The organism is Desulfocucumis palustris (assembly GCF_002933875.1).
GTDB classification, from domain to species: domain Bacteria; phylum Bacillota; class Desulfotomaculia; order Desulfotomaculales; family Desulfocucumaceae; genus Desulfocucumis; species Desulfocucumis palustris.
The window spans coordinates 1-101746 of record NZ_BFAV01000104.1 but is presented as its reverse complement, the minus strand read 5'-3'; the positions used below and the strand labels follow the sequence as shown (position 1 = coordinate 101746).

107 protein-coding genes, 4 tRNA genes, 1 pseudogene and 1 riboswitch are annotated in these 101746 nt (G+C 49.9%); of the genes and pseudogenes, 33 read left to right on the top strand and 79 right to left on the bottom strand.

The window, feature by feature from the left end; all coding sequences use genetic code 11:
• Window positions 1–276: 276 nt before the first annotated feature.
• The 8 genes from DCCM_RS19450 to DCCM_RS08440 all read right to left on the bottom strand — a co-directional run bounded on the left by DCCM_RS19450 (window position 277) and on the right by DCCM_RS08440 (window position 7038).
• Window positions 277–405, bottom strand: coding sequence for a hypothetical protein (locus DCCM_RS19450; protein WP_269433744.1), 129 nt, complete (start codon window positions 403–405; stop codon window positions 277–279).
• Between the two features lie 212 nt (window positions 406–617).
• The gene (locus DCCM_RS08470) at window positions 618–1358 is read right to left on the bottom strand and encodes a type 1 glutamine amidotransferase (RefSeq protein WP_104371992.1); all 741 of its coding nucleotides are present in this window, start codon (window positions 1356–1358) and stop codon (window positions 618–620) included.
• The gene (locus DCCM_RS08465; protein ID WP_104371978.1) at window positions 1288–2721 is read right to left on the bottom strand and encodes a MurT ligase domain-containing protein; all 1434 of its coding nucleotides are present in this window, start codon (window positions 2719–2721) and stop codon (window positions 1288–1290) included. The genes DCCM_RS08470 and DCCM_RS08465 overlap by 71 nt, the downstream gene beginning before the upstream one ends.
• A gap of 105 nt (window positions 2722–2826) precedes the next feature.
• A complete protein-coding gene (locus DCCM_RS08460; protein ID WP_165792073.1) occupies window positions 2827–3789 on the bottom strand; it encodes an MBL fold metallo-hydrolase in 963 nt (320 codons plus the stop codon).
• A gap of 116 nt (window positions 3790–3905) precedes the next feature.
• Window positions 3906–4604: a DUF4198 domain-containing protein gene (locus DCCM_RS08455; RefSeq protein ID WP_104371976.1), complete on the bottom strand. Its 699-nt coding sequence runs from the start codon at window positions 4602–4604 to the stop codon at window positions 3906–3908.
• Between the two features lie 257 nt (window positions 4605–4861).
• Window positions 4862–5833 (bottom strand): cation diffusion facilitator family transporter, encoded by a 972-nt coding sequence (locus tag DCCM_RS08450; RefSeq protein ID WP_104371975.1) that lies wholly within the window; start codon window positions 5831–5833, stop codon window positions 4862–4864.
• A gap of 183 nt (window positions 5834–6016) precedes the next feature.
• Window positions 6017–6688, bottom strand: coding sequence for a TraR/DksA C4-type zinc finger protein (locus tag DCCM_RS08445; protein WP_104371974.1), 672 nt, complete (start codon window positions 6686–6688; stop codon window positions 6017–6019).
• A 41-nt stretch (window positions 6689–6729) separates the two neighbouring features.
• Window positions 6730–7038, bottom strand: coding sequence for a DUF5665 domain-containing protein (locus DCCM_RS08440; protein ID WP_104371973.1), 309 nt, complete (start codon window positions 7036–7038; stop codon window positions 6730–6732).
• 336 nt (window positions 7039–7374) lie between these two features.
• Here DCCM_RS08440 and DCCM_RS08435 point away from each other — a divergent pair, with 336 nt between their 5' ends.
• The 6 genes from DCCM_RS08435 (at window position 7375) to clpB (ending at window position 17696) form a co-directional block, all read left to right on the top strand.
• On the top strand, window positions 7375–10842 hold the full coding sequence (locus DCCM_RS08435; protein WP_104371972.1) for a diguanylate cyclase domain-containing protein: 3468 nt from the start codon (window positions 7375–7377) through the stop codon (window positions 10840–10842).
• Window positions 10843–11146: 304 nt separating this feature from the next.
• Window positions 11147–13036: a molecular chaperone DnaK gene (gene dnaK, locus DCCM_RS08430; RefSeq protein WP_104371971.1), complete on the top strand. Its 1890-nt coding sequence runs from the start codon at window positions 11147–11149 to the stop codon at window positions 13034–13036.
• Window positions 13037–13274: 238 nt separating this feature from the next.
• On the top strand, window positions 13275–13742 hold the full coding sequence (locus DCCM_RS08425) for a nucleotide exchange factor GrpE (protein ID WP_104371970.1): 468 nt from the start codon (window positions 13275–13277) through the stop codon (window positions 13740–13742).
• Window positions 13743–13761: 19 nt separating this feature from the next.
• Window positions 13762–14757: a DnaJ C-terminal domain-containing protein gene (locus DCCM_RS08420; RefSeq protein ID WP_104371969.1), complete on the top strand. Its 996-nt coding sequence runs from the start codon at window positions 13762–13764 to the stop codon at window positions 14755–14757.
• A 4-nt stretch (window positions 14758–14761) separates the two neighbouring features.
• Window positions 14762–15058, top strand: a complete 297-nt coding sequence (locus tag DCCM_RS08415; protein ID WP_104371968.1) for a chaperone modulator CbpM — start codon at window positions 14762–14764, stop codon at window positions 15056–15058.
• Window positions 15059–15086: 28 nt separating this feature from the next.
• The gene (clpB, locus tag DCCM_RS08410; RefSeq protein WP_104371967.1) at window positions 15087–17696 is read left to right on the top strand and encodes an ATP-dependent chaperone ClpB; all 2610 of its coding nucleotides are present in this window, start codon (window positions 15087–15089) and stop codon (window positions 17694–17696) included.
• 51 nt (window positions 17697–17747) lie between these two features.
• Here clpB and DCCM_RS08405 read toward each other — a convergent pair whose 3' ends face one another.
• A complete protein-coding gene (locus tag DCCM_RS08405) occupies window positions 17748–20426 on the bottom strand; it encodes a sensor domain-containing diguanylate cyclase/phosphohydrolase (RefSeq protein ID WP_165792072.1) in 2679 nt (892 codons plus the stop codon).
• A 254-nt stretch (window positions 20427–20680) separates the two neighbouring features.
• Window positions 20681–22291, bottom strand: a complete 1611-nt coding sequence (locus tag DCCM_RS08395) for a sigma-54 interaction domain-containing protein (RefSeq protein ID WP_104371964.1) — start codon at window positions 22289–22291, stop codon at window positions 20681–20683.
• 236 nt (window positions 22292–22527) lie between these two features.
• Here DCCM_RS08395 and DCCM_RS08390 point away from each other — a divergent pair, with 236 nt between their 5' ends.
• Window positions 22528–23142, top strand: coding sequence for a LysM peptidoglycan-binding domain-containing protein (locus DCCM_RS08390; protein WP_104371963.1), 615 nt, complete (start codon window positions 22528–22530; stop codon window positions 23140–23142).
• 9 nt (window positions 23143–23151) lie between these two features.
• Here DCCM_RS08390 and DCCM_RS08385 read toward each other — a convergent pair whose 3' ends face one another.
• From DCCM_RS08385 to DCCM_RS08375, 3 genes are all read right to left on the bottom strand, one after another.
• Window positions 23152–24804 carry a histidine kinase N-terminal 7TM domain-containing diguanylate cyclase gene (locus DCCM_RS08385; RefSeq protein WP_104371962.1) on the bottom strand — a complete coding sequence of 551 codons (1653 nt, stop codon included), beginning with the start codon at window positions 24802–24804 and terminating at the stop codon, window positions 23152–23154.
• A 169-nt stretch (window positions 24805–24973) separates the two neighbouring features.
• The gene (locus DCCM_RS19720) at window positions 24974–25297 is read right to left on the bottom strand and encodes a DUF3307 domain-containing protein (protein WP_104371961.1); all 324 of its coding nucleotides are present in this window, start codon (window positions 25295–25297) and stop codon (window positions 24974–24976) included.
• A 181-nt stretch (window positions 25298–25478) separates the two neighbouring features.
• Window positions 25479–26522 (bottom strand): DUF362 domain-containing protein, encoded by a 1044-nt coding sequence (locus DCCM_RS08375; RefSeq protein ID WP_104371960.1) that lies wholly within the window; start codon window positions 26520–26522, stop codon window positions 25479–25481.
• Window positions 26523–27188: 666 nt separating this feature from the next.
• Between DCCM_RS08375 and DCCM_RS08365 the strand changes: the two genes are divergently transcribed.
• Complete coding sequence (locus DCCM_RS08365) at window positions 27189–27659, top strand: CBO0543 family protein (RefSeq protein ID WP_104371958.1); 471 nt, start codon at window positions 27189–27191, stop codon at window positions 27657–27659.
• Window positions 27660–27922: 263 nt separating this feature from the next.
• Here DCCM_RS08365 and DCCM_RS08360 read toward each other — a convergent pair whose 3' ends face one another.
• A complete protein-coding gene (locus tag DCCM_RS08360) occupies window positions 27923–28768 on the bottom strand; it encodes a zinc metalloprotease HtpX (protein ID WP_104371957.1) in 846 nt (281 codons plus the stop codon).
• A 334-nt stretch (window positions 28769–29102) separates the two neighbouring features.
• Between DCCM_RS08360 and DCCM_RS18540 the strand changes: the two genes are divergently transcribed.
• Complete coding sequence (locus DCCM_RS18540) at window positions 29103–29243, top strand: hypothetical protein (RefSeq protein ID WP_165792071.1); 141 nt, start codon at window positions 29103–29105, stop codon at window positions 29241–29243.
• A gap of 100 nt (window positions 29244–29343) precedes the next feature.
• Here the strand turns inward: DCCM_RS18540 and DCCM_RS08355 are convergent, their stop codons facing one another.
• From DCCM_RS08355 to DCCM_RS08345, 3 genes are read right to left on the bottom strand one after another with little or no spacing between them, the layout of a single operon-like run.
• The gene (locus DCCM_RS08355) at window positions 29344–29841 is read right to left on the bottom strand and encodes a 4Fe-4S dicluster domain-containing protein (protein WP_104371956.1); all 498 of its coding nucleotides are present in this window, start codon (window positions 29839–29841) and stop codon (window positions 29344–29346) included.
• 11 nt (window positions 29842–29852) lie between these two features.
• A complete protein-coding gene (gene cooS, locus DCCM_RS08350; RefSeq protein ID WP_104371955.1) occupies window positions 29853–31757 on the bottom strand; it encodes an anaerobic carbon-monoxide dehydrogenase catalytic subunit in 1905 nt (634 codons plus the stop codon).
• Window positions 31758–31781: 24 nt separating this feature from the next.
• Complete coding sequence (locus DCCM_RS08345) at window positions 31782–33008, bottom strand: NAD(P)/FAD-dependent oxidoreductase (RefSeq protein WP_104371954.1); 1227 nt, start codon at window positions 33006–33008, stop codon at window positions 31782–31784.
• Between the two features lie 266 nt (window positions 33009–33274).
• Between DCCM_RS08345 and DCCM_RS08340 the strand changes: the two genes are divergently transcribed.
• The 3 genes from DCCM_RS08340 to DCCM_RS08330 all read left to right on the top strand — a co-directional run bounded on the left by DCCM_RS08340 (window position 33275) and on the right by DCCM_RS08330 (window position 33526).
• Window positions 33275–33351, top strand: a tRNA-His gene (locus DCCM_RS08340).
• A gap of 7 nt (window positions 33352–33358) precedes the next feature.
• Window positions 33359–33433, top strand: a tRNA-Gln gene (locus DCCM_RS08335).
• Window positions 33434–33450: 17 nt separating this feature from the next.
• Window positions 33451–33526, top strand: a tRNA-Lys gene (locus tag DCCM_RS08330).
• A 43-nt stretch (window positions 33527–33569) separates the two neighbouring features.
• Here DCCM_RS08330 and DCCM_RS08325 read toward each other — a convergent pair.
• Entirely contained in the window at window positions 33570–34745 is a 1176-nt protein-coding gene (locus DCCM_RS08325) for an MFS transporter (protein WP_104371953.1), read from the bottom strand.
• 39 nt (window positions 34746–34784) lie between these two features.
• Complete coding sequence (locus DCCM_RS08320; RefSeq protein WP_104371952.1) at window positions 34785–35333, bottom strand: hypothetical protein; 549 nt, start codon at window positions 35331–35333, stop codon at window positions 34785–34787.
• A gap of 173 nt (window positions 35334–35506) precedes the next feature.
• Here DCCM_RS08320 and DCCM_RS19445 point away from each other — a divergent pair, with 173 nt between their 5' ends.
• Window positions 35507–35638, top strand: a complete 132-nt coding sequence (locus DCCM_RS19445; RefSeq protein WP_269433743.1) for a hypothetical protein — start codon at window positions 35507–35509, stop codon at window positions 35636–35638.
• Window positions 35639–35977: 339 nt separating this feature from the next.
• Here DCCM_RS19445 and DCCM_RS08315 read toward each other — a convergent pair whose 3' ends face one another.
• A complete protein-coding gene (locus DCCM_RS08315; protein ID WP_104371951.1) occupies window positions 35978–36538 on the bottom strand; it encodes a CBO0543 family protein in 561 nt (186 codons plus the stop codon).
• A 182-nt stretch (window positions 36539–36720) separates the two neighbouring features.
• Here DCCM_RS08315 and trhA point away from each other — a divergent pair, with 182 nt between their 5' ends.
• Entirely contained in the window at window positions 36721–37371 is a 651-nt protein-coding gene (gene trhA / locus DCCM_RS08310; RefSeq protein ID WP_104371950.1) for a PAQR family membrane homeostasis protein TrhA, read from the top strand.
• Window positions 37372–37722: 351 nt separating this feature from the next.
• A complete protein-coding gene (locus DCCM_RS08305) occupies window positions 37723–38565 on the top strand; it encodes a Fe-S protein (protein ID WP_104371949.1) in 843 nt (280 codons plus the stop codon).
• Window positions 38566–38597: 32 nt separating this feature from the next.
• On the opposite strand, the gene DCCM_RS18535 is transcribed toward DCCM_RS08305, so the two are convergent.
• A complete protein-coding gene (locus DCCM_RS18535) occupies window positions 38598–38765 on the bottom strand; it encodes a hypothetical protein (protein ID WP_165792070.1) in 168 nt (55 codons plus the stop codon).
• Window positions 38766–39322: 557 nt separating this feature from the next.
• On the opposite strand from DCCM_RS18535, the gene DCCM_RS08290 reads away from it, so the two are divergent.
• The gene (locus tag DCCM_RS08290; RefSeq protein WP_207655561.1) at window positions 39323–40222 is read left to right on the top strand and encodes a helix-turn-helix domain-containing protein; all 900 of its coding nucleotides are present in this window, start codon (window positions 39323–39325) and stop codon (window positions 40220–40222) included.
• A gap of 75 nt (window positions 40223–40297) precedes the next feature.
• On the opposite strand, the gene DCCM_RS08285 is transcribed toward DCCM_RS08290, so the two are convergent.
• The 3 genes from DCCM_RS08285 to DCCM_RS08275 form a co-directional block, all read right to left on the bottom strand.
• Window positions 40298–41425: a S41 family peptidase gene (locus DCCM_RS08285; protein ID WP_104371946.1), complete on the bottom strand. Its 1128-nt coding sequence runs from the start codon at window positions 41423–41425 to the stop codon at window positions 40298–40300.
• A 192-nt stretch (window positions 41426–41617) separates the two neighbouring features.
• On the bottom strand, window positions 41618–42646 hold the full coding sequence (locus tag DCCM_RS08280; RefSeq protein WP_104371945.1) for an S-layer homology domain-containing protein: 1029 nt from the start codon (window positions 42644–42646) through the stop codon (window positions 41618–41620).
• Window positions 42647–42763: 117 nt separating this feature from the next.
• Window positions 42764–43711: a hypothetical protein gene (locus tag DCCM_RS08275; RefSeq protein ID WP_104371944.1), complete on the bottom strand. Its 948-nt coding sequence runs from the start codon at window positions 43709–43711 to the stop codon at window positions 42764–42766.
• A 126-nt stretch (window positions 43712–43837) separates the two neighbouring features.
• Here DCCM_RS08275 and DCCM_RS08270 point away from each other — a divergent pair, with 126 nt between their 5' ends.
• From DCCM_RS08270 to DCCM_RS08265, 3 genes are all read left to right on the top strand, one after another.
• Window positions 43838–44320, top strand: a complete 483-nt coding sequence (locus tag DCCM_RS08270; protein ID WP_104371943.1) for a YhcN/YlaJ family sporulation lipoprotein — start codon at window positions 43838–43840, stop codon at window positions 44318–44320.
• A gap of 299 nt (window positions 44321–44619) precedes the next feature.
• Window positions 44620–44796 (top strand): hypothetical protein, encoded by a 177-nt coding sequence (locus tag DCCM_RS18530; protein ID WP_165792069.1) that lies wholly within the window; start codon window positions 44620–44622, stop codon window positions 44794–44796.
• Window positions 44793–45074: a type II toxin-antitoxin system RelE/ParE family toxin gene (locus DCCM_RS08265; RefSeq protein ID WP_104371942.1), complete on the top strand. Its 282-nt coding sequence runs from the start codon at window positions 44793–44795 to the stop codon at window positions 45072–45074. The genes DCCM_RS18530 and DCCM_RS08265 overlap by 4 nt, the downstream gene beginning before the upstream one ends.
• 84 nt (window positions 45075–45158) lie before the next feature.
• Here DCCM_RS08265 and DCCM_RS08260 read toward each other — a convergent pair whose 3' ends face one another.
• From DCCM_RS08260 to DCCM_RS08250, 3 genes are all read right to left on the bottom strand, one after another.
• On the bottom strand, window positions 45159–45452 hold the full coding sequence (locus DCCM_RS08260) for a DUF2442 domain-containing protein (protein WP_104371941.1): 294 nt from the start codon (window positions 45450–45452) through the stop codon (window positions 45159–45161).
• A gap of 17 nt (window positions 45453–45469) precedes the next feature.
• Window positions 45470–45721: a DUF4160 domain-containing protein gene (locus DCCM_RS08255; RefSeq protein ID WP_104371940.1), complete on the bottom strand. Its 252-nt coding sequence runs from the start codon at window positions 45719–45721 to the stop codon at window positions 45470–45472.
• Between the two features lie 153 nt (window positions 45722–45874).
• Window positions 45875–46126, bottom strand: coding sequence for a helix-turn-helix domain-containing protein (locus DCCM_RS08250; RefSeq protein ID WP_104371939.1), 252 nt, complete (start codon window positions 46124–46126; stop codon window positions 45875–45877).
• 136 nt (window positions 46127–46262) lie between these two features.
• Between DCCM_RS08250 and DCCM_RS08245 the strand changes: the two genes are divergently transcribed.
• From DCCM_RS08245 to DCCM_RS08235, 3 genes are read left to right on the top strand one after another with little or no spacing between them, the layout of a single operon-like run.
• Window positions 46263–46463, top strand: a complete 201-nt coding sequence (locus DCCM_RS08245) for a hypothetical protein (RefSeq protein WP_104371938.1) — start codon at window positions 46263–46265, stop codon at window positions 46461–46463.
• Window positions 46464–46477: 14 nt separating this feature from the next.
• Window positions 46478–46756 (top strand): toxin HicA, encoded by a 279-nt coding sequence (locus tag DCCM_RS08240; protein ID WP_104371990.1) that lies wholly within the window; start codon window positions 46478–46480, stop codon window positions 46754–46756.
• Window positions 46749–47090, top strand: coding sequence for a type II toxin-antitoxin system HicB family antitoxin (locus tag DCCM_RS08235; protein WP_104371937.1), 342 nt, complete (start codon window positions 46749–46751; stop codon window positions 47088–47090). The genes DCCM_RS08240 and DCCM_RS08235 overlap by 8 nt, the downstream gene beginning before the upstream one ends.
• Before the next feature lie 142 nt (window positions 47091–47232).
• Here DCCM_RS08235 and DCCM_RS08230 read toward each other — a convergent pair.
• From DCCM_RS08230 to DCCM_RS08195, 8 genes are all read right to left on the bottom strand, one after another.
• Window positions 47233–47318 (bottom strand) — tRNA-Leu (locus DCCM_RS08230).
• 92 nt (window positions 47319–47410) lie between these two features.
• The gene (locus DCCM_RS08225) at window positions 47411–48145 is read right to left on the bottom strand and encodes a ferredoxin-like domain-containing protein (protein ID WP_104371936.1); all 735 of its coding nucleotides are present in this window, start codon (window positions 48143–48145) and stop codon (window positions 47411–47413) included.
• A 132-nt stretch (window positions 48146–48277) separates the two neighbouring features.
• Entirely contained in the window at window positions 48278–48616 is a 339-nt protein-coding gene (locus tag DCCM_RS08220; RefSeq protein ID WP_128739117.1) for a YlbF/YmcA family competence regulator, read from the bottom strand.
• A gap of 138 nt (window positions 48617–48754) precedes the next feature.
• Window positions 48755–49279 carry a GNAT family N-acetyltransferase gene (locus DCCM_RS08215; protein ID WP_104371934.1) on the bottom strand — a complete coding sequence of 175 codons (525 nt, stop codon included), beginning with the start codon at window positions 49277–49279 and terminating at the stop codon, window positions 48755–48757.
• 102 nt (window positions 49280–49381) lie between these two features.
• The gene (locus DCCM_RS08210) at window positions 49382–50104 is read right to left on the bottom strand and encodes an amino acid ABC transporter ATP-binding protein (protein WP_104371933.1); all 723 of its coding nucleotides are present in this window, start codon (window positions 50102–50104) and stop codon (window positions 49382–49384) included.
• Complete coding sequence (locus DCCM_RS08205) at window positions 50097–50825, bottom strand: amino acid ABC transporter permease (RefSeq protein WP_165792068.1); 729 nt, start codon at window positions 50823–50825, stop codon at window positions 50097–50099. Before DCCM_RS08205 ends, DCCM_RS08210 begins: the two co-directional genes overlap by 8 nt.
• A gap of 68 nt (window positions 50826–50893) precedes the next feature.
• Window positions 50894–51721: a basic amino acid ABC transporter substrate-binding protein gene (locus DCCM_RS08200; protein ID WP_104371932.1), complete on the bottom strand. Its 828-nt coding sequence runs from the start codon at window positions 51719–51721 to the stop codon at window positions 50894–50896.
• Between the two features lie 240 nt (window positions 51722–51961).
• On the bottom strand, window positions 51962–52201 hold the full coding sequence (locus DCCM_RS08195; RefSeq protein ID WP_104371931.1) for a transporter substrate-binding domain-containing protein: 240 nt from the start codon (window positions 52199–52201) through the stop codon (window positions 51962–51964).
• A gap of 67 nt (window positions 52202–52268) precedes the next feature.
• Between DCCM_RS08195 and DCCM_RS08190 the strand changes: the two genes are divergently transcribed.
• Window positions 52269–53231, top strand: a complete 963-nt coding sequence (locus DCCM_RS08190; protein ID WP_307718806.1) for a DMT family transporter — start codon at window positions 52269–52271, stop codon at window positions 53229–53231.
• Window positions 53232–53239: 8 nt separating this feature from the next.
• Here the strand turns inward: DCCM_RS08190 and DCCM_RS08185 are convergent, their stop codons facing one another.
• From DCCM_RS08185 to DCCM_RS08160, 6 genes are all read right to left on the bottom strand, one after another.
• Window positions 53240–53521, bottom strand: coding sequence for a DUF503 domain-containing protein (locus tag DCCM_RS08185; RefSeq protein ID WP_104371930.1), 282 nt, complete (start codon window positions 53519–53521; stop codon window positions 53240–53242).
• 239 nt (window positions 53522–53760) lie between these two features.
• Complete coding sequence (locus DCCM_RS08180) at window positions 53761–54120, bottom strand: YraN family protein (RefSeq protein WP_104371929.1); 360 nt, start codon at window positions 54118–54120, stop codon at window positions 53761–53763.
• A gap of 21 nt (window positions 54121–54141) precedes the next feature.
• Complete coding sequence (locus tag DCCM_RS08175; RefSeq protein WP_231702706.1) at window positions 54142–54585, bottom strand: C-GCAxxG-C-C family (seleno)protein; 444 nt, start codon at window positions 54583–54585, stop codon at window positions 54142–54144.
• A gap of 79 nt (window positions 54586–54664) precedes the next feature.
• Entirely contained in the window at window positions 54665–55861 is a 1197-nt protein-coding gene (locus DCCM_RS08170; protein WP_104371927.1) for a vWA domain-containing protein, read from the bottom strand.
• 18 nt (window positions 55862–55879) lie between these two features.
• On the bottom strand, window positions 55880–56752 hold the full coding sequence (locus tag DCCM_RS08165; protein WP_112787736.1) for an AAA family ATPase: 873 nt from the start codon (window positions 56750–56752) through the stop codon (window positions 55880–55882).
• Between the two features lie 20 nt (window positions 56753–56772).
• Window positions 56773–57903: an RCC1 domain-containing protein gene (locus DCCM_RS08160; RefSeq protein ID WP_207655560.1), complete on the bottom strand. Its 1131-nt coding sequence runs from the start codon at window positions 57901–57903 to the stop codon at window positions 56773–56775.
• Window positions 57904–58236: 333 nt separating this feature from the next.
• Here DCCM_RS08160 and DCCM_RS08155 point away from each other — a divergent pair, with 333 nt between their 5' ends.
• Window positions 58237–58716, top strand: coding sequence for a hypothetical protein (locus tag DCCM_RS08155; protein WP_104371925.1), 480 nt, complete (start codon window positions 58237–58239; stop codon window positions 58714–58716).
• Window positions 58717–58753: 37 nt separating this feature from the next.
• Here the strand turns inward: DCCM_RS08155 and DCCM_RS08150 are convergent, their stop codons facing one another.
• From DCCM_RS08150 to DCCM_RS08080, 14 genes are all read right to left on the bottom strand, one after another.
• Window positions 58754–59779, bottom strand: a complete 1026-nt coding sequence (locus DCCM_RS08150) for a uroporphyrinogen decarboxylase/cobalamine-independent methonine synthase family protein (RefSeq protein WP_307718805.1) — start codon at window positions 59777–59779, stop codon at window positions 58754–58756.
• 146 nt (window positions 59780–59925) lie between these two features.
• Window positions 59926–60624 (bottom strand): hypothetical protein, encoded by a 699-nt coding sequence (locus tag DCCM_RS08145; protein ID WP_104371924.1) that lies wholly within the window; start codon window positions 60622–60624, stop codon window positions 59926–59928.
• A gap of 607 nt (window positions 60625–61231) precedes the next feature.
• Window positions 61232–61723 (bottom strand): CBS domain-containing protein, encoded by a 492-nt coding sequence (locus DCCM_RS08135; RefSeq protein WP_104371922.1) that lies wholly within the window; start codon window positions 61721–61723, stop codon window positions 61232–61234.
• Window positions 61724–61753: 30 nt separating this feature from the next.
• Window positions 61754–62242, bottom strand: a complete 489-nt coding sequence (locus tag DCCM_RS08130) for a CBS domain-containing protein (protein ID WP_104371921.1) — start codon at window positions 62240–62242, stop codon at window positions 61754–61756.
• Between the two features lie 13 nt (window positions 62243–62255).
• Window positions 62256–63614 carry a sigma-54-dependent transcriptional regulator gene (locus DCCM_RS08125; RefSeq protein WP_104371920.1) on the bottom strand — a complete coding sequence of 453 codons (1359 nt, stop codon included), beginning with the start codon at window positions 63612–63614 and terminating at the stop codon, window positions 62256–62258.
• A 6-nt stretch (window positions 63615–63620) separates the two neighbouring features.
• Entirely contained in the window at window positions 63621–65462 is a 1842-nt protein-coding gene (locus DCCM_RS08120) for an ATP-binding protein (RefSeq protein WP_104371985.1), read from the bottom strand.
• Between the two features lie 183 nt (window positions 65463–65645).
• On the bottom strand, window positions 65646–65873 hold the full coding sequence (locus DCCM_RS08115) for a hypothetical protein (RefSeq protein WP_104371919.1): 228 nt from the start codon (window positions 65871–65873) through the stop codon (window positions 65646–65648).
• 71 nt (window positions 65874–65944) lie between these two features.
• Entirely contained in the window at window positions 65945–67105 is a 1161-nt protein-coding gene (locus tag DCCM_RS08110; RefSeq protein WP_104371918.1) for a sulfite exporter TauE/SafE family protein, read from the bottom strand.
• 1 nt (window position 67106) lies between these two features.
• On the bottom strand, window positions 67107–67358 hold the full coding sequence (locus DCCM_RS08105; RefSeq protein WP_104371917.1) for a hypothetical protein: 252 nt from the start codon (window positions 67356–67358) through the stop codon (window positions 67107–67109).
• Between the two features lie 509 nt (window positions 67359–67867).
• The gene (locus tag DCCM_RS08100; protein WP_104371916.1) at window positions 67868–68449 is read right to left on the bottom strand and encodes a CBS domain-containing protein; all 582 of its coding nucleotides are present in this window, start codon (window positions 68447–68449) and stop codon (window positions 67868–67870) included.
• 36 nt (window positions 68450–68485) lie between these two features.
• A complete protein-coding gene (locus DCCM_RS08095; protein ID WP_165792067.1) occupies window positions 68486–68998 on the bottom strand; it encodes a CBS domain-containing protein in 513 nt (170 codons plus the stop codon).
• A 263-nt stretch (window positions 68999–69261) separates the two neighbouring features.
• Window positions 69262–69948: a Crp/Fnr family transcriptional regulator gene (locus tag DCCM_RS08090; protein WP_307718804.1), complete on the bottom strand. Its 687-nt coding sequence runs from the start codon at window positions 69946–69948 to the stop codon at window positions 69262–69264.
• 192 nt (window positions 69949–70140) lie between these two features.
• The gene (locus DCCM_RS08085) at window positions 70141–71493 is read right to left on the bottom strand and encodes an ATP-binding protein (protein WP_104371913.1); all 1353 of its coding nucleotides are present in this window, start codon (window positions 71491–71493) and stop codon (window positions 70141–70143) included.
• A 210-nt stretch (window positions 71494–71703) separates the two neighbouring features.
• Entirely contained in the window at window positions 71704–72702 is a 999-nt protein-coding gene (locus DCCM_RS08080; RefSeq protein ID WP_231702705.1) for a bile acid:sodium symporter family protein, read from the bottom strand.
• A 302-nt stretch (window positions 72703–73004) separates the two neighbouring features.
• On the opposite strand from DCCM_RS08080, the gene DCCM_RS08075 reads away from it, so the two are divergent.
• Entirely contained in the window at window positions 73005–73433 is a 429-nt protein-coding gene (locus tag DCCM_RS08075) for a gamma-glutamylcyclotransferase family protein (RefSeq protein WP_104371912.1), read from the top strand.
• A 67-nt stretch (window positions 73434–73500) separates the two neighbouring features.
• Here DCCM_RS08075 and DCCM_RS08070 read toward each other — a convergent pair whose 3' ends face one another.
• Window positions 73501–74154 carry a potassium channel family protein gene (locus DCCM_RS08070; RefSeq protein ID WP_165792074.1) on the bottom strand — a complete coding sequence of 218 codons (654 nt, stop codon included), beginning with the start codon at window positions 74152–74154 and terminating at the stop codon, window positions 73501–73503.
• Between the two features lie 312 nt (window positions 74155–74466).
• A riboswitch (cyclic di-AMP (ydaO/yuaA leader) is annotated at window positions 74467–74704 on the top strand.
• A gap of 118 nt (window positions 74705–74822) precedes the next feature.
• Between DCCM_RS08070 and eam the strand changes: the two genes are divergently transcribed.
• Both eam and DCCM_RS08060 read left to right on the top strand, forming a co-directional pair.
• Window positions 74823–76088, top strand: coding sequence for a glutamate 2,3-aminomutase (gene eam, locus DCCM_RS08065; protein ID WP_104371910.1), 1266 nt, complete (start codon window positions 74823–74825; stop codon window positions 76086–76088).
• A 325-nt stretch (window positions 76089–76413) separates the two neighbouring features.
• Window positions 76414–77247: a copper amine oxidase N-terminal domain-containing protein gene (locus tag DCCM_RS08060; RefSeq protein WP_104371909.1), complete on the top strand. Its 834-nt coding sequence runs from the start codon at window positions 76414–76416 to the stop codon at window positions 77245–77247.
• Between the two features lie 112 nt (window positions 77248–77359).
• Here the strand turns inward: DCCM_RS08060 and DCCM_RS08055 are convergent, their stop codons facing one another.
• The 15 genes from DCCM_RS08055 to rplS form a co-directional block, all read right to left on the bottom strand.
• Entirely contained in the window at window positions 77360–78790 is a 1431-nt protein-coding gene (locus DCCM_RS08055; protein WP_104371908.1) for an NADH-quinone oxidoreductase subunit N, read from the bottom strand.
• The gene (locus tag DCCM_RS08050) at window positions 78791–80308 is read right to left on the bottom strand and encodes a complex I subunit 4 family protein (protein WP_104371907.1); all 1518 of its coding nucleotides are present in this window, start codon (window positions 80306–80308) and stop codon (window positions 78791–78793) included. It abuts the gene before it with no gap.
• Window positions 80309–82252, bottom strand: coding sequence for an NADH-quinone oxidoreductase subunit L (gene nuoL / locus DCCM_RS08045; protein ID WP_104371906.1), 1944 nt, complete (start codon window positions 82250–82252; stop codon window positions 80309–80311). It abuts the gene before it with no gap.
• Between the two features lie 28 nt (window positions 82253–82280).
• Window positions 82281–82604, bottom strand: coding sequence for an NADH-quinone oxidoreductase subunit NuoK (gene nuoK / locus DCCM_RS08040; protein ID WP_174705147.1), 324 nt, complete (start codon window positions 82602–82604; stop codon window positions 82281–82283).
• Window positions 82582–83118 (bottom strand): NADH-quinone oxidoreductase subunit J family protein, encoded by a 537-nt coding sequence (locus DCCM_RS08035; RefSeq protein WP_373855407.1) that lies wholly within the window; start codon window positions 83116–83118, stop codon window positions 82582–82584. Before DCCM_RS08035 ends, nuoK begins: the two co-directional genes overlap by 23 nt.
• Before the next feature lie 3 nt (window positions 83119–83121).
• Window positions 83122–83604, bottom strand: coding sequence for a 4Fe-4S binding protein (locus DCCM_RS08030; protein WP_104371905.1), 483 nt, complete (start codon window positions 83602–83604; stop codon window positions 83122–83124).
• A gap of 4 nt (window positions 83605–83608) precedes the next feature.
• Window positions 83609–84661, bottom strand: a complete 1053-nt coding sequence (gene nuoH, locus DCCM_RS08025; protein WP_104371904.1) for an NADH-quinone oxidoreductase subunit NuoH — start codon at window positions 84659–84661, stop codon at window positions 83609–83611.
• Between the two features lie 59 nt (window positions 84662–84720).
• A complete protein-coding gene (locus tag DCCM_RS08020; RefSeq protein ID WP_104371903.1) occupies window positions 84721–85815 on the bottom strand; it encodes an NADH-quinone oxidoreductase subunit D in 1095 nt (364 codons plus the stop codon).
• A 106-nt stretch (window positions 85816–85921) separates the two neighbouring features.
• On the bottom strand, window positions 85922–86380 hold the full coding sequence (locus tag DCCM_RS08015) for an NADH-quinone oxidoreductase subunit C (protein ID WP_174705146.1): 459 nt from the start codon (window positions 86378–86380) through the stop codon (window positions 85922–85924).
• The gene (locus tag DCCM_RS08010) at window positions 86373–86912 is read right to left on the bottom strand and encodes an NADH-quinone oxidoreductase subunit B (protein ID WP_104371902.1); all 540 of its coding nucleotides are present in this window, start codon (window positions 86910–86912) and stop codon (window positions 86373–86375) included. Before DCCM_RS08010 ends, DCCM_RS08015 begins: the two co-directional genes overlap by 8 nt.
• On the bottom strand, window positions 86903–87259 hold the full coding sequence (locus DCCM_RS08005) for an NADH-quinone oxidoreductase subunit A (protein WP_104371980.1): 357 nt from the start codon (window positions 87257–87259) through the stop codon (window positions 86903–86905). The genes DCCM_RS08010 and DCCM_RS08005 overlap by 10 nt, the downstream gene beginning before the upstream one ends.
• Window positions 87260–87574: 315 nt before the next feature.
• A complete protein-coding gene (gene rnhB, locus DCCM_RS08000; protein ID WP_104371901.1) occupies window positions 87575–88357 on the bottom strand; it encodes a ribonuclease HII in 783 nt (260 codons plus the stop codon).
• Between the two features lie 158 nt (window positions 88358–88515).
• Entirely contained in the window at window positions 88516–89358 is an 843-nt protein-coding gene (ylqF, locus tag DCCM_RS07995) for a ribosome biogenesis GTPase YlqF (RefSeq protein ID WP_104371900.1), read from the bottom strand.
• A 72-nt stretch (window positions 89359–89430) separates the two neighbouring features.
• Window positions 89431–89976, bottom strand: a complete 546-nt coding sequence (gene lepB / locus DCCM_RS07990) for a signal peptidase I (protein ID WP_104371979.1) — start codon at window positions 89974–89976, stop codon at window positions 89431–89433.
• A gap of 108 nt (window positions 89977–90084) precedes the next feature.
• Window positions 90085–90432, bottom strand: coding sequence for a 50S ribosomal protein L19 (gene rplS, locus DCCM_RS07985; protein WP_104371899.1), 348 nt, complete (start codon window positions 90430–90432; stop codon window positions 90085–90087).
• A 213-nt stretch (window positions 90433–90645) separates the two neighbouring features.
• Between rplS and DCCM_RS18310 the strand changes: the two genes are divergently transcribed.
• Window positions 90646–91101 carry a hypothetical protein gene (locus tag DCCM_RS18310; protein WP_128739116.1) on the top strand — a complete coding sequence of 152 codons (456 nt, stop codon included), beginning with the start codon at window positions 90646–90648 and terminating at the stop codon, window positions 91099–91101.
• Window positions 91102–91264: 163 nt separating this feature from the next.
• On the opposite strand, the gene DCCM_RS19440 is transcribed toward DCCM_RS18310, so the two are convergent.
• The 8 genes and pseudogenes from DCCM_RS19440 to DCCM_RS07950 all read right to left on the bottom strand — a co-directional run bounded on the left by DCCM_RS19440 (window position 91265) and on the right by DCCM_RS07950 (window position 98000).
• Window positions 91265–91399: a hypothetical protein gene (locus DCCM_RS19440; RefSeq protein WP_269433742.1), complete on the bottom strand. Its 135-nt coding sequence runs from the start codon at window positions 91397–91399 to the stop codon at window positions 91265–91267.
• A 331-nt stretch (window positions 91400–91730) separates the two neighbouring features.
• Window positions 91731–92705, bottom strand: a complete 975-nt coding sequence (locus DCCM_RS07975) for a sporulation protein (RefSeq protein ID WP_104371897.1) — start codon at window positions 92703–92705, stop codon at window positions 91731–91733.
• Between the two features lie 41 nt (window positions 92706–92746).
• Window positions 92747–93031 (bottom strand): MerR family transcriptional regulator, encoded by a 285-nt coding sequence (locus tag DCCM_RS19215; RefSeq protein ID WP_231702704.1) that lies wholly within the window; start codon window positions 93029–93031, stop codon window positions 92747–92749.
• Window positions 93032–93043: 12 nt separating this feature from the next.
• Window positions 93044–93136, bottom strand: a pseudogene (locus tag DCCM_RS19210) (MerR family transcriptional regulator); the annotation flags it as partial.
• Window positions 93137–93537: 401 nt separating this feature from the next.
• Window positions 93538–94023: an efflux RND transporter permease subunit gene (locus DCCM_RS07965; RefSeq protein ID WP_104371895.1), complete on the bottom strand. Its 486-nt coding sequence runs from the start codon at window positions 94021–94023 to the stop codon at window positions 93538–93540.
• 141 nt (window positions 94024–94164) lie between these two features.
• Complete coding sequence (locus DCCM_RS07960; protein ID WP_104371894.1) at window positions 94165–95949, bottom strand: efflux RND transporter permease subunit; 1785 nt, start codon at window positions 95947–95949, stop codon at window positions 94165–94167.
• Window positions 95950–96969: an efflux RND transporter periplasmic adaptor subunit gene (locus tag DCCM_RS07955; RefSeq protein ID WP_165792066.1), complete on the bottom strand. Its 1020-nt coding sequence runs from the start codon at window positions 96967–96969 to the stop codon at window positions 95950–95952. It lies immediately after the preceding gene.
• 446 nt (window positions 96970–97415) lie between these two features.
• Complete coding sequence (locus DCCM_RS07950; RefSeq protein WP_104371892.1) at window positions 97416–98000, bottom strand: TetR/AcrR family transcriptional regulator; 585 nt, start codon at window positions 97998–98000, stop codon at window positions 97416–97418.
• 185 nt (window positions 98001–98185) lie between these two features.
• Between DCCM_RS07950 and tnpA the strand changes: the two genes are divergently transcribed.
• The 5 genes from tnpA (at window position 98186) to DCCM_RS07925 (ending at window position 101657) form a co-directional block, all read left to right on the top strand.
• Window positions 98186–98575 (top strand): IS66 family insertion sequence element accessory protein TnpA, encoded by a 390-nt coding sequence (gene tnpA, locus DCCM_RS07945; RefSeq protein ID WP_104371891.1) that lies wholly within the window; start codon window positions 98186–98188, stop codon window positions 98573–98575.
• Window positions 98569–98922 (top strand): IS66 family insertion sequence element accessory protein TnpB, encoded by a 354-nt coding sequence (gene tnpB, locus DCCM_RS07940; protein ID WP_104371890.1) that lies wholly within the window; start codon window positions 98569–98571, stop codon window positions 98920–98922. Before tnpA ends, tnpB begins: the two co-directional genes overlap by 7 nt.
• Window positions 98923–99023: 101 nt before the next feature.
• The gene (tnpC, locus tag DCCM_RS07935) at window positions 99024–100571 is read left to right on the top strand and encodes an IS66 family transposase (RefSeq protein WP_104371889.1); all 1548 of its coding nucleotides are present in this window, start codon (window positions 99024–99026) and stop codon (window positions 100569–100571) included.
• A gap of 1 nt (window position 100572) precedes the next feature.
• On the top strand, window positions 100573–100818 hold the full coding sequence (locus DCCM_RS07930; RefSeq protein WP_104371888.1) for a hypothetical protein: 246 nt from the start codon (window positions 100573–100575) through the stop codon (window positions 100816–100818).
• Between the two features lie 515 nt (window positions 100819–101333).
• Window positions 101334–101657 (top strand): hypothetical protein, encoded by a 324-nt coding sequence (locus DCCM_RS07925; RefSeq protein ID WP_104371887.1) that lies wholly within the window; start codon window positions 101334–101336, stop codon window positions 101655–101657.
• Window positions 101658–101746 lie beyond the last annotated feature (89 nt).

Below are 101746 nucleotides of genomic sequence, written 5' to 3'. Positions count from 1 at the left end.
TGAAAAACACATTGAAAAAACAATAAACATGTTGCTAAACTACCGCCCGAGGCCGTTCAAAAAGCTCCAGATGCAAGGCGCGGCAAGGCCTCAAGCCGAAACGTACTCATAGTACGTCGAGCATTGAGGCCGCAGCCGCAACGCAGCAGATGGACTTTTTCAACGGCCTCCCAGACGTTATCAAGAAACCTCTCAGTTAACCACGGACAAACAGGGGGTCAGGCTTTATTTTGTTGTTTTCCATAGAAAGTAACAAAGTAAAGCCTGACCCCTAACTTATGCCGTCAGCCTGGTAATAATATAATTTTTGTCAAATTCCCAGATTTCCCGTATTTCCTCTCCATTGACTATTTTATAGAATACTTCGTCTCCCTCGGTCCATGTTACAAGATATGAGGTATTCATAAAACATCCTCCTAAGGTCAGGGGACACACCTTCCTGGTTATCTAAAATTCCTTGCTTATATTAACCTTTCGGGAAGGAATGTCTCCAACATTATGAATTTTGTATACAATATATTTTGTGTTAAAAATATATTAGCAGAAAATCCTTTCCTTAACAATACTTTAAAATAAAAAGGACAGGCTTTTTTAAAGCCCGTCCTCTATTGGTTATTTTACAGTATTCTCTTTAGCATCGTATCCACGGCGGCTTTCTCAAAACTGTCGTCCAGGGGCCGCAGTTCCTCCCGCCAGCCCCGCCTTTTAAGCGCCAGGGCTATAAAATTATCGGCCAGGACGGTGTTTTTGGGAAGCAGCGGGCCGTGCAGGTAGGAGCAAAAGACATTATTGTAGCGGGCTCCCTCGAACCCGTCCTCTCCATTGTTCCCGCGTCCCGCCAGCACCTTGCCCAGGGGCTTTAAATCCCCCAGAAAGGTCCGCCCGGCATGATTTTCAAAACCCACCACCCGGTGGGTCATTCCATTAATCTCCATCTCCACCGCCACATTGCCTATAAGCCTTTCCCGGCCCGCCCGGGTATACAGGTCAAGTATACCCAGGCCGGGGATTTCTTTGCCGTCCAGGGTGCGATAGTATTTTCCCAACAGCTGATAGCCCCCGCAGATGGCCAGCACCACCAGGCCCTCCTCAACGGCTTCCCGCAATTGCTCCTTTCTGGCCGCCAGATCCCCGGCCATAAGGTTTTGCTCCCTGTCGGAGCCGCCCCCCAGGAAAAGAAAATCCGCCTCTTTGAAGCTTACCTTTTCCCCCAGGCTTATCTGCCGGACCTCCACATCAATTCCCCGCCAGCGGCAGCGGCGGGCAAAGGCCATCACATTGCCCCTGTCACCGTACAGATTTAACAGATCCGGATATAGATGGAACACTTTCAGGCAGTGTCCGCTCTCTTTGCGCATACCCGCTCAAAATCCTTTCCACCGGCCACAACGCTGTGTAAGTAGCCAGAAAATACGACATATCCCCGGTTCCTTCCAGGGCTGTCCGGACGGCCTGGTCGAAATCCTCCAGCACTGTTACGGTTTCTTCTCTTACTCCGGCATATTTCAGGCGCACGGCCATCTCCCAGGCCCGCCTGCCGCTGCATACAAATGTGCCGAATTTTTCTCCGGCGCCGCTTAAAACTTCAAAATCAACGTCCCACAGCCAGGAAATGTCCCTGCCGTCGGCGTCGTTATCATTAATGGCGATCAGAACATTGACCCTCTCCGCCGGCACTGAAAGCAGGGTAGACAGACCCTCATTGAAGCCGGTGGGGTTTTTCACCAGATTTAACAGCACCGGCTTTCCCCGGTACAGAAATTTTTCCATCCTGCCCGTGGCAGGCAGGTATCCGGCCAGGCTGCTCCTGATCCCGTCCATATCGATATCCAGCAGGAGCCCCACCGAGCAGGCCGCCAGCCCGTTGTACAGGTTGTACAGGCCGGTAACCGGTATCTGCAGGGGGTACATGTTTCCCTGGCGAAAGCGGACCCGGCAGGATACCAGCATACCGTCCACCCCCGGGTCCACCCCTTCCACATCAGTCTGCGGCCGGGCAAATTCACACCCGGGGCATTTATAATTTCCAAGCTGGCTGTACTGGTAATAGCTATAAGCCAATTCCGCCCCGCAAAAGGGGCAAAATTTGGCCTCCCTGGCCGCCGAACCGGTGCCGGACACCCCGGGATGCCTGGCCAGACCGAAAAAAACGGAGGGTTTTCCCGTGACCCGGCCCAACTGCGCCACCAGGGGGTCGTCGGCGTTAAGAACCAGCCGGACGGAATCCAGCTTTTTCAGAGCATCTTTTACCAGGGCTATGGTTTTATCCAATTCACCGTAACGGTCCAATTGGTCCCGGAAAAAATTAGTAACCACCACGATGTCGGGGGTGATTTCCCTTACAACCCCCGGAAAGGACGCCTCATCCACTTCCAGGCAGGCATAATCGGCGTGCAGTCCGCCGAAGGGACCGGCCGCCCTGATAAAGGCCGCGGTTACCCCGGTAATCAAATTGGCCCCCTCACGGTTTATAATCACACCGGAACCCTTATTGTCCCCCACGATCCCGGCAATCATGTTGTTGGTGGTGGTTTTGCCGTTGGTGCCGGTAACAACAATAATGCCTTTCTTTATTTGACGGCCCAGTTGCTTTAAAATCCGGGGATATATTTTTAAAGCTATTTTGCCGGGCAGGGACGAGCCCTTGCCCCTGCCTGTGACCCTGGCAACAAACATGGCCAGCCTGGCGGCCCACAGGGCCAGGATAAACCTTACTATCAAAAAAACCTCTCCTCACGCGCGTTGGGGACATTCCTTCACTGGAAATGATAAGAAAACACACCTACCATTATATCCAAAGGCCGGCCATATCAGGCATCCGGGCTGCTATTCCCCCGGGGCCTTAAGGTAAAACGCCACACCCTGGGAGTATTCCACTTTAATGCACCCCTGCTCCAACAACACATCCAGATGGGCCTGAACCTCGGATAGACCGAGGAAAATATGAAAGCCCCGCAGGTCAGGGTACATGGTGCTGCTGATATTGTAAGTGTTCATTTTGCCGTTATCGCCTAATATTTCCAATAATCTATCGAAACGCCGCTGGTGATGCTCCCTGGATGAAGCAATAACGGCGCCGGGATCTTCGATAATACCGCCATGGCCGGGCAGTGCCCTCTTAATACCAAGCCCATCCACCAGTTCCAAGCATTCCAGGTATCTGCTCAGGCTGGGATAGCGCCGCTCCGGATTTTCCGGGTCCGCCTCCAGCAGGGGATTCGGCGTAATGTCAAGGAGCAGAAAATCACCGGAAAAAAGCTCCCCCTCCCGGGAATCATACAAACAGATATGCCCCGTGGCATGGCCGGGAAGATGCATAATATCCATCTCTCTTCCATCGAACCGCAGCTTTTCCCCGCCGGTGACAGCCACGGTATTGACCCCGGACAGGGTGGGCCTGGGAACCTTGTCCCTATCCCCGGCCATCTCCAGCAGAATGTTCATGGGAATGCCCATTTTTACTATGAAGGGAAGCCGCTCCTTGATAAAATCCTGCTCCCCTGTTATCTTCCTGTACTCGTAGGGATGAACATAAACCTCCGCCCCGGATTCCTTCCACAGCCACTGGGCCATTCCGCTGTGATCGGGATGGGCGTGGGTGAGCACAATCCTCTTTATATCCTCCGGGGATACCCCCTGCTCCTTAAGACCCGCCGTGAGCACTTCCCTGGCTTCGGGAGTGTCCGGGCCGCAGTCCACCATGGTCAGGGGATCGCCTTTGATTAAATAGGCATTTACCGGTCCCACCGGATAAGGAGTCGGAATGGAAATACGGTGCACTGATAGCATAATTCTACCTCCAATAGCTGAATCCGGAAAAAGTATAACACCCTGGCGGACAAAAAACAACATAATAAGGCCGCCGGCACATCCGGCGGCCTGCGGGGCAGTTCCTAAAGGCATTTCTATCTTACCCCGGGCACCACCAGGGTGGTGGTATATACCGTGCCGTGGTATTCCCCCGCTTTGCGGTCCGAATGGTCGGTATGGGTAACTATAAACATCCAGTGGCCTTTGGCATTGAAAGTCAGGCTCACTTCCCCCCGGGGGCCGGTGATTCCCGACAGCGGATAGCCGGTTCCGGTAAAAAGGTGATTTGTGGCTTTCACCTCCGCCCCCGGAAGTGGTTCGCCCTTGTAAAGCACTGTCAGATTAATTTTATCCCCGGGCATATACTCCAGAAAATGACCTGGTACAATATCAAGCCCGTCACCTATGGCCGCGGGCGGCGTACCGTGAACATGATGGCCCACGGGGACGTCAAGCCTGGCCCACTGAAGGTGGCGCAGGCAGTTCTCCTCCGGCATGGTACCGGATATGCCAGGGCTGTTCTCCAGCACAACCGTATAAAGCCCCTCCTGTTCAGCCTGGAAGCCTAACACGTGGTACGGCCCCTCACCCTGTTCAATGGCCGCCCCGGCCCTGTTCCCCGCGGGGTCCACCACCACTGCCCGCCATTTATCCGGTTCGCCCCGGCCTTCCCGCTGCATCATCCTGCCCCAGTAGGCCCTGACATCCGCCATGCCCCCGCTGTGGAAGTGAAGATGGGAAGGCTCCAGCCAGGCGGCATAACCATTTGCAGCTTCCTGTATTGCTTTTTCCAAATCGCTCAACCTCCGCTTCAATTACCGGTTATTATGTCCCTGTTATGAAATATTTTTCGTTAAAGCGACAACCTGTCACCATATCCTTTCTCCGTATCCTTTCTCCGTGCTGGAACTCATTTCCTCCCGAAATATGATAAAACCATGGAACATAGCATTCCCGGTGTTTACAAAAAACAAGGCCACCCGGCAATAGGGTGTCCTCATTTTTGATTATTTTATACGGTTGTTTAACTTCAGGGATATTGATTCCAGTCTCAATTGCAGCCGTCGCAGTCCTGGCACCCTTTGCTGTCACCGCTATTTTTATTTTCCTGCTGACGGCCGGCCGCCGGGAGCAGGGTACAGTTCAAACAGTAATCCGGGCACGGCTTGCAGGGTTCGGCGTGAATCAGCACATTTACTCCGCGCATACTCTGACGCACGTCCTGCTCAATGCGGTCGCAAAGCTCATGGGCCAGGTAAATCCTCTGCATCCTGGGCACCACCAGGTGCAGGTCCACATGCCGCTCGGGGCCCGCCCTTCTGGTGCGAAGTTTGTGGAAGTGCACGTACTCGCCGGAATGCCTGTTTAAAACATCCATTATTATCTTTTCCTCCTCGTCGGAAAGGCGGGCATCCACGATACTGCTGGCTGATTTTATCAATAAATCAAAGGCCGCCTTGATAATCAGGGCGGAAACCCCAAGGGCGATAATTGGGTCCAGCTGGTTAATGCCTGTAATTTTGATCAATATTATCCCCACAAATACGCTAAAGGAAGTATAGACATCGGTGCGCAAATGCCAGGCGTCCGCTTCCAGGGCCGGGGAATCGGTTCTTTTGGCAGTCCTCATCAGCATTCCCGACACCAGAAAATTAACTACCGACGACATTCCCATGACCACAATGCCCAGGTTAAGGGATTCCACATGTCCCCCGCGGTACAGCTTCAGCACGGCCTGCCCGATAATCGCCGCCGCGGCCGCCAATATCAGCAGCGCTTCGACAATGGCGGCAACATTTTCAAACTTACCGTGGCCGTACCGGTGGTCCTCGTCCGCTGGCTTTCCGGACTGCCGGAGGGAAAAATAGGCCACCAGTGACGCCACCAGGTCCAGCCCGGAATGAATAGCTTCAGAAATAACGCTGACGGATCCCATTAAAAGGCCCGCCACCAGTTTTCCAATGGTCAGCACCAGATTAGACAGGACGGAAATGGTCGCCACCTTTAATTTTTCACTGGTCATTGCCCTACCTCCGCAAAAACAATGCCCGGGGCCAACATCCCAATAAGGCCTGGATGAAGTCCCACGGGCTAATCCGCTGCCGTAAGGCCCGGCTGTTTTTTCCCAGCCTGACTATACGGGTAGTATAGCATAACCTTCTTGTCCCGGGCAACAGCTATTATTGACAATGATTTACATTTTCACTTATCGGGTTTCCCGTTCCGATGTATTGTTGTCAAGGTCTTTAAAGCTCTGGTATATTATTCCATCTTCGTCCTTTTCCACGGGGATGCTGTCAACATCCTCCACGGCTCCCCTGTCCTCGGTGGCCAGATCGTTATCGCCGTAATAGGAGCCGGACTCGGCGAAGGGAGCGTGCTCATTCCAGCGGGCCACATCCTGCCAGGAATCCTCCCAGTCGTAAAAATTCTTTTTTTTGTCAAGCCCGTGCTCGTATATTTCCTCCAGCACCTTTTCCTCCACCGGCCTGATCCTGCTCTGGGGCATCTCCTCGCTCTTCCGTTTGCAATCCAGGCAAAGGGTGGTGTAAGGCAGCGCGTCCAAACGGTCCCGGGATATTTCCCCGTTGCAAATCTCGCAGCTGCCGTAATCCCCCCGGTCAATCCTTTCCAGGGCGTCGTCTATGTCCCCCAGCAGCTCGGCGGCGTCCTCCCGCAGCGCAAAATCCTTGGCCCGCTCAAAAACCTCCGACCCAACGTCACCCGGATGATTATCGTAAAGGGACAATTCTCCTATGGAAGCGCTCATCGCCTCCCGGAGCCCCCCATCCTCATAGCTCTCTATTCTGCCTTCAATCCGTTTCCTTTCTTCCAGCAGGCGCCGTTTATAGTTATTTATTTCTTCACTGGTCAGCACCGGTTTGCTTCCCCCCAAATCTTAATTGTTTATATACACCCTTAATAACGCCGGGAGCTTAGCTGGTCCTGCACGATTTGCACAATTTCGGCGATAAACCCGCCGATAACGGGCAGGTTAAGGCTAACAAGCTTTTTGAGAACCAGCACCAGCATTGCCCCCAGTATGGCAAATCCAACCGCTATCCCCAAACCCCGGGCAATCCCGGACGTAAAGTTCACCCATAACAGGCGCCAGGGATTGTGTAGCAGGTCAACATATTCCGCCAATTTCATTTTTTCCATGTTGATGCCGAGTTCCACTATCTTGTCCCGAAGCGATTCTATTAAGTTTTTTGTCTCTTTGTCCATGCCGCGCGCAAAATCCTCCCGGAATTAATTTGCCCATATAATATTTAAAAAAAACTTTATTATTAAATAAGCTTTTAAATTTGAGAATAACTGTAAACACACCATATCCATTGATAAACATTCTCAACTGATGTATTATTATGCTAATATTCGACAAATATAAACATTATCAATAAACAAGGATATGTTTACCAAACCGCAGGATTTTCCTGATACTTATATATTTTCTTTAATTAATTGACCATATGGGCTGCAATACATTATATTAATAAGGAACTGTAATTAGCCGCATATATCTTATTATTGGCACATTATCATGAAAGTTGGGCCACCGTCATGAGCAATGTCACCTTCAGCCAGACCGACTATATTCTACTTCTCCACAGCCTGTCCTTCATTATATTGGCCGCGGCCTGCTGTGCCGTCAAAGAGCCGGACGGCAAACCGTCACAGTGGTTTTACCTCGCCTTATTCGGTGTTTTCCACGGAGTGCACCAGTGGCCTGCCATGATAAAACACCTTCTGGGGGAAACCCTCTCTTTCAGCGTAACCTCGTCTTCCCTTTTGTTAATATCCTTTTTGTTCCTGATGGAATTTGGCCGCAGGGGAACAGCCGCCATGCCGGGCGGGGGCCCGGGCAAATGGGTTTATATTCCGGCAGCCGCACTGGCACTGCTGGGAACCACCGGCGCCGTGCCGCCTTTGACCGCCCCGGCCGTATTTATACTTGGCGCGGTTGGGGGAGTCTGGGCCGCCCGGGCTCTATTTCTTCGGGCAAAAGCCCTGGAGAAGGCCAACCGGCGCAGACTTGCCACGGCGGCCGTTGCAATGGTTTTAATAGCCGCCACCTCCCTTGTTGTGACCCCGGGGTACAATTTTGCCTCCGGCAATATATTCAGCGGACAAGCTTTCAGCTATCCGGCCGCAATACTGCTGCAAATGATTCTCGCCCTGGCGGCGGCCATAGCGCTGTGGGGTTATTCCCTGACCCGGCCCGCCAGCCTCACCGGAACAAGATACGACAGAATGCGTAAAAATAATTTCGCCATGATGGTGGTGTCCCTGGTCCTGGCCCTGTCCGCGGGCTGGCTGTTCACACAATACCTTGGCAACCAGGCTTTAAAAGACCTGATTCAAAGCAACCAGGACCAGGTTAATCTGCTTTCCAACCAGTTGCTGCTGGAGTTTGATGAAACTGAACGGGCCGCGAATATCATGGCCGGCTCTCCCTGGATCGCCCCGGCCTTGATAACCCGGGGGAAAGAAGATATAGACAGGGCCAATTCCATATTGGACCGTTATAAAAAGGCTATCGGGACATCGGAATGCTATCTGCTTGATATGAACGGAAAAACCATTGCCTCCTCAAACCGCAATTCACCCACCAGCTTTGTGGGAAAATACTATAATTTCCGGCCCTACTACCGGCAGGCCGCCGCCGGGACGCCCGGCCGTTATTTCGCCCTGGGCGTCACCACCGGCGCCCGGGGTTTTTACGCCAGTTCCCCGGTTCGCAACGATAAAAAACAAATCATCGGCGTTGTCGTGATTAAAAAAACCATCGGCTCCATAGAGGAATGCTTCCAGAAATATTCCCAGTGCTTTTTCATAAGTCCCCAGGGACTTGTTTTTCTGTCCAGCGATAAGGACCTGATGCTCAAAAGCCTGTGGCCCCTGACCCTTAAGGAACAACAGGATTTAAAGCTTTCCCGCCAGTTTGGGGACGGCCCTTTTTCGCCGCTCCTGAACAGGGAGCCCCATAACAACGAAATGATATATTTTAACGATCAAAAGTTCCTGGTAAGCCGCTTTGCCATTTACCGGGAGGGATGGTCAATCGTATTGCTGTCCCCCACCCACCTGATTAACGCCTACAGGCTGTTCAGCATAGCAATAATACTTGTATTCTGCACGCTTATAATAGTATTTTTCCTGGCCCTGCGCTATGCCAGGGAATCCGAGGCCAGAATCGCCGCCTCGGAAAGACACTATCACAGCCTGGTGGAGGGTTCCCCCAACTGCGTCACCCTTTTTGACAGGGAAGGAAGGTTTTTGAGCATCAACCGGGCGGGACTGACCGCCATGGGGTGGACCGGGAAAGAAGCCAGGGGCAAAATGTTCAGCGAAATATGGCCCATAACATCCCGCCCTCTGGCCGTTGAGGCCATCCGCCGGGTATTGGAAGGGACCAGTTATACCTTTGAGGCTCCGTACATACGCAATGACAACAGGAAAATAGTGTGGAGCGTGGCCCTGACCCCCGTATATGGCGAGGATGGGGAAATTTGCAATATTGTGGGTATATCCACCGACATTACCGAGCGAAAACTGGCCGGGGAAAAACTGCTGGCGGCGCACCAGCAGCTGCTGGATATAATTGAGTTTCTGCCGGACGCCACCTTTGTTATAGACAGGGAGAAGAAAGTAATAGCCTGGAACCGGGCGCTGGAGGAATTAACCGGCGTCTCCAAGGCGGATATTGTGGGAAAGGGAGACTATGCCTACTCAGTGCCTTTCTGGGGACACAAAAGACCTATACTCATTGATTTAATCAACCCGGGAGACAAGGACCGGGAAAAACTTTACGACTTTGTGGAACGCAATGGCAGCACTCTGTATTCAGAGGTTTTCGTACCTTACGTATACAAAGGCAAGGGGGCATACTTAAGCGTCACCGCCTCACCGCTTTTTGACCGTTACGGAAACACCGTGGGGGCTATCGAATCCATAAGGGACATCACCCAGCGCAAACAGATGGAGAAACAGTTAAAATACCTGGTGCTGCACGACCCGCTGACAGGTCTGTACAACAGGGCTCATTTCGAACAGGAAATGAACAGGCTGGAGAGCGGCCGTTACCAAAAAGCGGGTATTATCATCTGTGACGTTGACGGGCTCAAGCTCATAAACGACACCCTGGGCCACGACGCCGGGGACGACCTTTTGATATCAGCCGCCGGTGTAATCAGGGACTCTTTCCGCAAGGAAGATATGGTGGCACGGATAGGCGGAGACGAATTCGCGGTGCTGCTCCCGGATGCCGGAGGGAAATCCGTGGAAGATTTCTGCAACCGCATCCGGGAAGCCATATCCATTCACAACCAGACGAAGCCGGAACTGCCCCTGAGCATTTCCATCGGATTTGCCTTTGCGGAAAACACGTTCAGCATGGCGGAGCTGTTTAAAGAAGCGGACAACAATATGTACAAAGAAAAGCTGCACCACGGTAAAAGTGCCCGGAGCACCATAATCCAAACCTTACTCAAAGCCCAGGAAGAAAAAAACAAGGCCTCCAGGGAACACGCCGGGCGTCTGCAGGAGTTGGCCGGGGATCTCGGCCGGGCCACGGGGCTGCCGGAACAGAGCATTGAGGACCTGTGCCTGCTGGCTCAGCTGCACGACATAGGCAATGTGGGTATTGCGGACAATATTCTGCTAAAACCAGGCCCCCTCACAGCGGATGAAACCAAGGAGATGCAGCGGCATTGTGAAATAGGACACAGGATTGCCCTCTCCGCCCCGGAGCTGTCACCCGTAGCCGACTGGATTTTAAAGCACCACGAATGGTGGAACGGGCAGGGCTATCCCTATGGCCTAAAGGAAACGGAAATACCCTTGCAGTGCCGCATACTGGCCATAGCGGACGCCTATGACGCCATGACCTCGCCCAGACCTTACCGCAGGGCCGTTACGCATAATGAAGCGGTGGATGAAATAATCAGCCGCTCGGGAACCCAGTTTGACCCCGAACTGGTGAAGGTCTTTGCGCGCCTGATGGAGACCCAAAACGAGAAATACGCGTGACGGCCGCAACCATACACCCCCCCGCCAGATGGGAAACACAACCCGGGAAACCTTTAAAAACGCGGCTCGCAAAATAAATGCCATTTGACAGAAAAATTTTCTAATACCCTATTGACAGCCTGAAAATTTTACCCTAATATTAAGGTCAAAGATGGTCAAGGTTAAGGCAGACCAACTAAGGAGGTGCGCGGGCTTCATCTTAAGAGTATAGCGGCCACTGCAGCACTGGAAATAAGAGGTATACCAACAACCGGTTCGATAAAAACTATTTACATCCATCTAATTTTCAAAGGGAGGTTTTACGATGGGCAAAACAGTCGGCATTGACCTTGGCACCACCAACTCGGTGGTGGCAGTAATGGAGGGCGGAAAGCCCACCGTTATTATAAACGCTGAAGGCAGCCGCACCACCCCCTCGGTGGTGGCCTTCAAGGAAGACGGGGAAAGGCTGGTGGGCCAGGTGGCCCGGCGCCAGTCCGTATTAAACCCTGAAAATACCCTTTATTCGGTAAAACGTTTCATCGGCCGCCGCTACCCGGAAGTTGCCGAAGAGCGCAACCTGGTGCCCTACAAAGTGGTCAGCGGCCCCAATGACGCGGTAAGGTTTGATGTAAGGGGCAAACAGCACGCCCCGGAGGAAATTTCCGCCATGGTGCTGCGCAAACTGGTGGAGGACGCCTCCAAATACCTGGGTGAAAAGGTCAACGAAGCGGTGATCACCGTGCCCGCGTACTTTAACGACGCCCAGCGGCAGGCCACCAAAGACGCCGGCAGGATTGCCGGGCTGAACGTGCTGCGGATTATCAACGAGCCCACCGCGGCCGCCCTGGCCTACGGGCTGGACAAAAAAACCAACCAGACCATACTGGTCTTCGACCTGGGCGGCGGAACCTTCGACGTGTCCATACTGGATGTGGGCGACGGGGTGTTCGAGGTAAAATCCACCAACGGCGATACCCACCTGGGCGGCGACAATTTCGACAAGGCCGTGGTGGACTGGCTGGCCGAGGAGTTCAAAAGGGACTACGCCATTGACCTGCGCAACGACAAGCAAGCCCTGCAGAGGCTCACCGAGACTGCGGAGAAGGCCAAGATCGAGCTTTCCACCACCATGGAAACCCAGATCAGCCTGCCTTTTATCACCGCCGACGCCGGCGGGCCGAAGCACCTGGAGGCAAAGCTCACCAGGGCCAAATTCGACGACATCACCAGTCACCTGGTGGAACGCTGCCGGGATCCGGTGACGGCGGCCCTGGCCGATGCCAAGCTCAGCGAAAAGGACATTGACGAGGTAATCCTGGTGGGAGGCTCCACCCGGATTCCGGCAGTGCAAAAACTGGTCCGCCAGCTCACCGGGGGCAAGGACCCGCACCAGGGAGTCAACCCGGACGAGGTGGTGGCCGTGGGCGCAGCCATCCAGGGAGGCGTGCTGGCCGGGGAAGTGAAAGACGTGCTTCTGCTGGACGTCACTCCCCTGTCCCTGGGAGTGGAAACCCTGGGAGGGATAATGTCCAAAATCATAGAGCGCAATACCACCATACCGGTGCGGCGCAGCCAGGTGTTCTCCACCGCCGAGGACAGCCAGCCGGCCGTGGACATCCACGTGCTGCAGGGTGAAAGGGAAATGGCCAGGGACAACCGCTCCCTGGGACAGTTCAAGCTGGAGGGAATACCGGCGGCCCCCAGGGGGGTTCCGGAAATCGAAGTAACCTTCGACATCGACGCCAACGGCATTCTAAAGGTAAGCGCCCGGGACAAAGCCAGCGGCAAGGAGCAAACCATCACCATCAGCGGCTCCACCAGCCTGGAGCAAGGCGAAATCGACAGGATGGTGCGGGAGGCGGAAACCAACGCCGGCGAGGACAAAAAGCGCAAACAGGAGGCCGAGGCCCGGAATGAAGCCGACTCCCTGGCCTACCAGGTGGACCGGCAGATCAAAGACCTGGGCGATAAAATTCCCGCGCATGAAAAGGCCCGCATCGAGCAACTGCTTAATGACCTCAAGGCGGCCCTTAAGGAAAACGCCCCGGTGGAACGAATCCGCAGCCTGCAGAGCGATCTGCAGCAGGCGGCCTACTCCCTCTCCCAGGAGACTCACCAGCAAGGTGACGCCGGCCCCGGCTGCGGCGGAGGAAGCTGCCCGGGCGGCAAAAAGGACGACGACGTGGTGGACGCGGAATTTGAGGTAAAATAATAAAAATGTAATGTTATACTAATTTAAAAGAACACGGGCAGGGGCAAAAATTTTCCCCTGCCCGTAATATAGAAGCCCGGTTTATCCCGCCAGCGGCCTGTGAGACACCATCCCTTGAAGGCCGGGGACAAACGGGCCTTAAGAACAAAGAACCCTCTTTGGAACCCAAGGCTCACTATATCAAGGCGTTGTTAAACAATTTTTATAATCATTTTGGTGTTTAACGGAGGTTTTTTCGATGAATGAACAGCCCCAGCGCGCTAAAGATCTGGAAGAAGCCAACACCCTGCGCCGGGAACTGGCTGAAGAAAAAAACCGCCACCTGCGTACCCTGGCCGACTTTGACAACTATCGCAAGAGGGTGGAACGGGAGGCCGAGGCCGGTTCCCTGCGGGGCAAGAAGGAGCTTGTCAGGGATTTGCTGTCCGTGCTGGACATATTTGAAAGGGTTCCGGCACAAATACAGGATGAAGAAATACGCCGGGGGCTATTGCTGGTGCAGAGACAGCTCCGGGACACCCTGGACCGGCATGGGCTGGAACGGGTGGAAAGCCTGGGCAGGCCCTTCGATCCCGCCGGGCACGAAGGTGTCGGATATGTTCAAAGCAACACCTGTCCCCCGGGCCACGTGGCGGAGGAACTTTCCCCGGGCTACCGGTTCGGAAACGAGCTCCTGCGTCCGGCCAGGGTGCTGGTGGTTAAATGATTATGGCAGGTGATTATTTATGGCTGTAGCTTTTCAGGATTATTACGAAACACTTGGCGTCAGCCGCAATGCCACGGAAAAGGAAATTAAAACCGCCTACCGCAAACTGGCCCGCCAGTGGCACCCCGATCTGCACAGCGGCGAGGATAAGGAACAGGCGGAGGAAAAAATAAAACAGATCAATGAAGCCTACGAGGTACTCGGAGATCAGGAAAAAAGAGCCAAATACGACCGCCTTGGGGCCAACTGGCGGGCCGGCCAGGAATTCACCCCTTCCCCGGACATGGAAGGGTTCCGTTTCTATACCGGCGGCGCAGGTGCGGAAGGCGGTTTCAGCGACTTTTTCGACATACTTTTCGGCGGCGCCGGAGGCTCACCCTTTGGCCGCTCCGCCAGGGGCGCCCGCAGGGGGCCCCTGCGGGGCCAGGACGTGGAAAGCCGGCTGGAACTTACCCTGGAGGAGGCCTACCGGGGCGGCGAAAAGAACATACAACTCTCCGTCCGGGAGACCTGCCCCGCCTGCGGGGGAACCGGTTATGACGGAAACGGCTTCTGCAACCGCTGCGGGGGTACCGGAGGCAGGACTTCCGGCAAAACCATCACGGTTAAAATCCCGCCGGGGATACAGGAAGGCAGCCGCATCCGGCTCAAGGGCCAGGGAGGCGAAGGACCCGGGGGCGGCCCCAGGGGAGATCTATTCTTGAAGGTAAAGCTGGCCCCGCACCCGGTCTACAGGGTGGATGGCCAGGACCTGGAAACCGAGGTCACCCTTCGCCCGGAACAGGCGGCACTGGGAGATCAGGTCACCGTCCCCACCCTGGACGGCGCCGTAAGCGTAAAGATTCCCCAGGGCACCCGGGCCGGAAGGCGCCTGAGGCTCCGGGGCAAGGGGCTCCCCCGCAAGGAAGGACGGGGCGACCAGTACGTGCTCATAAAGATAGACATCCCGGACAGCCTGTCGGAAAAAGAGCGGGAGCTTTACCGGCAGCTGGCGGAACTGAGGAAAGGGGTGTAAGGTTATGAAGAAATATTTCATCCAAATTTACTGCCACACCCCCTCAACGGATGAAGAAGACAACCGAGTGGACGTAACCACCCTGGGGATACACCCGGATATGGCGCAGTACCTGGCCGAGCTGGGCATTGTGGACCTGCACGGAGGCCACATACCTCTGCGCCAGGTGGGCCGTTTGCAAAGAGTGCTGCGGCTGAGAAGCAGCCTGGGGGTCAACTTTACGGGGGCGGCCATAATAACGGAGCTGCTGGAGCGCATGGAAGGAATGCAGGAGGAACTGGAAAGACTGAGAAGGAGGTGAACTCCGGCAAAAAGGGCCGGGGATAAACATGGATATCAACCGCTTTACCGTCAAATCAAAGGAAGCTCTGGGGTCCGCGCAGCAATTGGCGGCCTCCAGGCATCACCAGGAGGTAACCGGCAAACACCTGCTGCACGCCCTGCTCAACCAGGAAGGCGGTATTATTCCGCGTTTTCTGGAACACGCCGGGGTCAGCACCACGGCGGCCATTTCCGGGTGTGAAGAGTTATTAAAGAAAATACCGGTGGTAACCGGTTACGAGGGCTCCCTGCACATGAGCACCGCCATGGCCAGGGTATTGGCCCGGGCGGAAAAGGAAGCCCGGGACATGAAGGACGACTATGTCAGCGTGGAGCACCTTCTGCTGGCCCTGCTGGAGGAAGGCGAGCCGGAAACCAGGGAAGTCCTGAAGAAATCCGGGCTCACCCGGGACGCCCTGCTGAACTCCCTGAGAGCGGTAAGGGGCAACCAGAGGGTAACCGGGGAAAACCCCGAGGAAACCTACGAGGCCCTGGAAAGGTACGGGCGGGATCTCACCAGGCTGGCGGCCGAGGGAAAACTGGACCCGGTAATAGGACGGGACAATGAAATCCGCCGGGTAATGGAGATACTCTCCCGGCGCACCAAAAACAACCCCGTGCTGATAGGCGAACCCGGGGTGGGCAAAACCGCCATTGTGGAGGGGCTGGCCCGGCGAATAGTGGCCAGGGACGTGCCGGAGGGCCTTAAAGAAAAAATGCTGGTGGCCCTGGACATGGGCTCCCTGGTGGCCGGGGCCAAATACAGGGGTGAATTCGAGGAGCGCCTGAAGGCCGTGCTGAAGGAAGTACAGCAGTCCCAGGGCAGAATAATACTTTTCATTGACGAGCTGCATACCGTGGTGGGGGCGGGAGCCGCCGAAGGGGCCATGGACGCGGGAAATTTATTGAAGCCCATGCTGGCCCGGGGAGAGCTGCGCACCATCGGCGCCACCACCCTGGACGAATACCGCAAGCACGTGGAAAAGGACGCCGCCCTGGAAAGGCGGTTCCAGCCGGTGCTGGTAAACCCTCCCTCGGCGGAGGACACCATTTCCATATTGCGTGGTTTAAAAGAGCGCTACGAGGTGCACCACGGGGTGCGTATACAGGACAGCGCCCTGGTGGCCGCGGCAACCCTTTCCGACCGCTACATTTCCGACCGGTTCCTGCCGGACAAGGCAATTGACCTGATGGATGAGGCGGCGGCCAGACTGCGCACGGAAATAGACAGCATGCCCACGGAACTGGATGAAATCACCCGGCGCACCATGCAGCTGGAAATAGAGGAAGCGGCGTTAAACAAAGAAAAGGACCGTTCATCCCAGGAGCGGCTGGAAAAAATAAAGCGGCAGCTGGCTGATTTGCGCGGGGAAAGCGACGCCATGAAAGCCCAGTGGCAGGTGGAAAAACAGGCCATTTCCCGGGTGCGCCAGCTGAAGAAGGAAATAGAGGAAACCCGCCAGGAAATAGAGCGGGCGGAGCGGGACTACGACTTGAACCGCCTGGCGGAGCTGAAATACGGACGCCTAAACGATTTGGAGCGGCGGCTTAAAACCGAGGAAGAGCTGCTGGCCAGCAAACAGAAGCACAGCATGCTGCTGAAGGAGGAAGTGGAGGAAGAGGATATCGCCCGGGTGGTCAGCCGCTGGACCGGCATACCGGTGAGCAAGCTGATGGAGGGCGAAAAGGAGAAGCTTATTCACCTGGATGATGAACTGCACAAACGGGTTATCGGCCAGGACGAGGCCGTGCGGGCGGTGGCGGACGCCGTGCTGCGCGCCAGGGCGGGCATCAAGGACCCCAACCGCCCCATCGGCAGCTTTATTTTCCTGGGGCCCACCGGCGTGGGCAAGACCGAGCTGGCCAGGGCACTGGCCCAGGCCTTGTTTGACGACGAGCGCAGCATCACCAGGCTGGATATGTCCGAATACATGGAAAAACATACCGTGGCAAGGCTCATAGGAGCCCCTCCGGGGTACGTGGGCTACGAGGAGGGCGGCCAGCTGACCGAGGCCGTAAGGCGCAAGCCATATTCGGTGATATTGCTGGATGAAATTGAAAAAGCCCACCACGACGTTTTCAACGTGCTGCTTCAGCTGTTGGACGACGGGCGGCTCACCGACGGGCAGGGACGCACAGTGAACTTCCGGAATACAGTAATAATAATGACCTCCAACATCGGCAGTCACGAAATACTTGCCCACCAGGAACAAGGCGGCGACTTTCAGCATATGAAGGATAAAGTGCTCAGTATATTGCGCGGTCATTTCCGGCCGGAATTTCTTAACCGGGTTGACGAGATAGTGGTGTTCCACGCCTTAAACCAGCTGCACGTGCGGCAAATCGCCGGACTGCTGCTGGAGAAACTGGCGGGGAGGGTATACGGCGGCACCGGCGTCACCCTGGAGTGGGAGGACAGCGCCCTAAACCACCTGGCCCAAAAGGGCTACGAGCCCGCCTACGGCGCAAGGCCGCTGAAGCGCCTGATCCAGCAGGAAGTGGAGACTCCCTTAAGCCGGATGATGGTAATTGGCCAGGCCGCGGCCGGGGAAACGGTCAAACTATCCGCCAGTGAAGGAAAAATTAATTTCGATACAACCAAAAAAGCAGCCTCCTAACTTCCCGATTGACACCTGTCACCGGTTATCCCGGAGACAGGTGTCTTTTTGTTACCTATCCTTTTTCAGCAGAGGTTCAAAGCTGTTCACCAGCAACGGATCAAACTGAATTCCGGCAAATCTTTTTAATTCCATAACAGCCTTTTCATGTGACATGGCTCTCCGGTACGGCCGATCGCTGGTCATTGCGTCATAGGCGTCCACTATGGCCAGAATACGACATTCCAGGGGGATCTCCTCCCCTTTCAAACCCAGGGGATAACCATCGCCGTTCCACCATTCGTGGTGTTTTAGTATCCAGTCGGCAATGGGTACCAGATCAGGTGAGGAAATGGCGATTCGATACCCAATCCCACAATGCCTCCGCATTTCACTAACTTCCTCGGGGGTAAGGGCGCCGGGTTTAAGCAGAATCCGGTCCGGTATGCCCACTTTGCCTATATCGTGGAACTGGGCGAAGAGGCGGAGATCGGTTATCCTGTGCTCCGGCAGATCAATGGCCACAGCCAGTTCTACCACCAGGCTTTGCAATCGATCCGCGTGTTCCTCCGTGCTATAATCCCTGGCCTCCAGCGCTTTCAGCAGAGTCTGAACAATGGCGCTCCGGGCGCTTTGGCTGTGGTGCAGCTTCTCCCGGTACATTTTGTTGTCGGCTTCCTTGAATATATCACTTATTTTTACAGAAGCATCATTCCTGGTGGCAAAACCTATGGACAGGCTTAATGGAATGTCCGGATTGGTTGAGTTGTAATTGCTTAATAAAAACCGTATTCTGTCACAGGCATTTTTCGCGGCGTCCGCGTCACAATCCGGGAGCAAAAGGGCAAATTCATCGCCCCCAATCCGGGCTGCCATATTGCCGCTCCCCAGGGACTCCCCCACAACCCCGGCCACGGCTTTAAGCAAGTTGTCCCCGGATTCGTGACCAAAGGTATCATTGACAAGTTTCAGTCCATCCACATCACATAATATAATACTTACTGGTAATATAATACTTACTGGAGCCCGGCGTCCGTCCTCAAGCCGCCTCATCTCCTCTTCAAAATAGGCGCGGTTGTAAAGCTTGGTCAGGGGGTCGTGCAGGCTGAGATATTTCAGCTGTTCCTCGGTGCGCTTGCGCTCGGTAATATCCCGTATGGATTCTATAGCCCCAACCACATTCCCATTGCCATCCAGCAGGGGCGAGGCTTTTATCCAGATATAAGCTCCTTTTCCTTCAAATAGAGACGGCACGAACACTTCGCTGAATAATGTTTCTCCTCTTCTTTCCACGCAATCATACAGCAGTTCAATCTCCTTTTCACCCGAAATAATAAGATCGATTAAACAAGGTCTCTGTATCCCGTAGAAAGGAACGGTATAAACGTAATCCCCCTTGCCGATCATGTCCGCCTTGGACAATCCGGTCATTTCCTCAATAGCCCTGTTCCAGGCGATTATCCTTTTATCCTTGCCCACGGCAAAGGTTGCGTCAGGAAGAAACTCCAGTATATCCAAAAGCTGCTGATGGGCGGTATGCAGCTCCTCTTCAGCCAGCTGCAGCTCTTCAAATTTTTGCCTCAGCTCTTCTTCCGCCGCCGCTATTTCCTCATAGGAAGCTTCAAGCTCCTCGTTGGTCAGTCTCAGGCTGTCCTCCATTCTTTTTCGCTCCGCGATATTGCGAATTACGCTTAACAGTATCCGCTGGTTATCAATGGCCGTGCCCTGGGAATTGACCTCCACGGGAAAGGTGGTGCCGTTCTTGTGCTGATGCACTGTTTCAAATAATATGCCGTCATGATTGGCTTCGTCCATTTGGGATTCCACAAATGAAACGGTTTCTTCAGCACGCAGGTCATATATATTCATGGAAAGCAATTCATCCCGGCTGTAGCCATATGTTTTAACCGCGGAGTCGTTCGCCTCCATAATTTTGCCGTCCCGGCGAACAAACAGAATGATGTCCCGGGCCTGCTCGTAAAGAATTTTATACCGGTTTAACACTATCTCGGCCTTTTTACGTTCCGTGATGTCGATAGCCAGCACCAATATCATTGATGTGCCGTCGGCATCCGTGAAATAATAACTGTAAACTTCAAATATCTGTTTATCGGGATAAATCCTTTGCTGATGCTGAGGGTTTTTTGTATGGAAGGTTTTGAAGGGCATACATTCCCTGCAGGGCTCCGCGCGGCCGTACAGCAAATCATAACACGGCCTGTCCCCTGGCACTCCAAAATACTCCTGAAAACATTTATTGGCATAACGAATGGTATGATTGGAAGCTACTAAATAAATGCAAACCGGAAATTGGTCCAAAATAGAAAACAAATTCTTCCTTTCGGACTCCAGGTTCTGCTCTATTATTTTCCGCCGGGTAATATCTTCAACCATGTACATGGCAAATTTAGGCTCGCCCTGATTTCCCCGGAGCAAAAAGGCGTTAAGGCGGGCCCAGAGAATACGGCAATTTTTTCGGATATAACGTTTTTCCGTTAGAAAAAAATTACTTTTGCCTGCTAAAAGTTCTTTGTACAGTGTTAAATCTTTGGATATATCATCGGGATGGGTAAGATCCGTTAAAGCCATGTGACAGAGCTCTTCTTCACTATAGCCCACCATTTCCTGCAGCTCGGGGTTGCTTTCCAAAATATTTCCCTGCATGTCAACAAGTATGATACCTATGGCCGTATTCCCGCTGCATTTGTCAAAGATAAAGCATCCCAAGTTCCCGCTGAAACTATTTCTCACACAATTACACATCCTTCACATATTCGTACAAATCAACCTAATAACCTGAATCCGGCCTGCGCTTATATTCGATTATTACAGCAAAAAGCTTGCCAAAAATGGCAAGCTTTTTGCTGTAATTGTCTAATCCAGTAATGTCTTGTATTTTTATGGTTTTATCAGTAGCTTTCTTAAATTTTAAACAGGTTGATCTGTACGAATCGGTTAACTTAATAGTATATTTTGAACTGAAAAGTAAAATTTTCATTCTTAAGTTATTTATTGTACAATACTTTATTTATCCGCTCCACGCGACATTGAAGCGACCTTCTGGAAATACCAAGGTAACGCGCCGCTTTAGTTTTGTTGCCCTTGTGTATTTCCAAAGCCTGGCTGACAATATTATTTATAAACCTTTCAAGATCCAGCCCTTCGGCAGGCAGCGTAAAGTTATCAGGATTAACCGCCGGGATATAACCATCGACGCCCTGGGAAACATTATCCTTTTGCTGTAAAATTCCAAGATGCGCGGGCTCGAGAACAGATTCATCGTACATCAAGGTAACCCATTCCATAACATTTCTCAGTTCCCTTATATTTCCCGGCCAATTATATGAAAGCAACAATCTTGCTGCGGAATCACTGATTTTAACAAATTTCTTTTCTCTCTTTTTCGAAAAATCAATTAAAAATTTAGTGACTAAAGGTAATATTTCCTCTTTGCGCTCCCTCAGGGGCGGTAAGGACAGATGTCCCACATTAAGGCGGTAATATAAATCCTTTCTGAATAATCCCTCACTTGCCTTTTTATTTATATTTTCATTGGTTGCGCATATGATTCTAATATTAGTCCTTATTTTTCTAAGGCCCCCCACCCGGTAAAATTCTTTTTCCTGGATTACCCGTAATAATTTAGCCTGCAATTCAATCGGCAGTTCCGTTATTTCATCGAAAAAAATAGTGCCGCCCGAGGCAAGATCCAGTTTCCCCTTTTGCCCCATGGGTAACCCGCCTGTAAAGGAGCCGGATTCATAACCGAACAGTTCGCTTTCAAATAAACTTGCTGTTAAAGCAGCGCAATTGACATCAATAAACGGTTCCGCGACGTTAAAATCACCGTAATGAATATATTGCGCGATTACTTCCTTGCCTGTCCCCGTTTCACCCTGGATTAAAACCGGAATTGAACGATCCTGATGATACTTTTTGGCCTGTTTGAAAAGAGCCTTCATTTCTTCGGAGGCGATGACAATCTCAAGGAGTCCTTTTCCCTGGGCGACGGCCTTTTTATTAAGACCTGATTCACGCTTTGTTATTTTTGCTGTGGCCGCAGCTTCATCTTTAATTTTTTCTTTCCGCCCCTCCTTTGCTGTTTTTTTCCCATAAGAGGCTTCAAGCTGTGCATTGGTCCCGGGCGGATTATCCCTTATTCTTTTTCGGGCGGTTATATCCCGAATAATACTCAACAACGCGTATTCCTCGCCAATCATGATGCCCTGCGAGCTTACCTCCACATGAAAGGTGCAGCCGTCCACGCGTTGATGGATTGTTTCAAACAATATGCCGTTACGGCCCGCCTGTTCCATCTGGGATTCAACCAGAGGCAAAGTTTCCCTGGCGCGCAGGTCATATATGCTCATAAGCAGCAATTTATCCCGGCCGTAGCCATATGCCTTAACCGCGGAATCGTTTGCTTCCACAATCCTGCCGTCCCGGCGTATCAATAAAATGATATCCCGGGCATTCCCAAAGAATAGCTTAAACCAGCTTGTTACCATCTCCGTTTCCAGGAGATTTGCCCCATTGCCGTATTCAAGCCCTCTCTCTCCGGCGCCGATTAAAAAAGCACTGGTTGAGTCGTTGTTTTTCACCTGAAAAATGTTCACCGCATCCACCTCGCCCGAAAGGGTCGGGGGACACACCTTCTCAGGGTAGCCAATCACCTGCCGTTAAACAAATATAACGAAGGAATGCCCCTAACGTATCAGTAGTGTGCCTGGGAAAATTTTAAGGCTGCAAAGTTTAAAAGTAATATATTTGACATTTACTGTTTTTCCCAAGGCAAGTATCTGGTATAATAAAAAAAGTGAAATGGTAATATTTAACAAAGAAGGGGATAGATATGAGCAATCTTCCTGAAACTCCTGCTTCCGCCGGCCAGGAAAACAGCAATTCCCGGGAGCGCTACACGGTTAAATCAGGAGACAGCATGTGGTCAATCGCCAAACAGTTCGGGGTAACCCTTCAGGAAATGGTTGAGGCCAACAACCATATTACAAACCCCGAAGCCCTTAACCCGGGAGACGAGCTGAAGGTGCCGGAAAATTCAAACTTTACCCAAGCCTCCAACATCGCCCTACCCTGTTGCCTGATAATGGAGCGCACAGGTCAAAGCGTCCCGGCCGACGCACTGGGGACGGCCCTAATCCGCCAGTTGGTACAAATCAGGCCCGGCCGCAGCGCCATCACCATAGCCGCGAGCGGCCTGCCCGCTCCCATGGATTTACTCGGGGGCTTTAACGGTTATCAGGGCATTGCCTTCATACCGGGCGAAATTACCTGGCAATGGCCGCTCTTTCCCACCGCGGAGTCCATCCCCACCTGGTCCGGCACCTTTACGGAAATAACCGCCGCCCTGACCACTGCCGCCGTTATCCAGGTACGCCCGTTGAATTCTGCCACCGGCCAGGCGGGAAACCCGTTGCTTTCCGTAACCCTTACGTCCTGCCAAAAATAACTGTTGCCTTTAACCCGCAACCGCAACGCGGTTGCGCCCTTTTTCCTTGGCCTGGTAAAGAGCCTTGTCCGCCCTGGCCAAAAGCACCTTCAACACTTCAGAGGGCTCCCTGTCCGCCTCCAGGCCATGCTCCACGCATACCAGGCCGATACTCACGGTGACCCCAATAACTTTATCGGCTATTGTATATGCCTGCGCCTCAACCGCGGCCCGTATTTTTTCCGCCAGAAAGTCCGCGCCGGAACAGTCCGTGTGGGGCAGGAAAATAATAAACTCCTCCCCGCCGAATCTGGCCAGCACATCCGTGCGGCGCAGATTGTCCCTGACGATACCCACCACCATCCTGAGGACTTCGTCCCCGGCCAGATGCCCGTAGGTATCGTTAATTGTCTTAAAGTTGTCCAGGTCGCAAAGAAAAATGGAAAAAGGGCTTCCATAGCGCTGGGCCATGGCAATTTCACGGGTCAATTGCTGCAAAAGATAGCGCCTGTTGTAACAACCGGTCAACTCGTCTGTTATGGTCATATGCTCGAGTTTTTTGTTAGCCTCAAAAAGCTCTTCCTGTACCCTCATCAGCTCTTTATTTTGATGCTGCAGGGCGATATTTTTATCTTTAACCTTATTCAGAAGACTGCGCAATTCCGTCACGTCGCTTAATGACACTATCCTGCCCAGCAAATTATTCTTTTCGTCCAGCAACGGAGAAACGTTAATGGAAATGTGCCAGATATTCTCCCCCATTAATGTTATTTCCGTATGCAAGTCCTTTGATTTCTCCTTTGCAAATCGCTCAAGAAACCCCGCTTTTGACCCGCTCACGGACGGCGACAACAGGGTTTTGCCCATGTCCAGAATCTGTCCGGGCCGGATGTTAGCCAGCCTTTTGGCGCTCCTGTTAAGTCCCAGCACTATATCGTCCCTGTCCAGCACAATTATCCCCGTGCCCATGCTGTCAATGACCTCTTGCCGGGCTATGTTGACAATCCTGAAAAGATCGTATTTTTTAATCGCCAAAATAAAACAAAGGGCTGAAACTATAATGCCCGCGGAAGTAAAACCCGGGATAACGCCGAACATAGGAAAAAAAACCACATTGACCACGAGATCGGCCAGGGAAAATAAAAGCAGCAGCACCACGCCCTTTAAACACAAGGACAGCTGCTTTTCCAAAACGCTGTCGGGAATTAATTTCATGGTTTTTAGCATAAGCACCGTGGCCATTACAAGGTAAAAGATATTGGAGGCCACAAACACCCAGAAAAAGGGCCCATATGTTCGAACGGCCCAATCTCCGTCAACCGGCCGGGTAAACAAAAAGTGCCACGGGTTGGTGGTAACAAGTATTGAACATAGAACAGCCGGCACCAATAACAGGTAAATAACCGTCTTTTTCAGCGTTTTCTTGATCAGCACCAGGGAAAACATCAGCCACCCAAAGCCCAGAAAGCAAAGCCCCACAAAGGCGACATTCAAAAAAAACCACTGGTATCCACGCCGGGGAATAACGTTGATAAAAAAATTACAGGCCGGCCAGAGCATCATCAGTGAATGAAAGGCCAGGAAGGCTTTATGCAGGATTGTAATTTTGTTGGAGGCCATTACATAAATGAACAATATAAAAAGAGCTATAAAAAGGATAAAATCAATTAATTCCGGATTCACAAATAATCACCTTAATTAACAATACATAACATATGATACCATTATTCTCCAATAAATCAATATATCCTCCTGGTTTTTTACATTTAGAAAGTTAATTTGAATGATGAAAACTGCTATATAAAAGAGCATAATTTGAGTTCCGTTTTAGTGCATTAATATCCTTTGAGGTTCACCAGGGCAGCAGCATAACCAGCACAGCCACATGGACAATCTGGTCAAGGGCGTATCCTAACAATTTATCCCGGGATGTTCTAAAACTAAACACATAACATTTAAGGTAGTCCGCAATAAAATGGCTTATAAAAAGGACTACCGGCTTCCACCAGGCAAAAAGATCTATAAAATAAAGTGTAACAGTTAAACTAACGGTATATAACCAAACATGCAATAATAAATAATACCCGCTCTGCCTTTTCAATCTCCAGAGCTTGTATATCTGAAGAAAAAAGTCACCTGTTATGTGGCCAACCAGCAGCCAGAAAAAGTAATGCATATTTAAATTCCTTTAATTCGGGATTAAAGTTTATTTTCAATATAAGCTATGATTCAATAACCTTATTTATATTTCCTGCCCAATATTTCCCATGATACAGTTTTTTAATTTAAAAAAAGTATTGAGCATCTTTCCGATACTCAATACTCTTCTATCAGTGCAAAATGCCGGCTGCGCCGCTTTATTTTAATTCGATAGCCTTTTGGGGGCAAAGTTCCTGGCAGCAGAAACAAGTGATGCACAGTTCCGGGCTTAGAACCGGGTATTCATTCATTGTCAGGGCACCGCCGGGACAGTGCTCAATGCAGTTTCCGCAGCCGGTGCATAATTCTTTATCCACCCTGGGCCTTGCCGCTGTAATGGAGCTCAAAGTGGAGGCCGTGCTCGGGTCCATCCCCTGGGGCAGTTTGAATCCCGGTATGACTTCAAGTTTTCCATCGATATTAATCCTTGAAAGCTCACCGGTGCCGTATCCTCTGGCGGACGCCAGCTCAATGGTGCGGGGCAATTCAGTAAAACCCATCATATACGCCACCACGGTGTCCACGGCCACGGGATCGTCCCCGGCCAGTATTTTGCCGAGGCTGACTAAATCCTTGGAGGCCGGGCCGTTGCCCTCCATGGCCACCACTCCGTCCACTATTACCAGATCGGGAACCCTGATGGCAAAGACGTCCACCAGCGCTTCGGCAAAATTAAAGGGGTTGCCGGCTTTTTTATGGGTCTGTGCTTTAAGGGCGCCGGCTATAAGCCCAAAATTATTTTTGATGGCGCAGGATAATCCGGTGAGCCCGTGAGTTTTAAACTTTGGCATACTGATATATACGTCGGCCTCGATAATCGCCCGTGATATAAGGGCCCTCTCTATATACGGCGAATTAATTTCCCGGGATACGGTTTCCGCGCCAAGATTTTGATAATAGATACCGGCAGCCTCCATCAAACCGGTGTCCCTGAAGGCCTTTTCATTCATACCGTAGGAAAAAACCCCGGGGTTGTCGCCCACAATGACCGATGCGGGGTGACGCCCGACCACTTCATTTATTACGGCCTTTAGCACCGACGGGTGGGTGGTTATGCCCTCTTCCGGAGTCGCGCTGCGCAGTACATTGGGCTTTATAACCACTTTTTTTCCTTCCAGCTCTAACGGAAAAAGCTGAAATATCCTTTCCACAGCCTGCTGACAGTCTTCGTAGCTTGCCTCCATAATCGCCACCGTGCTCATCACAGCACCTCCTTAATTTCCGCCTCCCGGGTGATCTTCATCATGCCTTTCATTTAAATTAACACCCCGCATAACTTTAAACTTCAATATCATCCAGGAGGTATAACCTATAATTTAGCACAAAACCAATCCATCTTCCACTCCTCTTTTTCAGTGCGACAGGGGACGGTTCTTGCTGTCGCAAAAAGTATGAAAAGTGCCGAATCAAATGTCCCGGGTGGAATACCCATCAGCAATCCAACCCTATGGAAGCCGCCCGCTAAAAATAAAAAGCTCCAGGCTATTTGCCTGAAGAAATAAAAAATCTTTAAATTGTAAAAGTTCACCAACTGAATCTTATCAGTGAACCGCCCCTCCCTTCGCTCTCGCTTCGCCATTAAGTAAGGCTCAGAGTGGTGACTTCCCGGCGGGAAAGTTAAACTGCGGATAAAAGTCATGATAACAACAAAATATATTTAAGGGTGAAAATGTTATTAAAGCTTGTATAATCCGGGCAGTACTTCCGGTTAATCTTTCCCCCGGCATTGGCAAAACATGAAATAGAGCCGTTAATAATCGTGTAATAAATATTGGCCCGGATTAAAGCAAAATAAGTATCATTAGGCGGTGTTGTCTTTAAGTTTTGCAATTATAGCAATGTTGGAGATGTTTGGAGAAGGATAAAATATGATTTTTATGCTAACAAGTTTTATTTTGTCATGGATAATATTTGGTTTGTTTGCGGATAAGAAACGTTTTCTTGGCCAATTGCCAACCTGTTATTTTGCAATGATATTGGGTTTTCTTACCGACTTTCTTGTTGAAGCCTACCCCCTTTGGGAATATACCGCAGCAAACAAATGGGAACATTTTTTCGTAGAGTATTTAGATGAATTAGGTATTTATTTTGTTATTACATATCTTTTTCTACAAACACTTCCTAAACAGAAAACATTTTCAACAATGTTCCTGCATATTTTTATATGGACAATACCATCCCTTTTAATTGAGCTGGTTGCTTTGAAAATTAAGGCAATGGAACACCATTTGTGGTGGAATATATATTATTCCTATATTTGTGACTGGTTTTTATATTTTATTTTTTATAAGCATCATCAACTTTACGCAAAAGAATTCCCCTCAACCACCCGGCCCTGAAATGCGACAGGGGACGGTTCTCGCTGTCGCAAAAAGAGGATGGCAGAGTGCCCCATGTACAGGAACCCCCGGAGGGAAAGGACTTCCGGGGTTACTTTTTTCCGGCTGAGAACACCTGAGACAAAGTGCTGTGACTCATCCGGCGCATGTCCAGCCCGCTCCCGTCAACCGGCTCTCACGGCCGGTATCTCCCGGGACAGCTTAAAAAAGGCGGAAAGGGCGGGAAAAGCCTGCCTCTTCAAAAGGCAGGCTGATATACCGTGTTACAGTCTCATGCTCCGGAGCCTGGCAACCCTGTCCTCGATGGGCGGGTGGGTGCTGAAAAGTTTCATTAAGGACGCCCCGGAAAGAGGATTAACAATAAACATGTGTGAAGATGCGGGATTCACCTGCATGGGAATGCGGTGCGCCGCCGACTCAAGCTTCAATAGAGCGTTGGAAAGGCCCTCCGCTGTTCCCGCAATACGGGCTCCTGTGGCATCGGCCATGTATTCCCTGGAGCGCGATATGGCCATTTGTATGATCATGGCCGCTATGGGCGCGATAAAGGCCATAATCAACCCACCGAACATGCCGCCCCCCTCTTCATCATCTTCGCCCCTGCCCATTCCAAATATGGCCGCCCACTGTAAGGCGTTGGCCATCATAGTGATGGCCCCGGCCAGGGCCGCGGCTATGGTGCCCACCAGAATGTCCCTGTTTTTTATATGGGCTAATTCGTGGGCCAGAACACCTTCCACCTCGGAGCGGTTTAAAATTCTCATTATCCCCTGGGTTACGGCCACCGCCGCGTGGGACGGGTTCCGCCCGGTGGCAAAAGCGTTGGGCTGATCTGAGGGTGTAACGTATAGTTTTGGCATGGGGATTCCAGCCCGCTGGGATAATCTGTTAACAATAGCGTACAGCTCCGGCGCTTCGGCTTCCGATACAGGATATGAACGGGTCATTTTTATGGCAATTTTATCACTGTAAAAATAACCGAAAAAGTTCATGACCATGGCAATAAGGAAAAATATCATCGCCCCCGACTGTCCGCCTATGGCGTTCCCCATCAGCACCAGGAGTATTGATAGAACGCCCATCATTAGCCATGCCTTTAATGTGTTCATTAATAATCTCCCTCGCTATTTAAAATTTAAAATTCTTTTATTGTTTTTATTTACAGCAACGGCACAATATTTTTAATGAAAACCAACCACCCCGCCTGCAATTTCCACTTTAGGTTATAATTATATACATTATACCGTACAGTCATACGTTATGCTAGACGTTTCTTTTGTATTGTTAAATTAGATCCATTTCCAAAAGTCTTTGCAATCCAATGAATGTTACCAGCTTAAGGAAACCGGGGCGAATTAACCTTTCTTTAAAAAGCCCTGGAGGGAAGGATTTTACCGGCTTAAAGAGAATTCTTTTATTAGGATAACAAAGGAGGTATATTATATGGATACTACCATTGCGGCGTATTTCAGCGTCATAGCCGCCATACTGGTGGCCGGCGGAATTTTATATCAGGTCAGGAACTATGATACCGTTACAAAGGCTCCCAGGGAGATTACCCCGTCCGGGGATCATCATCATTGATTAAAGGCGCTGCAGACGTCCTTTCTCATTATGGTCATAATTGGCCCGGTAAAAATAAGGGCCGGCTGCTTTTCCGTTAGGCAACCGGCCCCATTTTCATTTATTTCAACGCTCTTTCCAAAAATTCCTTTCTTTTCTTCCCGGAATGACTGTCCACGGTGGTAAAAGCCAGCGCCCCGGTGGGGCAGGCTTTTACGCAGGCCGGAACACCGGTATGGTCAGTACAATTACGGTCGCATTTGACCGCCTCCCTTTTTCCTGTCTCCGCCCTGATTACACCGTAAGGGCAAACCATCACGCACATCCAGCAGCCGGTGCAGGGGGCCTCACCTCCCTGGTTGGTGACAATCCCGTCGGAGTTCCGATGCATGGCGCCGGTTATGCAAGCGTCTATGCAGGGCGCGTCCTGGCAGTGCCTGCAGTTCAGGGGCACTTTGCGGCTTCCAGACTGGCTGACAAATATCCTTTTCAAAGGGGCTTCCCCTCCCAGCACCGCTCCGAACAGGCTTTTCGCCAGGCTGTGGGCCGTGGCGCAGGCCAGTTCGCAGGAGCGGCAGCCCAGGCAGCGTTCGTAATTGATCAGCAGTTCCCTGGTCATGTCCCCCCTCCTTATTCCCATTCCCGGGTAGGCAGTCCCAGCCCGGATCGTCTTTCCTGAATAGCCGCAAATATGGCTCCCGCTGCTTTATAGGGATCGGTTTCCACAATAAAATAGCCCCCAAACAGATCCTTTACCCCCTCCGTAAGCACGGAGGTCACCAGGCGGCTGCCCAGCACCGGCGGCACCACGCCCAGATGAACCGGCAGTCCGATGGCCATGGCATAGGTGCCTATGGAAACGGCCTTTTCTGTTTTGAACTCAGGGGCGCTGGCCACCACGGGCAGTTTGTTAAGGTCCACACCCAGCTTATCGGCAACCGCCACTGCCAGGTCCACCGCCCTGCTGTTGTCCACACAGGAACCCATGTGCAGCACCAGGGGCAGGGGGCCGCCCAGCCCGTTGGCCTCTCCTATGGCCGTCAGAACCGCTTTCAGACCTGGCCCGGCGTATTCCAGGGTAGCCTCGGGGGTGAGATAGCCATGCCTGGCATAAGCACCCGCCCCGCAGCCGGTGGCCAGCAGCAGCACGTCCCTGGCCGCCAGCTCCCTGGCAATCACCAGGAAACTGTCGTCCTGGGGAACCTTCACATTGTTGCAGCCCGCCAGGAGCACCACCCCCTGCAGGCTGCCCGCCGCCAGGCTGTCGATAACAGGCTTGAGGGGATCCGCGGCATCCAGTTTGGAAAGGGCCTGTACAATGGCCTCCACGGAGAAGCCCGCCACCACCTTGCTGCTGACCGAGGGAATATTCACCGGCCTGCCCTGCCGCGCCCGGAACTGCTCTATGGCAACGGATATAATCTCCCGGGCCTTTTCAGCGGCGTTTTCCTCATGCATACCCAGGTGAACGGCTCCTGATATCTTGGCCATATCCATGGTGGTGATAAGCTTGGTTCCGGTGCACTCCGCCACCCCGGCCAGGGATGGATACACACACTGGTAGTCCACCACCATGGCGTCCAGCGCGCCGGTGAGCATGGGCATTTCCTGGGAAATGGAGTGAGTCAGGGCGGGAACCCCGTGTCTCATCAGAATTTCATTACCGGTACAGCAGACGCCCATCAGGTTGATGCCTTCCGCCCCCGCCCCCCGGGCCTCCTCTTCCATTTCCCGGGCCTCCTGCACAATTATGTCGCTCAGCACCGGGTTGTGCCCGTGCAGGGCTATATTCACCGATTTTTCTTTCATAACCCCCATATTGGCCTGGCTGAACACCGGTCCCGGAGTGCCGAACATAATATCCGCCAGGTCGGTGGCCAGGTGGCTGCCGGCATAGTCGGCTATGGCGCAGGAGACCCCGGCCAGCAAAAGGTTCACGGGATCGGCGTCCACCCCCAGATGGGTCCTGTGCAGCATTTCCACGATGGTATTATCTATGCCGGTGGGCATTGTGCCCAGTCTTTCGAAGGTTTCGCCACAGCCCCCGGTAAGGAATGATTGCGCCCATTTAAGAGGCCCCTCGCCCTCGGCAAACTGTTCCAGGGCCATGTCCATAAATTTATTAACCAATTCTTCCGCCGGAAGTTCCGGGTCCAGTCCCACCCTGGCGGCCAGCGCCCGGAGCTTGGCCTCGTCCTTCAGCCCGTACGCCGGGGCCTTGCCTGCCAGGCCCTTCTTCAGGGCATGGGCCAGGTGCCTGGCATGGCCGGAGTGAGCCGCCGCGCCGGCGGCAATGGCCCTGACCAGGTTACGGGCCACAATGGTATCGGCGTTTGCCCCGCATACCCCGTGGTCAGGGCCGTCGCCGTAAGGGTTGATCCGGCACGGACCCTGGGTGCAGTTGCGGCAGCACACCCCCAATTCACCGAAACCGCACTGGGGCTGCTGGGTCTGGTAGCGGTCCCATACCGTTTCCACTTCCCTTTCCCCGGCTGCTTTAATCATCTGATTAACCGCCTTATCCCTGGATTTCATTTATCCTCCTCCTCACCAGTAGATTCATATCATTAAACCAATATCATGAGCGCAAACACTGCCCTCCAATAACCTTTGCCGCAGCGCGGCCTTCACCGGCCGGCGGCTCCTCATAAGCCCGGTATAAATTCCCGCTTTTTCCACATCGCCCAGCAAAATCGTTCCCACCAGCCTTCCGCCGGTAAAAACCAGGCGGCGGTAAGCTTTACCCCGGCCGGTTAATCTGTCGTATACCTCTTCCCCGTCCCGGAGACCCGCGGAGATTATGGGCAAATCCCCGAATTGGGCCGAGTTCATACGGGTAATTGGTCTGGGGTAAGGCCTTAATGCACCCGCCATGTTGTAAGCGGCGTATCTCCCCTGCTCCACCGCCAGGGGCCAGAGCCCCGAAGGCGTTGGCCGGCCGGTTAGTAAATCCGTCACCTCTATGCAGTCCCCGGCGGCGTATACATCGGGCAGGCTGGTCTGCAGCCGGTTGCTCACCTTTATCCCGGCGCCCGCGGCGCCGCCCGCTTTGCTCACCAGGTCGATATTGGGGCGAACTCCCTTACCTACGATGGCGACACCGGCTTCCATTTCCCCGCCGTTTTTATCAAGCACTCCTGCCAGTGTCCCGCCGTCGCCCGAAGGAAGGAACCGTTCAACCAGGGTATTAAAGACAACCTTAATACCAATCCTCTTCAACTCCCGTTCCAGCATGGCGGAGCCTGTTTCGTCCAACTGGCGGGAAAGCAGGCCGGGGCTGCCCACCAAAACTGTAACGTCGGAAACCCATTTTTTCATCGCCAGGGCACCCTTTAACCCCACCAGCCCGCCGCCGCACACCACCGCGCTGCGGGCGCTGCGGGCCGCCTCCGCCGTGGACAAGGCATCCCCCAGACTACGGAGGGTAAATACGCCTTTCAGCTCCTCTCCCCGCACACCCAGCTTAACCGGGGAGGAGCCCGCGGTCACCAGAAGTTTGTCATAGTAAAGCAGACTGCCGTCTTGCAGCAATACCGAATGGTTAACTGGGTCGATGCTTTCAGCCCGGCCCCGGATTACCTCCAGCCGGCCATCCGCGGGCATCGCCGCCGGATAGCTAATTTCCCCGGCGGCCACATCTCCCCCAAGCACCTCCGGTATCCGGCAGCGGGCATAGAAAGACCCTTCATCGCATATCACCGTGATCCGGTCCGAGGGTTTCAACCTGTGGTATTGCAGTACCGCCGACATACCTGCGGCGCTGCCGCCCACCACCAGCAATTTCAAGTTTTTACCCCCCTTCAAAAATTATCTGTATATTTCGACGATTTGAATAATTATCCCTGCCATGAATAGCTGCAGTTTAATATGATTATACTATCGACATGTTTTGTGGTATAATCATCGCCGGAGCGGTTTTGAACACCCCGGCGGGGCATATATTTCCAGCACAAATTCAGCTTGACTTTTACACTTCCTTTTGTTAAAATAAATTTTGCTTACGGGCGACGGTGAAGCTGCGGCATGAGGCCGGAGCACCTTAAGAAAACATGGTGGATGTAGCTCAGATGGTTAGAGTACCAGATTGTGGCTCTGGGGGTCGTGGGTTCAAATCCCATCATCCACCCCATATATACTGGGGCGTCGCCAAGCGGTAAGGCACCGGTCTTTGGAATCGGCATGCGTTGGTTCGAATCCAGCCGCCCCAGCCAAATAAATAATAAGTAATGAGCCATTAGCTCAGTTGGTAGAGCACCTGACTTTTAATCAGGGTGTCCCGCGTTCGAGTCGCGGATGGCTCACCATTAATAAAGCTCCGGTTTTCCGGAGCTTTATCATTTTAACTGACTATTTCGCCCGGACTCCGGTCCGGGCCAGCAGCATACCCGCCCCTATAATTATCAGCAGCACGGAATAAAAGCCGATGGCGCCCAGGAATGAAAAATATTGGGCCATAACTCCCCCCGCCGCCGGACCTGCCAATAGCCCCACGGAATAAGCGGCATTCACCAGGCCGAAATTTTTGCCGTAGGCTTCACCGCCGCTCTTTTCCGAGTATTCCGCCAGCAGCGGCAGGCATGGAGTCAGCATGGCGCTTGCCGCAAAGCTGAACAGGCATACCGCCACATACATGTAAACCAGTCCGGGCACCAGGGCCAGCGCCGGGGCCACAAAAGCGGCGGCCGCCAGGCCAAGCAGCATTACCGGCCTGTGGCCGGCCCGGTCCGAAAGGTATCCCCAGACGGGCTGAATAAGGGAATAGGCCAGGCCCATCACCCCGAAAATAATTCCTATGCCCCGGCTGTCCAGGCCGAAATCCCGGGAAAGGCGAAGCGGCAGCAACGGCTCCAGCATGCCGATACCATAGCTGGCGGCCACAATCAGCAGCATTACCAGTGAGATTGCCGGATCCCCCAGAGATTTAAAAAACATGAATATCCCGGCGTCCCCTCCGGCACCCGGCTGCTCCGGCTCCGGAAGACGGATCCATAAAAACGCCAGGGCCGGCGGCAGGATGAGCAGCGCCGTGCTGAAAAAAGGAGCCCTGTAACCCCAGATGCTGAGCAAAAATCCGCTGAACAAGGGGCCCAGGATTGTCCCCAGACCAATAAAGGACAACATCAGCCCGAGTCTCCCGCCCCTCTCTTCACCGGGAAACATCGCCGCCGCGGCAGCCAGGCCGGCGGTCCAGATGGCCGCCCCGGCCATCCCCTGAAAAAATCTGGACAATACCAGCAGCCACATGTTGTTCACCCAGGCAAAGGATAAGGTTGAGACAAAAAGCATAAAAAGACCTGCAAGTAAAACCGGACGGCGCCCCAGGCGATCGCAGGCATAGCCGGCCGGGAAGCTGCCCAGCAGAAGGGCCAGGGAATACATGGCAAATATAATTCCCAGCAGGCCGGGGTCTGCGCGCAGTTCACGGGCATAATAGGGTACGATGGGAACAATTAGCCCGTATAATAGAGAGTCCAAAAAAATGGCGGCTGTCAACAACATATAAACCATATTTTTTGCCGGCATTATAATAATGGCAGCTCCTCACTCTTTTTACAGCAAATTTTACCTTGGCGGATTTAGTTTATTTACAACTTTTTTCTGCGCCTCCTCAATTAACTCCTCCACCCTGTCAATCTGCGGCAGCAATAAATCCGCGATTTTTTTAATTTCTTCCTTCGACATGACTTCCGCCATCCGCCGGGCATCTGCGCTGAACTGGTTGCATTTGGCAATGGTAAGCGAGGCAATGGCGGAATCACTCACCCCCATCAGCTCCGGAGAAATATTTCTGGGCAGGTTTTCTATTATCTTCCCGGAATCCGCCACCAATGCCGGATCCTCTTTATACAGCCCGACCCAGGCACGAAAATCCAATAACCCCCTGAGAACATTGTACAGACAAATGTAATGCTCCCTTAATTCTATAACTCTATTGTTGCGATATAATGTTTCCGTCATTTTCGCGGCTTGGGCAGTGGCCCTGGCAGCCTCCCTGGAAGAAACCGCCGCGGCATTTGACGCCCGGTAAAGCATTGCTCCCACAATCAAAGCCACCAGGCCGGCCAAAATATCCGATGGTTCAAGGGGGTTGTTTATATACCACTCAAACAATAATCAATGTCTCCCTTTTAAAACATTACCCGCCAAACACGCCGGGCATCTGAATTACTATAAAATATGTGTATTATCTATAAATCTATTCAATATGTCAGTTTAAGCGGCGCTTTTTGGATAAAGCATATTAATGTCGGCTTACGGTTAACCTAACGCCGGAGGTGTAAAATATGCCGGACAAAAAAAAGGACAGGTACGAAGTCCACAACCCGTCAATTCAAACCGCTCCGCCGAAAAACCTCAGCCCCGGCCCCTATCCCAGTAAAGACACCTTTCCCGAAGCGAGAAAAAAAGAGCTTTAAAGCAGACGGCCACCCTCCCGTGGGGGCGGCTTAAATATTATAAAATGGCTGTCTACCGGCCTTAACATGTCGGCTGCATTGCCATGTTCCGTTTCAGAAACCCCCTGCATATATTGGCACTAAAGGACCATATCAAGGAGGTATTACCATGGCAACCAGTACCTTCGGCTCGTCCATCGGCAGTCTTGCGCCGCTTTACTGTTTATTAGTTATAATAATATTGCTCTTGCTGATAATTATAGCTATTCTGCTTACCAGATAGATAAAATCAGACAATGGACCACCGCCTTCCAAAAACACCCACCATTTTAGTTCGCGGGAATTCACTTTCCCGTTTCTTTATGTAAAAGCCACTTTTTTTAAATAACCCATTATCCACCTCATTGACATAGCCATGGAAAAATAAATGGGAAATGAATAAACATGCCTCCAATTGAATACTTCGTAAAAACCCATTGCCATCAGGGCCGGTTCGGAAATAAAAGCGAAAATTCCCGCCACTATAATACTGGCCACGGCAAAGGATTTCCAGGTGTTGAAAAATTGATACACCAGCATATATATCACGGGAATAACCGAAAAGTCATAAACTATCAAAATGTCAAAAAGCGGGATGAGCCTTTGATGGTACTCCCATAAGTCAAATTCCACTCCAATGCCGTCAAAAAATTCGGATATAATCATTATCATTATACCATAGGTTAATATTTCAAATATTCTTCTGCGATCCACCAGCTTCCACCAAATGAGCCAGGGAAAGATAGTTAATGCCACAAGCAGCCACCACTCCCAGGTCAGAAAGGTTTCCTTTTTCCACCCCTGGCGTAAAATCTCATCAGCCCTTTTTTGCACCAGAAATTCCTTCTCAAAAAGCGGCGAGCCTTCTCTCAGTTTTCTCAATCCTTTTTATTATCTGCCTCAAACCGCGACTGTGGTAAAAAAGACATTAACCGGCGGGTGCACAGGCGCCATTTTTTATTTATTGCCTCAAAGAAGCTTTTTAAACCACCAGAGGCACTTTTATTTTTTTCATTTTTAATATATATTTACCTTATAAGTTTTAGAAAGGCAGGAGAAGTATATTGAGGAAATTGTTAAATATCAGGGAGCCGGTTAATACCCTGACTCATTTCATTACATTCATTGCCGCCATTGTCGGCCTGTTTTTTCTGGTTATCCTGGCTAAAAATAATACTTCCAAACTCCTGACCATGACCGTATACGGCGTAAGTCTAATTACCTTATACGGGGCAAGTTCCCTGTATCACTGGGTTAAAACTTCACCGGGCAGACAGCGGGCGCTTAGGAAATTCGACCACATCTCCATTTATATTCTTATCGCGGGTTCCTATACCCCTGTGTTTTACTACGGGCTGGAAGGGCCGTGGAAATGGTCGATGCTTTCGTCCGTGTGGGCTCTGGCAGCTGTCGGGATAATACTTAAAATATTCTTCTTAAACGCTCCCCGGACCATCTCAACCGTTTTTTACATTACACTGGGCTGGATAGCACTGGTGCCTTTTATTAAGCTGGTTGGAAACATACCCGTGGGCGGGATTGTTCTTATGGTTGCCGGCGGAGTGGCCTATACCGTCGGCGCCATAATATATGCCACCAAATGCTTTAATTTTATTCCCAATAGATTTGGGTTTCATGAGATATTTCACATCTTTATTATGGCCGGAAGTATCACACATTTTTTTATGATGATATTCTATATTATGCCGCTGTAATGCCCCGGCGGACTCAAGTTAAAAATGGACAAGTTAAATATTGACAGCTAATACGGTAAGTGGTAACATAAAGAAGTCGTTTCGAAAGGGGGGGTGAATATTGACTAAGGAACTAATCGATGAAATTCTTGAGAGTATCGGTTTGGAGAAAATTGAAATTGAGGAAGAGTAAAAACCGGAGGCGAAATAACCAAACGCCTTCGGTTTTTTCATTTTCCCCTCCCCGGCCTCCGGTTATGCCTCCCCATCCCCCAGGCCCTTATTGATACTGTTCTTCAAATAACTTAATATTAGAATGAGCTTATAAAAATAAGCAGGAGCCGATTCGGGACCGGAAGGAGCTTCACTACGGTGAATAAAGGCGCGCGGATAGTTGAAAAGGCTAAAGAACTGGGAGTGGCGATGGCTGGCATTGCAAATATCGAGCAGCTGAAAAAATCACCATCCCATGAAATTTTAAAGAAATTTGGCACAAAAATAGACGGTGTTTGCGCTGTGGCGGGTATCAACAGACTCAGTCCCGTGGAGTGGCCCCCGGAAGCAAAGTCCGTACTGGTCATCGCTGTTTCCCATCCCCAAAACAACCCGCGACTGGATTGGTTTTACACAAGCGGAAATACACCAGGGAATCAAATTCTGATCAGAATAAACAGGGAACTTTCCAAATGGATTGAAGAAACATTAGGCATTAAGACTCATAAAATGCCTTATTACGTGGAAAGGGGGGGAATATACCTTAAGGATGCCGCGGTATTAGGCGGTCTGGGTTGCATCGGTAAAAACAATATGCTGATAACTCCGGAATTGGGACCCAGAGTACGTCTTCGCGCCCTGCTGCTTGAAACGGGCCTGGCGTCCACCGGCCCGATTGATTTTGACCCCTGCCGGGATTGTGGAGAATTTTGCCGCCGGGCCTGTCCACAAAAAGCCTTCGATAATCCAACCCATTCACCCGGTGAGCTGGGAATAACCGAACTTCCGGCCAGGGACGGTCATTTCAGCAGGGCAAGGTGCACGACTCAAATGGATAAGGATGTGGAGTCCTTTGAAATAGATATTGATCTAAAGACTCTGGCCGGCCTGGATAAAGAAGAAGTACGCCAAGGGGAGAAACCCATTAAACACTGCCGTAAATGTGAATTCGCCTGCCCTGTGGGCACCTCCCGCCACACCTCCGAAAAAGCGCTTCTTTAGCAAGCGGCCGCAAAGCGCTCAGCCGGCTGCTTTCATCCGGCCATCCTCCTGCCCCCGGCCACTGCCCGGTAGTATTCATTAATAAGCTCATCCACCAGGCGGCTCTGCTTCAGCATCAAATCGCTGCCCAGGGGCATGGAGCAAAGCTTTTTCCTCTCCCGCTCCAGCTCGGTGTAAATTTCTTTAGCCTTGCGATTCAAAACAAATCCTCCAATTTATCATTTCAGTGGCCCCAATATTTCCTGACAATGCACCGCACCCGGAATGACCGCCTGTATACCTGGCCAATACGAAAAAACTTTTCCGGCGGGACCAGTGTGACATAGTTTTCACAGTGAGAAAAAATTCTATTTACAACATTAGGCCCCGAAAAAACGTTCTTAATGCATATACCCATGACTTCCAAGGTATCTTTGCGCATGTCGCTTTCACCCTATCCCCGAACAGTTGACCTTTAGTCTGCTTGCCCAAGTTTACAATTGATCTTTAGCAAACAAATAGTTCTCTCAGCGTGAATTTCCCCCGCAACAGTCTTATCGGGAGAAAAGTTTGGCACCTGCATGAAACTAAACAACAACTTTATTATAAATAGGCCTTTTTCCATTAAGTTCACCATCTCTGGTTCACATATCGTTAACATGATTATAGTTCACACCCCTTAAACTGTCAAGCCGTTACACCCTGAATGTTGAAATTTGTGAACTAAAACTTTTCGGTTCACAAATTGTGATAGCATAACACTATTGGGGTGATTTTCTTGAATTTCGGTAAACGTCTGCGGGAATTAAGAGAAGAAAAAGGCCTGCGCCAGGAAGATATTGGAAAGTATTTACATATTGGAAAATCTGCGGTATCACAGTGGGAAAATGGCATTAGAATGCCGGATTCATATACGATTAACAAGCTTGCAGACTATTTTAATGTTACTGTTGACTATCTTATAGGTAGAATAAACGACACTAACCCCGCCACAGCAAAGAAAAGGGAAGTGAGCCGGCAAATAGATATTCTTGATGCGCTGGAAGGCAATATCAACGAGCTAACTGTGGGTGGACAGCCCATTACAAACGAACAAAGACTTTCCATTCTGCGCGCCCTTATCAATCCCGCAAGGGGCACTAAAACAGAGCCCCGGATTCCTCTCCTTGATACCATTAAAACCGGCCTTCCACCCGGGCAAAATATCATCGGGCATGTGGGCATACCGGAAGATATTGAAGGGAAGGCCGATTTTGCCCTCCGGGTGTCCGGGGACAGCATGATCGGCTGCGGTATCGCTGACGGGGATATAGTGATATGCAAGCAACAGGACACCGCACAGCACGGGCAAATAGTTGTGGCACTAATTGAAGGCAATGAAACAACCCTGAAATTCTACATAAACGAAAACGGGCGGACCCTCCTAAAAGCAGCCAACCCGGAATACCCGGATATTGAACTCAACCCCAAAGACAACATACAGGGGTACGTGGTAAGGGTCCAGAAGGATGCGCCCACCCTAAACCACTACCGGGAATACATATATTACAAAGAAGGGCGGCTGGCCGAATGGAACAAAGTAATTGAGCTTGCGCTCAGCTGCAATATAAAGCCATCCATTATTGGGGAATTAATCAAGATACAAATTGAGTTGGCAAAAAGATTTGCCAAGGGCTAAACAGCATAAATACAAAACACCGGTGATTGCCGGGGACCGGGGAATTCCAACCGTTCAATGGGTATTTGGCATTTGCTATAACCTGGTCAATTTATAATCCCCCAAGGCAAATTGATATTCCTTTAAATTATTAACCAGGGATTTCGCTGTTAGCATTGAATCACCGTTATTAACCTCAATGTCGGGAGCTATGCCTATTCCGTTTATGGCAGCACCATCCGGTGTGTAAAACTCATACATTGTCATTTTTAGATAGCCACCGCTTTTTAAATGAAAAATATTTTGAACGGTCCCTTTTCCATGGGTATTAGTGCCTACCAATACCGCTTTTTTGTAATATTTTACGGCAGCCGATATTATTTCCGCTCCACTTGCACTATTATTGTTTATCAGAAAAACAACCGGCTGATTAATCACAATACCCTGCTTTTCAGCTCTATACCCGGTATAAACACCATTTTTACCGGTTAATAAAGTTAAATTATCTCCTATAAAATATCCGGCTATCTTCAAGGTGGAAGTCAGATAACCGCCGGGATTGTCACGCAAATCAATAATCCAGCTGTCTACCCTTTTGTCCTGTAAATTTTCAACCAATCTTTCAAATAAATCCGGTGATTCCCTGCCGAAAAAATTAATATCAATGTATCCTATATGCCCGTCCAGCACCTCGCCTGTCACTGTGGGAATTTCAATGGGTTTACAGGTTACTGAAGAAGTAATGGTTTCGTTATTTCTTTTTAAAGTGAACTCAATTACACTTCCTTCTTCTCCGCATAATAATGACCGCACCTTTTCTTCTCCTAACCCCTTTAAAGTGCTGCCCGAGACCTCGACAATAATATCTCCCTGCTTTATATGGGCCTCCTCCCCGGGAGAGCCATTCAGAACGGACAATACTAATGCTCCTTCCGGCACAATCCCGATATTTATGCCCAAATCCACTTTTTTATTATATTGGGAGTTTATAAGCCGACTATATTCATCGGCGGTAAAATATCCGGTATGGCGGTCCCCCAGCCTGTCGATCAACTCCCCGGGGGTTGGAGAATTAAGAATGTCTTCTGAAACCGCCGTCACATAATAATTTTTTAATAAAAACCTTATCTCCTCCATTGCCGTTTCCCGGGCAAAGGATGCCGGGCACAGAAAAAGCAAGCTCATTAATGCCAAACCAATTGTTAACCAAATTTTGTATTTCATAACCTTTGCCTCATTTACCGGAATGTTTTCTTAATTATATTATAAATTTTGATATTTCTTAATATTTAATTTTTATAAAAGACAAAATTTTTAATTAATAAAACCGCGTTCAGTGCGTTTAAAATAAAAAAGGTTTGCCCCGGTTGAAAGGCAAACCCATCCCCTTAATCACAATAAACCAGTCAGTTATTTTTAGTTGTCCCGGGGTAATCCACCGTATAATTCCAGGGTTTTCTGCAATACATCCACTATCTCCGATTGGGTAATAGGCTGTTCGGGCCTGAAGGTGCCGTCAGGGTATGCGGAAACAATACCATATGCCACGGCATTATTTATCCCTTCAGCCCACCATGGCAAGGCATCCTTGAAACCGGCTTTTGTATCCGCATCCGCGGCAGGAAATATTTTTCCCACCAGGTGAATTGCCTGGGCCCTGGTTATATAATCATCTGGTTTTAACAGTCCTCCCTGGTGGCCGGCAATTATTCCCGCGTCTATTAATGGCTTAATTTTATCCCTTGCCTGTGCGGTCAGCGCATCCGCATCCACAAACATATTGTCCACAGTATTGTCTGAATATGTCGGCTGCAGCGGACAGGAGGCAAATGGCAGCGTCATGTCCGCCAAAAGCTCAAAAAACTCCAGGCGCGTGATGGAGCCGCCGGGGTTTTTGGCGTATATCTTCGACAGTCCGTTTAATCTTGATACCCTGACGGTGCTGAAATTTTCCTTATTAAAAACAAAATCCATCACCATTATCTTTCCTGAAACGTCAACATTATTCACCTCTATTGTCAGGGACCGGGGTGTTGCCGCCACAAACTTTATTCCCGGTTTATCGCCGGCATCACGGATTTGATTTTCAAGCCCGTTAATATTTTCGGGCCACTCAATATAATTTTTGTAGTTTTCCTGATCCGGTGTCCGCATGTAGCACACGCCAACCGGCAAAGTTACCCTGATCCTGGCACCGGATTGAACAGGCACACTAACCCCTTCTTTGCCGCTAATCCTCAGCGTGCCCAGTTCTTTGCTGTCCCCGTAAGTAACTGTCGGCGCTGAAAGTATTGTATTTACAGTGCTTCCCTCACCGGATTGCATGGTGCTGTCCGGGTTTTCAACCTTTAAAACAATATCGTCCGGATCATTGGCTGCGGCAGGCACCGCAAAAAAGGCAAGTATCAATATTACAATTAACAAGCATTTTATACCTCTCCCCAAAAATACACCCCCTGATATAGCCAGTTTTTTTATATACTAGCAAAAATCTTCCCGGGGCTCAACAACCAATGGCGTCAATTTGCCCCTGTTTGTTAAATATGCATAACATAAAACTTATCATAGTTCATCAAACTCCGGGTCTTCTTCCATAAATTCGTCATATTGCCTGGATTCCACCCAAACATCTTTCTCTATCAGGGGGAGCAGTGTCCGGGGATCTATTTTCCAGCCTAAATTCTGTTTTTTAATCATATTTATGGAAAATTTCTTTCTATATTCCTTATCTGAGCCTTCATACACCAACCAGACATCAACATCAAAACTATTCTGATTTTTATCCTTAATCCCACACAACCTGGCAGATTTTATGTCATTTATGCCGTCCAGCAATGAAACCGCATATTCCGACTGATTGTCAATTGCTTTCCCGGCAATATAACCGTCATTTTGGGCGACGGCTGAAAAAAATACGTTTACAACACTCCGGGGAGGTAAGGAAAATAATTGTTCGTCCACTTTGTTGGCAGCCTTCCATATCATTATCTGATGATCCATGTTTATTTCCCGGGACGCATGAATTTTACTATCCCTAAAATGGATGCAAAAATGCCCGTTAAAATTGTTTCCCCGTATCGCCCCCGCGCCATGGGGCATTCCGTTCATTGAGGCGGCTATTCTTCGCCCGTTATCCAATTTAACAATGACAGCCTTGCGCTTCCAGCTCCAGCTGCCGTCATATATCATTTTCATCACGGAGCTATCCTCCGACGCCAGCGGTTGAACGTCGGCATGGTATTTACCCGCCCTTCTTTGAACATGGAATTGAAGCCCCGTTTCAAAATCTATAACTGTGGCTTTAGAGTATTTGGGGAAAATAGTGTTCACTTCTTCCCAGCGTAAAAATTCCCCGTATGGCGACGGTTCTTCCTTTGTTTTTTCGGGCTTGGGGATAGATTTACTTTCGTGAGCCACAATTATTTTATAGGCTGTAGGAACTGAAACAAACAACAAAATTAAAATTACACCAATTATTAAGCCACGCCTGCGAATATTTAAAAACAGCAATGGAAATACCTCCCTTGTTTTTAAATTATGCGGAGGAAGCGTTAATATATAACTATTTTTTCCCGAATAATTCCTGTACGAAAAGAGATAATAATGACGGATATTTCAAGGGAGGAGGTGTAAGATTTGAAAAAATTAAAAACAGCAATACTTTTACCTTTAACAGTCTTGCTGGGAGCTTCTCTGATTTTTGGAGGCTGTTCAGCAGCCAAGAAGCCGGCCACACCGGCACCGGGAGCCCCCACGACCCCAAGGGCCACCACTCCCGCCACGGATGCTGCCGGTCAGGTAGCAGACAGGGTAACGGCGGAGGCCAAAAAGGTAAAAGATGTCCGGGGGGCCACAGCCGTTGTATCGGGCAAAAACATTTACCTGGGGCTGAATTTGCAATCCAATATTGAGAGAGAAAAAAGAGCCGATGTGGAAAAAACAGTACTCGACCGGGTAAAGAATATTGAGCCCAATTACACTGTCAGCATAAGTTCCGATGCCGACACCGTTACCAGAATAAAAAAGGTGGCTGAAGGAATCGCCCAGGGAAAACCCATATCCAGCTTTGACAGGGAGCTTAAGGAAATAGGCAACCGAATTCAGCCAAAAACGAAATAATCAAATTATTAAAAACCCACAGCTGTTAAAGCCTGTGGGTTTTTTACATATATTTTTGAAGATGTAGTCTGCAGGGTACCCGGGAATCTTTTTAAATGAACAAAATCGCCCTTCGGGCGACTAAAAAATAACCGAGGATGGTCTCACCTATCCTCGGTTTCTCCTGTATGGGCCATATCTCTCCCACATTTGGGGCAGGCTATTTCTGGAGTATTATCATTTGGGGGATTCCGGCTTCTCCGTGGTTTTAGTTTTATGAGAAAGAATTTGTGGTAAAATATTTATGAGGTGATTAATCGATGATAAAAGAAGAGGTTATCAGCCTTATCAACAGATTGCCGGAAACCGCCACGCTGGAAGATATTATGTATGAACTGTACGTTTTACAGAAACATAAAAACGCTATGGCTGCTATTGAAAATGGAGATGTTCTCACGGTGGATGAAGTGAAAGGTTTACTTCTCAGGCAGCAATGATAAAGGTGCTTTGGACAAAACCGGCCTTTCAGGATTTACATTCAATTAAGGATTATATTGCCAAGGATTCAGTTTACTATTCTGAGAGATTTACCGCCAATATAATTATGGCAACAGAGAGACTGTCACAATTTCCCCGAAGTGGACGGATGGTGCCGGAAATCGGTGAGGAAAACACCCGTGAAATTATTTACGGCTCATATAGAATAATGTACCAGATACGGCAGGAAGCCATCTATATTACCCAGGTAACGCACGGCAAACGAAATCTTGAATAGAGATCAGGGCTGCTTAAGAGATTTCTATGCAACAGAAGCGGTAAAAAGCATTACAACAAAAAAACTGGTATAAAAGTACCGGTTTTATCTGGAAGCCTCCATAGGCAATTCGAGTGGAACGCTTTGGGCGTATAAAACATCGGGGTCTATGTCAATTTCACCAAACCACGAAATTGTACCCGCATCATTGTCTACTGATACTTTCTTGAAGATCGCCGGATTTTTTATCCGTTCAAATGCTGGGCCAACTAAAAACGGGCGTGCATCAATAACCCTGTATTCTCCATTGTCAAATTCCAGAATCAGGTGAAAGTCTCTAACGGGGTAGACGCTTTTTATCTCATGCAAAACGGTTTTAACCCCTTTATCAAAATCCATAAAAACACCCTCCAGACCTAACGGTCAACCTTTACTAACTTTTCCCCTTTTTTCGCCCTGTCCCAGTTCCATTCCAATTCCTTCTTGCGGAACCTTGCCCAAGCTGCCACCTTCGCTGATAGTTCTCCCGGTAAATCCCCTGCTATAACTCTTCCCGAAAAATCGACGAGGGCTGAAATGTTATTGCCACGGACATGAAAGTGAGGCGGGTTATGATCGTGGAAATACATATAAATCTTTAGCCCGAGAAATTCACAGATCAGTGGCAAGCGAAACAACTCCTAATAATATTATACCCAAAGAATTAGTATCGTTCTACAGGTCAAACGCACTTCTGACCACGGTTTCTTCTCAACGGAAAAATCATCATTGCGTTTTGCCATAATAACTTCCTCCTAACACCAGTAAGACGTCCAATTACTTTAATCTCTAAACTCAAGTAATTTTGACGCAGGTATTCGTAGCGCATTCGAAATATTGAATAGAACCTCTAAAGATAAAGTGGTTATCATGTTTGGCGCTTCGATTTCGCCAAGATAGGAGCGGCTCATGCCCGCTTTTTCGGCGAGTTGGTCTTGTGTCATACCTTCCCGCTTGCGATAATAAGCAATATTCAATCCAAGAGCGATATATTTATCTCTATTTCCAAGGGCTACTTTTGTGCTTCTTGCCATACGCAATCACCTCAATAAAAGTGTATCGCGCAGAGCAACCGATATACATAAGCTATGAAGCGGCATTTGACATCTATTAACCAACAATATATAACTATAGACAAACATTTGAATGGTATTATGTTGAGGGGAGTAGATGAACAGGGTGCCAGATTATAAAGAAATGTATGAGATTCTTTTCAGTGAAACGACAAAAGTAATTTCAGCACTTCAAAAAGCGCAGCAACGAACCGAAGAAATGTACATTGCAGATGATACCGCAGACAACTTGATTGTCATAAGTCCAGACAATGATAATGACAAGATTGATGAAAACAAACATCCCCCACAAGAATAAAAACCTTGTTGGGGATGCTCCATATTCACTCAATAAAAAGCACAATTCCAGGTAAGCTCGAAAAACTTTTAGAAAAAATTAAGAATAACCCCCGGCATGTTAGATTCGAGGAACTAGACAAAATATTAATCCGGGCAGGTTTCGAAAAAAAGCAACCGCGTAAAGGTTCAAGCCATTACGTTTATAGAAAAGGGGATAAAATTATTTCTATTCCTTATAACGAGCCTCACATTAAAGCTCATTACGTTAAAGAAGCCATATCGGCCCTTGAAGGAGCGATGGAAGATGAGTAAAAAAAACCTTCAGTATTACCTCGCGTTACCTTACCGGATAACCATTACCCCCGCGGAAGAAGGAGGTTACGTTGTAGCAATTCCAGACCTCCCCGGCTGTATTAGCCAAGCCGAGACCGTTGAGGACGCTATTAAAATGATTGAGGACGCGAAAACCTGCTGGCTTGAAGTCGCCCTGGAGGATGGCATTGCAATCTCTGAACCTTCGAACGAAGAATACTCAGGCAAATTTAATGTGAGGGTTCCTAAATCACTTCACCGCCGACTCGTCGAGAAGGCAAAGGAAGAAAATATAAGCCTCAACCAATACGTTAATTACCAGCTATCTCGTTGAGTCGGGTATAAAAAGGCCGAGCGTTAAACTCGGCCTTTTTATGGCCAGGATAGTTTTTCAACAGTAATCATTCAAAACAACCGTAAAATTAAAATGTGACTAAAACAAATGGCCTCCGATTTGCCGGAGGCCTTGATTTTACTGGTGCGGGCGAGAGGACTTGAACCTCCACGGGAGTTACCCCACTGGATCCTAAGTCCAGCGCGTCTGCCATTCCGCCACGCCCGCATTAAAATTATTGTAAATGCTGCAAAAATTATAGTAGCATATATGGCATATCACGTCAAGGTGCCAAAAGCCGGTTTGTTTATACTGTCCTTTTAATGTACCGCCGCCTGCTGCAATACGTTTTCCCTGAAAGCATCAAATCCCACCCGGTCGATGAATTTACCCAGCCTTTCGTTGGTTCGGGCCTGGGATTTGTAATAATCAATGCACCTGTCCAGTATCCCCATCACCTGGTCGCTGGTGGCTTCCTCCACCAATTTCTGGCCGAAACGGGGCGTAACTCCGCCGTTCCCACCCACGTACACGGTAAATCCCTTGCTGGTGCCCATCACCCCGAAATCAATAACGGCGGCATCCATGCATTTGTTTGGGCAGCCGCTGACGCTTATTTTAAATTTGGAGGGCAGGGTCATGCCATGATACTTTTTGTCGATGGACATACCCAGACCAACCGCGTCTTGCTGGCCCCGTTTGCAAAAGGTGGTGCCGGGACAGAATTTTACACTGCGCACGCACAGGCCTATGGCCGCTCCCGGTGCTATTCCCAGCTCCCTCCAGGCGCTGTCCACGTCTTCCTTTTTCAGCCCGACAATGGCCAGACGCTGGGATGAGGTTGCCTTCACCGCGGCGCATTTATACTTCTCCGCCACGTCGGCGATCTTTCTCAGCAGGTTGAAATCCATGATCACCCCGCCGGGAATGTGGGGAGCTATGGCATATGTCCCGTCCCTCTGCAATATGGCCCCCTTATCCAGCATATCCCTGTCGGTGCTATTGTGTCTGTAACGGCTGTCGGTCTGGCTGGTCATTTCCTGCGCTCTATCCATTTTATCCCCCCTGCGAATATATCTGTATCTAGTGTTATTATTTGCAGCGCTATTTATACAGGAAGGATACGCATTTTTTCTTTATTGCGGGAATGGCGGAGGCCCAAAGCAGGCCGCGGCCGGAGCAGGGCTTCAGGATTTGCCGGTATTCTCCATGTTCTCCCTGATTTTCTGGTTAACGTTGTTGAAAAGGCTGTTGAACTGTCCTCTGGCCCGATAGTATATCTTAACATTTTTATTGGCCATCATATTCTGCTCTGCCTCTTTAAGCTTTTCCAAATGCTCCGGGGTTATTTCATGTCCGGTCATGTGCATTCTTTCATAGGACTGCTGCAGCATGGAAAAATGCTGTATTAAATTTTCAGCCTCCTGATCCTTTTTCAGCATGGCTTCAGCATCTTTCATCTCCCGGTATTCCTTGGACTTACCCAGCATCCTGCCCAGGTCGGCGGCTTTATCCAGAATAGACATCAAAACCACTCCGTTTTTTTGTATTCTGTAAACAATTGAAGATGTAAACAATCATTCCCATCCAAAAGTTAAAAAACTCCGTAAATTCTTCTCATAAATATTTCTGTGCAACAACCCGAATTCTTATAATTAGAATTACTATACGCAGGCCTTTAATATTCTTGAGCATTCCCCCGGGTCCACATCTATCCTGTTTGAGGAAGACAATATTTTTATTAAATCCACATCCCTGTTGAAGCCGCATTTTTTGAAAAATTTACTGCCGTAAAAGGTCACATGCTCCACATAAAGCACGGTGCCGTCAGCCAAAGCCTTTTCAACACAGGCGTAAAGGTGCTTGCCCAGCCCCTTCCCCCGGCAATCTTCCCTTAAAAGGGTAATGTCTATACGGACCAGGCGGTCTTTTCCGGGTTCCAGCACCATGATACCAAGGCTTTTGCCCGAAGGAGCGGACATGTGCAGCACCATGTTGCGCGGCATTTCCCGTAATCCCGTATAATTGGGATTTATCTCCCCGAAATCGGTTATTCCCCGCACAAAATCCCTGATTACTTTATATTCTATGGCGCCCACGCCGGGCATCCCCTTAATTAAAGAAAAGGCGAAATCCCTTCTGGCCTGGGGATAATACAAATTAAAGCCGCATGTATACTTTTCAATCAAAAAACCTTCACCCCCGAACGGTGTCACGAAAGTATACATGCAATTACAGGGCCAAAATGTCAGTCAACGCTTAAAAATTAACCCCCTTTATGGGGGGCTGTTTTACAAAATCTTGCTCAAAAAAGATTTCAGTCTGTCATTGTGGGGATCACCGAATATTTTCTCAGGAGTTCCCTCCTCCAATATACAGCCCTCATCCATAAATATCACCCGGTCTCCCACCTCCCTGGCAAAACCCATTTCATGGGTGACCACTATCATGGTCATTCCCTCCCGGGCCAGATCCTTCATCACCGCCAGCACCTCGCCCACCATCTCCGGGTCCAGGGCGGAGGTGGGTTCGTCGAAAAGCATCACTTTGGGCTTCATGGCCAGAGCCCGGGCAATGGCCACCCTTTGCTGCTGCCCGCCGGAAAGCTGGTCGGGATAAACATTGGCCTTGTCGGTAAGTCCCACTTTTTGCAGCAGTTTGTGGGCATCCCGCTCGGCTTCCTGCTTGGAAACATTTCTTACCTTCGCCGGAGCCAGGGTTATGTTTTCCAGGGCGGTTTTGTGGGGGAAAAGGTTAAACCGCTGAAAAACCATGCCCACCTCGGCCCTGATGTTATTGATATTGGTTTTGGGGTCGTTGATTTTAACATTTTCAATGTATATTTCTCCCTCGGTGGGCTCCTCCAGAAGATTAATACATCGTAAAAAGGTGCTTTTTCCGGAGCCGCTGGGGCCGATAACACAAACCACTTCCTGGGCTGAAACCCGGCAGTCGATTCCTTTTAAAACGTGTAGCTTGTTAAATCTTTTATGAAGATTCTTAACCTCAATCACCGGTTTTCAGCCTCCTTTCCAAATAGTCTACCAGGCGGGAAATGGCCAGGGTCATCACCAGGTAAATAAAGGCGATGGTCAACAGCACCGGAAAGGCTTTGTACGTGGCTCCCACGGTTAACTGGCCCGATCTGGTGAGTTCCACCAGGCCTATAACGGAAAGCAGGGAAGTATCCTTTAACATGGCTATAAATTCGTTGCCCAGGGGCGGAACCACCCTTTTAAAAGCCTGGGGCAGGATGATGTAGCGCATGGCCTGGGCATGGGTCAGTCCCAGGGAGCGGGCCGCCTCCATCTGTCCCCTGTCTATGGATTGCACACCGGCCCGAAAAATTTCCGCTATATAAGCCCCGCTGTTAAGGGTGGTGGCAAGCACCGCGATGACAAAAATAGGCAGCGCGTAGTTGTGTAGTATTTGGGGCATGCCAAGGTTTTTTACCAGGTAACTTTGCCCCACCTCCAGGAGATTGGGAATTCCAAAGGCGATGATCAAAATCTGCACCAATAACGGCGTGCCTCTGAAAAAATCAATATAACAAACTGCAAGAAAACTAATCAATCTGTTTTTGGATAACCTTAACAATGCCAGGAACAGTCCCAGTATACACCCGAAGGTCACCGCCAGGACCGTTATTTTGATAGTCATGGAAGCCCCAGTCAGGAAAAAAGGAAACGACTCTATGACTACATCCAATATATCACCCCAAATCCCACCGGACATTAAATATGCGTAACACTCTTTGTGTTACGCATATTCTCATGTCAGTACTATTTGATTATTCTATTGCCTTAACTGGTTGGTTCCCCGGGCAGGTAGGCGGGAGGATCCTGACCGAACCATTTCTTGTATATTTCGGCATACTTTCCGTTTTCTTTCAGGGTATTAAGCGCCGCGTTGACTTTTTCCAGCAGTTCGGTGTTCTTTTTGGGGAAAGCGATTCCGTAGTGTTCGCTTGTCCTCAAGTCGCCCACTATTTTAGCCGCATCGGGATTCTGTTTGATGTAATAGGCGGATACCGGGTAGTCGTTTACAACCGCCTCCACCGCGCCGGTTTTCAACGCTAAAAAGGCTTCGTTAATGGTATTGTAGTCGGTAACAACGGCATCGGGAACCTTACGGGCCTCGTCGGCGCCGGTGGTGGCTATCTGGACGCCCAGTTTTTTGCCCTTCAGGTCGTCAAATCCCTTGACGGCCTCATTGTCCATGCGTACGGCCACGCTCTGGCCGGAAAGGTAATAAGGAACTGAAAAATTAACGGACTCCTTGCGTTTGTCAGTGATGGTCATGGCTGAAATAGCCCCGTCAATGCTGCCGGTTTCCAGGGCAGGAATAAGACCGTCAAAATTCATACCCTTAATTTCAATGCTGATATTGGCAGTCTCATTAATGGCGTCAATCAGGTCCACATCAAAACCAACCAGTTTTCCGGTGGTGTTGTCCATGGATTCAAAAGGAGCATATGCCGTGTCGGAACCAAAAACATACTTTTGGTTTTCAGTGGAGTTTTCCTTGGGGGTTTCCTTGCCGGCTTCCTTCTGGCCGCCACAGCCCGCGGCAACCATTGCCAGAGCCAGTACGGCAAAAGCCACAAGAACCCATTTTACAGTTTTCTTCAAAACCCTACCTCCTTCTATGTATTTTTAGCACTAATATTTTTTCGCTTAAAAGTAGCAAAATCCTGCCTTAAAATTTAACAAACCATTAATTTTTAACACCAGTTAATTAATACTTACCTGTAAAAGGCAAATCCTAATGAAAATAAGCGCAACCTTTATGTGCCGCGCTTATTGTTTAAACCGCATCATTCAATTTATTTTCTACTTGGCAGGCGGTTCCCCGGGGATGTAGGCGGGAGGTTACTGGACAAACCATTTCTTGTATATTTCGGCATACTTGCCGTTTTCCTTGAGGGTCATAAGTGCTGCGTTCACTTTTTCCGGCAGTTCGGTATTCTTTTTAGGAAAGGCTATGCCGTAGTAATCGTTTGTTCTCAACTCCCCCACAATTTTAACAGAGCCCGGATTCTGCTTGATGTAGTAGGAGAATACCGGGTAGTCATCCACAACCGCGTCGGACATATTTATTAAATGGTACATTTTTATAGCATTCCTAAATACTTTAGCAAAAAGGTTAATCTTGACAGGGCAATGGCGCCGTGGGACAATGTTTCAAGTTGAAGAAGCGCTTAATATCCGGGAGAATAAAGGTGATATATTAATGGCAGGCAATAAATTGCGGCAGGTTAAGGCGGACCTCTCCCTGGTGGGGGTAACCGCCGTCTGGGGCTTTTCCTTTGTGGCTGTTCAGGATGCGCTGAGCGGCATAGGACCCTATTATTTCCTGGCAATCAGATTCTTGCTGGCCGCTATTTTTCTGGCAGCAATATATTACAGGAGGCTTTCCGGCATAAACAGGTCAAATCTGGCCGCAGGGGCTTACATCGGCGCTTTTCTCTTTGGAGGTTACGCCTTCCAGACAGTTGGCCTGCAGTATACCGGCGCCGCCAATTCCGGTTTTATTACCGGCCTGGCGGTGGTGCTGGTACCGCTTTTCGCAGCCATCGGACTAAAGCGCATACCGTCCGTATATACGACCCTGGGAGTCCTTTCCGCGGCAGCCGGCTTGGGACTTCTGGCCATAAACGATTCCTTCACCATTAATTACGGGGATACGCTTACATTTTTCTGCGCCGTATGCTATGCCCTGCACATTATTATGGTGGGACGCTACGCCAGTAAAATGGACCCGGTGCTGCTGGCCATTATCCAGATCGGCACCGTTTCCGCCATGAGTTTTATTTTCGGGATGTTCCTGGAAACCATGCCGGGAGAATTCACCAGACCGGTGTGGGTGGCCCTGCTGATTACGGCTATTCCCGCCACGGCCCTGGCTTTCCTGATTCAGAACAAGGTGCAAAGGTTCACCTCGACCACCCATACAGCCATAATATTTACCATGGAACCGATTTTTGCCGCCCTCTCAGCCTTCGTGCTGGCCGATGAATTACTATCCGTAAGGCAACTTTTGGGATGTTTTTTAATACTGGCGGGCATGCTTGCAGCGGAGCTTAAAGGCGGGGAAAAGGCCGAAGAAGAACCGGCAGCCCGTGAAGCTGCCGGAGCATGAAAGGGGTTTTAAAGCAATTCGGTTTGCATATCAAGTATCTCCACAGTACCCTGGCTTTCCACAAATTTAACCGCGGCGGACAGCATCTGATGCACGTGGGAGGCTTCGTTGGAAACGCAAGACACCCCGACGGTGGAGAACTGCCATAAATCCTGTTTATCCACTTCGGCCACGGAGATATTAAATTTGGCCTTCATTTTGTCGATGATGCTTTTCAGCACACGCCTCTTGTCCTTTAAAGATTCCGCCTCACCAATGAACAGTTCCAGAGTTAATAATCCGACAATCATTATTTCACCTCATTGAAATAACCAACTGAAAACTCCTGATACATAATAGATTAATTTTACCAATTATTATACTACATGGCATAAAAAAAGGGACAGTCTTTCACAGCATGCCCCCTTTCCCTCCAGGCAAACCTTTATATTGTGAGCTATCCCTACCTTGACTCTCGCTTCGCCGGTAAGGAAGGCCCGGAGTGGGGACTCTCTTACCGGCGGGAAAGTTAAAGAACGCCCTTTGCTATTCAAAAGGCGTTCTTTACATGCTCTACCTTTACAATCCCGCCGGGTCCCGCCGTCAGGGCAAGCACGTCGAAGCGTACAGGCCCGCTAAATAAACCGGTGGACTGGAGATAGTATTTGGCAACCTGGCGGACTTTCAACTGCTTTTTATAGACTATGCTCTCCAGGGCGCTGCCGTAGCCGTCACCCCTCCGGGTTCTAACCTCGATAAAAACCAAAACCGGCCCGTCCCTGGCCACTATGTCGATTTCCCCCAGCTTGCAGCGGAAATTCCTTTCAACAATAATGTAGCCAAGCTCTTTAAAATATCCAACCGCCCGGTCTTCACCCGCGCGACCAAGGGCAAGCCTTTTTACAGTCATTCCAAATCCTTTCGGAGTCCCCTATTGGGCTGCCAGATTCTTTTCCTGCAAAAACTCCATCAACAATTTACCGGTATTGCCGGTTATTTTGAGGCAGTTCTTCAGGTGTTCCGGCGTGTCAAAGGGATGCGGGTTAAGGCTCCTGCAGCAGGTATAGCCGTATTTCTGCTCAAAACGGTCATGGAATTCCCTGGCCAGGTCATAGGCCGGCTCCCTGTCCTCCTCCTGGGATGTGCGGCCCTTTAGAAGCCCTAGCACCAGGGCGGAACCCGCAAGGGCGCCGCACATACAGCCGGCATGGCCCAGTCCCCCGCCCAGCCCGGTAAACATCCGGACCATATCCGCGGGAACATCCGGTGTAAGCATTTCCCTAAAAGCAAGAAAAATTGCCTCAGCACAGTTGTACCCGGATTTAAAATGACCTCCAGCCCTATTCCGGGCTTCCACGGTAATATCATTTTCCAACTCTGTCATCCCCCCCGAATGTATTAAATTCAATATTCTGTCAACCTGCCGGAATTCCTTTAATTTTTTGAATATTTGTCTATTTATTTACCTTCAGCCTGTTAACAGCCCTTTCAAGACCTTCCACCGTCAGCTCAAACATGGGAAAAAGCCTGCGGATATAAGCTATTGTATCGTAAGTGGCCTCCACCGGAGGCCATTCAGCCGCAGTAAGAGGGTTTAGCCAGACACTGTGGTGAAAATGCCGGTTAAGCCTTTCCAGCCAGGCCAGGCCAGGCTCCTCGTTCTCCGCGCCCCAGTCCAGTGCCCCGCCCGCCATCAGTAATTCGCTGGGGGCCATGCTGGCGTCTCCCACCATTATCAACCGGTAATCCTGGCTAAGGTCTCTTAAAACGTCCCGGGTTTTCACCGAATTTCGCACGGAGCAGAACGGGTCCAGGAACAAATTATCATATACGCAGTTGTGGAAGTAAAAAAATTTAATATCCTTGAAGTGGTTGGCCCTGGACGCGGCGGTAAAGAGCTGGGAGCAGAGCCGGGAAAAAGGATTCATGGAGCCGCCGGAATCCATCATCAAAACCAGCTTCAAAGTATTTTTCCGGGGCTTCTCCCATACCAGTTCCAGCAGTCCCGCCCGTTTACAGGTGGCTTCCACGGTCTCGTCAATGTCCAGGTCCTCCCGGGGACCTTCGTCATTGGCACTGAGCTGCCTTAATTTTTTCAGGGCCACTTCAAACTGCCTGGTATTTATGGTCTCGTCAGCCCTGAAATCCCTGTAGCGCCTTTCGGCGGCCACTTTTACCGCGGAGCGGTTGCCTGACTCCCCTCCTATCCTGATTCCGGCAGGGTTATAACCGGAATGGCCGAAGCGGGAGGTACCACCGGTGCCTATCCACTGGGAGCCCCCGTGGTGCTCCTCCTTCTGTTTGGCCAGCCTCTCTTCCAGCGCCTTTTTAAGCTCCTCCAAATCCCAGTCTTTAAACACCCGCTGGGATGGGTCTATCTTCAGCCTGGGCAGGGATTTTTCCAGCCACCTGGCCACCTGATCCGCTAGTTTATCGGTGGTTTCAACCCCTTTAAAGTAGTTGGCGAAGGCCTGGTCGTAACGGTCATAATGGGTTTCGCTTTTTACCAGGACCGACCGGGCCAGGTAATATAATCCCGACAGGCTTGGTCCCGCAAGACCCTGGTTAAGGGCATCCATCAATGTCATCCATTCGGTGGGTGTAACCGGCACCCCCTGGTCTCTCAACACGTAAAAAAAACCCGAAAACATATCTATCCACTCCTTTAATCAGGAGTTGCCAAACTTTTTGATGCCCCATCCCTGCTGGCGCTGTTGACCGCCGGAGGAAAGCCGGCGCAGTAGCTGATCGAAATCCTGGTTCTTTTTCAACAGCACGCCTAAGAAAGGGATCTCCGCCGACAAACGCTCCGGCTCAATGCCGCCCACCACCAGAGCCTGTATCCAATCCAGCAGTTCACTGGTGCTGGGCTTCTTTTGAAGTCCGGGTATGGACCGCAGCCAGTAAAAAGCCTTGAGGGTTTCCGCCAGGAGATTTGCTTCCAGCTCCGGATAATGAACCTTGACGATCCGGGCCATCATTTCCTCATCGGGAAAAGCAATGTAATGGAAAATGCAGCGGCGCAAAAAAGCGTCCGGAAGTTCCTTTTCCGCGTTACTAGTAATAATTACCAGGGGACGGTGTTTGGCCGCAATAGTTTCACCCGTTTCGGGTATGTAAAAATTCATTATGTCCAGTTCCCAAAGAAGATCGTTTGGAAACTCCAGGTCAGCCTTATCTACCTCATCAATAAGCAATACCGTCTGGGTGTCGGAAACAAAAGACTCCCCAAGTTTTCCAAGCTTGATATACTGTTTAATATCCGAAACGTCCCTGTCCTTGAACTGGCTGTCATACAGCCGCTGAACGGTATCGTAGACATACAGGCCCTCCTTGGCCTTGGTGGTGGATTTTATATTCCAGATCAAAAAGGGCATTTCCAGCCCCTGGGCCACGCTTTTGGCCAGCATTGTTTTCCCGGTGCCGGGCTCTCCCTTTATCAGCAGCGGCCTGCCCAGGGCCATGGCAATGTTGACGGCGTTTTCCAGGTCCTCCGACGCCAGGTAGTCCGAGCTTCCCTTATAAACAACTTTATTTGCCACTTTTATACCTCCGGTATCTATTAATTACAGCAATTGCCGCCGGCCTGCGGATCGTTACCGGCAATACACTGAACCGGCACCTTGCTGTCCAGATTGGTGCCGTTGCCCAACTGGCCGTTGTTGTTGCTCCCCCAGGACCAAACCGTTCCATCCGCCCTGAGCGCCAGGGAATGCCACCCTCCCCCGGCTATGGCCGTTACCCCGGTCAATTTTTCCACCTGGACGGGAGTCAGGCTGTCTTCGAGACTTCCGTTTCCCAGCTGGCCCACGTCATTTTTCCCCCAGGCCCATACGGTGCCGTCATTCTTAAGAGCCAGGGTATGATTTCTTGCCTTGGCAATGGCGCTGACACCGGAAAGATCCGCCACCTGCACCGGATCAAGCCGGTCTTTGGTGCTGCCGTCCCCAAGCTGTCCGGCGTCGTTTCTTCCCCAGCCCCACACGGTGCCGTCCGCCTTTAATACTATGGTATGCTCACGGCCCCCGGATACCGCCACAACCCCAAACATGTTTTTCACCTGGACCGGATAAAAATGCTCATCAACTGTTCCGTCCCCCAACTGGCCGAATTCGTTGTTTCCCCAGGCCCACAAAGTGCCGTCCGCCCGCAGGGCTATGGTATGCCAGCCTCCCCCGGTAATGGCGGTAACCGCGGTAAGGCCCCTTACCTGAACCGGGGTAAGTTTTTCAGTCTCCGTGCCGTCCCCCAGCTGGTGAAATTCGCTGCTGCCCCAGGCCCAAACCGTGCCGTCGGCCCTTAGCGCCACAGCGTGCTCCCGCCCTCCAACCACGGAGGTTATGGCGTTCAGCCCGGCAACCCGTACCGGGGCCGGACGGTTTATGGTGGTTCCGTCACCCAGCTGGCCGTCGCCATTATGCCCCCAGGCCCAAACCGTGCCGTCAGACCGCAGGGCCAGGGTATGCCAGATTCTGCCGGCAATAGCAATGGCATCGGTCAATCCCTTAACTTTGACCGGTGCGCTCCTCTGCTCAAAGGTTCCGTCCCCCAACTGACCGTCGGCGTTATGGCCCCAAGTCCATACAGTGCCGTCCGCCCGGAGGGCAATGCTGTGCCAAACCCCGCAAGCTATCGACGTTACGCCCCTTAAAAAAAGCGACTGGGAACCGCTGCTTGTAGTGCCGGAATTCACAACCATACCCCCTTTAATTTTATAAAGCTTTGTCAAAATTTTATACATTTTTTCAATAACACTTATTTAAAATATAGCATAGCCGCCTATGGTAGTACATCCTTCTTTTCTTTAAATTACCTTTTATATTTTGCGCAAAAAAAAGGCTTCCCATTGTTAAATTTAATTTTGTCACCAGGAAAGGCTATCCAAATTAAAATAACTGGTAAACAGACCGGTTTTTATATATCATGAATAATAGATCCGGCGTTTTCCAAGAACCTCCGCCGGAAACCCGTGCCGTAAATTCCGGGGAACTTCCCCCCGAAAATGACAAGACATAGGGGTGATAAAGTGCCTGAACGATGGCTTTCCCTCAATGAAACCGCCAGGCTGGCAGGACTGCCGGAATTCACCGCCAGGCGCTACGCGAATCTTTTTGACGATTACCTTCCCAGCCAGATTTTCGGCAGGCAGAAAAAATACCTTCCCGAAGCCGTGCAGATACTGACCCGGATTGAGTCCCTTTACCAGGAAGGCTTCGACACCGGTGAAATATGTGACGCCCTGTCCAGGGAAATATACCTGGGAATAATAACCCAGGACGGAAAATTGCTCTCCACATCCGAAGCCATAGCGGTGATGGGCAAGGTTATCGCCGAGCATTCCAGGGTATTGCAAAAACTGGCCGCTATCATGGAAAAGATGGCCGGGGCAATCCATGAAATAGCCGCCAATCAGGAAGCGATAATGGAACGGGACAAGCAAAAAGCAGAAAAAAACAGCCCCGGACGGCTGGCCTCACTGCTGAAAAAAATCATAAAAAAACAATAAAGAAAACCCTGCAAAAACGGGTTTTCTTTACATCCGGCTAATTCCATTTCTCTCTCAGGCGTAATGAAATATCTTTTAACAGAGAGAAAGCTTTTTCGACACTGGCGTTGCCGTCCGCGTTAATCAGGCAGCAACGGGCGGGGGCCAGCCACGCCCGGTCATAAATCATCTCCCTGCCGGCGCCCTGCTTCTCCAGGTATAGCCAGAGGGATTCCAGCCTCTGCACCAGCCCGTCCGCGGTCTGGGCGTCTATCTCCTCCGTTAGGGTGGGCACGATACCCCAGGAAATTATTCCGCCCCTTTCCATGAATGAAATAACCTCCTGGTGGTAGCGGGTAAAAATGTGTCCCCAGCCAAAAATGTCCACGGAAAGAATATCCAGCTCCAGGTCCAGCAGAAAAGACCAGTCCGGATTGCCGCAAAGGTGCACTCCCTTGGGACCGTTTACCCCTTTCAGGAAATTGCGGTAATCTTCCTTGGCTCTGTGGCTGGAGTAACCGGTGAATGATCCGAACAGTATTTCCAGTCCCGGTTCGTCCAGCCAGACAAAGGCGTTATCATTCTTTTCCTTCAGCTGCCCGTACTGGGCGTTTAACTTCCGGGCGATAAAATCAAAAAGCAGGTCTCTTACTTCGTCATTATAAATTATCGGCTTCAGTTCACGGTCGGTAATCTTCAGACCAAAACTCACAGGACCTATGCTCTGCCCCCTGATCACCGGATAGGAACTCAAATCCCTCTCCAGAAAAGCGTCCAGGGCCACTGAATATTTGGGGGAAAGCTCCAGATAGGAACGCTCCTCCATTTTTTCCACATAATCAGGCAGCTCACCATAGAACTTCTCCATGTCCAGCTGTATCCTGAGCTTTTCCTGGTCCACAATTATTCCCGGAAAATGCTCGCTCACCTGGACGTACATGTCCTCATAAAAGCTGAATCTTGGTAACTGGGGCCAGAAAGGTATATCAAGTTTCAGGGCCAGTTCCAGGGCCGGTTCAACGGCTGTGTGGGGAAGTATGCCCATGGCGGTGGTAAGGCACTTGCCGGGCAGGCTGCCACTCACGGCGATCACTCCTTTCTGTACTAATTATACAGAAAAACCTTCCGGAAATAAGTGATCTTTTCCCGCGCCTGAAAGTGATCTTAGTCACACTTCCCAGGTACGCCGGCGGCAGCCAAGCAAACCCGGCAGTACGCCGGAACACGCCGCTATCCCTTTACGCAGCCCAGCTCTTCCAGTAATTCCTTGGTGATGCAGATGAATTCCGCCAGAATTTTACCGATTTTCCAGGGTCTATGACCGTATTCCCCGCTATTATCCAGGGGGAAATACAGTTTAAAGCGGTATTTTCCCACATTTTCAATATGCGGCATTTCCCTCTCCACGGGAATTCCCAGCCGCCTTTCAATTTCCGCCTGTTTACTCAACAGTGGCAGAAATATGGAACTTTTATAGCCGTCCATTACCAGCTCTATCAACATTATATTCTGCCCCTGGTATTTGCCCTTACGGGGCAGGCTCTTGCCAATCCGGTAAAAGATATTGACATCGTTAAATATTTTTATGCATTTTGAAGTCTCCCGCAGCCCCATGGCTTTTCCCAGGGAAATACAGTTAATCTGAAGCCCTTTCTCCTCCAGCGCCTTCTGCGCTTCATCCATTATGTTGTCCAGATAAAGGCTGAAATCTTGTTTCTCTGTTTTTTTGCTTTCTTTTTTTACCTTTGCCCCGGTCCTGGCCTTTTTTGTTTTTTTATCTTCGAAAACAGGTTCTTGGCCCGGATGATTTTCTTTAAGCCAGCTCTCGAATTCCTCAAGTACTCCGGTTTGTCCCTCTCCAATTATATTTTGCATCAAAAAGGCGTTTTTTTGTTGTTCAAAAAGGCTTATAAATTCCCTGACTGTCAAAACAGAACCCCCCTTGTCCCCTATTCATGCCACGCCGTAATCCAAGATTATCAGGAGCAAGGTTAGTGCCAAAACATTCAATCTCTAAAAACAGCGCGGCAGCTAGTTTAATAAAACACAAAAATGGTTACGGGTGACCATAATCCGGTCAGCCGTGACCATTTTTTAATCAATCCCAGGAGATAATTACGAAAAACCCTTATGCCACGGGGGATACGGCAGTTTGATAGGACCGCCGTATCCCCCGTGGCAATGTCCAATGTTTAGTCAGAAGATTTAGTTATATTTAGTAATGAACAGAGCTTGCAATCTTTTTATCCAACATGGCAGAAATTTTCAGCCAGAACCGGATAATAACGAAGGCTTTATCAGGCCTGACAGGCGTTAAAAAATTAGATAAAACAACGATAATCCCCAGAACAATCATTTTCAGGGTTTCCCAAAACATACAAAAAAATAACTGGCCAAAAGACACCTTTTCATAACTGTTTATGGAAGCCATAAGCAACCCCTTCCCCCAAAGCCGCATAAAACGCTATCTATGGGTCGTTGCAATAAAAATGCCGGGGATTACCCGGCTTCCTGGCAAAAGGTGTGTCCCCCGGCACTATTCAAAATATTCATCAACAGCCATAAACACGTCTATAGGCCTGACAATGCCTATGGTTTTTCCGTTTTTGGATACGGAAACGGAGTTTACTTTATTTTTTAGCATCACCCTGGCCACGTCGGTCAAGCCGTCCTGGGCGCGCACCTGGGCCAGGCGCAAAGGCTGCATCACGTCCCTTACGGACAGCCGGGATTCTTCACGCAGCCTTTTGATATAGTACCAGCCCCATGACTCCGTTTTAAAATCCAAATCCTTCTCCATATCCCGCAGCCCGGCTGCCTGGAGTATTCCCCTCAGGGTAAGAATGCCGGTGGGCTGCCCCTTTGCATCTGTGGCAATTACACTGCGGTGGCCGTACCATGCCCGCCCGTCCCTGTGAAAGGATTCTTTTAAAACCTTGATGGCATCGTAAACGGTGGCATTCTCGGATATGGTATTATAATCGTTTAAAGGCACCATTATTTGTTCCGCCGTTTTTCCGGCAGCCATTACTCATCACCATCCATCCAGGATAAAAAACTAGTCAAGCAGTTCACCCACAAACCAGAATAGATCCAGAGTGCGAACCACCCCCACTGGCTTTGTGCCCGACAGCACCGGCAGCGAATTAATATTATTCTTTAAGATTATCAGCAGGGCTTCCATTATTGTGGCGTCTTCCTGCACCGTAATCACGCTTAAGGGCCGCATTATTTTGCGCACTGTTATTTTGGAATCCTTGATTAAATGGGGAGTAAAAAACAGTCCGGTGGGGTCGCCGTTTAATATGTGGTCCATGAACTCCCTCAGCCGCAGGGCCACCAGAAGGCTTTTAAGGGTCAATATACCTACCAGTTCCCCTCTGTCGTTAATCACCATAAGCGATTGAAAACCGTACCAGGTGCCATCCTTCCGGTGAAATGATTCCCTAATCTTCCAGACGGCCTCCAGGACTGAAGCCCCCTCCTCCACCATGGGATATTCCTCCACGGGGACCATTATATTCCGAACCAGTCTGGTAACAGGCAATAAAAAAACCTCCTCAATCCATAATGCCCAATTCTTTCAGCTTGGCATAAAAGGAACTTCTGTTCATTTTAAGCGCCTGGGCAGCGGCGGAACGGTTCCAGTTGTGCTCCTCCAGGGCTTTTAGAATAATTTCCCTCTCCACCTCGGATACAATTTCCTTTAATGAATTGCCCGGTATATCATTAATCCAGTTAAAACGCCTGGACTTTTTCTTTAAGGACATGGGCAGGTCTTCAACACTCAACACAGGGCCCGTGGACATCAGCACCGCCCGTTCGCACACGTTTTTCAACTCCCGGATGTTTCCGGGCCAGTCGTAATTCATCAATATTTCCATGGCATCCCCGGAAAAACCCTTGATTCCTTTTTTATGCTCGACGCTGCAACCTTTTATTATATGACCCACCAGCGCGGTAATGTCGGCCTTCCGTTCCCTCAAGGGAGGAAGCATTATTTCCACCACGTTCAAACGGTAATACAAATCCTCCCGGAATTCGCCGGAGGCTATTGATTCTTCCAGGTCCTTGTTGGTGGCGGCCACTATGCGCACGTCAACCTTGATTGTCTCGGTTCCGCCCACCCTCTCAAATTCCCTTTCCTGCAGCACCCGGAGAAGCTTGGTCTGGGTGGACATGCTCATCTCGCCTATTTCATCCAGAAACAGTGTCCCCTTGTGCGCCAGTTCGAACCTTCCGGGCTTTGCCGCCACAGCGCCGGTAAAAGCCCCCTTTTCATGGCCGAAAAGCTCGCTTTCCAACAGATTTTCCGGAATTGAAGCACAGTTAATCTTAACAAAGGGCTTATCCTTACGCACACTGTTGTAGTGGATGGCCCTGGCCGCCAATTCCTTCCCGGTGCCGCTCTCTCCCCGGATTAAGACAGTGGCGTTGGTATTGGCCACCCTTCCTATGGTTTTGTAAACGCTTTGCATCACCGGCGAAAGGCCGATCATGGCGTCCGAGTCTATATCAGGAGCCATATCCCCGGATTTTGCCCGGTGGATCAGCTCCTTCACCTCCACGGCCTTTTTGACCACTTCCAGCATCACACTGATTTTCAGGGGCTTCATCAGGTAGTCAAAAGCTCCCAGTTTCATGGCCTCAATGGTGGTCTCGGTGGAGCCGTAGGCGGTGATGAGAATAATGGGCGTTCTTTCTCCCCTCCGGCTGACCAGTTCAAGCACCTTAATGCCGTCAATATCGGGCATCCTGATATCCAGCAAAACAGTGTCCGGATTCAAATTTTCAATCTTTTCCAGGCCTTCGCCGCCGCTGGCCGCGCACTCCACCCGATAGCCCGCATCCGTCAATATATCCCTGAGAGCTTCCCTTACGCTGGCCTCATCGTCTACAACCAGAATCAGTTTGCTCAATTTTCGCTATTCCCCCCTGGTTCTTAAAAAGATGTGGAAAGTGGTTCCGTGACCGACTTCACTCTCAACTTCTATATGCCCGCCGTGGGCCTGTATTATTTCGTGGGCTATGGCCAATCCCAGACCAGTCCCCTTAGGCCGGGTGGAATAAAAGGGATCAAAAAGGTGCGGAAGGTTTTCCGCCGGAATTCCGCAGCCGGTGTCGCTGATGCTCAGCCGGGCGAATTCGTCGTTTGCCGGGGCCGTGGATACGATAATGGAGCCTCCTTCCGGCATTGCCTGGACAGCGTTAAAAATAATATTCACCACAACTCTTTCCACCTGTTCGGGATCCGCCCAAACATCGGGCGTATTAGAGGAAAGTTCCTTAATAATATTATACTTGCCGTAAAATACCTCCCCGAAAAAGGAAAGCACGTCTTCCACCAAATAATTCAGGTCATACTTGCGGAATTGCGCCTCCGCCGGCTTTGCGAAATAAAGCAGCTGATCCACCAGGGAGTCCAGCCGGGACATTTCCCTGTTCACCGTTGCCAGGGCCTTCTGGTCACCATTATTCTGGCCCTGCCAGCGCTGAATGTAACAGCTTATGGAAGTCAGGGGGTTTCTGATTTCGTGAGCCACGCCGGCCACCAGCTTGCCCAGGGAGGCCAGGCGTTCCTGCCTGCTGGCCCTTTCCTTAAGCCTCACCCTTTCGGTTATGTCCCGGCAGCAGAGCACCGCTCCAATCAGGATTCCCGAACCGTCGTTAAGCACAAAGGTGCTAATCAGGTATTCCTGTATGTTATGGCTTCCGGGCATATCCGCCCAGGATACCTGTATGTCCCGGGAATCCCGCAAATCGTTCAGGGTGCGGTCCAGCAATACCTGAAAAGGGGAACCCTTGGGCAATATCTCCCGGAAATTTTTATCAAGACAAAAATCCGGCAGACGGAACATCCTCTGGATCATATTATTGGCGATTATTATTTTCCCCCCGGTATCCACCACCAGTATTCCGTCGTCTATAACCGCCAGCATGGTCTTGTTATACAGGTTCAATTCGGATATTCTCCGGGCGAAACGGTTTATTGCCCCGGTTATTTCACCCAGTTCGCCCGGGGCCTTGGGCAGCAGGCGGTTATAATCGTCTTCCAGCAAACGGACCCCGTCCTTAATCTCCTGGACCTGGTTTACCAGCTGCCTGAACAGAAGCACCGCCCCTATTATACCAATGGCGATTACGAAACCCACCAGCACGTAAATGGTATATTCCACCTGCCGCCGCTGGTTGTAAAAGCCGGCATCCGAAAGATATTCCGCGGAACGGATAACCCCCTCCAATTTTCCGTTCCGTTCCAGGGGCATATATACCTCCACGATGCCCCCCTCCTGATATCCCACATCCCTGATCAAAGTGGATTTATTTTTCAATGCCTCTTCGAAGGCTTCCTTGCGGCGCAAAGAATAGTTTTCGTTAAACCTCTGGGTTCCATCAAAAAAAACGTCCATCTCAGCAACCCAAAGTCCAATGTGCACATCGGGGTACTCCTCGTGCACCTCATTTATTACCCCGTTTATATACTGGGCGGCAATCTCTATTCTCTGCTCCCTGCTCTTTGTCCCGGCGCCCTGCTCATCCAGATAATGCTGCAATCCGCTGCCGAAGTTGCGTTCAAAATAACGGGCAACTTGGTTTAAGCGGGTCCTTTGGTGCTCTATTATGGCATCTTCGCTACTTTTTATAGTATGCAGCATATATATGGAAAGAGCTATGGTGGCAATGAGCAGCAGTAAAACCAGCCCCAGTATGCGGTCACCGAAGCCAATCCCTACACTATTGAGTCTGTCGTTTATTTTAAAAGACATTTTGTCCTCCGCTGTTGTTAATATATTAATTTTAGCACAGGCGAAAATTAGTTGTAATATCCGGAGGCAATTTAATCGCAGCAGATTGTTTGCAATGTTTCCCTGGTTGTTTATTATTTTCTGCAAAAGGTATAAAAAAGGTGCGATAGCAAACATTTGCCGCGCACCAGTATTTAAAAACTCTTATTTAGCGGTTACCCTCATTTGGTTGTCACGGACTTTACCGCTTTTTACGGCTTCGCCGCGCCTGTTCGGATTTTTTCTTTTATCCCGTTCTTTTAACCTTATTTCCAGCGAACCGGGTCCCGCCGCATCCACCCGGAGCATATCCGTCCGGTGCAATTCCGCCTTTAATAACGGCTCTTCCAGTTCTTTAACCATCCAGCTATGGATTTTCTTCCATGAAATCATAACGGCATCCCCTTTACAGGATATATTTCTTTGACAGTAAACGTGATGCCGCCTGCCAAAGAAGATACATATCAGCTATGTTGCATAACCTGTGCCTGCTCCGCTGCCTTGATTTCCCTTCTCTTTTTGAACATGCTTCCCAATATAATCAAGCCGCCTGCTGCCAGAGCCAGACACAATAAAACGAAACTCACGTTCTTAAGTAAATTGACGGTGCTTTCGGTCATATGCATAAAGCCTAAGTCCTGCAGGTAGGGGGGTATGGCAAAGGACCTGCTGACGGCCACTATCAGCATAACCGAAGACATTACGTACTTAATCATGTAATCCTTTACGTAGGTGGTTCCCACAGCCCCAATTTGCACACCGATTAATGAGCCGGCCATAATGATCACAACCATCCTGATATCAATGAAACCGCTCAGCGCCCAGGTAAAGGAGCCGCTCAGCCCCATGGTGAAGGCTATAATCAGTTCGGAAGCGCTGGCCACTATGGCGGGGACGCCCATCACGTAAACCATGCCGGGCACTCCCACGAATCCTCCCACCGCAATGGTGGCCGCCAGCAACCCGGTGGCAAGGCCCACAGGTACGGTCACCCAGAAGGAAATTCTGACGTTGGCTGTTTTAAAGTAAATCATGGGCGGTATGTTAATTTTCTTAATCCTTTCCGCCAGGCTGGATACGCTATTTCCTTCCCCGGAACGCATGGACTTTCTGGCGTCGGAAAGAACGTATATGCCCAGAACGGTAAGCACGCTGACAAAAACCAGACTTACATACAGGTTGGAGCCGGCTGCGCCCCATTTCTCCATGATTATCTTTTGTATTTGAATACCGATTTGAACACCCACACAAGCACTTATACCGTTGATCAGACCCAGTTTAATATCCACCTGGCCGTATTTGAACCGCTTATAGGCTCCCACCAGCGCCTTGGGAAATTTGTGGCACATGTTGGTGGCCACGGCCACCGCTGCCGGCACCCCCAGGGCCATCATTCCCGGAGTCAGCACGAAAGCCCCCCCGGAACCGATAAACCCGCTGAGCACCCCGGCCAGGAAGCCCAGAATAAAGAGGAAAAACACACTGTTTGTGTTCAGCGATATGAAGTCTTTAACCGAATCCTTTTCACTTAACATTTCCCCCGTGGCCTCGCTGACACCGGGAATGGCCAGAACCACCAGGGCCACCAGGAGGAGTATCACCAATAAGTTCTTTTTATTTTTCATTTTAATGCCCCTCCTTGTTTAACGGTTTAATTCCCAGTGAATCAACCAGGTAGTTGGCAAATGAACCGTGCACCAAAGAGAAGCATAATGAAGTAATAAGTACTGCGGCGGCGTATATTCCTCCACCCTGGGAGAAATGGTCCATAACAGTTTTTTCGTTGTAAAACAGCGTAAAATAGGCTGCAATGGTAAGAATGCCCCAGATTATGGCTTTTCCGATCGGCTTTCCATTTTTATTTGTATTGGATGCCATTTAAATCACTCTCCCTCGAAACAAAGCATTTAAACACTCTAGTGAAATTGTTCTTTAATAACAGCTGTGATTGTTTTAGCATTAGCTCTTTCTTACCGGCGGCAACCCTCCTTTCACCCTTTACAAAAGCAATCCTGCCATTCACCTTTGATATCTACCATTGAGCAATAGGGATGCCAGCCGGAGCAGGTTACAAAATTCACATTTCTAGCGGGTTTTAGGCTTGGGCAGATGGCCTGTTGAGCAGATTTTGGACACCCGGCTGCCTAGATTTTGGTCAACCCCACCGGCCACCCCGAACAAAAGCCTTGTTTTATAAGGCCCCGCAAATACTCAATATCACCCGGTTGTATGAAAAATCATCACCCGTTCCCCAAGACCTGCCCCAAAATGCCTGAATGAGCAAATTAGCACATGAACAAATTTTTTATTTTTCCCCGGACCCCCAAAAAAAAAGCCGGGATTCAATTGCAATCCCGGCTTTTGGAACAGTTTTTTTATTTAGTTTATTACGCCGTAACCGGTGAACATCCCGGAGTCGGCCAGGCAAGCCTCCCCAAAAAGCTCTCCTCTTTCGTTCCGGGGGGAGGGTTTACCGGAGCATCGTTAAACAAATCGTTAATAAAAGGCAATATATCCACCGGCCTTACTATGCCTACAATTTTATTTCTTTTATCCCTCACCGGCAGTATGCTGATACGGCAGTTAATGATAATTTCCGCCGCCTGCACCGGACTGTCGGTTTCCCGGACAGAAATCTGTGTCAGGGGGCGCATATATTTTTTAACCGGCGCATTTTTAATATGTTCCAGCCCTGCCCCGCCTGACGGGCCATGGCAGGCGCCGCCCAGGAAACCCAGCCATTTTCCCGGCTTTGAATTAATATTGCTGATGGACTCCAGCACCATGCGCAGGGTAAGAAAACCGGAAATATTTCCTTCGTCATCCAGCGCGGTTAGCCAGCGGTATCCTTTTTCCCCGGCAAGGGCGCACAGAATATTTACCGCCCGCTCCAGACTTTCGTTTTGATTTATACAGGGGTAATCGGCAAAGGAAACCATAAAATTTTTTACCGTTTTTCCTCCTGCCATTTTTAACACCTCCAGCCCGTCTCCGTCCTGGTTTTTTCAGCCGGCGGAACCCGGCGTGTTGTCAAACAGATTGACTATAAATGGAAGGAGGTCAACAGGCCTTACTATCCCGGCAATATTATTTTGGTCATCCATGATGGGCAAAATTGTTATTCTCCTGTTAATGATTATTTCCGCCGCTTTTACCGGGCTATCCGTCTCATGAACGGAGACGTCCACAATCGGTTTTATCAATTTCCTTATAGGGGTGTTCTTAATTAGCTGCACGCCTTCCCAGTAGAAAAAACCGGGGCGGTTATAAGTGAATACCCCCAGCCATCCCCCGGCCTTTGGAGCCAGTTCGCTGATGGCTTCGAAAACGTTGCGCAGGGTAAGAAAACCCTTGATAGCACCGCCTTCGTCCAGTACCACCAACCAGCGATAACCCTTCTCCCTGGCCATACGATACATAATATTAACCGCTTCCTCCAGAGTGGCGCTTTCATTTATTTTTGGATAATCATGAAAGGGAATCATAAAATCTTTTACTGTTTCCAAAATTCCCGCCATATTTATCACCTCTCGCATAACATTTGCCAAAATAATTTAATTAAATGTTATTCAACAGGCATATAATGAGCAATGCAATTAACCTTTAATGATAATATTTGCACTCTGGCAGTCTTTATTAAAGTCGATTTTTTCACAATGTGCGGTAATTCTTTAGATGAATATTCAACCACTATTTTAACCGTTTACCCCCGGTTAAAGCTTTTCCGCCCGCCCAATTAAAATATTTAATTAATTTGGTGTGAAATACCGCCGGATTAAAATTAGAGTAATTTCTGTAGTTTATCCTTATTCAGGAGAACAATACCCTGTTTGTCCACTTCCAGTGAACCATCCCGTTTCAAACCGTTCAAAATGCGGTTTATGGTCTCCCTGGTGGTGCCGATCAGGTTGGCCAACTCCTGGTTTGTCAGCCTCATGGATATCCTGACCCCGGCCCCGGTGTTCTCCCCATGCTCTTCCGCCATGTGCAGCAGCACCTGCACCAGCCGGCGAAGAGTATCATTCAAAGCAAGGTTTATTACCTTCTCCTGGGCCTGGCGCAAACGTCCGGCCATAATTTTTAGCATGGCTAAAGCCACATGGGAGTTGCCTATTATCAGCCCTTCAATGTCCCGGTTGCGGATCACGGCCACACTGGCATCCTCCAGCACTTCTGCGGTTGCAGGATAGTTGCCGCCGTCAAAAAGCACTATTTCAGCAAAAATATCACCCGGATGCACCAGGTGCAATATATGCTCCCGCCCGTCCTCCGCCTGCCTGGTTAATTTTACAAGGCCGCTTTTTAAAATAAATACGGCTTCCCCGGGCTCTCCCTCGGCAAAAATCATTCTCCCCTTCTTATAACTTCTCGCCAGCACTATGCTGTCAATCTCCTCCAACTGCCCGGTTGTAAGGCCGGAAAACAAAGGAGTCCTCTTCAGATACTCAACATATTTAGCCAACGGCATCTCCTCTTAAACATTTTTAACCTGCTTCGACACGGTATATTCCACACACCGTTTAAAACAGGATATAATAACTAAAAGCCCGGGGAGGTCTTTCTCCACGGGTAGCGAAATATCCTGTTAATATATTGAAATGAATGGAAACCTTTAAAACCCTTGCCCGAAACATGCCGGAGTTGCTAAAGGCTATGAAACTTAGGACAGCCCCAAACCCGACGGCGCGCCTGCTTCCGGATCGTTACCCTCCGGTTTAAGGTTAAATAAAACATATACCGTGGTACCGGTGGAACCGGAATCGACCTTTATGACGGCGCGATGCCTGGCTGCAATACTGTAGCACATGGCCAGCCCCAAACCGGTTCCCTTTTCTTTGGTGGTGAAAAAGGGAGTCCCCAGCTTGTCAATTATTCCAGGGTCTATGCCTGCCCCCTGGTCTTCCACGCAAAGGATTACCTCCTTTTCCGAGTAATACGTTTTTACAATCAGGCAGCCGCCCGGCTGCATGGCCTCCAAACCGTTGCGCACCAGATTGAGAATGAGCTGGCGAATTTCTTTTTTATCCAGCAGCAGGTCGGGAATGGTCTCCAGTTCCATTCTGAACAATTTATCATTTAAAATTGCGTCGGCCACGATCAGTGGGGATAACGATTCTATTATATGATTGAGATTCTGTCGCTCCAATTTCACCGGCCTGTCCTTGGCCAGTAAAAGAAATTCGGTAATGATGGAATTGGCCTTGTCCAATTCCTGCAGCATCATATTAATATAATTCTCATATTTTAAAATTTCCTGCTTTTTAGCCAGCAATTGCAGGAATCCACGCACCGTGGTCATGGGGTTTCTTATTTCGTGACCGATGCCCGCCGCCATCTCTCCCACCAGGCTCAACCTTTCCAGGCGGAGCATTTCCTTATCCATACCCTCCCGGCGGGAGATTTCATGAGAGTCTTTATCCGGTTGACCCGGCAGGTCTCCCCGGCATTCCGCGGCATAACCGTTTTTATCCCCGCTTCCGGCCCGGCTGTCCCGGCATCCCGGAGTAATGCCCAATATCTCCCCGGAGCGTTTTCCCACAGATATATCCGCCACAAACAATACATAATAAAGAACCCTGTAGGGATCAAAAACCGGATGAACAAACACCTCCACCGGAACGCGGCTGCCGTCGCTCACCAAATATTCCTTTTCAAAGCGTCTGGCAGTTTTGCCGGACACTGCTTCGCGAAAAATTTTAGCGGCAATATCATGCCACTCAGACGGGGTTAGATCATACCAGGTCATTTTTTTTAAATCTTCCTCGGGATAGCCGGTCAACTGGCAAAAGGCCTTATTGCAGATCATCATCCTGCCGTCCGGGTGAACTGCGGCAAAGGGCTGCAATGTGGTCTCCAACACGTCGGCCATTAACATAATCCTCTCCAAAAATCCATAAAAAAATTTTTCCGCCCGGCCATACTCCTTCTGCAAAATATACAGAGAGGTCACCTGGTTGTTAAGTTCCTGAAAGACCTTGCCGGAGTCCTCACCTTTATTTTTTTTTTCACTCATAACAACCAATCTCCTATGTTTTGGTCTAACAGGTATAATTGATTATTAAACAAACAGGCAAAGAATACCTTCGGGAAAATTGTCATGTTATAGTAAATAATTGTAGAATTTGGCACCTTGCGACCTCCTTTAACAAAAAACACCTGTTTACAAACAAGTGTTTTTAAGAAAATAATTGTATTTTGACACATTAACGCAGCAAATAATTGCTCACCGCCTGCCCATGACGCTTTTCTTCCGCCGGTCAAAACGATTGAACAGATATGACACGGCCGCCGCCAGCGGCTGCTGGTAAAGCATGGCCAAGGTTACCGGCAGGGCCACGGCGGGGGGGAAATAAGCCACCGCCAGAACGGAGCCGAAGCTGATATTGCGCATCCCCACGTTATATATCATTGCGGCCACGGTGCCCGGGCGCCGGTCTTTAAGTACGAAGGAACCGGCGTAGCCCAGGTAATAGCCCAGCATAACCAGCATTAAAATAACCAGCAGCATTTTGGCCAGGGAGGAATCCCAGCGGATTTCCGGCACCACCGCCCCGGCATTGATATATACCACCATAAACAGGGCCGCCTTGGAAGTAAATCCCCCAACCGAACGGGAAAACTTTTTAAGCCTGCCCGAGCTAATGTCGTTCACCGCCATGCCAAGCAGGCTGGGTATGGTGACCATGCCGAACAAACGCAGTAAAAGCTGAAAATAATCTATATCCACCAGGCGCCCGGCTACCAGGGCGATATAAAAAGGCAGTATAAGGGGGCTAACCACCGTATCCACGGTCACCCCCACCAGGGCCAGCACCACATCACCCCGGACAATGGATGTCCATATTATGGAGGTTACCCCAATGGGTATGGCCGCCCCGATAAGAAAGCCCAGCCGGGTCAAGGCGCTGTCGGGATAAAAAACATTGCCCACCGCCCAGGCCACCAGGGGCATCACCGCATGAATAAGAAACAGCATCCACAGTGTGAGCCAGGGCTTTGACAACACGTGAAAAAAATCCCGGAAGCTGGTTTCCAGAGAAACGATAAAGGTCATGTAGGCAAAAAGGCCCACCGCCAGAACTCCCAGCAAAGAAGACCAGTTCAGGGGAAAGATTATACCGCAGACAAAAGCCGAAAGCACCACAAAAAACATGCGGCGTCCCAGCCAGTTATTCCAGGCGGCAAACATATCCAGCAAAATAAAGGCCCCCGTTTCCATCATGATAAGTAACCTGCCGGGGAACAACAGATTCATACGCTAAAAGATATTATTTCCCCAGCCGGGCCTTTTTCCCTCCCGGGTAAATTAATTCTTACGGTGATTTATCTATTGTCGACGATTTATCTATTGTCGACGAGTTTTTTCCATAGACAAAAAAGTGTCGAAAACTGTATTAAATCCGCGATCACTGTGAATAGTTTAATAACCGGCACAGACTGATAAGAAAGGAAAAATAATAATTTCATAGAAGTAATAAACATTAATATTACGGTATATGCTTAAATGGGAAAGGATGGTGCGGTATGTATTTGAACAACCTTTTTGTTTTCGGCACACTGCTTCCCGGTCTGGAAAACCATAAAAAATTTATTGAAAAATATAAACCGGCGGTATACACGGCCAGGGCCCGGGGCGTAATGTATTATCTGCCTTCGGACGATTACCCGGTGGTACTGGAGGGAGACGGAGAAATAAAGGGTATCATGTTTGATACTCCCGAAATGTCTGTAATCTTGCCTGAAATTGACGAGATAGAAAAATTTACCGGGGTTGAAAGCCAAAGCCACCTGATCAGAGAAATTAAAGAGGTGGAATTGCTTGAAAGCGGGAAAAAGGTAAAAGCCCACATGTACCTTTGGCCTCCTTCCAAGGCCGACTGGCTGAAGAAAAACGGGGTATTAATACCGGACGGGGACTGGGCCAGGTTTTTAAGGGAGAACGGCAAGCTGTAAACAGGGCGTTACGCCCTGTTTTTTTATCAAGTCAAGGCGGCGGCCCCTTTGTGGTGCTATTTTCCGCTCACGGCAGCCGGCCTAATAAGCGGAGCTGATCATTGCGGCCCACCACCACAAGAATATCTCTTTCATTAATCATCTGTTCCGCCCCGGGGGACATTATTATGCCGCCGGGTCTTTTAATGGCCAATATATTAACGCCCATTTGCCTGCGCACATCCAGTTCCAGGATACTGCGCCCGCTGAACGATGCCGGGGCCGCAAATTCAATAATGCTGTAATCGGGGGAAAGGTCGATCAGTTCCATAATATTCTGTGAAACCAGGCTTCTGGCCATTTTGACACCCATATCCCTTTCCGGGTACACTATTATATCCACCCCCACCTTCTCCAAAACCTTACCGTGAAGGTGATTCTGGGCTTTGGCCCCCACCGTTTTGACTCCCATCTCTTTTAACATGATGGAGGTTAAAATATTAGCCTGTATATTTTGGCCTATGGCCACAATAACAACATCAAAGTTTCTTATACCCAGTGATTTCAGGACCTGTTCATCCATGGCGTCCGCCCGGACGGCATGGGTAGCCAGATCTACGGCAATATTCACCTTATCCTCGTCGGTGTCCATGGCCAGAACTTCATACCCCATCCTGTTCAACTCTTCGGTAATACTCATTCCAAAGCGGCCCAGCCCTATAACGGCAAATAGTTTATTCATCATATAAACCTCCAAAATTTAAATAACGCTAAAACTGTGAATGAATAATGGAAACAGATATTCGAAAGAAAACTACATACATTGACAATTATATTATACCAGCAAAATAACCTGTATCTAAATGAGTTATCATACCACGGCACCCTGGCAAAATATAATGGTTGCATCAAAATGGAACCTGTGATATAATAAGGCAAGGATTTTGCAGCAATTTACAAAATTTAACCGGTTAAATTACAACCTGTTGTTTTACCCACCCAATTCTAAATTTCTGACAAAATATCTAATCTCCTTTAACTCAAAATTTAATACTTCTCCTTGTCGCTTAATTCTTTTTTAATGAAAGAAGCGGGGGAACCAATTTTTGGGGTGAATCGGTTCAGCAGTCAGTAGTGCGCAGCCAGTGTTCAGAGAAAGAAGGAAGTCCATTAAAGGTGATTTCCGACAAGTATCCGGCAACAGGCGACCAGATTACCGGCTACCGAATTCGTAGGGTTACTTTCGACCCGAATCCGTCAGCTAACTTCGTAAGCGTTGAAAGGGAGGACAGGCAAGATTACGGCCATAGGCCTTATATCATCTTGTACTCTTTTTCAACCCCTGAATGAATATTCAGGGGTGTTTTGATCAATTGCCTGTTCTTAAAAATACAGAGGAGGGGGTCTTACATGTCCATACCGGCCATAGAAAAACACAAAATCACCGCCGAAGAGAAAAGGATAATTGCCCTCAGAAGAGCAGCCGAACTTAAAAACCGCATAAGCGACTACCTGGAAATAAAGGAATCCATTAAAACAGGCATTGATTTACAAGATACCGTGGCAAAAAATAAATTAAAGCTGCTAAAATATTTTAACGCCTCAGAGGAGCAGTGGCAGGACTGGCGCTGGCAAATGAGGCACAGGATAGACAGTGTGACAACCCTTGCTAAATTCCTGGACCTGGACATTGAACATTTTTTTCATATTAAAAAGGTCGGCTCCCATTATCGCTGGTCCATATCCCCCTATTACGCATCTTTGATTATGGACGGGGATCCCCATGACCCCATTAGAATGCAGTCCATTCCCTCCATAGAAGAAATGGATGAAAGCGGTTACAACGACCCCATGGCGGAGGAATTCACCTCGCCTTCCCCAGGCATAACCAGACGTTACCCGGACCGCCTGATTATCAACGTTACCAACATGTGCGCAATGTATTGCCGTCACTGCCAGCGGAGGAGGAACATAGGAGAAAAGGACCAGCACAAACCGCATCAAAGCCTGCTGGCGGCCCTGGATTACATCCGCAAAAACAGGGAAATCCGGGATGTGTTGATAACCGGCGGGGACGCCCTTATGCTCAGCGACCGGAATATTGACTGGCTGCTCACGGAACTGGATCAAATAGAGCATGTGGAAATAAAGCGCATTGGAACCAGGGCCATAGTCACCCTGCCCCAGAGAATCACCCCGGAGTTATGCGCCGTGCTGAAAAAGCACCCGCCACTGTATATCAATACCCAGTTCAACCACCCCAGGGAAATCACCCCGGAAAGCAAAAAAGCCTGCGACATGCTGACAGAGGCAGGGGTTGTACTGGGCAACCAGGCGGTGCTGTTGAAGGGAATAAACAATAACGCCCATGTCATGAAAAGATTGAACCAGGAATTGCTGAAAATAAGGGTGCGTCCCTATTACATTTTTCACGCCAAGCAGGTGAAGGGCACCAGGCATTTTATCACCAGCGTGGAGGAAGGCATTAACATTATGGAGAAGCTGAGGGGATACACCTCGGGCCTGGCCGTGCCGACATACATCATCAACGCCCCCAACGGATACGGCAAAACCCCCGTACTGCCCCAGTACGTTATTAAGAGGGAAGAAGGCTCAATACGCTTGCGAACCTGGGAAGACCGGGAGCTGGAATATGATTATATGCCTGGTTTTTAACGCCGTTGCATCAATTATTTCACAGTGTCTATTTTAAAGTCTATACCCGTCCGGCAATCCCCGAACGGGTTTTTTTATGATTTACAGGGGTTTTTTCATAATTTACAGGATTTTTACATAATTCATGAAACCCTTTTAAATACTTTGAATCCAACATTAAGTATATGCACTTTTCATAATTCATCATTGATTTTTTGCCCATTGTTGTATAATATAAATAAGTATGAAGAGCTTTAGCCAGCTAAAGCATTTTTATATTTGAAAGGGGGATAGTCAGTATAAATTGCAGTTGATTGCCATGTAAATAACTAAGGAGGAGAAAAGCATGAAAAAAACATTTATATTACTCTTTGTCATGGTAGCTCTACTTTTTAGCGTGACTATTGCTGCCGCAGCCGAGAATTCCCCGTCCATATTTATCAACGATAATCAGCTGGTTTCCGAAAACCCGGCAATGATTGAAAATGGAAGAACTTTAGTCCCGTTAAGAGCAATTTTTGAGGCTCTCAATCAAACAGTCAACTGGGATGCCCAAAGCCAGACTGTTACCTCAGGAAATATATCGCTGCAAATAAACAACCCGGTTGCAACGGTTAATGGCCAGGAAATCTCTTTGGACGTTCCGGCAAAGCTCATTGACGACAGGACTTACGTACCCCTCCGCTTCGTTGCTGAAAGCCTTGGCAAGGATGTAAATTGGGATGGCACCCTGTATAGAATAGACATCAAGGATAAACCGGCTGATACCCCAGCAACGGAAACCGATACTCCCGCAACCGAAAATGATACTCCCGCAACAGAAACCGATACCCCCGCAACTGAAAATGATACTCCCGCAGTGGAAAATGACAACCCCACCATCAACTTTGAATTTACAGATGCTTACTACGAGGAAGGCCAACTGAAGGTTGACGGCACCTTTGTTAACACAGGTGATGCGGACATAACCAAAATTGCCGCTATTAATGTGAAGGTTTTCATGACCAATGAACAGGGTGATGAGGTACAAGCTGCGGATCAAAGCTTTACTGATGTGGAATTAAACCTGGCCCCGGGAGCCTCAGGCGAATATACATTTACTTTTACAGATGTTCCGGAGGAATACGAGGAGCAAGCCACCGAATGGCGTACAGAAGTATCTTTCCCCACAGCTGAATAGAGACATCATAGCATTGTAGAATCTGTATTTAAAAGCCCCGCCGGTATCCGGCGGGGCTTTTAAATGTTTTACGTCATTTAGTTTTATTAATTGCTTATTTGCTGCCCGGCAATTAATGCACGAAGAAGGAATGTGCCGCGCTGTTTACTATTTCCGACAGGGGACCGGGGTAGACACCGATATACAGCGTGGCCAGCAGGGCCACCAGCAGCGTCAGGGTAACCGGGCCGCTTACCTGAATGGGGGCGCTGCCCTCCGGAGGATCGTCCCGGTACATCACCAGCACCACCCGCAGGTAATAGTACACGGACACCATGCTCATAACCATGCCGATGAAGGCCAGCCAGAGGTAATCATCAACGATGGTCTTGAACAGGTAAAATTTGCCGGCAAAGCCCGCCAGGGGAGGAATTCCCGCCATGGAGAGCAACACCGTCAGCATCACCGCGGCCATCAGCGGCGAGCGCTGGGCCAGTCCGGCATAGTCCTTGATTTCATCACTGCCGGTTTTATTATAAAAATAACCGGCCACTGTAAAGGCTCCCACTGTGGCGAACACATACAGGAAACCATAGAACATTACACCCTTTATACCGGCCTCGGAAGCAGTGACCAGACCCACCAGGATATAGCCTGCCTGGGCGATACTGGAGTAGGCCAGCATCCTTTTAATGTTGGTCTGGGGAATTGCCACCAGGTTGCCCACTATGATGGTAACCGCGGCCAGTATTGCCACCAGCATGGTCCAGTTGGCCCAGATGCCCGGCAGGGCCTCCACAAATATCCTGAGCAGCACCGCGAAGGAAGCCGCTTTGGAACCAACCGCCAGGAACGCGGTGACCGGGGTGGGGGCGCCTTCGTAAATATCCGGCGACCACATGTGGAAGGGCACCGCGGAGATTTTAAAGCCCAGGCCCGCCACCAGCATCACCAGGCCCAGCATCAGCGCCGGTGAAGGGTTTAAGGCAACCATCCGGCCAACCTCCGGAATCAATATGGAGCCGGTAACACCGTAAATCAGGCTGAGGCCGTACAGCAGCACCGCCGAGGACATTCCCGCCAGCAGCACGTACTTCATCCCGGCCTCCACCGATTTTGTCTCCATCCGGCGGAAGCAGACCAGAACGAAGAAGGCTATGGTCATAAGCTCAAGGCCAAGGTACAGAGTGATGAAATCACCGGCCGAGGCCATTACGCACATACCCAGGGTGGCGAACAGCATCATGCTGTAATATTCGCTCTGGTCACCCAGGTATTTATCCACATAGCGCATGGAACCCAGGGCCACCAGGAAAGCGGCCACCAGGAAGGTAATCTTGAAGAACATGGCGTAGCGGTCCACCACGAACATGCCCTCGTAAAGGGAGCCCTGGTTGTTCCAGCCCGCCACCACCAGGCCGATTACCGCCAGCAGGGATATGGTGGTAAACCAGCCCAGACCCTGCCTGGAGCCCTTGGGGATAATCAGCCCGAATATCAGCACCATCATTCCCAGGGCAGCCAGAGCTATTTCAGGTATTAGCAATGACAGATCTATTTGCATTTAGAATTTCCCCCCTATCTGCAGCACATCCTGAATCTGTGCCATCAGAGGCACCGCGCCGCTGTTAATCATATCAAACAACAGGGAGGGAAGCAGGCCGCCGGCCAGCAGCACGGTGCCCAGCACCACCAGGGGTACCAGTTCCGGGCCGCGGATATCCACCAGATGATCATATTCCGGCCTGGGAGGTCCGAACAGCGTGTTGGCTCCGGCCCTCAACACATACAGCGCGGTCAGTATTATACCCGCGATACCGGCCACGGCCAGTCCGCCGTACACCTGGAAGGAACCGATAAAGATGGTGAATTCCGGCATAAAGGTAACCAATCCGGGCAGTCCCAGGGAAGCCATACCTGCCAGCATGAAGGCCACCGCCAGACGCGGGGTCTGCCTGGCAAGACCGCCCAGGTCGGGAATCCAGCGGGTATGTGTCTTCTCGTAAATAAATCCTATGGTGGAGAAGAACAGTGCCGCCATCACGCCGTGACCGAACATGTTGGCCACCGCGCCGTTGATGCCTATAACGTTTAAGCAGGCAATGGCCAGCATGACGTAACCCATGTGACTGACCGAGGAATAACCGACAACATATTTCAGGTCCTTAACCGCCAGGGCTCCAAAGGCCGCGTAGGCCACCCCGGCCACGCCCAGCACCGCCATGTAGGGCGCCCAGAACTGGGCTCCAATGGGCAGGGTAACCAGGGCGATTTTAATCAAGCCGTAGCCGCCGATCTTTTTAAGAACACCGGCGTGGATCATGGACACAGCAGTGGGGGCGCCGGCATAACCGTCGGGGGACCAGGAGTGGAACGGCCACATGGAAATCAGTGAGCCGAAGCCGAACAGCATTAGCCCGAAGAGCCATATCTGATCAAACCGCCCCAGTTGTCTCCCCGCCTCGGCCAGCGCCGTAAAGCTCATGTCCGGCGCGCCCAGTATGCCCACCGATTTCATGAACAGCGCGATAACACCCACCAGCAGGAAAGCGGAGCCTATTAAAAGATATATGGTCAGCTTCATGGCGGCATATTCCTTGGTAACCCGCTTGGTGCTGCCCCAGATGATCACCATGATGTAGATGGGAATTACCACCACTTCGTAGAACAGCAGGAATATAAACAGGTCGTGGGCTATAAAGGTTCCCATAACCCCGGTTACCAGCACGCAGAAGAGTATGAAGAATTCCCGGGGACGGTTGTTTACATTCCAGGAGGCGAAAATAGCCGCAAATCCGATAAGGTTGGTCAGCAGCAGCATTGGCAGGCTGATGCCGTCCACTGCCATGAAATAGCTGACACCCAGGTCTTCAATCCAGGGAATCTTCTCCACAAACTGAAGACCTCCCAGTGCCTGGTCGTAAGCAAAATAGACATACAGCGAAAGGGCCAGGGACACGAAGGTGCCCACAGCCGCCACGCACTTGATCAGCTTGCCCTCATCCCGGGGAATGAACACCATGAGCAGGGCAGCGGCCACCGGAGCCAGCAGGATGGTGGTCAGTACAGGAAATCCACTCATCTATTTTACACCTCCCAGCATCAAACCGGCGGAAGACGGGTTGGTAAAGGCGAGTATCACGGCCACGGCCAGAACACCCAGGAAGAACACCAGGGCATAGTTCTGCAGACGGCCGGTCTGCGATATCCGCGCACCTTCACCGAACAGCCTGGTTACAGCAGCTATACCGTTTATGATGATGCCGTCCACAATGTAGATATCAAACAGGAAGAACAGCTTGGCGGCACCGTCGACGATGCTGTGGTTGAACCACAGGTATATCTCGTCAATATAGAACTTGTTATAAGAAAGGGTGTGCAGGGCGCGGTATTTATCCGCCAGGGCGTGGGCCTTGGCTCTGGCTTTGTCCACGTAGTACAACTGGTAAGCCAGGAAAATACCGGCTCCGGCCAGAATCACCGAGCCCAGCATAACCATATAGTTGGGTTCAGCATGATGCGCTTCGTGGAACCAGATCCAGTTGGCCCAGTTGATATCCCAGGGAGTCCAGGGAGTGCCAACCAGGCCGCCCACGGTGGCCAGGAAGGCCAGCACAACCAGCGGAGCGGTCATGAAAACCGGAGACTCGTGAGGGTGATTCTCGGGCTTCTCGTCGCCGAAGAAGGCCAGGAAAATCAGCCGCCACATGTAGAAGGCGGTCATAAAGGCGGTAATGGCCCCCATGGCAAACAGTACATAATGACCGCTGTTGAAAGCCATGGACAGAATTTCATCCTTGCTCCAGAACCCTGCAAAGGGAGGAATACCGGCTATGGCCAGCCCGCCGATTACAAAGGTCCAGCCGGTGACGGGCATTTTTTTGATAAGTCCGCCCATCTCCCACACATCAGCCTTATGGTGCAGGGCGTGCAGCACGGAGCCCGCGCCCAGGAACATCAGGGCCTTGAAGAAAGCGTGGGTCCACAGGTGGAACATGGAAGCGGTGAGGCTTCCCACACCCAGGGCCAGCATCATGTAACCCAGCTGACTGACCGTTGAGTAAGCCAGTATCCGCTTGATTTCACGCTGGGTAAGGGCGATGGAGGCCGCGAAAAGCGCGGTGAAAGCGCCGGTAACGGCAACCAGTTCCATGGCCGCGGGAACCTGGCTGAAGAGGAACATGGTCCGGCCCACCAGGTAAACACCGGCAACCACCATGGTGGCCGCGTGGATCAGGGCGCTGACCGGGGTGGGACCTTCCATGGCGTCCGGCAGCCACACGTGCAGCGGAAACTGGCCGGACTTGCCTATGGGACCTATGAAAACCAGCACGGCTATCAGGGTCAGCACGCCCGCCGTGGTGTATTCCTGGAAGTGGTGAATCTTTTCGGACAATTCCACCATGTCCAGGGTGCCGAAAACGATTTGCAGGGACAGCAGGCCCAACAGCAGGCCAAAGTCCGCCACCCGGCAGGTGACGAAGGCCTTTTTGGCCGCTTCCCTGGCGGATATCTTATGGGTATAGAAGCCGATCAACAGGTACGAGCACAGGCCCACCAGCTCCCAGGCCACGAACATCTGCAGCAGGTTGCTGGAGATAACCAGCAGGAGCATGGAGGAGGCGAACAGGGACAAATAGGAGAAGAACACCGAAAAACCGGGATCTCCCTCCATATAGCCCACGGAATAAATCTGAATAAGTGACGCCACCAATGAAACCATGAATATCATCATGGCCGAGGTGGGGTCCAGTTGTACCCCTACATTAACCACCAGATCCGGCGCCCCGGGCAATCCCAGGGAGAACCAGCGGGCAGCGTAAACCAGGGGTTTTTCGGTAAACTCATGGTTGGTGAATATCCCGTAAGCAGCCAGGGTGGCTATCACGCATGAGGAAACCATGCAGGCGATGGACACCAGGGCGCTTAACTTTTGCCACGGCCGCGTCAAGAGAACTATTATGACGAAGGACAGGGCAGGCAGAAGAGGCACCAGCCATGCATGCTGCATCGCAAATTCTACCATCTCGGTTCAGCACCTACCTTCATATATTCTACCACTTGAGCCAGTCGAACTCGTCCAAGTTCACGGACAGCCTGTTGCGGTAGATGGCTATGATAATGGCCAGTCCTATCCCCACCTCGGCCGCAGCCACGGTGATTACGAATATGGCGAAAATCTGGCCGATGAAATCACCGGGGGTAACATATTTACTGATGGCGATAAAATTAATGTTCACCGCGTTTAGCATCAGCTCAATGCAAATCAGCACTGAAATGGCGTTCTTCTTTACCAGCACCCCAAACAGTCCGATGCCGAACAATATCGCCGAAAGCACAAGATAGTGGGTGAGGCTAACGCTCAGAGTCAGTTGCATCAACCGTCACCTCCTTGGCCAGTATGATAGCGCCGATCAATGCCACCAGCAGGAGCAGGGCCGCCACTTCAAAGGGAATTACATACTTGCTTAACAGCAGGGTGGCTATGTTGTCCACTGTCTCCGCAGGCACCTCGTTAGGGCTTAACAGCCACTGGGTCCTGGCGGAAAGGGCGCCGCACAGCACTATTACCAGGGCCACCACCCCGCCGGCTATTTTGGTCTGGCCGTTAAAAAGGTTGGAATGTCCCATGTCGGACCGGCGGATCAGCATGATACCGAAAACCACCATGATACAAACGGCGCCGGCATACACCATCACCTGCACGGCTGCCAGGAAGTCGGCGTCCAGGGTCAGGAACAGCCCGGCCATGGCAACGAAACAAACCGCCAGCCAGAGCACCGAGTGAACAATGTTTCTCACGCAAACCACCAGCAGGGCCGATACGACTATATGGGCTGCCAGCACATAAAAGGCAACTGCCATCCAGTTAATGCTATCCACTAATCCCATTTATCAACCCTCCTCGCCTTTGGCCTTGGCCTTAGCGGCGGCAGCCTGGGCAGCAGCGGCCTTGGCAGCCTCCTCCGCCTCCGCGGCAGCTATCTCTTCCGGCGTGGGAGCGGGGCGGTCAACCAGCGTAAGGCGCACCTTGTCCCGGAAGTACTGGTTCATATCAATAACACTGCTGAACTTGAGGGCATCCTTGTTGCAGGCTTCCACGCAATAGCCGCAGAAAAGGCAGTACTCAATGCGCATAACGTATTTCAACAGTATCTGCTTTTTGCCCAGCTTGGTCTTCTCCAGTTGAATCACCTTGTTGGGGCAGGCGTTGGCGCACAGCCCGCAGGCGATACACTTGTCCTGATCCAGTTCAAACCGGCCGTGGTACCTCGGAGACATAACAATTTTCTTGTCAGGATACTCCACGGTAACCTTTTTTCTAAAAAGCCAGCCCCAGGTAATTTCCAGGCCCTTGATCAATCCTTTTCCGAACATTCAATCACCACCCTATCGCCCGGTAGATGTACATGCCAACGCCGGTAACGAAAATGTTGGCTAAGCAAAGGGGTATCAGCACCTTCCAGCCGAATCCCATCAGCTGGTCAACCCGAAGACGCGGGTAGGTCCAGCGAACCCACATGAAAATGAAGATCATTACGTACATCTTCAGGAAGAACCATAACCAGGAAGGAATAAAGGTCAGGCCAAAGGGAGCCAGCCAGCCTCCCAGAAAAGCCACGGTGCACATGGCGGAAATGAGCATGACACTGGCATACTCGGTCAGGAAGAACATGGCGAAGCCCATGCCGCTGTACTCCGTATAGGGACCGGCGATAATTTCCGACTCACCTTCCACCAGGCAGAAGGGAGTGCGGTTGGTTTCCGCAAGACCGGCCACAAAATAAATCAGGAAAGCCAGCGGCTGCGTGAATATAAACCAGACATTTTCCTGGGCGTATACTATCTCCGACATGTTCAGGGTACCGGTTAGCATGACCACGCCCAGCAGCGCCAGCACCAGGGGCAATTCGTAACTCACCATCTGGGCCACCACCCGCATGGCGCCCACCAGGGAGTATTTATTGTTGGAAGCCCAGCCGCCTGCCCATAAGATGATGGATGTCAGTGATGCCACGGCGGCAAAATAAAACAATCCGATGTTCATATCGATGGCCGCCATGTTCTCCCCAAAGGGAAGCACGGCATAAATCATAAAGGGCGGAACAAAGATGAGAACCGGTGCAAGGATATACGGAACTATATCCCAATACTTGTTCCAGGTAAATTCCTTGGAAAGCAGTTTGCCTATGTCTGCGGCGGTTTGCAACAGCCCTTTGGGTCCGACCCGGTTGGGGCCGATACGGCACTGGACGTAGGCCGCGACTTTGCGCTCCATGTACACCAGCCAGAGGGCGTTAACCAGAATGAATACCAGGATAGCCACCAGTTTGACCACCATCAGAATGACGTCATTCCACAGCACGGGTACACCGGCGCCATCCAGCAGGCCACTTAACCCTGAGGCTATACCTGTAAAAATATTTTCACCCATGCCTCTTCTCCCCTTTTCGAAATCCGACGCGCTATATTCGGATGTCGAAATGTTTTAGTTTAGCAGTCCACCTCTCCCAGTACGATGTCTATGCTGCCCAAGATTGCAATTACGTCGGCTATTTTCCAGCCTTCGCAGAGCTTGCCCAGGTATCCCAGGTTGATAAACGAGGGGCGGCGGAAGTGTACCCGGTAAGGTTTCGGACTGCCGTCGCTGACCACGTAGGCCCCAAAGAGACCCTTGGAACTCTCGATTTCGGCGTAGGCGTCGCCCGCCGGCGGCTTGAGTACCTTGGGCACTTTGGCCATGATAGGTCCTTCGGGCAGTTGCTCCAGCGCCTGCTCAACAATCCTCAGGGACTGGCGCATTTCCAAAATTCTTATACGGTACCGGTCGAAACAGTCTCCGTTGCAGCCCAGGGGAACTTCAAAGTCAAAACGGTCGTAAACACTGTAAGGACGGGCCTTGCGCATGTCATAGTTTATACCGCTGCCCCTCAATACAGGGCCGCTAAGGCTGTAATTAATTGCCGCTTCCGGGGTAATTACGCCAACTTTCTTGGTGCGGACCTGGAAGATTTCATTGCCGGTAATCAGTCCGTCGTATTCGTCGCAACAGGATGGGAATTTTTCAATAAATTTTTTCACCGCCGGGAAAAACTCCGCCGGGAAATCTTCTGCCACGCCGCCTATCCGGAAATAGCTGAAGGTCATGCGGGAACCGGAGATCATTTCCAGCATGTCCAGAATATCTTCCCTGTCGCGGAAAGTATAAATAAATCCCGTCAGCCCGCCTATATCACCGGCGTAAGCCCCGGTGGCTATCAGGTGGCTGGCGATCCGGGAAAGCTCGCCCACAATAACCCGGATATATTCAGCCCGCTCGGGCACCTCTATACCCATGAGTTTTTCCACCGCGGCCACATAACCCCAGTTCATCAGCATACCGGCCATGTAGTCCATTCTGTCGGTATAGGGTATGACCTGGGCGTATGTCCTGGCCTCGGCCAGCTTTTCAATACCCCGGTGCAGGTAACCCGGCACTGGAGTGGCCTTTACCACCGTCTCACCATCCAGTTCCAGCACAATCTGGAACACACCGTGGGTACTGGGGTGCTGGGGACCGAGGTTCAGGGTATAGGTTTGTGTTTTCATTTACCACACCTCGTTTCGGTCGTCAGTTATTAGTCGCCGGATAATCACACCGCCGGTGGTCGGCCGCCCGGTGATGCCCGGACATGCGCTTTCCGGCTTCCGGCGACTATTCCCTGCCACCCTCCCACTTAAAGTCCTTGCGCAGCGGGTGCCCATTGAAGGTATCCAGGAGTAAAATCCGGGTTGGATGGCCGGGATAATCCGTAAAGTTTATCCCCATCAGATCGTATGTTTCCCGCTCCTGCCAGTTGGCCCCGCCCCACAGGGGGCACAGGGATGGGACGGAAGGATTGTCCTTGTCGGTTAATTTCACTTTTACCATCAGGTCGAAGCCGTTGGTAATGGAAATTAGGTTGTATACGGTCTCAAAATGGTCGTTGTATTCCGCCGCGGTAAGATTGGTCAGCAAATCCAGGGCATAATCCGGATTTTCCTTGACCTCGCTCATAAAGGGAATCAAGTCGTCCGCGGATACAATTACCATCTGGTTCTCCTGCACTTCAATATTGGGGAATTTCTCCAACAGCGCCTGCATCAATTCGGCTGGTAATTGAAAATTAGCCACGGATCTGATTCACCACCTTCGGGTCGAGAATCTTTTGTTTAATCATCAAAAAGGCTTCAATAACCGCCTCGGGCCTGGGCGGACATCCGGGAATATAGGCGTCCACCGGAATTAATTTGTCCACACCGGGCACCACGTGATAGGAGTCCACGAAGGGACCGCCGGATATGGCGCAGCTTCCCATGGCAATAACCCACTTGGGCTCGGCCATCTGTTCATAAAGACGGGCCACAAAGGGAGCAGCCTTGTGGGTAACGGTACCACACACCAGCATTACATCCGCCTGGCGGGGTGATCCCCGCATAACCTCATAGCCGAACCGGGATATGTCGAAACGGGCCATGTTGGTAGCCATCAGACCTTCAATGGCGCAGCAGGCCAGTCCGAAACCAAAGGGCCACAGGGAATGGGCCCTGGCCAGGTTAAAAACCTTCTCCAGGGGAGCAATATGGACCAGGCGTTTTACCTCATTAACAACCACCGGATCATTTGTAAGTTTTTCAACCGGGTGGGTGTCCTTCGTTACTTCCATTCTAACGCTCCTTCCTTCCAGGCGTACCACAATCCCACTATTAGGATGAAGATAAAGATAATCATTTCAATAAATGCAAATAATCCCAGGCTCTGGAACTTAACAGCCCAGGGATACAGGTAGATTGTTTCAACGTCAAATATTACAAACAAAAGGGCGTACAAAAAATAGCCGGTCTTAAACTGTACCCAGGTGGGACCGACTGTGTCCACACCGCACTCATAAACCTCCTGCTTAGTTTCAGTTCTGCGGTACGGGTGAAACAAAAAACTGGTAACAATACCTCCTGCTCCAAACACTACACCAATGGCCAGGAATAAAAAGACAGCACCCCAGTCAGAAAGCACATTTCCCCCCTCCTTTCCATTTAATTTTAAAATCCACAAAGAGTTTCGGACCCCGGTTGCCGGTAAACCGCCCTTAAGGGCAATCTCCGCCAAAAAGAGCCGCTTTGTGGTCTAATTTAATCTTTGCATAATGATTATTATATAGGAAGCCGGTTAATTAGTAGAGGAACAAAAATTAGCACGTCGACCAGATATAAGTGAGCCCCGGGTTTCTCCACATAATGTTCGTCCCCAGCCTTCGGGGACAGGCCGCACAGGCCGTTAGCCACAAACGTATAATTAGTTTCACCACCAGAGGCTTCAGGCGGTAACCTGTTAGTCAGGTAAACAGTTTTTTACGGGCGCGAAACCTTCCCGGTGCAGGGGAGAAGGGCCGAACCGGCGCAGGGCCTCCAGATGTTCCGCAGTGCCGTATCCTTTGTGGCGGTGAAAACCGTATTCCGGATATAGATGGTGGCAAAGCTCCATCAGATTGTCCCTGGCCACCTTGGCCAGGATGGATGCCGCGGCAATGGAGGCGCAAAGACCGTCTCCGCCCACCACCGGTGTCTCGGGCATATCAAGCCCGGTTTGGCAGCGGCCGTCCACCAAAATGTGGTCCGGCTTAAAGGCCAGCCCCAGAACCGCCCGCCGCATGGCCAGCAGCGAAGCCTGGTGTATGTTTAAATCATTAATCTCACTTACCGTAGACACACCAATAGCCCAGGCCTTCGACAACTTTTTAATATCAGCGGCCAGGGCTTCCCTCTTTACCGGAGTTAATTGTTTGGAGTCGTTAAGACCGGGCATTCTCACCCCGGGCGGCAGGATAACGGCCGCGGCCATTACAGGCCCCGCCAGGGGACCCCGTCCGGCTTCATCCACACCGGCCACCGAGGATATTCCCAGCCTCCCCAAGGCATCCTCATATTGGAAAAGACGGTTAAGGCGGGCCTCCTCTTCCAATATTCTTTGACGCCTTTTTTCATATTGCAAATAAAGCTGCCTCACTCCGGCCCTGGCATCCCGCTCCATGGCCCGCAGCATTTCTTCCTCCGGGCCGTCGGGACCTTTCGCCATCCGTTTAATCTCGGCAACAGTAAGGGATGCAATATCCAAAAATCAACCTCCGGCAATAATGTCAAGTATTAAATTTTTCGAGATGAAAGGACAAATCCCTGCCCCGAATGCAAATATTTTTTAGGTGAACGGTTTTTTGAGAGGTGAAAAGTAAGTCACAGTGAGTCGGGGGACGGTTCTTTGACTCACCGCCGTTCCTATGGCAAATCCAGCGTAAAACGCCCCAGGCGGGCTTCCCGGAACTCCTTCAACAGATTTACAGCGCTCTTTAATGTGTCCACCACCATACCCGATTGGAACAACCCTCTCTTGCCGCCCAGCAATTCCAGCAAAACCACGGGGTCCCCGGGCAGTTCCCCCTCAATTCCATAACGCTCCCGGAGTGCCCGGGGGTGGTTTGCGGCCAGCCAATCAAGTAATTTTAGCGCCACTTCCTCGATATTGAAAACCTCTTCTTTGATGGCTCCGGTCACAGCCAGTTTATAGGCCACTTCCGGATCCTCAAATTTGGGCCAGAGAATTCCCGGAGTGTCCAGCAAGTCCATACCGCCAATACGTATCCACTGCCGTCCTTTGGTTACCCCGGGCTTGTTTCCCGTGCGGGCCGCCCGCTGACCCACCAGCCTGTTGATAAAAAAAGACTTACCCACATTGGGTATGCCCACAATCATGCAGCGGGGCGACCGGGGCAGCCGGCCCGCAGTTCCCAGGGATATGGTTTTTTCTCCGGCCTGCTGTTTTACCAGGGCGGGAACCTTTTTAATACCGCCGCCCCTCACCGAATCCACGGCTACGGCGGCAAAACCCAGGGCTCTGTAATGATCTTCCCATTTCCGGGTTAAAGCGGGATCAGCCAGATCGGCTTTATTCAAAACCACAACCCGGGGTTTTTTGCCGGATATCTCAGCCAGCATGGGATTGCGGCTGCTGGCGGGAATCCTGGCATCAACCAGTTCAATTACCACGTCCACCAGCTTTAAATTTTCCTGTACCAGCCGCCTGGCCTTGGCCATGTGGCCTGGAAACCACTGGATACTCACTTGCTTCGGATAACCTCCGTTACTTATTGTATGAGCAACATAACGGTATTATTTCCCACCGGGAAGACTAATCTACTTCCCGTCACTTATTATTCTCATATGCTGGAGCGGCCAATAAAGCACAACAGCTTTGCCGATAACCAGTTCTTTGGGCAAAAAACCCCATGTCCTGCTGTCGTCGCTATTGTTGCGGTTATCTCCCATCATGAAATAGCTTCCCTCGGGCACCTGCTCCGGACCATAATCTCCTTTCATTACCAGGCCCTCGGGCAGATATTTCTCCGGAACCAGCTTGTTGTTGATATAAAGCTTGTTGTCCCGGATTTCCACGGTATCCCCGCCCTTGGCGATCAGCCGCTTGACAAAATCCCTTTTGGTGTCCTTCGGATATTTAAACACAACGATATCTCCCTGCTCCGGCTGGTGCAAACGGTAGGATATTTTGCTTACGATAATGCGGTCGTTAATCATCAGGGTAGGCTCCATGGAACCTGACGGAATGTAGAAAGGCTGCAGCACAAACATTCTGATCAGCACCGCCAGCACGACGGCAATAATCAGCGACTCGACAATCTCTCTTAAAGGGGATTTCTTTGCAGGTGCGCGGCCATTACCCATTTGCTCCAATTATGCCACCTCCAGGTGCAATCAGTAGAATTAACCACTTTTTGAAATTTTCCCAAAAGCCAAAAAGGGACTGATATACAGTCCCTTTAACCGCTTTATTTATTTCCTGCCCTTTTCACGAATACGCGCCGCCTTACCGCGCAGACCCCGCAGATAATACAACCTTGCCCGGCGTACGCGGCCTTTCCTGATAACCTCAATTTTATCTATTTTCGGAGTGTTTACAGGGAATGTTCTTTCCACCCCGACACCGTATGACACGCGCCTTACGGTAAAGGTTTCGCCAAGGCCTCCGCCCCGGCGCCTGATTACAACACCCTCAAAAACCTGAATTCTTTCCCTGGTGCCCTCTATAACTTTCACATGCACCTTTACGGTATCACCCGGCTGAAAATCAGGGATGTCCTTTTTCAGCTGCTCCTGTTCCAGCGATTGTATAAGATTCATATATGTACCCCCTTCCCTAAGACGTTCATACCTTGTTCAGTCAAGATAGCGGACCGCCCGTAATCCAACAGAGGTAATTATACCATGAAATTATCGGCAGCGCAATAAAACTCATTTTATCCATAATAATACCATAAAAGCATTCCAGGAATAATTACCGGGTAAAGATAAAAGATAATATTAACTTTATTTTAAACCATCAGGGTGATGTTTTTGGGGTGGCTCATTTACGGAATACTGGCCTGGCTGACGGCGCTAATTATAATTCCTTTGCGGGAATGGAAAAAATTATGGCCCGCGGGAATAATTGCCATGTCAATTTTATATGCCATCGATTCCACCCTTGCAGGGCTTGGGGCGTTTCAATTCACCCACAGTGACGTGAAGGTTTCCGGGCTTCCGGTCCCGTACTGGCTGAGCTATTTTCCCGGAGGGATTGTGTTTGTCTATTATTGTCCCCCAATACGCTGGTGGAAATTAATTTACATACTATCAGCTGCGGCAATTCTCCTGGCGCTGGAACTTATAATGCTGAGGCTGGGATATTTCCACCATTTGAACTGGAACCCGTTCAAATCATACATTCTAAACGCAGGCGGTTTCATAGCGACGTTATGGCTGACGCAATGGCTGGGAATTACAAACAGGCGTGTAAAAAATACGCCATAAAACAAAACTCCCCGGCACGCCTGAAACAGCGCCGGTCCCGGGCCATGCGGCAAACATACCGGCCCGCGCCGGAAATTGAGCCGGCCACAAAACGGCTATAAACCACTAAACCCAAACCGTTTACAGGTTTGGGTTTCCGAGCGGGGTGGTTTTTCCTCACATTTTATTTCTGGCAATAACCGCCGCCATAGGGCATGGAGAAGACCAGCAGAATCAGTATCAAGAATAGAATAAAGCTGCCGTCAAAAGAGGGATATCCACCCTGAACACCAGCGCCGCCTCCAAATCCAAATCCCATACTCTAACCCCCTCAAGTTTCATTCCAAACCCAATATATTCAAATGGGGCCGGGTATGCCATTGACAAATTAATGGTAAATTTTGTTTAAATTCTAAGGCTGCCATGTCCCCTTTTTCTCTCTTTACCTGTTTAGGTGATAAGGAAAGCCCTCTTTACAACTCCCCGTTGTCATAATTTACCCGTTTTTTTTCATCTGCCTTTAAGCATTGTCTGCTATTCTTCAGGTGTACGCTTTAGAATGGTCGTGCAGGGGAGGCTTAGCTGATGCCTCCCGATTTTTTTGGAGGAATAAAATAGTTATGCCCCGAAAGAAAAGACTCCTTTATCCATCAGAAAAGGTCATCTCCACCAAAGTCGTCAAAACCTAAATCAAATCCGCCGCCATCACCCTCTTCGCCACCGGCTGCGTCCGCGCCCTCCGCACCTTCATTTTCAGCACCGTCAAACAAGCTGCCCAGCACGGCCGCGCCAAGCAAGCCCGCCACCATGCCCCCCATAAAGCCGCCAAATCCCGGTCTGCCGTGGCCATGCTGGTGACCCTGATAGTTATGGTAAGCCGGTATGTTATTGGGTCCCTGGGCAGCAACCAGCTTCAATTCGTTCTCAATAAATTCCCTAATATACCCGGCCACCTTTTCCACGGACTCACCGGCCAATATACCGGGAGGTATTGCCAGTTCCGTATGGTGTTTCGCCGGAATCATGTGACCGCCGGCAACGCCAAGCTCCAGAAACATCTTAATATTCTGCTCCTCACGGAAAAACTTGACACCAAGTCCCTTTAATTTATCCTCAAATAACCCCGTGGGGTAGTAATCAAATTCCTGGCCATATTTTTCTATTTTCCCCGAGCCTATCTTTTCTCTGAATCCCAAGGCGCTCAGAGCATCCATTATTAATGCCATATCCTTACCCGGCATAACCGTAAATGCATCCGTGTCACCTGTGTCCACGGCCCTTGCAATGTCCATTCTGGTCAACAAATAATAGGCCACGGAGCCCTTTGAAACGGGATAATGAAAGGGCAGGTAATGCTCAAACGGGACTTCCCGGGTTTCTTTCGCTTTTACATAAAAGTTGCGGGCAACTTTTATGGTTTCCACAGTTTTGGAAAATTGTTTACCCCTAATGTTGAATTTCATTACCAGGTCAACATCAAGGGTGTTAATTTCCTGGTCGACATTTCCACCTTCGACAATTATCCGGCCTTTTAACGGCTCCCCGATGTGGTATTGCTCTTTGTCCAGCACCAGGTTAACCTTTGAGGAGCCCACACCCAGGCTGGCCATAAGTCTTTTAAACATGGATTCCCAATCATTCCTTTCACCGTTTATTCCAAATCAATCTACATCATCGGCATTATCTCATTAATGTAAATTATCAGCGTTTGTGCCAAGGCCATACTTTGCAGCAAAATTTGCTTTGACAACGCCGCGGTCTGGTTCGCATCCAGATTGGCAACAGCGGGCTGCAGTTGCGCAAGCTGGCTTTCCAGCTGTTTGAGCTGTTCCTTTATAAAATCGGCGTTTATTGTCCCTCTGCTTATTTCCTTACCCTTCTCCGGCAAATGGCCGTCCAGGAGGTTTAGCCTTTCCCTTATTTCCTCCAGGGTAAACCTTTGTGTTTTCATAGCTTCAATCAACTTCAGCCTGACCAGGGCATCGTCGGAATAGTACCTGTATTTGCTCTCAGACCTGACAGGACTTAACAAGCCAAGGTTGGTATAGTAGTCGATTGTCCTTCTGCTAACCCCGGCAAGCTCCGCAATTTCTCCGATTTTATATTTCTTTAATTCCCCAATGGAATCACCTCACCTCTCCTATATTATATAAACTGCCCCGCAAACTGTACAGTTAAACGTTGAGGAGGGTCAGGCCCTTAACTTATTAACTTATTCTTTCGTTTACCGTTTATATATTTGAATGCCGCCACATGGGAAACCCCTATGCAACCGGCTATCTCAATTGATGAATACCCCTGCCCCCATGCCGATTTTGCATAAGAGATCTTCGCTGGCAGCAACCTTCCAAACCCCGCTCCGCACTTTACAATCTCAAATTCCTCCTGGCTAACGCCGGTGTCATTCAGTATTTCATTCAGTGGCTTCCTGTTCCCATTAATTGTGATTATTCATAATTATATTAGGTATACAATTAATGTTATCTCATCCATCGCCACAGAAGCTTCAGCAGCCTTTTTACGGTTTACGCTTTCCACCAGTAAATATACATTTGGCACAATAAAAAGTGTAAGTACGGTGGAAAATATCACGCCGCTAACTATACTGATGGCAATGGGGCGGTTCAGACTGCTGCCAAGGATTGCCATTGGAAGCAAGCCAAACACCGCGGTTGCCGAGGTCAATAAAATGGGCCGCATCCTTACCTTGCCGGCCTGCCGGATGGCATCGCGCAGGGACATTCCTTCCCGGCGCCCAATTTCAATGAAATCCACCAGCACTATGCCGTTCCGCACCACAATTCCGGACAGGCTAACTATTCCCAGTAAAGCCATGAAACCCAGCGGCGTGCCCGTGATAAACAGTCCCAGCATGGCTCCGGACAGAGCCAGATAAATCGAAAGGAAAACAATAGCCGGCTTGGTAAGAGAGTAAAACTGCATGGCGATTCACCAAGCGGTCAGTATCAATATTGTTTCCCCTGGTTACCACTACCAATTGAGACACATTGTCCCCCTGTTCAAAAGGAGCTTCGTTATAATAGAATTTTAGCGCCTGTTGGCCTACATAAGTGAACACTCCTTTTACCCCGGGTTTCTCAGCGGCTCTCTCGGATACATCCCGGGCCACCGCCTCGGTCTGATAGAGGCTGTAACCCTTGGGGTGACAATATCTATAACGAATTCCTCTCTTTCCGCGTAGGGAAAAAGTTGAACGCCGATCAGGGGCAGCAGCGAAAATGCGCCTACACTGAGCAGCAATGCCACTGCCACAGTGAGAACCGGACGTTTCATGGAAGCTGTGAGCCTGCCCTCATACCACAAGCTCAGGCGCTCCAGAGCCGGACTAAGCAAACCGGTCCCAAATCCCCCCGGTCTGGCCGGGGTCTCTGCTCTGCCTCGTTTTAACAGCCAAAAACGCATGGTTGGGGTCAGCCATAGTGAAGTAACCATGGATGCCAGCATGGTTACCGAAACCACCACCGGCAGAGAATAAACGAACCTTCCTATGTCTCCGGGTATGAGCATTAAAGGAGCAAAGGCCGAAACCGTCGCAACCGTTGCGGTCAGTATGGGAACAGCCACTTCCCTGGTGCCGCCGAGGCAGGCGTTGTATGCCGCGGCCCCCGCCGCCAGGTGTCGTTCGATATTGTCGTTCACCACTATGGCATCGTCCACCAGTATACCAAGAGCGATTATCAAGGCCGCTATGGTTACCTGGTGGAGGCTGACCCCAGCCAAAGAAAGAGGACCGAACCCGACTGCGGCGGATATTGGAATGGATAGGGCAACTATGATAGCTGTGAGCCAGTTCAGGCCCAGCAGACAAACCATAAGAACCGCCACCATTCCGATTAATAGCTCTCTCCAGAGATCCCCAAACTTTTTTTGCACGCTTTCCGACTGGTTTAAAAAAACTACCGGCTCCACTCCAGGGGGCAAATCCCCCTTTAGCTGGTCAATACTGGATTGTATATCCTTCTCCACCGAGGAAACCGAGTATCCTTCCTTAGTAAATACAGCAATGGCCACACTGGGTTTCCCGTTGGTTTCCACCAGAACGTTGGCCCGGGCAGGAGACTTTTCCACCTTGGCCACGTCTTTTACCTTAACAGCAGCCCCGCCAGGCGGCTGGTAGATAATTGTTTCCCTTATATCTTCAAGGGAGCGGTACTCTCCCGAGGACTCAACCCAAAAGCCCATTTTCCCTTCCCGTAAAATGCCGCCGGGGATGCTGACGTTTCTTTTTTCCAGGGAGTCGGCCACATGAGTCCAACTGAGCCGGCGGACAGACAGGGCGGCTGGATCCAGGATAACCTGCACCTGCTCGTCGGGCAGACCTTTCACCTCAACCCTTTCAACCCCGGACACCTGTTTAATGGTGTCCTCCCAGTGGTCCACGGTCTCCTTTAGTGAAGCCGGATCTTCTCCCTGTGGCACGGTGAGGTGCATTATCATAAAGCTGGTTTTGTTCAAATCATCCTGTACTTCCGGGGTATCCGCCCCGGAGGGGAGCTGCGCACTGGCCTCGGTTACCTTTTGCCGCAGCTTATCCCAGCTTTTATCCTGATCAGCATTATCGTTGAGCTTTACTATTATGCTTGACACGCCATTATAGGAACTGGATTCTATGGTTTTGACATCCTCCAGTTCTTTTATCTTTTCCTCCAGAGGCTTGGTTATCAGGGCTTCCACCTGATCAGGCGCTGCCCCGGGGTAAAGGGTCAATACCCGGGCGGTGCTTATTTTAAATTGGGGGTCTTCGTATCTGGGCATGGCTAAAAACCCCGACACACCCGCAATAATCAGCAATATAAAGAGTACTACGGTTATTTTCCGGTACTTCAGCCCGGCTCCGATAATCTCCACCTATTTCACCTCCACGGTATCCCCGTCCCGGAGGTCCTCGGGCATTAATACGGCAATCCGGGCGCCTGGTTCCAGGCCGGAAACAACCTCAATCCGGTCTCCGGCCACAGTACCCAGCTTTATAGCCTGCTGCCGAACCACCGTGCCGGACGGAGCCAATACAAACACGTACTCAAGATCCTCGCCACGGCTTACCACCGATTTAAGCGGTATCCACAGGCCGGTTCTGGTTCTCACCCGGCGTTCCACATTTACCACCTCACCCGGCCTCAAAACCTGTCCGGGGTTTTCCGCTTTCAACTCCACTCTGAATGAGCCGGTCTGACCCTCGGCCCCGGGGCTCACCTTATGTATTTTAACCTTAATTTTATCGGTATCGCCGGTATTGGTGCTCACAGGAATTCCCCCGGTGGAGATCCACGCATCAGCTCCTTCCGCCCAATTTTCTATCTGGTTGGCCGGCGCCGTTACCACCACCTTTACCGGGTTGAGCTGTGCCAGCACAAGTACGGGAGTTCCGGCATCCACCATTTCGCCGCGATTGGCTGTCTTTTTAAGGACCTTTCCCTGAAAAGTTGATGTCAGCACACAGTGCTTAACCATCAATTCAGCCTGTTTTAAGGAACTGCCTGCCTGACCCGCCTTGGCCTGGGCGGCTCTGAAAGCCAACTGGGCATCCTCCAGGGTTTTTTGCGAGATGGCATTTGAGGTAAAAAGCTTTTCATAGCGCTCCAGGTCCAGCTTGCATCGATCCATTTCCACTGTGGCAAGCTCCAGCTGATAACGGGCGGCTTCCATTTGCGCCTGGTAGTCGGATTCATCCAGCCGGGCCAGTATCTGACCCGCGGTCACCACGGAGCCTTCCTCCGCCGGACCTTCAATTATCTTCCCGGCTACCTGGAAGGACAGTTTGGCCTCCTCCCCCGGCTCAACCATTCCAGTGGTCTGCAGATTGTAGGCGGTGTCAGATTGCCGGATTTCTTCCACAGTAACCACAGGAACGGACTTTTCCTTATTCACCACCTGCTTTTGGCAACCCTGGACAAGAACCAGCAACGTTATGAATAACAGGAATAACACCGCTTTTTTATTGGAATTTGTGCTGAGGCGCTTAATACTAATCTCCTCCCCTATTTTGGTGTTATACTGGGTTGTTCGCTGTTTAAACAAGCTTATAAAACCATTGAAAAAACTATTGTAATCCTGCCGGTACAAATTTAATGGAATTTTCCATTATGCTTATAAATAAACAATTTTTATATTTTCGCCTTCAAAAGATTGTCATTTTTGCGAACATTGATTACACCTCCATATAAAAGCACTTCTTAACCGGCGCATTTTGTTATATTTTGTTAATTGATTAATAATAAATAAATATTTATTCATTATTTTTTAAAAAAATATCTTGATGGTTTCTTGCATATTCCTGTCTTGTTACTAATAGAAAAAAATAACCTTTTACTTTTTTATTTAAATGCATTAACACATATCTGCGCTACCCTTTTTACTTCTCCCTCCGTAAATTTTTTATTTCCATCCAATTCAAGTGAAAAGGACAAATATCTAAAAGGAATTGTAAAAGAAACAGTTAATAGTTCAGCAGCTTTTGTTTGAGGGTTAATCTCACCAGTTCTCAGCCCTAATTGAATGCATTTCTCTGCTACTTCCAATATGTTTTTATAGTTTTCCTTCTTTTCTTTCGCAGGGATTTTTAAATCCATTACCACAGATGCTTTAAACTTCGCAAGTAATGGTTCTTCATTTGCTTTCATAAAAAGCCTTTTTATTGTTTTATACCCTACTTCATATAGTGTGGCAGAAGAACCAATATCCAACATAAAGCTTTTAACGATTATATCCATTTCCGAATCTACCAGCTCCTGCACCAGTTCCTCCTTAGAGCTGTAATATCTATATAAGTAACCGGGGGACACACCGGCTTTCTCGCTAATCGAAGCAATAGACATTCCAGAATAACCATGTTCTATTAAGCCTTCCATTATTGCTTTTTTAATATTTTCCATTTTTTCAGGTTCAGCAATTCTTGCCACGTTTTCTCCCTCCCAAGATAATAAATAAATATTTATTCATTTATTATCTTAGACTTTTTTCCTTTTTGAGTGTAAGCGACAAACTCTATGTCACATAGATTGACCCATAAAAAGCTGATACACTGACTACGGAAAACTTGAAAAACCACAAGTGGGAAATCAAGACAAACAGGAGTATCAGCAGCATGAATACAAGAGAAATTGCGGGGGAGTGTCGGCTGGCGCATTGGACGCAGATAATACGCAGGAGAAGCGAGAGCGGCCTCAGCATTAAAGCGTTCTGCGCAAGTGAGGGAGTCCACGAGAACATTTACTACTACTGGCAGCGGAAACTGCGGGAAGCGGTCTGTGAGCAGATGACGGAAATTCGAACCGGGCATACACAGACAGGCTTGATCCCACCGGGCTTTGCTGAATTGAAAATTGCAGAAGAACATGAGCGGCTACCGGTTCAGGAAAATGGCGGACAAGGGGAAATCCGCATTGATCTTGCAGGAATGCGGATCACTGCGGACAGCGGGTATCCGGCAGAGAAAATAGCCGTACTGCTTGCGGCGCTTAAACGGTCATGCTGAGCTTCTCCGGTAAGCGGGTGTTTCTCGCTTGCGGTCAGACAGATATGCGCAAGAATATCAACAGACTCGCTGCCATTGTAGAAGGCAGCTTCAAACTTGACCCGTTTGACGGGGCGGTGTTTGTGTTCTGCAATAGGAGCCGGGATCGCGTTAAGATACTGGAATGGGACGGCGATGGATTCTGGCTGTATTTCAAGCGCCTGGAGAAAGGACATTTCCGATGGCCGGGGTCTGGAGGGGAGCAGACCCTTACGCTTACGGACGAGGAGTTGTCCATCCTTTTAGGCGGGACGAGAGTGGAATTGAAATTAAGACGGGAGGAACTGATTGGGAGGAGGATCACATAGCTAAAAACGACACGGAATACCAACCCGAAAAGCAGGGCAAAAAAACCCGCAAAGTCTTGAAAGCTCTGGGTTTTTAAGGCTTTTTGTGCTACAATTAATGTATGGAAAATGTTGCGAACTGGGCTGAAATAGTGGCGAAAAAAGACGCTCGCATAGCTGAACTTGAGATGCTCGTAAAATTTTACGAGGAACAGTTCCGACTGTCTAAGCACCACCAGTTTGGACCATCAAGCGAAAAGGGCGATTCACCTGAGCAACTCAGTCTGTTTGACGAGGCGGAAAATCTAGCAGATTTACAGAAATCTGAGCCTGAACTCGAAGAGATTACATATATCCGCCGCAAACGTATCGGCAAAAGGAAAGATGATTTATCAGCGCTGCCGGTGGAGACGGTAGAATATAAACTGCCGGTAGAAGAGCAGGTCTGCCCGGAATGCGGCGGAGCACTGCATGAAATGGGTCACCATACCCGCCGGGAGCTTGCGGTTATTCCAGCCCAGATCAAAATCATAGAACACAGACGTGCAGTATATTCCTGCCGAAGCTGCGAAAGAAACGGCGACCATGTGCCGATCATGAAGGCCGCCATGCCCGAACCGCTGATCAGCGGAAGTTTAGCTTCCCCATCAGCTGTGGCTCACATCATGACGCATAAATATGTCATGCATGCGCCCCTATACAGACAAGAGCAGGACTGGAAAAGGCAGGACGTGTCACTGAGCCGTCAGACGATGGCCAACTGGATCATTCGCTGTAGCGAGGATTGGCTGTCACCGGTTTATGAGCGGCTGAAAGCCCTGCTGCTTACGCAGGATGTCCTCCATGCAGACGAAACGACCGTGCAGGTTCTTCGGGAGCCTGGCAAGACTGCCGTCTCAAGCAGTTATATGTGGCTGTACAGGACAAGCGGAGATACAAGTGGGCAGATTGTTCTGTTTGAATATCAGCCAAGCCGGTCAAGCACTCATCCGAAGCAGTTTTTAAAGAGTTTCAAGGGATTCCTGCACACGGACGGCTACGCTGCCTATCATAAGCTACCTGAAATCACCGTTGTAGGTTGTTGGGTTCATATGCGGCGTAAATTCGAGGACGCCCTCAAAGCTGTTCCGCATTCTGAAAGGATTGCATCGTCGGCAAACGATGCAATTATGCGCATCGGTCCGCTTTTCCATCTGGAAGAACAGTGGAAAAGCCTCGGCCCTGAAGAACGGCATGAACTCAGACTAGAAAAATCCAAGCCTCAGGCAGAGGCTTTTTTCGAGTGGCTTCAGACGCTGAATGTCCTACCTAAAACCGCAATGGGAAAAGCTGTGAATTATGCCCTGGAGCAGCGCAGATGGTTAATGAATGTCTATCTTGACGGACGTACTGAACTTTCGAACAACCGGGCTGAGAATGCCGTGCGCCCTTTCGCATTGGGCCGCAAAAATTGGCTGTTCTGCAATACTGTCAAAGGTGCTGTGTCAAGCTCAATAGTCTATTCGATCATAGAGACCGCCAAAGCAAACAGATTGAAGCCGTTTGAGTATCTGGAATTTCTGCTTGAAGCCGTTCCATCCGTATCGGTCGGGGAATTGGATGCTCTATTGCCGTGGGGTAGGGCTGTCCCGGAAAAATGCCGGATGCTGATGAAAAAGGATAATGCCTGAAATGCAAAAGAACACCGCATCTGAATTTATGATGACCTTTGTTCAGGAATATCTGGACGGAAAGCGCAGCCGCTTGGATTTCGATCTTGATTTCAGCCATTATCTAATGAAGCATTATGCGAAGATGGACCGTGAAAATCCCGATCTAGCTGAATGCTTTAATTTTTACCTCGCTGAGGAAGGCTTTGACCAGGCGGAAGGACTGTCAGATGACCGGCACAGGAAGTTAATTCAAAAAGCAGTTTAATAAATTCAAAGCAGCTCTGCGTGATGGATTTTTCTCCTGAGATGGTTCAACAAACTACACCTCCCCCTTTCATCTATTCCCGATCACTTTTCTATATGTTAGCATATCCGGGGTATTGAACCATATGTGACGTAGAGTTTGTCGCTTACTTTTGAGTCAATACAGTTGAACTTTGCCTAATAAAAATGTTCAGCAAAACACATGAAATAAAAATTAAAAAATAGCAGCTCACTGAAAATCCAAAAGCTGCCATCAAAGACCACTCTATCCAAACCCTTTGAAGCAATAATAAATACTACCTTCATTATAAAATTTAATAGAATAGATTGCATGCTACCGCAAAAAGCACGGGTATTACCCTGGGGTTATTCAGGACGATTAATTTTCCCATGTTATTAACCAATTGTTAAGCAGACGTAAAGGCAATTTAAAATTTTACAACATATTTCGACATATATTGACCAATTATTTATTAGTGATAGAATTATTAGAAAACGTGGCTGGGAGGAACCTTTGTGCTTAATATATTTAAAAAAGATAGGAGTTATATATTACCTGAACATCAACAGGCGACTGCAAATGAAAATGTCGGCAACATTCCGGCAGGCGTCCCCGACCTTGGTATTCTACCCGATAATCTGTACACGGACATTGAAATGGCCGAAGCTTTTGGTGATATGTTATTTAAATTATTTGACCACAAAAATTATATAGCTCTGGTCGATAATAAATCCAATGTAATCAAAGTATGGGACTACCCTGTGTTCAAATTTAACCTTAAGAAAGGGGCTATAATGCCGGAAGGCTCAATTTCCTCTATAGTTTTAGCCTCGGTGTGACTGCTTACGGAAACTGGCGATAAAGGAAACAGCGCCATTGCCGGTAACCAATATTTAATTGAGAAGTAGGAAATATGGCAATCGGAGCA

What these genes read in the sequence shown, in the direction of transcription:
- DCCM_RS08420 (WP_104371969.1), top strand. Translation starts at nt 13,762, where the DNA reads ATGGCTGTAGCTTTTCAGGATTATTACGAAACACTTGGCGTCAGCCGC.
- DCCM_RS08090 (WP_307718804.1), bottom strand. Translation starts at nt 69,948, where the DNA reads ATGCCGTTGGCTAAATATGTTGAGTATCTGAAGAGGACTCCTTTGTTT.
- DCCM_RS08035 (WP_373855407.1), bottom strand. Translation starts at nt 83,118, where the DNA reads ATGGGATTAGTGGATAGCATTAACTGGATGGCAGTTGCCTTTTATGTG.
- DCCM_RS19445 (WP_269433743.1), top strand. Translation starts at nt 35,507, where the DNA reads ATGCCGGACAAAAAAAAGGACAGGTACGAAGTCCACAACCCGTCAATT.
- DCCM_RS07930 (WP_104371888.1), top strand. Translation starts at nt 100,573, where the DNA reads ATGCAAAAGAACACCGCATCTGAATTTATGATGACCTTTGTTCAGGAA.
- DCCM_RS08435 (WP_104371972.1), top strand. Translation starts at nt 7,375, where the DNA reads ATGAGCAATGTCACCTTCAGCCAGACCGACTATATTCTACTTCTCCAC.
- nuoH (WP_104371904.1), bottom strand. Translation starts at nt 84,661, where the DNA reads ATGGGTGAAAATATTTTTACAGGTATAGCCTCAGGGTTAAGTGGCCTG.
- DCCM_RS08010 (WP_104371902.1), bottom strand. Translation starts at nt 86,912, where the DNA reads ATGGAAGTAACGAAGGACACCCACCCGGTTGAAAAACTTACAAATGAT.
- DCCM_RS08325 (WP_104371953.1), bottom strand. Translation starts at nt 34,745, where the DNA reads ATGCCGGCAAAAAATATGGTTTATATGTTGTTGACAGCCGCCATTTTT.
- DCCM_RS08260 (WP_104371941.1), bottom strand. Translation starts at nt 45,452, where the DNA reads ATGGATTTTGATAAAGGGGTTAAAACCGTTTTGCATGAGATAAAAAGC.
- DCCM_RS08085 (WP_104371913.1), bottom strand. Translation starts at nt 71,493, where the DNA reads ATGAGTGAAAAAAAAAATAAAGGTGAGGACTCCGGCAAGGTCTTTCAG.
- DCCM_RS08075 (WP_104371912.1), top strand. Translation starts at nt 73,005, where the DNA reads ATGTATTTGAACAACCTTTTTGTTTTCGGCACACTGCTTCCCGGTCTG.
- DCCM_RS19440 (WP_269433742.1), bottom strand. Translation starts at nt 91,399, where the DNA reads ATGGGATTTGGATTTGGAGGCGGCGCTGGTGTTCAGGGTGGATATCCC.
- DCCM_RS08190 (WP_307718806.1), top strand. Translation starts at nt 52,269, where the DNA reads ATGTTTCAAGTTGAAGAAGCGCTTAATATCCGGGAGAATAAAGGTGAT.
- DCCM_RS18540 (WP_165792071.1), top strand. Translation starts at nt 29,103, where the DNA reads ATGGATACTACCATTGCGGCGTATTTCAGCGTCATAGCCGCCATACTG.
- DCCM_RS08240 (WP_104371990.1), top strand. Translation starts at nt 46,478, where the DNA reads ATGCTCCATATTCACTCAATAAAAAGCACAATTCCAGGTAAGCTCGAA.
- DCCM_RS08225 (WP_104371936.1), bottom strand. Translation starts at nt 48,145, where the DNA reads ATGGATAGAGCGCAGGAAATGACCAGCCAGACCGACAGCCGTTACAGA.
- DCCM_RS08245 (WP_104371938.1), top strand. Translation starts at nt 46,263, where the DNA reads ATGAACAGGGTGCCAGATTATAAAGAAATGTATGAGATTCTTTTCAGT.
- eam (WP_104371910.1), top strand. Translation starts at nt 74,823, where the DNA reads ATGTCCATACCGGCCATAGAAAAACACAAAATCACCGCCGAAGAGAAA.
- rplS (WP_104371899.1), bottom strand. Translation starts at nt 90,432, where the DNA reads ATGAATCTTATACAATCGCTGGAACAGGAGCAGCTGAAAAAGGACATC.
- dnaK (WP_104371971.1), top strand. Translation starts at nt 11,147, where the DNA reads ATGGGCAAAACAGTCGGCATTGACCTTGGCACCACCAACTCGGTGGTG.
- DCCM_RS08050 (WP_104371907.1), bottom strand. Translation starts at nt 80,308, where the DNA reads ATGAGTGGATTTCCTGTACTGACCACCATCCTGCTGGCTCCGGTGGCC.
- DCCM_RS08470 (WP_104371992.1), bottom strand. Translation starts at nt 1,358, where the DNA reads ATGCGCAAAGAGAGCGGACACTGCCTGAAAGTGTTCCATCTATATCCG.
- DCCM_RS08285 (WP_104371946.1), bottom strand. Translation starts at nt 41,425, where the DNA reads ATGAAATACAAAATTTGGTTAACAATTGGTTTGGCATTAATGAGCTTG.
- DCCM_RS08265 (WP_104371942.1), top strand. Translation starts at nt 44,793, where the DNA reads ATGATAAAGGTGCTTTGGACAAAACCGGCCTTTCAGGATTTACATTCA.
- DCCM_RS18530 (WP_165792069.1), top strand. Translation starts at nt 44,620, where the DNA reads ATGATAAAAGAAGAGGTTATCAGCCTTATCAACAGATTGCCGGAAACC.
- DCCM_RS08080 (WP_231702705.1), bottom strand. Translation starts at nt 72,702, where the DNA reads ATGATGGAAACGGGGGCCTTTATTTTGCTGGATATGTTTGCCGCCTGG.
- DCCM_RS08355 (WP_104371956.1), bottom strand. Translation starts at nt 29,841, where the DNA reads ATGACCAGGGAACTGCTGATCAATTACGAACGCTGCCTGGGCTGCCGC.
- tnpC (WP_104371889.1), top strand. Translation starts at nt 99,024, where the DNA reads ATGGAAAATGTTGCGAACTGGGCTGAAATAGTGGCGAAAAAAGACGCT.
- DCCM_RS08195 (WP_104371931.1), bottom strand. Translation starts at nt 52,201, where the DNA reads ATGTACCATTTAATAAATATGTCCGACGCGGTTGTGGATGACTACCCG.
- DCCM_RS08365 (WP_104371958.1), top strand. Translation starts at nt 27,189, where the DNA reads ATGATTTTTATGCTAACAAGTTTTATTTTGTCATGGATAATATTTGGT.
- DCCM_RS08425 (WP_104371970.1), top strand. Translation starts at nt 13,275, where the DNA reads ATGAATGAACAGCCCCAGCGCGCTAAAGATCTGGAAGAAGCCAACACC.
- DCCM_RS08110 (WP_104371918.1), bottom strand. Translation starts at nt 67,105, where the DNA reads ATGAAAAATAAAAAGAACTTATTGGTGATACTCCTCCTGGTGGCCCTG.
- DCCM_RS07975 (WP_104371897.1), bottom strand. Translation starts at nt 92,705, where the DNA reads ATGTTTAAAAGACTTATGGCCAGCCTGGGTGTGGGCTCCTCAAAGGTT.
- cooS (WP_104371955.1), bottom strand. Translation starts at nt 31,757, where the DNA reads ATGAAATCCAGGGATAAGGCGGTTAATCAGATGATTAAAGCAGCCGGG.
- DCCM_RS08250 (WP_104371939.1), bottom strand. Translation starts at nt 46,126, where the DNA reads ATGGCAAGAAGCACAAAAGTAGCCCTTGGAAATAGAGATAAATATATC.
- nuoK (WP_174705147.1), bottom strand. Translation starts at nt 82,604, where the DNA reads ATGCAACTGACTCTGAGCGTTAGCCTCACCCACTATCTTGTGCTTTCG.
- DCCM_RS08105 (WP_104371917.1), bottom strand. Translation starts at nt 67,358, where the DNA reads ATGGCATCCAATACAAATAAAAATGGAAAGCCGATCGGAAAAGCCATA.
- tnpA (WP_104371891.1), top strand. Translation starts at nt 98,186, where the DNA reads ATGAATACAAGAGAAATTGCGGGGGAGTGTCGGCTGGCGCATTGGACG.
- DCCM_RS08070 (WP_165792074.1), bottom strand. Translation starts at nt 74,154, where the DNA reads ATGAATAAACTATTTGCCGTTATAGGGCTGGGCCGCTTTGGAATGAGT.
- DCCM_RS08360 (WP_104371957.1), bottom strand. Translation starts at nt 28,768, where the DNA reads ATGAACACATTAAAGGCATGGCTAATGATGGGCGTTCTATCAATACTC.
- DCCM_RS08220 (WP_128739117.1), bottom strand. Translation starts at nt 48,616, where the DNA reads ATGTCTATTCTGGATAAAGCCGCCGACCTGGGCAGGATGCTGGGTAAG.
- nuoL (WP_104371906.1), bottom strand. Translation starts at nt 82,252, where the DNA reads ATGGTAGAATTTGCGATGCAGCATGCATGGCTGGTGCCTCTTCTGCCT.
- DCCM_RS08030 (WP_104371905.1), bottom strand. Translation starts at nt 83,604, where the DNA reads ATGTTCGGAAAAGGATTGATCAAGGGCCTGGAAATTACCTGGGGCTGG.
- DCCM_RS08120 (WP_104371985.1), bottom strand. Translation starts at nt 65,462, where the DNA reads ATGTCTTTTAAAATAAACGACAGACTCAATAGTGTAGGGATTGGCTTC.
- DCCM_RS08450 (WP_104371975.1), bottom strand. Translation starts at nt 5,833, where the DNA reads ATGACCAGTGAAAAATTAAAGGTGGCGACCATTTCCGTCCTGTCTAAT.
- DCCM_RS08170 (WP_104371927.1), bottom strand. Translation starts at nt 55,861, where the DNA reads ATGTTTTCGGGTTTTTTTTACGTGTTGAGAGACCAGGGGGTGCCGGTT.
- DCCM_RS08415 (WP_104371968.1), top strand. Translation starts at nt 14,762, where the DNA reads ATGAAGAAATATTTCATCCAAATTTACTGCCACACCCCCTCAACGGAT.
- DCCM_RS08390 (WP_104371963.1), top strand. Translation starts at nt 22,528, where the DNA reads ATGAGCAATCTTCCTGAAACTCCTGCTTCCGCCGGCCAGGAAAACAGC.
- DCCM_RS08180 (WP_104371929.1), bottom strand. Translation starts at nt 54,120, where the DNA reads ATGACTGTAAAAAGGCTTGCCCTTGGTCGCGCGGGTGAAGACCGGGCG.
- DCCM_RS08235 (WP_104371937.1), top strand. Translation starts at nt 46,749, where the DNA reads ATGAGTAAAAAAAACCTTCAGTATTACCTCGCGTTACCTTACCGGATA.
- DCCM_RS19450 (WP_269433744.1), bottom strand. Translation starts at nt 405, where the DNA reads ATGAATACCTCATATCTTGTAACATGGACCGAGGGAGACGAAGTATTC.
- DCCM_RS07965 (WP_104371895.1), bottom strand. Translation starts at nt 94,023, where the DNA reads ATGCAGTTTTACTCTCTTACCAAGCCGGCTATTGTTTTCCTTTCGATT.
- clpB (WP_104371967.1), top strand. Translation starts at nt 15,087, where the DNA reads ATGGATATCAACCGCTTTACCGTCAAATCAAAGGAAGCTCTGGGGTCC.
- tnpB (WP_104371890.1), top strand. Translation starts at nt 98,569, where the DNA reads ATGCTGAGCTTCTCCGGTAAGCGGGTGTTTCTCGCTTGCGGTCAGACA.
- DCCM_RS08375 (WP_104371960.1), bottom strand. Translation starts at nt 26,522, where the DNA reads ATGAGCACGGTGGCGATTATGGAGGCAAGCTACGAAGACTGTCAGCAG.
- DCCM_RS08440 (WP_104371973.1), bottom strand. Translation starts at nt 7,038, where the DNA reads ATGGACAAAGAGACAAAAAACTTAATAGAATCGCTTCGGGACAAGATA.
- DCCM_RS08115 (WP_104371919.1), bottom strand. Translation starts at nt 65,873, where the DNA reads ATGATTTCATGGAAGAAAATCCATAGCTGGATGGTTAAAGAACTGGAA.
- DCCM_RS08020 (WP_104371903.1), bottom strand. Translation starts at nt 85,815, where the DNA reads ATGAAAACACAAACCTATACCCTGAACCTCGGTCCCCAGCACCCCAGT.
- DCCM_RS19720 (WP_104371961.1), bottom strand. Translation starts at nt 25,297, where the DNA reads ATGCATTACTTTTTCTGGCTGCTGGTTGGCCACATAACAGGTGACTTT.
- DCCM_RS08095 (WP_165792067.1), bottom strand. Translation starts at nt 68,998, where the DNA reads ATGGCGGGAATTTTGGAAACAGTAAAAGATTTTATGATTCCCTTTCAT.
- DCCM_RS08205 (WP_165792068.1), bottom strand. Translation starts at nt 50,825, where the DNA reads ATGTCCGGTGGGATTTGGGGTGATATATTGGATGTAGTCATAGAGTCG.
- DCCM_RS08185 (WP_104371930.1), bottom strand. Translation starts at nt 53,521, where the DNA reads ATGATTGTCGGATTATTAACTCTGGAACTGTTCATTGGTGAGGCGGAA.
- DCCM_RS19215 (WP_231702704.1), bottom strand. Translation starts at nt 93,031, where the DNA reads ATGAAAACACAAAGGTTTACCCTGGAGGAAATAAGGGAAAGGCTAAAC.
- DCCM_RS08135 (WP_104371922.1), bottom strand. Translation starts at nt 61,723, where the DNA reads ATGGCTGCCGGAAAAACGGCGGAACAAATAATGGTGCCTTTAAACGAT.
- DCCM_RS08055 (WP_104371908.1), bottom strand. Translation starts at nt 78,790, where the DNA reads ATGCAAATAGATCTGTCATTGCTAATACCTGAAATAGCTCTGGCTGCC.
- DCCM_RS08100 (WP_104371916.1), bottom strand. Translation starts at nt 68,449, where the DNA reads ATGGCAGGAGGAAAAACGGTAAAAAATTTTATGGTTTCCTTTGCCGAT.
- DCCM_RS08460 (WP_165792073.1), bottom strand. Translation starts at nt 3,789, where the DNA reads ATGCTATCAGTGCACCGTATTTCCATTCCGACTCCTTATCCGGTGGGA.
- lepB (WP_104371979.1), bottom strand. Translation starts at nt 89,976, where the DNA reads ATGGGTAATGGCCGCGCACCTGCAAAGAAATCCCCTTTAAGAGAGATT.
- DCCM_RS08060 (WP_104371909.1), top strand. Translation starts at nt 76,414, where the DNA reads ATGAAAAAAACATTTATATTACTCTTTGTCATGGTAGCTCTACTTTTT.